General features: G+C 67.8%; 102 protein-coding genes and 3 pseudogenes (1 of these 105 only partly in view). 60 read left to right on the top strand and 45 right to left on the bottom strand.

The genetic code is table 11. The annotated features are described in order from the left end of the window. The 3 genes from hydA to WS87_RS28405 form a co-directional block, all read left to right on the top strand. Positions 1-1122, top strand: partial view of a dihydropyrimidinase gene (gene hydA, locus WS87_RS28415; RefSeq protein ID WP_059689249.1) — the 3' portion only. Its footprint begins 294 nt before the window's first position; only the last 1122 of its 1416 coding nucleotides appear in the window; its start codon lies off the left edge, out of view; its stop codon occupies positions 1120-1122. A gap of 64 nt (positions 1123-1186) precedes the next feature. Beyond that, entirely contained in the window at positions 1187-2383 is a 1197-nt protein-coding gene (locus WS87_RS28410; protein ID WP_059818476.1) for a serine hydrolase domain-containing protein, read from the top strand. A 71-nt stretch (positions 2384-2454) separates the two neighbouring features. Then, the gene (locus tag WS87_RS28405; RefSeq protein ID WP_059818475.1) at positions 2455-3672 is read left to right on the top strand and encodes a serine hydrolase domain-containing protein; all 1218 of its coding nucleotides are present in this window, start codon (positions 2455-2457) and stop codon (positions 3670-3672) included. Positions 3673-3729: 57 nt separating this feature from the next. Here the strand turns inward: WS87_RS28405 and WS87_RS28400 are convergent, their stop codons facing one another. From WS87_RS28400 to WS87_RS28390, 3 genes are all read right to left on the bottom strand, one after another. Then, complete coding sequence (locus WS87_RS28400) at positions 3730-5088, bottom strand: aspartate aminotransferase family protein (RefSeq protein WP_059818474.1); 1359 nt, start codon at positions 5086-5088, stop codon at positions 3730-3732. A gap of 347 nt (positions 5089-5435) precedes the next feature. After that, positions 5436-5942 carry a GNAT family N-acetyltransferase gene (locus tag WS87_RS28395; protein ID WP_059818473.1) on the bottom strand — a complete coding sequence of 169 codons (507 nt, stop codon included), beginning with the start codon at positions 5940-5942 and terminating at the stop codon, positions 5436-5438. Between the two features lie 491 nt (positions 5943-6433). Then, a complete protein-coding gene (locus tag WS87_RS28390; protein ID WP_059528908.1) occupies positions 6434-7039 on the bottom strand; it encodes a glycine zipper 2TM domain-containing protein in 606 nt (201 codons plus the stop codon). Between the two features lie 430 nt (positions 7040-7469). Between WS87_RS28390 and WS87_RS28380 the strand changes: the two genes are divergently transcribed. From WS87_RS28380 to WS87_RS28370, 3 genes are all read left to right on the top strand, one after another. After that, positions 7470-8669: an amidohydrolase family protein gene (locus tag WS87_RS28380; protein ID WP_059818472.1), complete on the top strand. Its 1200-nt coding sequence runs from the start codon at positions 7470-7472 to the stop codon at positions 8667-8669. Positions 8670-8745: 76 nt separating this feature from the next. Continuing rightward, a complete protein-coding gene (locus WS87_RS28375) occupies positions 8746-9930 on the top strand; it encodes an amidohydrolase family protein (RefSeq protein ID WP_059818471.1) in 1185 nt (394 codons plus the stop codon). A gap of 106 nt (positions 9931-10036) precedes the next feature. Then, positions 10037-10474 carry a nuclear transport factor 2 family protein gene (locus tag WS87_RS28370; RefSeq protein ID WP_236873247.1) on the top strand — a complete coding sequence of 146 codons (438 nt, stop codon included), beginning with the start codon at positions 10037-10039 and terminating at the stop codon, positions 10472-10474. A gap of 59 nt (positions 10475-10533) precedes the next feature. On the opposite strand, the gene WS87_RS28365 is transcribed toward WS87_RS28370, so the two are convergent. Next, a complete protein-coding gene (locus tag WS87_RS28365; protein WP_059818469.1) occupies positions 10534-11400 on the bottom strand; it encodes a LysR family transcriptional regulator in 867 nt (288 codons plus the stop codon). 569 nt (positions 11401-11969) lie between these two features. Here WS87_RS28365 and WS87_RS28360 point away from each other — a divergent pair. Together WS87_RS28360 and WS87_RS28355 are read left to right on the top strand one after the other, a co-directional pair. Further along, entirely contained in the window at positions 11970-12773 is an 804-nt protein-coding gene (locus WS87_RS28360) for an ABC transporter substrate-binding protein (RefSeq protein ID WP_059818468.1), read from the top strand. Between the two features lie 31 nt (positions 12774-12804). Further along, the gene (locus tag WS87_RS28355; protein WP_059528887.1) at positions 12805-13659 is read left to right on the top strand and encodes a phytanoyl-CoA dioxygenase family protein; all 855 of its coding nucleotides are present in this window, start codon (positions 12805-12807) and stop codon (positions 13657-13659) included. Between the two features lie 100 nt (positions 13660-13759). Here WS87_RS28355 and hutC read toward each other — a convergent pair whose 3' ends face one another. After that, positions 13760-14497 (bottom strand): histidine utilization repressor, encoded by a 738-nt coding sequence (gene hutC / locus WS87_RS28350; protein ID WP_059818467.1) that lies wholly within the window; start codon positions 14495-14497, stop codon positions 13760-13762. A 44-nt stretch (positions 14498-14541) separates the two neighbouring features. Then, complete coding sequence (locus tag WS87_RS28345; protein ID WP_059818466.1) at positions 14542-15306, bottom strand: SDR family oxidoreductase; 765 nt, start codon at positions 15304-15306, stop codon at positions 14542-14544. Positions 15307-15707: 401 nt separating this feature from the next. On the opposite strand from WS87_RS28345, the gene WS87_RS28340 reads away from it, so the two are divergent. After that, a complete protein-coding gene (locus WS87_RS28340) occupies positions 15708-16418 on the top strand; it encodes a YceH family protein (protein ID WP_059818465.1) in 711 nt (236 codons plus the stop codon). Positions 16419-16502: 84 nt separating this feature from the next. On the opposite strand, the gene WS87_RS28335 is transcribed toward WS87_RS28340, so the two are convergent. Continuing rightward, on the bottom strand, positions 16503-16925 hold the full coding sequence (locus WS87_RS28335) for a hypothetical protein (protein ID WP_059818464.1): 423 nt from the start codon (positions 16923-16925) through the stop codon (positions 16503-16505). 374 nt (positions 16926-17299) lie between these two features. On the opposite strand from WS87_RS28335, the gene WS87_RS28330 reads away from it, so the two are divergent. Then, the gene (locus tag WS87_RS28330; protein ID WP_059818463.1) at positions 17300-18607 is read left to right on the top strand and encodes a lipase family protein; all 1308 of its coding nucleotides are present in this window, start codon (positions 17300-17302) and stop codon (positions 18605-18607) included. A gap of 165 nt (positions 18608-18772) precedes the next feature. Beyond that, positions 18773-19903, top strand: coding sequence for a 3-deoxy-7-phosphoheptulonate synthase (locus WS87_RS28325; RefSeq protein WP_059528867.1), 1131 nt, complete (start codon positions 18773-18775; stop codon positions 19901-19903). A 328-nt stretch (positions 19904-20231) separates the two neighbouring features. Here the strand turns inward: WS87_RS28325 and WS87_RS28320 are convergent. Further along, positions 20232-21049, bottom strand: a protein-coding gene (locus WS87_RS28320) for an IS5 family transposase (protein ID WP_107938028.1) whose coding sequence is annotated in 2 segments (ribosomal slippage) — positions 20232-20701 and positions 20701-21049 — 819 coding nt in all. Because the reading frame shifts where the segments join, the coding sequence is not laid out codon by codon here. 371 nt (positions 21050-21420) lie between these two features. Between WS87_RS28320 and WS87_RS28315 the strand changes: the two genes are divergently transcribed. Then, positions 21421-23661 (top strand): ATP-binding protein, encoded by a 2241-nt coding sequence (locus WS87_RS28315; protein WP_269467399.1) that lies wholly within the window; start codon positions 21421-21423, stop codon positions 23659-23661. Between the two features lie 100 nt (positions 23662-23761). Here the strand turns inward: WS87_RS28315 and WS87_RS34540 are convergent. From WS87_RS34540 to WS87_RS34525, 5 genes and pseudogenes are all read right to left on the bottom strand, one after another. Continuing rightward, positions 23762-23884, bottom strand: a pseudogene (locus WS87_RS34540) (hypothetical protein); the annotation flags it as partial. Positions 23885-24086: 202 nt separating this feature from the next. Next, positions 24087-24224, bottom strand: coding sequence for a hypothetical protein (locus tag WS87_RS34535; protein WP_179952345.1), 138 nt, complete (start codon positions 24222-24224; stop codon positions 24087-24089). 42 nt (positions 24225-24266) lie between these two features. Then, positions 24267-24467, bottom strand: a complete 201-nt coding sequence (locus WS87_RS34530; protein WP_059815236.1) for a hypothetical protein — start codon at positions 24465-24467, stop codon at positions 24267-24269. 128 nt (positions 24468-24595) lie between these two features. Continuing rightward, positions 24596-24778, bottom strand: coding sequence for a hypothetical protein (locus WS87_RS34605; protein ID WP_059815233.1), 183 nt, complete (start codon positions 24776-24778; stop codon positions 24596-24598). A 42-nt stretch (positions 24779-24820) separates the two neighbouring features. Then, the gene (locus tag WS87_RS34525) at positions 24821-24958 is read right to left on the bottom strand and encodes a hypothetical protein (RefSeq protein WP_175980859.1); all 138 of its coding nucleotides are present in this window, start codon (positions 24956-24958) and stop codon (positions 24821-24823) included. Positions 24959-25320: 362 nt separating this feature from the next. Here WS87_RS34525 and cblR point away from each other — a divergent pair, with 362 nt between their 5' ends. The 5 genes from cblR to trhA all read left to right on the top strand — a co-directional run bounded on the left by cblR (position 25321) and on the right by trhA (position 30154). Further along, positions 25321-26028 (top strand): cable pilus system response regulator transcription factor CblR, encoded by a 708-nt coding sequence (gene cblR / locus WS87_RS28305; protein WP_059815230.1) that lies wholly within the window; start codon positions 25321-25323, stop codon positions 26026-26028. 281 nt (positions 26029-26309) lie between these two features. Beyond that, positions 26310-26738 (top strand): PRC-barrel domain-containing protein, encoded by a 429-nt coding sequence (locus WS87_RS28300; RefSeq protein ID WP_059528861.1) that lies wholly within the window; start codon positions 26310-26312, stop codon positions 26736-26738. A 282-nt stretch (positions 26739-27020) separates the two neighbouring features. Beyond that, positions 27021-29099 carry a carbon starvation CstA family protein gene (locus WS87_RS28295; RefSeq protein WP_059815227.1) on the top strand — a complete coding sequence of 693 codons (2079 nt, stop codon included), beginning with the start codon at positions 27021-27023 and terminating at the stop codon, positions 29097-29099. 12 nt (positions 29100-29111) lie between these two features. Then, a complete protein-coding gene (locus WS87_RS28290) occupies positions 29112-29318 on the top strand; it encodes a YbdD/YjiX family protein (RefSeq protein ID WP_027781714.1) in 207 nt (68 codons plus the stop codon). 215 nt (positions 29319-29533) lie between these two features. Beyond that, a complete protein-coding gene (gene trhA / locus WS87_RS28280; RefSeq protein ID WP_059689268.1) occupies positions 29534-30154 on the top strand; it encodes a PAQR family membrane homeostasis protein TrhA in 621 nt (206 codons plus the stop codon). 27 nt (positions 30155-30181) lie between these two features. Here the strand turns inward: trhA and WS87_RS28275 are convergent, their stop codons facing one another. After that, complete coding sequence (locus WS87_RS28275) at positions 30182-30613, bottom strand: nuclear transport factor 2 family protein (protein WP_059815224.1); 432 nt, start codon at positions 30611-30613, stop codon at positions 30182-30184. Positions 30614-30730: 117 nt separating this feature from the next. Then, positions 30731-31084, bottom strand: a complete 354-nt coding sequence (locus tag WS87_RS28270) for a DOPA 4,5-dioxygenase family protein (protein ID WP_059815221.1) — start codon at positions 31082-31084, stop codon at positions 30731-30733. 495 nt (positions 31085-31579) lie between these two features. Between WS87_RS28270 and WS87_RS28265 the strand changes: the two genes are divergently transcribed. The 3 genes from WS87_RS28265 to WS87_RS28250 all read left to right on the top strand — a co-directional run bounded on the left by WS87_RS28265 (position 31580) and on the right by WS87_RS28250 (position 33104). Continuing rightward, a complete protein-coding gene (locus WS87_RS28265) occupies positions 31580-31957 on the top strand; it encodes a hypothetical protein (protein WP_059815274.1) in 378 nt (125 codons plus the stop codon). 226 nt (positions 31958-32183) lie between these two features. Further along, positions 32184-32663, top strand: coding sequence for a hypothetical protein (locus WS87_RS28255; RefSeq protein WP_059815215.1), 480 nt, complete (start codon positions 32184-32186; stop codon positions 32661-32663). 180 nt (positions 32664-32843) lie between these two features. Then, complete coding sequence (locus tag WS87_RS28250; RefSeq protein ID WP_059815212.1) at positions 32844-33104, top strand: hypothetical protein; 261 nt, start codon at positions 32844-32846, stop codon at positions 33102-33104. A 149-nt stretch (positions 33105-33253) separates the two neighbouring features. Here WS87_RS28250 and hpnH read toward each other — a convergent pair whose 3' ends face one another. Then, positions 33254-34414 carry an adenosyl-hopene transferase HpnH gene (gene hpnH / locus WS87_RS28245; RefSeq protein ID WP_059528840.1) on the bottom strand — a complete coding sequence of 387 codons (1161 nt, stop codon included), beginning with the start codon at positions 34412-34414 and terminating at the stop codon, positions 33254-33256. A gap of 12 nt (positions 34415-34426) precedes the next feature. Beyond that, positions 34427-35368, bottom strand: a complete 942-nt coding sequence (ispH, locus tag WS87_RS28240; protein ID WP_011659818.1) for a 4-hydroxy-3-methylbut-2-enyl diphosphate reductase — start codon at positions 35366-35368, stop codon at positions 34427-34429. A gap of 418 nt (positions 35369-35786) precedes the next feature. On the opposite strand from ispH, the gene WS87_RS28230 reads away from it, so the two are divergent. Further along, positions 35787-36974: a glycosyltransferase gene (locus WS87_RS28230; RefSeq protein ID WP_059815209.1), complete on the top strand. Its 1188-nt coding sequence runs from the start codon at positions 35787-35789 to the stop codon at positions 36972-36974. Positions 36975-37082: 108 nt separating this feature from the next. Here WS87_RS28230 and WS87_RS28225 read toward each other — a convergent pair whose 3' ends face one another. Continuing rightward, a complete protein-coding gene (locus tag WS87_RS28225; protein WP_059815206.1) occupies positions 37083-38492 on the bottom strand; it encodes a hypothetical protein in 1410 nt (469 codons plus the stop codon). Between the two features lie 108 nt (positions 38493-38600). Then, on the bottom strand, positions 38601-39608 hold the full coding sequence (gene hpnA, locus WS87_RS28220; RefSeq protein WP_059528829.1) for a hopanoid-associated sugar epimerase: 1008 nt from the start codon (positions 39606-39608) through the stop codon (positions 38601-38603). A 204-nt stretch (positions 39609-39812) separates the two neighbouring features. Between hpnA and WS87_RS28210 the strand changes: the two genes are divergently transcribed. From WS87_RS28210 to WS87_RS28200, 3 genes are all read left to right on the top strand, one after another. Then, positions 39813-40109, top strand: coding sequence for an acylphosphatase (locus tag WS87_RS28210; protein ID WP_059528826.1), 297 nt, complete (start codon positions 39813-39815; stop codon positions 40107-40109). A gap of 12 nt (positions 40110-40121) precedes the next feature. After that, positions 40122-41021, top strand: coding sequence for an EamA family transporter RarD (gene rarD / locus WS87_RS28205; protein ID WP_059815203.1), 900 nt, complete (start codon positions 40122-40124; stop codon positions 41019-41021). Between the two features lie 387 nt (positions 41022-41408). Next, entirely contained in the window at positions 41409-42533 is a 1125-nt protein-coding gene (locus WS87_RS28200; RefSeq protein ID WP_059815200.1) for an OpgC domain-containing protein, read from the top strand. A gap of 70 nt (positions 42534-42603) precedes the next feature. Here WS87_RS28200 and WS87_RS28195 read toward each other — a convergent pair whose 3' ends face one another. Further along, positions 42604-42810, bottom strand: coding sequence for a hypothetical protein (locus tag WS87_RS28195; protein WP_059815196.1), 207 nt, complete (start codon positions 42808-42810; stop codon positions 42604-42606). 120 nt (positions 42811-42930) lie between these two features. Then, positions 42931-44454, bottom strand: coding sequence for a peptide MFS transporter (locus WS87_RS28190; RefSeq protein WP_059815193.1), 1524 nt, complete (start codon positions 44452-44454; stop codon positions 42931-42933). 498 nt (positions 44455-44952) lie between these two features. Here WS87_RS28190 and WS87_RS28180 point away from each other — a divergent pair, with 498 nt between their 5' ends. The 7 genes from WS87_RS28180 to WS87_RS28150 all read left to right on the top strand — a co-directional run bounded on the left by WS87_RS28180 (position 44953) and on the right by WS87_RS28150 (position 52831). Beyond that, positions 44953-45534, top strand: a complete 582-nt coding sequence (locus WS87_RS28180; protein ID WP_059448921.1) for a cupin domain-containing protein — start codon at positions 44953-44955, stop codon at positions 45532-45534. A 177-nt stretch (positions 45535-45711) separates the two neighbouring features. Further along, a complete protein-coding gene (locus WS87_RS28175; protein ID WP_059815190.1) occupies positions 45712-47325 on the top strand; it encodes a peptide ABC transporter substrate-binding protein in 1614 nt (537 codons plus the stop codon). 11 nt (positions 47326-47336) lie between these two features. Then, positions 47337-48275, top strand: coding sequence for an ABC transporter permease subunit (locus WS87_RS28170; protein ID WP_059528807.1), 939 nt, complete (start codon positions 47337-47339; stop codon positions 48273-48275). A 13-nt stretch (positions 48276-48288) separates the two neighbouring features. Continuing rightward, a complete protein-coding gene (locus tag WS87_RS28165) occupies positions 48289-49191 on the top strand; it encodes an ABC transporter permease (RefSeq protein WP_059528804.1) in 903 nt (300 codons plus the stop codon). A gap of 1 nt (position 49192) precedes the next feature. Continuing rightward, the gene (locus WS87_RS28160; protein ID WP_059815187.1) at positions 49193-50185 is read left to right on the top strand and encodes an ABC transporter ATP-binding protein; all 993 of its coding nucleotides are present in this window, start codon (positions 49193-49195) and stop codon (positions 50183-50185) included. Further along, entirely contained in the window at positions 50182-51204 is a 1023-nt protein-coding gene (locus tag WS87_RS28155) for an ABC transporter ATP-binding protein (RefSeq protein WP_059815183.1), read from the top strand. Before WS87_RS28160 ends, WS87_RS28155 begins: the two co-directional genes overlap by 4 nt. 160 nt (positions 51205-51364) lie before the next feature. Next, complete coding sequence (locus WS87_RS28150) at positions 51365-52831, top strand: OprD family porin (protein ID WP_059529116.1); 1467 nt, start codon at positions 51365-51367, stop codon at positions 52829-52831. A gap of 69 nt (positions 52832-52900) precedes the next feature. Here the strand turns inward: WS87_RS28150 and WS87_RS28145 are convergent, their stop codons facing one another. From WS87_RS28145 to WS87_RS34725, 3 genes and pseudogenes are all read right to left on the bottom strand, one after another. Further along, complete coding sequence (locus WS87_RS28145; RefSeq protein ID WP_059528794.1) at positions 52901-53893, bottom strand: DedA family protein/thiosulfate sulfurtransferase GlpE; 993 nt, start codon at positions 53891-53893, stop codon at positions 52901-52903. 163 nt (positions 53894-54056) lie between these two features. Then, complete coding sequence (locus WS87_RS28135; protein ID WP_059815180.1) at positions 54057-54326, bottom strand: hypothetical protein; 270 nt, start codon at positions 54324-54326, stop codon at positions 54057-54059. Positions 54327-54331: 5 nt separating this feature from the next. Further along, positions 54332-55005: pseudogene (locus WS87_RS34725) on the bottom strand (phospholipase domain-containing protein); the annotation flags it as partial. A 275-nt stretch (positions 55006-55280) separates the two neighbouring features. On the opposite strand from WS87_RS34725, the pseudogene WS87_RS28125 reads away from it, so the two are divergent. Together WS87_RS28125 and WS87_RS28120 are read left to right on the top strand one after the other, a co-directional pair. Continuing rightward, positions 55281-55440: pseudogene (locus tag WS87_RS28125) on the top strand (GNAT family N-acetyltransferase); the annotation flags it as partial. Positions 55441-55713: 273 nt separating this feature from the next. After that, positions 55714-57309, top strand: a complete 1596-nt coding sequence (locus tag WS87_RS28120; protein WP_059815174.1) for a thioredoxin family protein — start codon at positions 55714-55716, stop codon at positions 57307-57309. Positions 57310-57357: 48 nt separating this feature from the next. On the opposite strand, the gene WS87_RS28115 is transcribed toward WS87_RS28120, so the two are convergent. Continuing rightward, positions 57358-57609 (bottom strand): DUF4148 domain-containing protein, encoded by a 252-nt coding sequence (locus tag WS87_RS28115; RefSeq protein WP_059815271.1) that lies wholly within the window; start codon positions 57607-57609, stop codon positions 57358-57360. Between the two features lie 429 nt (positions 57610-58038). Beyond that, positions 58039-59442, bottom strand: a complete 1404-nt coding sequence (locus WS87_RS28110; protein ID WP_059815171.1) for a GntP family permease — start codon at positions 59440-59442, stop codon at positions 58039-58041. A gap of 327 nt (positions 59443-59769) precedes the next feature. Here WS87_RS28110 and WS87_RS28105 point away from each other — a divergent pair, with 327 nt between their 5' ends. The 5 genes from WS87_RS28105 to WS87_RS28085 all read left to right on the top strand — a co-directional run bounded on the left by WS87_RS28105 (position 59770) and on the right by WS87_RS28085 (position 65525). After that, positions 59770-61257, top strand: coding sequence for a sigma-54 interaction domain-containing protein (locus tag WS87_RS28105; RefSeq protein ID WP_059815168.1), 1488 nt, complete (start codon positions 59770-59772; stop codon positions 61255-61257). A gap of 66 nt (positions 61258-61323) precedes the next feature. After that, positions 61324-61851 (top strand): BON domain-containing protein, encoded by a 528-nt coding sequence (locus tag WS87_RS28100; protein ID WP_059815166.1) that lies wholly within the window; start codon positions 61324-61326, stop codon positions 61849-61851. Positions 61852-61912: 61 nt separating this feature from the next. Further along, positions 61913-62197, top strand: a complete 285-nt coding sequence (locus WS87_RS34345) for a hypothetical protein (RefSeq protein WP_236873246.1) — start codon at positions 61913-61915, stop codon at positions 62195-62197. A 103-nt stretch (positions 62198-62300) separates the two neighbouring features. After that, positions 62301-62597 carry an H-NS histone family protein gene (locus WS87_RS28090; RefSeq protein ID WP_059467298.1) on the top strand — a complete coding sequence of 99 codons (297 nt, stop codon included), beginning with the start codon at positions 62301-62303 and terminating at the stop codon, positions 62595-62597. Positions 62598-63167: 570 nt separating this feature from the next. Then, positions 63168-65525, top strand: a complete 2358-nt coding sequence (locus WS87_RS28085) for a bifunctional acetate--CoA ligase family protein/GNAT family N-acetyltransferase (RefSeq protein WP_059815164.1) — start codon at positions 63168-63170, stop codon at positions 65523-65525. Between the two features lie 683 nt (positions 65526-66208). Here WS87_RS28085 and WS87_RS28080 read toward each other — a convergent pair. Both WS87_RS28080 and WS87_RS28075 read right to left on the bottom strand, forming a co-directional pair. Continuing rightward, positions 66209-66760, bottom strand: coding sequence for a hypothetical protein (locus WS87_RS28080; protein WP_059598926.1), 552 nt, complete (start codon positions 66758-66760; stop codon positions 66209-66211). A 252-nt stretch (positions 66761-67012) separates the two neighbouring features. Then, entirely contained in the window at positions 67013-67837 is an 825-nt protein-coding gene (locus tag WS87_RS28075) for an IclR family transcriptional regulator (protein ID WP_175908581.1), read from the bottom strand. Positions 67838-68502: 665 nt separating this feature from the next. Between WS87_RS28075 and WS87_RS28065 the strand changes: the two genes are divergently transcribed. Then, the gene (locus WS87_RS28065) at positions 68503-69351 is read left to right on the top strand and encodes an ureidoglycolate lyase (RefSeq protein WP_059815161.1); all 849 of its coding nucleotides are present in this window, start codon (positions 68503-68505) and stop codon (positions 69349-69351) included. 154 nt (positions 69352-69505) lie between these two features. Here the strand turns inward: WS87_RS28065 and WS87_RS28060 are convergent, their stop codons facing one another. Continuing rightward, entirely contained in the window at positions 69506-69889 is a 384-nt protein-coding gene (locus WS87_RS28060; protein ID WP_059815159.1) for a VOC family protein, read from the bottom strand. Positions 69890-70143: 254 nt separating this feature from the next. On the opposite strand from WS87_RS28060, the gene WS87_RS28055 reads away from it, so the two are divergent. Next, positions 70144-70791, top strand: coding sequence for a CGNR zinc finger domain-containing protein (locus tag WS87_RS28055; protein ID WP_059815158.1), 648 nt, complete (start codon positions 70144-70146; stop codon positions 70789-70791). A gap of 48 nt (positions 70792-70839) precedes the next feature. Here the strand turns inward: WS87_RS28055 and prpR are convergent, their stop codons facing one another. Further along, on the bottom strand, positions 70840-72822 hold the full coding sequence (gene prpR / locus WS87_RS28050; protein ID WP_059815156.1) for a propionate catabolism operon regulatory protein PrpR: 1983 nt from the start codon (positions 72820-72822) through the stop codon (positions 70840-70842). Between the two features lie 170 nt (positions 72823-72992). Here prpR and prpB point away from each other — a divergent pair, with 170 nt between their 5' ends. The 4 genes from prpB to prpF all read left to right on the top strand — a co-directional run bounded on the left by prpB (position 72993) and on the right by prpF (position 79069). Further along, a complete protein-coding gene (gene prpB / locus WS87_RS28045; protein WP_044845010.1) occupies positions 72993-73886 on the top strand; it encodes a methylisocitrate lyase in 894 nt (297 codons plus the stop codon). Positions 73887-74002: 116 nt separating this feature from the next. Then, positions 74003-75175, top strand: a complete 1173-nt coding sequence (gene prpC, locus WS87_RS28040) for a bifunctional 2-methylcitrate synthase/citrate synthase (RefSeq protein ID WP_059448941.1) — start codon at positions 74003-74005, stop codon at positions 75173-75175. A gap of 82 nt (positions 75176-75257) precedes the next feature. After that, on the top strand, positions 75258-77852 hold the full coding sequence (acnD, locus tag WS87_RS28035) for a Fe/S-dependent 2-methylisocitrate dehydratase AcnD (RefSeq protein WP_059815154.1): 2595 nt from the start codon (positions 75258-75260) through the stop codon (positions 77850-77852). 26 nt (positions 77853-77878) lie between these two features. Then, entirely contained in the window at positions 77879-79069 is a 1191-nt protein-coding gene (gene prpF / locus WS87_RS28030; protein ID WP_059815152.1) for a 2-methylaconitate cis-trans isomerase PrpF, read from the top strand. A 74-nt stretch (positions 79070-79143) separates the two neighbouring features. Here prpF and WS87_RS28025 read toward each other — a convergent pair whose 3' ends face one another. From WS87_RS28025 to WS87_RS27995, 7 genes are all read right to left on the bottom strand, one after another. Beyond that, positions 79144-80082: an alpha/beta hydrolase gene (locus tag WS87_RS28025; protein WP_059815150.1), complete on the bottom strand. Its 939-nt coding sequence runs from the start codon at positions 80080-80082 to the stop codon at positions 79144-79146. A 61-nt stretch (positions 80083-80143) separates the two neighbouring features. Next, positions 80144-81298: an acyl-CoA dehydrogenase family protein gene (locus WS87_RS28020; protein ID WP_059815148.1), complete on the bottom strand. Its 1155-nt coding sequence runs from the start codon at positions 81296-81298 to the stop codon at positions 80144-80146. A 38-nt stretch (positions 81299-81336) separates the two neighbouring features. Beyond that, entirely contained in the window at positions 81337-82659 is a 1323-nt protein-coding gene (locus WS87_RS28015; RefSeq protein WP_059815146.1) for an MFS transporter, read from the bottom strand. A gap of 10 nt (positions 82660-82669) precedes the next feature. Next, on the bottom strand, positions 82670-83722 hold the full coding sequence (locus WS87_RS28010; protein WP_059815144.1) for a porin: 1053 nt from the start codon (positions 83720-83722) through the stop codon (positions 82670-82672). A 94-nt stretch (positions 83723-83816) separates the two neighbouring features. Next, complete coding sequence (locus tag WS87_RS28005; protein ID WP_082750532.1) at positions 83817-84617, bottom strand: enoyl-CoA hydratase/isomerase family protein; 801 nt, start codon at positions 84615-84617, stop codon at positions 83817-83819. Further along, a complete protein-coding gene (locus tag WS87_RS28000; protein WP_059815268.1) occupies positions 84614-85834 on the bottom strand; it encodes a CaiB/BaiF CoA transferase family protein in 1221 nt (406 codons plus the stop codon). Before WS87_RS28000 ends, WS87_RS28005 begins: the two co-directional genes overlap by 4 nt. A 70-nt stretch (positions 85835-85904) precedes the next feature. Continuing rightward, positions 85905-86687, bottom strand: a complete 783-nt coding sequence (locus WS87_RS27995) for a crotonase/enoyl-CoA hydratase family protein (RefSeq protein ID WP_059815142.1) — start codon at positions 86685-86687, stop codon at positions 85905-85907. Positions 86688-86821: 134 nt separating this feature from the next. On the opposite strand from WS87_RS27995, the gene WS87_RS27990 reads away from it, so the two are divergent. Together WS87_RS27990 and WS87_RS27985 are read left to right on the top strand one after the other, a co-directional pair. Next, positions 86822-87661: an IclR family transcriptional regulator gene (locus WS87_RS27990; protein WP_082750531.1), complete on the top strand. Its 840-nt coding sequence runs from the start codon at positions 86822-86824 to the stop codon at positions 87659-87661. 123 nt (positions 87662-87784) lie between these two features. Continuing rightward, positions 87785-88837 (top strand): CaiB/BaiF CoA transferase family protein, encoded by a 1053-nt coding sequence (locus tag WS87_RS27985; protein WP_059815262.1) that lies wholly within the window; start codon positions 87785-87787, stop codon positions 88835-88837. A 63-nt stretch (positions 88838-88900) separates the two neighbouring features. On the opposite strand, the gene WS87_RS27980 is transcribed toward WS87_RS27985, so the two are convergent. After that, positions 88901-89344: a PaaI family thioesterase gene (locus tag WS87_RS27980; protein WP_059467287.1), complete on the bottom strand. Its 444-nt coding sequence runs from the start codon at positions 89342-89344 to the stop codon at positions 88901-88903. 272 nt (positions 89345-89616) lie between these two features. Here WS87_RS27980 and WS87_RS27975 point away from each other — a divergent pair, with 272 nt between their 5' ends. Beyond that, positions 89617-91245: a methyl-accepting chemotaxis protein gene (locus tag WS87_RS27975; RefSeq protein ID WP_059815140.1), complete on the top strand. Its 1629-nt coding sequence runs from the start codon at positions 89617-89619 to the stop codon at positions 91243-91245. Here the strand turns inward: WS87_RS27975 and WS87_RS27970 are convergent. Further along, positions 91218-92327 (bottom strand): AGE family epimerase/isomerase, encoded by a 1110-nt coding sequence (locus WS87_RS27970; RefSeq protein WP_059815138.1) that lies wholly within the window; start codon positions 92325-92327, stop codon positions 91218-91220. The two genes, WS87_RS27975 and WS87_RS27970, sit on opposite strands and share 28 nt — an antisense overlap. Before the next feature lie 106 nt (positions 92328-92433). On the opposite strand from WS87_RS27970, the gene WS87_RS27965 reads away from it, so the two are divergent. From WS87_RS27965 to WS87_RS27955, 4 genes are all read left to right on the top strand, one after another. After that, complete coding sequence (locus tag WS87_RS27965; RefSeq protein ID WP_059528748.1) at positions 92434-93132, top strand: MgtC/SapB family protein; 699 nt, start codon at positions 92434-92436, stop codon at positions 93130-93132. Positions 93133-93236: 104 nt separating this feature from the next. Further along, positions 93237-94610 (top strand): hypothetical protein, encoded by a 1374-nt coding sequence (locus WS87_RS27960; protein WP_059815136.1) that lies wholly within the window; start codon positions 93237-93239, stop codon positions 94608-94610. A gap of 175 nt (positions 94611-94785) precedes the next feature. Continuing rightward, complete coding sequence (locus WS87_RS34075; RefSeq protein ID WP_175908567.1) at positions 94786-94941, top strand: hypothetical protein; 156 nt, start codon at positions 94786-94788, stop codon at positions 94939-94941. A gap of 178 nt (positions 94942-95119) precedes the next feature. Then, a complete protein-coding gene (locus tag WS87_RS27955) occupies positions 95120-95599 on the top strand; it encodes a GNAT family N-acetyltransferase (RefSeq protein ID WP_059815134.1) in 480 nt (159 codons plus the stop codon). Between the two features lie 168 nt (positions 95600-95767). On the opposite strand, the gene WS87_RS27950 is transcribed toward WS87_RS27955, so the two are convergent. Further along, a complete protein-coding gene (locus tag WS87_RS27950; protein ID WP_107938210.1) occupies positions 95768-98581 on the bottom strand; it encodes a heavy metal translocating P-type ATPase in 2814 nt (937 codons plus the stop codon). A 380-nt stretch (positions 98582-98961) separates the two neighbouring features. Here WS87_RS27950 and WS87_RS27945 point away from each other — a divergent pair, with 380 nt between their 5' ends. Next, complete coding sequence (locus WS87_RS27945) at positions 98962-100401, top strand: DUF1254 domain-containing protein (RefSeq protein ID WP_059815132.1); 1440 nt, start codon at positions 98962-98964, stop codon at positions 100399-100401. A gap of 152 nt (positions 100402-100553) precedes the next feature. After that, a complete protein-coding gene (locus WS87_RS27940) occupies positions 100554-104363 on the top strand; it encodes a DUF748 domain-containing protein (protein WP_059815130.1) in 3810 nt (1269 codons plus the stop codon). A 69-nt stretch (positions 104364-104432) separates the two neighbouring features. Here WS87_RS27940 and WS87_RS27935 read toward each other — a convergent pair whose 3' ends face one another. Then, on the bottom strand, positions 104433-104654 hold the full coding sequence (locus WS87_RS27935; RefSeq protein WP_059448952.1) for a hypothetical protein: 222 nt from the start codon (positions 104652-104654) through the stop codon (positions 104433-104435). Positions 104655-104944: 290 nt separating this feature from the next. Here WS87_RS27935 and WS87_RS27930 point away from each other — a divergent pair, with 290 nt between their 5' ends. Continuing rightward, complete coding sequence (locus tag WS87_RS27930; RefSeq protein WP_059815128.1) at positions 104945-106621, top strand: alkaline phosphatase family protein; 1677 nt, start codon at positions 104945-104947, stop codon at positions 106619-106621. Positions 106622-106736: 115 nt separating this feature from the next. Here the strand turns inward: WS87_RS27930 and WS87_RS27925 are convergent, their stop codons facing one another. Then, positions 106737-107633, bottom strand: a complete 897-nt coding sequence (locus WS87_RS27925) for a LysR substrate-binding domain-containing protein (protein WP_059815126.1) — start codon at positions 107631-107633, stop codon at positions 106737-106739. A gap of 162 nt (positions 107634-107795) precedes the next feature. Between WS87_RS27925 and WS87_RS27920 the strand changes: the two genes are divergently transcribed. The 6 genes from WS87_RS27920 to WS87_RS27895 all read left to right on the top strand — a co-directional run bounded on the left by WS87_RS27920 (position 107796) and on the right by WS87_RS27895 (position 112450). Next, the gene (locus WS87_RS27920; RefSeq protein ID WP_059815124.1) at positions 107796-108647 is read left to right on the top strand and encodes an ABC transporter permease; all 852 of its coding nucleotides are present in this window, start codon (positions 107796-107798) and stop codon (positions 108645-108647) included. A gap of 7 nt (positions 108648-108654) precedes the next feature. After that, positions 108655-109686 carry an ABC transporter ATP-binding protein gene (locus WS87_RS27915; protein ID WP_059815122.1) on the top strand — a complete coding sequence of 344 codons (1032 nt, stop codon included), beginning with the start codon at positions 108655-108657 and terminating at the stop codon, positions 109684-109686. Positions 109687-109721: 35 nt separating this feature from the next. Further along, on the top strand, positions 109722-110810 hold the full coding sequence (locus WS87_RS27910) for an extracellular solute-binding protein (RefSeq protein WP_059815120.1): 1089 nt from the start codon (positions 109722-109724) through the stop codon (positions 110808-110810). 25 nt (positions 110811-110835) lie between these two features. Beyond that, complete coding sequence (locus tag WS87_RS27905) at positions 110836-111651, top strand: ABC transporter permease (protein WP_442861412.1); 816 nt, start codon at positions 110836-110838, stop codon at positions 111649-111651. Between the two features lie 70 nt (positions 111652-111721). After that, entirely contained in the window at positions 111722-112177 is a 456-nt protein-coding gene (locus WS87_RS27900) for a TIGR00725 family protein (RefSeq protein WP_107938227.1), read from the top strand. A gap of 78 nt (positions 112178-112255) precedes the next feature. Continuing rightward, entirely contained in the window at positions 112256-112450 is a 195-nt protein-coding gene (locus WS87_RS27895; RefSeq protein WP_044848494.1) for a YqaE/Pmp3 family membrane protein, read from the top strand. Between the two features lie 103 nt (positions 112451-112553). Here the strand turns inward: WS87_RS27895 and WS87_RS27890 are convergent, their stop codons facing one another. From WS87_RS27890 to WS87_RS27880, 3 genes are read right to left on the bottom strand one after another with little or no spacing between them, the layout of a single operon-like run. Further along, positions 112554-112733, bottom strand: a complete 180-nt coding sequence (locus tag WS87_RS27890) for a hypothetical protein (RefSeq protein WP_059815115.1) — start codon at positions 112731-112733, stop codon at positions 112554-112556. Beyond that, a complete protein-coding gene (cydB, locus tag WS87_RS27885; protein ID WP_059815113.1) occupies positions 112705-113712 on the bottom strand; it encodes a cytochrome d ubiquinol oxidase subunit II in 1008 nt (335 codons plus the stop codon). The genes WS87_RS27890 and cydB overlap by 29 nt, the downstream gene beginning before the upstream one ends. Positions 113713-113742: 30 nt before the next feature. After that, positions 113743-115164, bottom strand: a complete 1422-nt coding sequence (locus tag WS87_RS27880; RefSeq protein WP_059815112.1) for a cytochrome ubiquinol oxidase subunit I — start codon at positions 115162-115164, stop codon at positions 113743-113745. Between the last annotated feature and the right edge of the window lie 179 nt (positions 115165-115343).

The following is a 115343-nucleotide window of genomic DNA, read 5'->3' as shown; positions in this document are numbered from 1 at the left end:
CAGGCGAAGGGGCAGTCGCTGCAGGCGGCCGTCGACGACTATCACCGGCGCGCGGAAGGGCGCGCGCTGATCGACTACGGCTTTCACCTGATCGTCGCCGATCCGACGCCGCACGTGCTGGCCGAGGAGCTGCCGCGGCTGATCGCGAACGGCTACACGTCGTTCAAGGTGTACATGACCTACGACGACCTGAAGTTGAACGACCGGCAGATGCTCGACGTGCTGTCGGTCGCGCGCGAGCACGGCGCGCTCGTGATGGTGCATGCGGAAAACTCGGACTGCATCGGCTGGCTGACCGAGCGGCTGCTCGGCGACGGCCACGTCGCGCCGCATTTCCATGCGCATGCGCGGCCGGCGGTGGTCGAGCGCGAGGCGACGCATCGCGCGATCGCGTTCGCGGAACTCGTCGACGTGCCGATCTTGATCGTGCACGTGTCGGGCGCCGAGGCGATCGAGCAGATCCGCTGGGGGCAATCGCGCGGGTTGCCGATCCTGGCCGAAACCTGCCCGCAGTATTTGTATCTGACGGCGGCCGATCTCGGTCATCACGGCCACGACGGCTACGAAGGCGCGAAATGCGTATGCAGCCCGCCGCCGCGCGACCCGGCCAACCAGCAGGCCGTGTGGAAGGCGCTGAAGCAGGGCGTATTCTCGGTATTCTCGTCCGATCACGCGCCGTTCAACTACGACGATCCGTGCGGCAAGCATCCGGGCGGGCAGGCCGTGTCGTTCGACCATATTCCGAACGGAATCCCGGGCCTGGAGACGCGCCTGCCGCTGCTGTTCGACGGCGTGCGCAAGGGGCAGTTGTCGCTGCATCAGTTCGTCGAGCTGACGTCGCTGCGGCCCGCGAAGCTGTACGGGCTGTATCCGCGCAAGGGGACGATCGCGGTCGGCGCCGATGCGGATATCGTCGTGTGGGATCCGGACAAGCGCGTGCGGATCGCGAATGCGTCGCTGCATCATGCGGTCGACTACACGCCTTACGAGGGGATCGAGGTGACGGGCTGGCCGCGTCATTGCCTGTCGCGCGGCGAGCTGCTCGTCGAGGACGGCCGGCTGCTCGCGGCGGAGCCGGGGCGCGGGCGCTTCCTGCCGGCCGGCAAGCCGTGTCTCGACTGATTTCCCGGGATTCGACGCGACAGCCCGCACGACGTGGCGGGCGCGCGTTTCAACAGGAGCAAGGATGAGCGTTTCCCTCGCAATGCGCAGCATCGCGGCCGCTGCGATCGTCGCCGGGTCGTGCGGCGGCCCGGCGCTGGCCGCGGGCGGCGCGCCTCAGGACCTGCCGAGCGTCGTGCCCGAAGCGGCCGGCGTCGATTCGGCGCCGCTCGTGCGGATGTCCGAATGGCTGCGCCGCGACCGGATGGACGTGCGCAGCCTCGTCGTCGTGAAGGACGGCAAGATCGTGTTCGAGCGCTACGGCGACGGCCTCACGCGCGAAAACAACTACGAGCTGTATTCGGTGACGAAGACGATCACCGCGCTGCTCGCCGGCATTCTCGACGGCGAGGGCAAGCTCGGCCCGTCGACGAAGGTCGCGCCGCTGATCGCGGCCGCGCGGCCCGATCTCGCGAGCGAACTCGCGGACAAGCAGGACATCGAGTTGCGGCATCTGATGTCGATGTCGAGCGGCTTGCGCTACACGACGCGCGAAGGCACCGATCCGCTGTACTACGACGCGCCCGACCGGCTGCGCGTCGCGGTGACGAGCCGGGCCGCGCAGGCGCCCGGCACGCATTTCGACTACATCGACGTGAACCCGGTGCTGGTCGGCACGGCCGTATCGATCGCCGCGCGGGAACGCGAGGACGACTTCGCGCGCGAGCGGCTGTTCGAGCCGCTCGGCTTCGCGCATTACCGCTGGAGCGGCGCCGACGGCACCGGCGCGGTGGCGGGTGGCTGGGGCCTGCGGCTGCGCGCCGTCGACATGGCGAAGATCGGCATGCTGCTGCTCGACAACGGCCGCTGGAACGGCAAGCAGATCGTGCCGGCCGGCTGGGTCCGGCAGATGACCACGCCGTCGCCGGCCGCGGCCGACTACGGCTATTACTGCTGGATCAGCCACGTCGTCGAACACGGCACGCCGGAATTCGGCGCGATGGGCTTCAAGGGGCAGTTCATCACGGTGCTGCCCGCGCAGCGCGCGGTCGTCGTGATGACGAGCCTGCTGCCGACCGATGGCGGCTTGCGCGACGCGACCTATCTGAACCTGTATCGACGGATGGTCGGCGATTACATCCTGCCGGCGCTCACGCCCGCGCAGCCGCCGGTCGAGCGCGCGGAAACCACGCAGGCGCTGCGCGACGAACTCGCGCGCAGCCGTCGGACGAAGGGTGTGCCCGGCACCGCCGCCGCGTTCAACGATGCGCCGGAGATTTGATGAGGATTGCACATGTAATTGCCCCTTCGTCTACGTGGCGTCGCGATGGGCCGCGTCCCGCGGCGCCTTTCATGCGACGGCTGCTCGCGCGGGTGGCGGCGCTGCTGATCGGCGGCGGCGCGCTGGCGTCGGCGCCGGTGCTGCCCGTGGCGCATGCGGACGATGCGCTGCCGCCGCTGCATGAAACCGGCATCGCGGCGGCCGCGCCCGAAGACGTCGGTGTGGATTCGCGCAAGCTCGTCGAGCTGTCGCGCTGGATTCGCGAGCAGAAGCTCGACGTGTACAGCCTGCTCGTCGTGAAGGACGGCAAGTTGATCTTCGAGCGCTACGGGGCGAACGCGTCGCGCGATTCGACCTACGAACTGTATTCGGTGACGAAGGCCGTGACGTCGCTCGTCGCGGGCATCCTGGTCGATCGCGGTGCCGTGCATCTCGACGAGCCGGTGGCCGCGCGGCTCGCCGCATGGCGTCCCGATCTCGGCGACGCGCTCGCGGACAAGCGCGGCATCGAGCTGAAGCACGTGCTGTCGATGTCGAGCGGCCTGCATTACGACTTCAGCCCGAAGGACGATCCGATCTACTACACCGCGCCGGACCGGCTGAAGCTCGCCGCGTCGGCGGCGCCGAAGGTCGCGCCCGGCACCGCGTTCGAGTACACCGACGTGAATCCGATCCTCGCGTCGGCGATGCTGAGCGCGGCGGCCGGCGAACCCGTCGAGCGCTATGCGCAGGCGCATCTGTTCGGCCCGCTCGACATGAAGCGCGCCGCATGGGAGCGCGCGGACCGCACGGGGCTCGTATCGGCCGGCTGGGGGCTGCGGCTGCGCGCGGTCGACATGGCGAAGATCGGCATGCTCGTGCTCGACGGCGGGCGCTGGCAGGGGCGTCAGGTCGTGCCGCAGGCGTGGATTGCGAAGATGACGTCGCCGCGCGTGTCGCCGCATTTCGGCTACTACTGGTGGATCAACAACATCGTCGCGAGCGAGCCCGAATTCGACGCGATGGGCTTCAAGGGGCAATTCATCACGGTGCTCCCGAAGCGCAACACGGTGATCGTGATGACCGGCGTGCTGCCGGTGGACGGCGGCCTGCGCGATGCGGAGAACGTGAAGCTGTTCCGCCGGATGGTGAACGGCTACATCCTGCCGGCACTCGATGGCGGCGGTGCGTCGGGGCAGGATTCCGGCGGCGGCGACACGCGCGCGGCGCTGCGCGACGAGCTTGAAGCGAGCGCGCGCACCGCAGGCGTGCCCGGCACGCAGGTCGATCCGACGGATCTGCCGAAGTAGCACCGGGCGTGCGTTCGGCTTGCCGCCGCGGGCGAGCCGAACGCACGCTGCATCACGTCACGCCAGTTCGCCCAGGCACGCGTCGAACTGCGCGACGAGCGTATCGACGTCGTCGGCCGTCGTCTGCGGGCACACGAGCATCATGTTGTGGAACGGCGTGATCAGCACGCCGCGGTTCAGCAAGTACAGATGCACGATGTGCTCGAGCTCGCTGTCGAGCTGTTCGCCCGCGATCGTGCCGTTGCGCGGCGGCACGGGCGTGAACTGGAACTCGGTGCGCGCGCCGATGCGCGTCACGCACCACGGCAGCCCGTGTTTCGCGATCGCCCGCTCGAGCCCGGTCGCGAGCCGCGCGGCCAGTTCGAACATGTGCGCATACGCGGCATCGGTCGCGACTTCGGCGAGCGTCGCGCGCATTGCATGCATGGCCAGCATGTTCGCGGTGAGCGTCGTGCCGATCCCGGAATGGCCGGGCGGCGCGTTCAGCTTCGCCTCTTTCGCACGCGCCGCGAATTCGGCGCTGAAGCCGTAGACCGCGCACGGGACGCCGCCCGCGATCGGCTTGCCGACCACCAGCGCGTCCGGTTCGAGACCGTGCGCGGCCGCGTAGCCGCCGGGGCCGCTGCTGATCGTGTGCGTTTCGTCGATCACGAGCAACGTGCCGTAGCGGCGCGTCAGCTCGCGTGCGGCCTCCCAGAAGCCCGGATCGGGCAGCACCATCCCGATGTTCGTCATCGCCGGCTCGGCGAGCACGCACGCGACGTTACCGTCTTTAAGCGCCGCTTCGAGCGCGTCGAGATCGTTGAACTCGACGACGCGCGTGTTCGCGAGCAGGTCGTAGGACTGCCCGAGCAGGCTGTCGCGCTGCACCGGGCGGCCGTCGACGAGATCGACGAACACGTCGTCGACCGTGCCGTGATAGCAGCCGTTGAACACGACGATCGTATTGCGGCCGGTGGCCGCGCGCGCCCAGCGCAGCACGAAGCGGTTCGCGTCGCTCGCGCTCAGCGCGAATTGCCAGATCGGCAGCTTGAAGCGGCGCGCGAGTTCGCGCGAGACCCACGCCGCGTCCTCGCTCGGCAGCATCGTCGTGTAGCCGCGCGTTGCCTGCTCGGCAAGTGCGCGCGCGACCGGCTCGGGCGCATGGCCGAACATCGCGCCGGTGTCGCCGAGACAGAAGTCCGCGTAGCGATGACCGTCGACGTCGGTGAAGGTTGCGCAGCGCGCTTCCTTCACGACCAGCGAGAACGGCGTCGACCAGTCCTGCATCCAGTGCAACGGCACGCCGAACAGCAAATGCTCGGATGCTTCCGCGGACAACGCGCGGGAGATCGGCATGGCTTCGGTGAATGCACGGCGCTCGCGATCGAACAGTGCGCGGGCGCGGAGGAGGTCGACTCCGTGGCGGGTCTGCAATTGAGGCTCCTGTGACGGGGTTGCATGGACGGGGGATGCTTCCGCGAGCTTGTCATATTCCATGCGCGCGGTCGATTCGGGCCTGACCGCGTATCCATCAGATATGGAGTTTTTGCGCATAAAGATACGACAACGTATGTCTTATTCTCTGTCGCTGAGAAGTGAGCGGGCGCACACAGGCGATCGGCGCGCAGGGGCCGATCCATACGTTCAACGTGAGTGCGATGACGCTGACGAACGTGACGATCGCCGGGCAGACGCCAACACGACGATCACCGACAAGCGGTGACGTAACGGCGAGGAGGGGCGTTCGCGTGCGGCCGGCCGGTGCGCGCGAACGCGACGCATCATGCCAGCGTCTTGACCATGTGGTGTTCGTCGTAGAAGCGGCCGTCGACGAACAGCGACCGCGGTTCCGTGCCGAACCGGACGAACCCCTGCGACGCGTACAGCCGTTCCGCGGTGCCGTTGATCTCGTTCACGCACAGGACCAGTTGCGTGCACTGCCACGCTTGCGCTGCGTGCGCGGTCGCGCTGTCGAGCAGCGATTGCGCGATGCCGCGGCCGCGATACGCGGGGTCGACGAACACGCCCCAGATCGTCGCCTTGTGCGCGACCTTCGCGCGCGCATCGCGGCGCACGCCCGTGATGCCGACGAGCGTTGCGTCGTCGAACGCGCCGAACACGGCGCGCTCGAGGGTTGGGGTGATGCGCGTCGCGAATTCATCGATCGGGACGCCTGCTTCTTCGTCGTGGGTCGGCAGGAAGGAGGTCGGCGACGTGTCGACCGCGCGCAGGCGGACGGACTGGAATTGCGCCGCGTCGGCGGCGTCGAGCAGGCGGATCGTGATCATCGGTCGGGATTGTCGTTGGTGTGCCGGGATATCGGAATCTGCGACGCGACGCGCGGCAGGGCATCGGCAATGCTAAGCGGAAACGCATGCGCTTGCTCGTGCGTTCGACGTGCCGCATCGACATGCGTGAAGCAACACGGCACCGATGGGCGAAGGGTGATGGAGGTGAGGCGTGGAGAATCGATGAGCGTTCGCGATGCCTGCGGGCAATCGCGCACTCGGCGTCGAACGGATGCAAACGGAAACGAACCGGATGCGGACATACCGCGCTGCGTTCGATGCGAGCCCGACCGCGGGTGGCGCGCGAGTGCGGTGCGTGACGACGCAACGCCAAATGCGACAAGCATGCCGCGCAGAGGGAAGGAGCTGGATGAAGCGAGACGCGCCCATGCGTTGCGCCGAAGCGGCGCATGGTGTCGGGCGCGCGAAATTCCGACGCGACGTGAGGTGTCTGCGATGCGCCCGATCAGCTCAGGCGCATGCGACCCACGTCAATACCGCGACAGCTGATTGCCGTTGATCTGGACGCGATCGCCCGGGCGCAGGTTGCCCGGCGACTGCACGTCGAACGAGCGCGTCGAGCCGTCGCTGACCTGCACGTCGATCCGATAGCTGCTCGGCGGTTGGGCCGCGCCCATCTGCTGGCCGATCTGGTTGCCGGCGACGGCGCCGCCGAGCGCGCCGATCACGGTGGCTGCATCGCGGCCGTGGCCGCGGCCGAACTGGTTGCCCACCAGGCCGCCGACCAGCGCACCGACGACGGTGCCGGCGACGCCCGACGCGCCGATCGAGCCGCTGACCGGCTGGATGTTCGCGACGGTGCCGTATTGCGTGCCGTAGCCGTTGCCGTACTGGCCGCCGTACTGCGGGTTGCCGTATTGGTCGTACTGCGGCGCCTGGCTCGGATACGCCGGCTGCTGCACGTAGCCGGGTTGCGAATACGCGGGCTGCGCGTAACCGGGCGTCGCGTATTGCTGCTGCGGATAGCCCGGCTGCGCGCCATAGTAGCCCGGCGCGACACAGGCGGTCAGCGGAAGCGCCGCCACGGCGACGAGCGAGGCGAACAGAACGGTCTTCGTGGAAGGCATGCGCATCATGATGTTTCCTGCATCGGCAACGTGTTCGCCGACGAATTCCGGGACGGGTGGCGAACTCGGCGTGAGTATAAGGAAAGGGCGATTGCGCGTCCGGTGCGGCCGGGTAACAACGTGTAAAGTCTGTTGCCGCGCAAATCGCGGCCGGGCGCGGCGGCGCGACATGCCCGACCGCGACCGCGCCGATGCCCGTTTATCGGCAAGGCGGGCGCCGCCCCGATGATCGCACCCCATCGCCGCGCCAGGCCCGACGGGACGGCCCGTCCGCACATCGCGAAATCGAATGCGCGGCATCGCGACATTTAATTGGCCACTGGCCGCCCCGTCCGATATCGTGACCGCATTCCCTGCCAACGGTCGTGCCGTGCCGGCCGCGGTGCTTTCCCCCGTCCGCGCCGGCGTCGCGCAGCGACCGCCCCACACATTCCGAGTCATGACCGATCGCTTCTTCACCAACGCCGTCGATGCCGGCGGCCAGCCCGTCAACCTCGCCGTCCATGACGGCCGCTTCGTCGCGATCGGGGCCGATTGCACGGCCGCGCCCGGCGCGGAAACGATCGACCTCGGCGGGCGCGTCGTGCTGCCCGGCTTCGTCGACGGCCACATCCATCTCGACAAGAGCTTCGTCGGCGACCGCTGGGTGCCGCACGAACCGGTCGGCTCGCTGCGCGAGCGGCTCGCGGTCGAGAAGCGCCAGCTCGCGGCCGCGCCGCCGATCGTCGAACGCGCGAATGCGCTGATCGCGCAGGCCGCCGCGTTCGGCACGATCGCGATGCGCAGCCACGTCGACGTCGACGCGACGACGGGCCTGTCGAACCTGCAGGCCGTGATGGCCGCGCGCGAACAATGGCGCGGGATCGTCGACATCGAACTGGTCGCGTTCCCGCAGGCCGGCGTGGTGACGTGCCCGGGCACCGCCGCGATCCTCGATGCGGCCGTGCGCGAAGGCGCGGACGTGGTCGGCGGGATCGACCCGACGACGCTCGACGGCGACGCGGACGGTCAGCTCGACATCGTGTTCGGCATCGCCGAGAAGCGCGGCGCGAAGATCGACATCCACCTGCACGAACCGGGCGAGACCGGCATCGCGCAATTGTTGCGGATCGCGGCGCGCACGCGCGCGGCGGGCCTCGGCGGCCGTGTGAACGTGAGCCACGCGTATGCGCTCGGCCAGGTCGATCATGGCGACGTCGAGCGTGCGGCCGCGGCACTCGCCAGCGCCGGCGTGTCGATCCTGACCAATGCGCCGGGCGACTGCGCATTTCCGCCGGTGCGGCAACTGCGCGATGCGGGCGTGCACGTGTTCGCCGGCAACGACAACATTCGCGATGCGTGGTGGCCGTACGGCAACGGCGACATGCTGCAGCGCGCGATGATGGTCGGCTACCGCTCGGGCTTCTACACCGACGAAGCGCTCGGCATCGCGCTCGACATGGCGACGCATGCCGGCGCGCGCGCGATCGGCAAGGCCGACTACGGCATCGCGGTCGGCTGCGACGCGAGCTTCGTCGCGGTGCGCGCGCCGAATGCGGCGGCCGCCGTCGCCGGCGTGCCGGCCGAGCGCTGGGTGTTCCGACGCGGCGAAAGCGATACCGGTGCGCCGTTCGCGCCGGCACAGCGTTTCACGCGATAACGCGATAGCGACCTGACTGCCGTCGCGGTGCGTGCATCGTGACGGCCTTGCACTGACCGACCACACCGGAAACGACATGACGAACCTGCTGATCCGCAACGTCCGCACGCACGCCGACGAAGCGCTCGACATCCTGATCGAAGGCGAGCGCATCGCGCGCGTCGGCCCGTCGCTCGACGCGCCCGCCGGCTGCGCGATCGAGGACGGCGCGCGTGCGCTCGCGCTGCCCGGCCTCGTCGAAGGCCACACGCACCTCGACAAGACCCACTGGGGGATGCCGTGGTATCGCAACGCGGTGGGGCCGCGCCTCGTCGACCGCATCGAGAACGAACGCAACTACCGCGCGACGAGCGGCCATGATGCCGGCGCCGCATCGCTCGCGCTGTCGCGCGCGTTCCTCGCGGCCGGCACGACGCGCATCCGCACGCACGTGGACATCGACACCGAGGCCGGGCTGCGGCATCTGCACGGCGTGCTCGCGACGCGCGAGACGCTGCGCGGGCAGGTGGAGATCCAGATCGTCGCGTTTCCGCAGTCGGGCGTGCTGAAGCGGCCCGGCACCGCCGCGCTGCTGTCCGACGCGCTCGCCGCCGGCGCCGACCTGCTCGGCGGGCTCGACCCGTGCGCGATCGAAGGCGATCCGGTCGAGGCGGTGGACGTGCTGTTCGGGATTGCCGAGCGTCACGGCCGCGGGCTCGACCTGCACCTGCACGAGCGCGGGTCGATGGGCGCGTACTCGCTCGACCTGATCCTGCAGCGCACCGCCGCGCTCGGCATGCAGGGCAAGGTCACGATCAGCCACGGCTTCTGCCTCGGCGACATCGCGGAGCGCGAGCGCGACGCGCTGCTCGCGCGGATGGCCGAACTTGGCGTCGCGATCGTCACGACCGCGCCGGCCGCGGTGCCGGTGCCGCCGGTCGCGGCGTGCCGCGCGGCCGGCGTGACCGTGATCGGCGGCAACGACGGCGTGCGCGATACGTGGACGCCGTACGGTTCGCCCGACATGCTCGAACGCGCGATGCTGATCGGCATGCGCAACGATTTCCGCCGCGACGACGCGCTCGAAGTCGCGCTCGATTGCGTGACGCATGGCGCGGCACGCGGCTGCGGCTTCGCCGACTACGGTCTGGAGGCGGGCAAGCGTGCGGACGTCGTGCTCGTCGATGCGCTGACGTTCGCCGAGGCCGTCGTCGCGCGGCCCACGCGGCGGCTTGTCGTATCGTCGGGGAAGATCGTCGCGCGCAACGGCGTGCTGGTCTGAGCCGAGCGCCGCATCGTGCCGGTATGATCGGGCCTTCTTCAGCCTGATCTCCGGGGAGACGACGATGCGATGCACGCGCACGAGGGCGGCACGCGCCGCCAGATGGATGGCGGCGGCAACGTTCGCGGCGACGGCCGCGCATGCGATGGCGGCCGGCCCCGACGACGCGCGGCAGGAAGCGAATCGCCGCACGGTGCTCGCGTTTTACGAGAAAGGCCTGAACGAGAAGGATGCGGATGCCGCGCTCGCCTATGTCGGCGACCGATACGTGCAGCACAACCCGAACGCGGCCGACGGCCGCGACGGCTTCCGCAAGTTCGTCGCGTTTCTGCGCGACAAGTATCCGCAGTCGCACAGCGAGATCAAGCGGTCGTTCGTCGACGGCGACTACGTGATCCTGCACGTGCACGCGGTGCGCGAACCCGGCACGCGCGGTAGCGCGATCATGGATATCTTCCGGCTCGAGCACGGCAAGATCGTCGAGCATTGGGACGTGAACCAGCCGGTGCCGGAGCAGGCGGCAAACGGGAACACGATGTTCTGATGCGCGTGCATTCCCAGGTTACGCGGTTGCTCGGCTAATGCCGACCCGCATCGCCGCGCTCAATCCTCCTCGTGCTCCAGCATCGCCGCGAGCGCCTTCGTCAGTTCGCTGACCATCGGATCGGCCGTCGGCCGATGCAGGATCGCGATGTCCATGTTCTCGATCGGCGCGAAGCCGCCGTGTTCCTCGGTCAGCACCACGTGGTCGTCGGTCACCACGCGCGCGGGCAGCACGCTGATGCCGAGCCCGTCCGCGACGGCCGCCTGGATGCCGCTCAGGCTCGACGTCGTGAAGCTGATCCGCCAGCGGCGGCCGCGTTCCTCGATTGCCTTGATCATGTCGTCGCGATAGAGCCCGCGCGGCGGAAACACGACGATCGGCACCGGATCGAGGTCGATCGTCGGATGTTGCGCGCTGTCGATCCAGCGCAGCTTCTCCGGCCAGCGCGCCACCGCCTCGCGGCTGTCGCGCCGCTGCTTGATCAGCGCGAGATCGAGCTCGCCGCGATCATAGGCCGCGCAGATGTCGCGGCTCAGCCCGCACATCACCTCGAGCTTCACCTGCGGATGATCGCGCTTGAACGCGGCGAGCGCATGGGTCGTGCGGCCCGCCGCGAAATCGTCGGGCACGCCGAGCCGGATCGTCAGCGCGACGGTCGCGCCCGACAGCGCCTCCAGCATCTCGTCGTTCAGCGCGATCATGCGCCGCGCGTAGCTGAGCACCGTCACGCCGGCGTCGGTCGGCCGCACGTCGCGCGTGCCGCGGTCGAGCAGGCGATGCCCCGCGATCTCCTCCAGCCGCCGCACCTTCTGGCTGACCGTCGACTGCGTCGAATGCAGGCGCGCGGACGCGGTCGTGAAGCTGCCGCAGTCGGCGACCATCACGAGCGCGCGCAACAGGTCGAGGTCGAACAAAGGTCTATTCATATCCGCACTTTTTCGGCTTGCAACATTTCATTTTCAAATACGCGCGACGATTTTTAACATGGCCCGAGCCCGTGGGCAATCGCGGTTTCGCCGGACCCGGCGCCCCGGGGGACCGGCGGTGCGGCGCGGCCGATCGTGGTGCATGAGTCGGTTCGACCGTAGCACCGATGCGGTATAGGTCGGGATCGCGGTTCAGGTAACTCGCGAAGAGTGACGGTCTGATTTGCCAGCGATTTCTGATCGTCCCGGCTTGTGGATATTTGATCAAGTACACGCTCTCAGTTGGCTGTGCGCATTACCGGGTAAACGCCTGAACACCCGCAAAATCCCGGTAAGTTTCTATATTTGGTGGGCTAGATCGCTCTTTCTGCGCGATTTCTCCGCGTAATTCCCGCCCGTCCACTCCGCCTTCGTTTCTTCGGCTTGCGCTCGAAAATCGAGCGGTCTAGACTGCATCGCAGTTTCATCGAAGTCCCAGTCTTTCGCGTACCGCGCCGGGCCTGCCGGCACGACGCTCCCCAACGGACGCCCGGCGCTCGCCCGCCGCGTCGAGACCACAAGGACACACCATGAACCGCACTGCAAAGCTCGTCGTTTCCGCGCTGGCGTTCGCGCCGCTCGTCTCGGTCGCGCAGGACACGGCGACGATCCGCTGGGGCATCGATCCCACCTATCCGCCGTTCGAGGCGAAGCAGCCCGACGGCTCGCTCGCCGGCTTCGACATCGACCTTCGCAATGCGATCTGCGAGCAGTTGCGCGCGAAGTGCGTGTGGGTCGAGCAGGGCTTCGACGGGATGATTCCGGCGCTGCGCGCGCGCAAGTTCGACGTGATCATGTCCGCGATGACGGCCACCGACGAGCGGCTCAAGCAGATCGACTTCTCGAACAAGCTGTACGCGTCGCCGGGTGCGCTCGTCGCGCCGGCCGGCTCGAAGCTGCTGCCGACCGCCGCGTCGCTCACCGGCAAGCGCGTCGGGATCGACCAGGGCACGACGCAGGAGGCGTACGCGAAGGCCGAATGGGCGACCAAGGGCGTGACGATCGTGTCGTACCAGAACCAGGACCAGGTGTATCAGGATCTGGTGAACGGTCGTCTCGACGCGACCTTCCAGGACAAGACGCAGGCCGGCTATTCGTTCCTGAAGTCACCGCGCGGCAAGGGCTACGCGTTCGCGGGCCCCGACGTGACCGACGTGCGCATCACCGGCTACGGCGTCGCGATGGGCGTGCGCAAGGGCGACGCCGAGATGAAAAAGCGGCTCAACGACGCGATCGCCGCGATCCGCGCGAACGGCACGTACCAGAAGATCGCCGCGAAATACTTCGACTTCGACATCTACGGCGCGAAGCAGCAGCTGACCGCCGCACCGTGACCCCGTGACGCATTCAATCGACAGGCAAGCCATGACGAGTATCCAGGACCGCGTCGCGACAGCCGTGACGCCCGAACTGATCGCCGCCTTCCGTGAAGAAGGCGCGGTCTGCATCAAGGGCATCTTCTCGCCCGACGAAGTGGCCGCGCTGCGTGCGGGCATCGACGCGAACCTCGCGCAGCCCAGCGAGCGCGCGAAGGTCGCGAGCCGGCCCGACGACCCGGGCTGGTTCTTCGAGGACTTCTGCAACTGGCAGCACAACGACGCGTACCGCGACTTCATCGTGCGCTCGCCCGCGCCGTCGGTGGCCGCCGCGCTGATGGGCACGCGGACGGTGCGGCTGCATCACGACCACTTGCTTGTGAAGGAGCCCGGCACGCGGCAGCGCACGCCGTGGCATCAGGACCAGCCGTACTACAACATCGAAGGCGACGACAACGTCAGCATGTGGATTCCGGTCGATCCGGTGCCGCTCGAATCGACGCTGGAGTTCGTCGCGGGTTCGCACCGGGGGCCCTGGCTGATGCCGCGCACGTTCATGGACAAGGAGGCGAAGTGGTTCCCGGAAGGCAGCCTAGCCGACCTGCCCGACATCGAGGCCGACCGTTCGGCGTTCCCGATCCGCCACTGGGCGCTCGAGCCGGGCGACATGGTGTGCTTCCGGATGCTGACGCTGCACGCGTCGGGGGGGACGCAGAACCGCCGGCGCGCGTTTTCGATCCGCTTCGTAGGCGACGACATCCGTCACGCGCCGCGCCGCTGGAAGACGTCGCCCGATTTCCCGGGGCTCGCGGACGAACTGCCGGACGGCGCGCCGCTCGAGCACCCGCTGTTTCCGGTCGTGTGGTCGCGCGGCGCGGGGCAGGTCGGGGCGATCCGGGCGTAAGCGGCGGATCGCGACGACATCAGGTGACATCACGCGCGCGGCGTCCGCTTCGCGATGAAGCGGACGCCGCGCGTGGTCGTTTTCGAGCGTCGCGGGAGGTTCAGGTCTGGTGCCGCCCGGCGCCCGGCTTGAAGCGCGAGCCGAGCCGATAGCGGTTGCCGGGATGCAGGAAGTGAACGAACGTGACGGGCAGTCCGTTCGTCCAGGTGCGGCGCGTGAGCGTGAGGCACGGCTCGTCGGCGCGCATGTCGAGCAGCCGCGCCTGTTCGCCGGTCGGCAGCGACGCGTCGACCACGTGCTCGATCTCCAGTTCGTAGTGCGACACGTTGTTGAACAGGTATTCGGACGGCGGCTCGGCCTGGAAATCCTGATCGATGAATTCGGGCGCGGCGGCCGGGTTCACGTAGCGATCCTCGAGCTGGATCGGACGGCCGTTTTCCTCGTGCACGCACACCACGTGAAAGACCGGCGTGTTGACCGCCAGCCCGAACGCAGCCGCGACGTCGAACGACGCGGGCTCGCGCGACTGGCTGAGCACGCGGCAGCGATACTCGTGGCCGCGCGCGCGGATCTCGTCGCGGATGTGCGCGATCATCAGCAGGTTCGACTGCGGCTTCACTTCGGCGACGAAGGTGCCGACGCCCGCGATGCGTTTCAGCACGCCTTCCTCGGTGAGCTCGCGCAGCGCGCGGTTGACCGTCATGCGCGCGACGCCGAATTGCGCGGCAAGATCGAGTTCGGACGGAATGCGGTCCCCCGGGCGCCAGTCGCCCGCGTCGACATTCTGGCGGACGAGCGTCTTGATCTGCTGGAACGGAGCGGTGGTCTTCGTGACCATCGGGGGATCCTCGGGGAAAGGCAACCGCAAAATTCTATCCCGGATCAGGTTGCGGGCAATTCGCGAACGTCGGCCGTCGGCACCAAACCGAACGCGTCGCTCAGTGCATAGCCGATCAATTGCCGCGCGGCCGCCTCGGGCGTCGACAGCGCGCCGCTCGACTTCAACTGGTCGAATTTCTCGCGCATCGGGAAGTTCGCTTCGCTGGTCGAGCGGATCGTCGCCTGCATGCCGGTGTCGACGACGCCCGGCGCGACGCTGCAGATCCGCAGCGCGCGGTTCGCGTCGAGCGCGACGGCGCGCGCGTGATGATCGAGCGCCGCCTTGGTCGCGCAGTAGACGCTCCAGCCCGCATACGCGTTGCGCGCGGCGCCGCTCGACACGTGCAGGATCCGGCATTCGGTCGGCGCCGCCGCCGCCTGCACGAGCGCGGCCGACAGCATCAGCGGCGCCGCGACGTTCACGCCGACCGCGCGCGCGACGAGCGCGGCGTCCTGCGCGTCGAGCGGGCCGATCGGATCGACGATGCCCGCGTTGTTGAAGAGCATCACGATCGACGCGCCGTCGACGAAGCGGCGCAGCGTGTCGCCGGCGAGCCAGGCCGCGACGGCCGACGTGTCCGACAGGTCGAGCTCGATGTCGGCGAAACGGTCGCCGGCCCGCGCGGCGAGCGACGGATGACGGCTGCGCGACACGCCGAGCACGGCGATGCCTTCCTGCAGCAGTTGTTCGGCGAGCGACGCGCCGAGGCCGCGCGTGTGTCCGGTGACGATGGCGCGCACGTGCGGCGCTGAAATGGATGCGGTCATGGCGGTGAATGAGTGAACGGATGAACCGTGTTGACGCGTGGCGCGCATGCGCCGCGGCACGGCGTGCAGGACGGGCGATGCGCGATGCTGGCGTGGCGGGCGAAGTCGGCCGCGTGCGGAGCGGCATTTCCAAAAGTGAACGCGTATCGTAGCGCCGGCCCGCGCGACGCGCAAACGCGGGCGACGCCGCGCGCGGGCGCGGTGCGTGAATTCGCGACGTCGAACGCATGCACCGCCGCGCGGCCGATACGTTGGACGAAAGCGGACTGCGGCAAGTCCGCACGCCATGGCGGCGCGTGGCGCCGGGCACCACGTCGCGAGCTATCATATGGCTCGCCCGTTCGCGACGCCGGACGGGGCGCGACCGTTTCCTTTCACTTGCTGCACGCTGCGACGCATCCATGAACACCACGCCGGACATGCCCACGCCACGCGCCTTGCGCGAACTTACTCCCCTCGAGGCCCGCATTCTTGGGGTGCTCGTCGAGAAGCAGCACACCGTGCCCGACACCTATCCGCTCTCGCTGAATGCGCTGACCTCGGGCTGCAACCAGAAGACCGCGCGCTCGCCGGTGATGAACGTCAGCGAGGACGAGGTCACGACCGCGCTCGACGGGCTCAAGCACCTGAGCCTCGTGATGGAAGGAAGCAGCAGCCGCGTGCCGCGTTTCGAGCACAACATGAACCGTGTGCTCGGGATTCCGAGCCAGGCGATCGCGCTGCTGACGATCCTGCTGCTGCGCGGCCCGCAGACGGCCGCCGAACTGCGCCTGAACAGCGCACGCCTGCACGGCTTCGCGGACATCTCGTCGGTCGAGGCGTTTCTCGACGAACTCGCCGCGCGTGCGCAGCCGCTCGTCGTCCGGTTGCCGCGCGCGCCCGGTGCACGCGAGAATCGCTGGATGCACTTGATGTGCGGCGAGGTGAACGTCGCCGACTTCGCCGGTTCGGATGCCGGCGGCGGCGCGGATTCCGTTCCGCCGTCCGAGTTCGAGGCGCTGAAGGCCGAACAGAAGCGGCTTGCGGATGAAGTGGCGCGGCTGAACGCACTCGTCCAGCGCATGGCGACCGAACTCGGGATCGACGTCGATACCCCGGGCGACGCCGGCTGACCGCCCGCCGAGCCAACTCGACACCGGCGCGGATCTGGGCGCGCCGGCTGACGAACGCACCTCCCGACACCGCTCGAACCTGCGCTACCAGCGGCACCCCGTCTTCTCGGACGCATCGACGTCCTGCGCCCACGCGAAATCGGTCTTCTTGCCGGTGCGCGCATTGGTGTACGTCATCGAATAGACGATCGCACCCTGGCTCATCATTTCGTATTCGCCGTTGATCTTGCCGTCGACCATTTCCCACCACGTCGTCGTGAACTGGTACGGGCGGCCTTCCGCGAGTGCTTCCTGATCCACGTGCTTGAGCAGCAGCGGAATCGCCGTCTTCGATTTCGCGTAGCGGACGACGCCCCCTTGCCACTTCGCCACGTCGTCGTAATACGTGCGCAATTCGAAGCGCACGGGTTTGTCGCCGGTCGTCCTGAAGCACAGCACCTCGGTGCTGACCTCGGCCGATGCAGGCAACGCGATGCACAGCAGCAACGCGGAAAGTGTCTTTTTCATATATGCGTGTGAGTCGTGGATGGCTCGCGCCGAACGTGAGGCCCCATCGGCGGCGGACAGTCGTGATCGTACGGTACCTCAGTGATACGCGATACTCGGCCGTACGGCCGGAGCGTCTCGTGGAGAGCGATCGTCGCGACGGGGTTTAGGCGTTTACCTTCAAACAACGGGAAATCCGCATCGATTCCGTTCTCGTTGTGCTTCAATTCATCCGGTTTGCAGTCCTACTAAATGACATAACGAAAACAGAAGAGACCCTTCACTCAAAGGAAACAGCCAATGGCCAGGAACCCGTCTTGACACCGCAATCCGGACAAGTCGCAACACAGCGAACTTCCTCGATGAAAAGCAGGTTATCCCCAGAGGCAACTCCGATGTCCTCCAAACGTTTGATGACGATCGCGGCCGCCGTGCTGGCCGTCGCCACGTCGTCGGTTCATGCAGGCGCGGCCACCGTGACCGACCCGTTCTACACGTATACGGGCGCCACGCCGTTGAAATCGATTCCACCCGGCACGGTGCTCAACACGCGAACCGTCACCTATCACGTGGCCGGAATGCCGACCGCGGTGACCGCCCAGCAGTTGCTGTATCGCACCAACGACGCGCAGAACCGGCCGGTCGTCAACGTGACGTCGGTGATCCGGAGCCCGGTCAGCAACGGCCGGGCGATCTCGTACCAGTCGGCCTACGACTCGCTGAATCCTTACGACGAACCGTCGCAGGTGATCGCCGGCGATCGCGACGTCACGAAGATCATCAACGTCGGCACCTTGCTCTACAGCGCGGAATCGATCCCGCTGTCGACGCTGCTGCTGCTCGGCTACAACGTGATCGTGCCCGATACCGAAGGCCAGACGGCGGACTTCGCTGCCGGCCCCGAATACGGGATGACGACGCTCGATTCGATCCGCGCGGCGCTCAACACGCCATCGACGGGCCTCGCGCCGTCCAGCAAGGTCGCGATGATCGGCTATTCCGGCGGTGCGATCGCGACGAACTGGGCCGCGCAACTCGCGCCGAGCTATGCGCCGGACGTCAACAAGCAGCTCGTCGGCGCGGCCGAGGGCGGCGTGCTGGTCGATCCCGCGCACAACCTGCGCTACGTCGACGGCAGCATTGTCTGGGGCGGTGTCGCGGCGGCCGCGCTCGCCGGGCTGTCGCGCGGCTTCGGCTTCGATCTGACGCCGTATCTGAGCGACAGCGGCGTCGCCGTGTTCAACGACATCCAGAACCAGTCGCTCGCCTACATCCTGCCGAAATACACGGGGCTGCGGTGGGCGACGCTGTTCAAGCCGCAATACGCGAACGACATCAACAGCATTCCGGCGTACGTGACCTACGCGAACAAGGTGAACGCCGGGCTGGCCGCGTCGCCGACGATTCCGATGTATATCGTTCAGGGCACGGCCGGCGTGCTCGACGGCACGTTCGGCAGCCAGGTGGGCGACGGCGTGATGCTCGCGTACGATGTACGCGCGCTCGCGCAGAAGTTCTGTGCCAGCGGCGTGCCGGTCGTGTACACCGAATATCCGCTCGAACATGCGGGCGCGATCGCGCCATGGGTGGCCGGGATGCTGCCCTGGCTCTACGACCGCTTCGGCGGCAAGGCCGCGCCGAGCAATTGCGCGCTGACGGCATTGTTGCCGAGCAATTCGCTCGCGCCCGAGACGCTGCACTAGCCGCCGCGCACATCGACACCAATTGCCGGGCGATCCTTCGCGGATCGCCCTTTTTCGTTCGGCGCCTTGACGCCGGTCGCCTTCCCCCGCCGCGCCTCGCTGCCGCCACGTGCGAGTGCCATAATCGAGCCTGCACATCATTCCAGACGTCCCCGGAGAATCCCCATGCAGAACCTCGACAATCCTTCCCACGATCGCGAGGTAGGCAGCGCCGACGCGACGCAGGACACCACGCGCATCGACGACGTCCGCATCGGCGCCGTGCGTCCGCTGATCTCGCCCGCGCTGCTGCAGGACGAACTGCCGGTGCCGGCCGCCACGCAGACGCTCGTCGAGGACACGCGCCGCGCGATCGGCGACATCCTGCACGGCCGGGACGACCGGCTGCTGCTCGTCGTCGGCCCGTGCTCGATCCACGACCACGACCAGGCGCTCGACTACGCCCGTCGCCTGAAGGCGGCCGCCGATGCGCTGAAGGACGACCTGCTGATCACGATGCGCGTGTACTTCGAGAAGCCGCGCACGACCGTCGGCTGGAAAGGCTACATCAACGATCCGCGCCTGGACGGCAGCTTCCGCATCAACGAAGGGCTGCGCGCGGCGCGGCAGCTGCTGCTCGACATCAACGCGCTCGGCCTGCCGGCGTCGACCGAATTCCTCGACCTGCTGAGCCCGCAGTACATCGCGGACCTGATCGCGTGGGGCGCGATCGGCGCGCGCACGACCGAGAGCCAGAGCCATCGGCAGCTCGCGTCGGGGCTCAGCTGCCCGATCGGCTTCAAGAACGGCACCGACGGCGGCGTGCAGGTCGCGTCGGACGCGATCGTCGCCGCGCGCGCGAGCCACGCGTTCATGGGGATGACGAAGATGGGCATGGCCGCGATCTTCGAGACGCGCGGCAACGACGACGCGCACGTGATCCTGCGCGGCGGCAAGAACGGGCCGAACTACGATGCCGAGCACGTCGAGGCGAGCTGCGCGGTGCTGCGCAAGAGCGGGTTGCGCGAGCAGGTGATGGTCGATTGCTCGCACGCGAACTCGAACAAGTCGCATGAGCGGCAGATCGAAGTCGCGCAGGATCTTGCGCGGCAGCTGTCGCAGGGCGAGCACCGGATCGTCGGCGTGATGGTGGAGAGTCATCTCGAGGCGGGGCGTCAGGATCTGAAGCCCGGCGTGCCGTTGCAGTATGGCGTGTCGATTACGGATGCGTGTTTGAGCTGGACGCAGACGGAGCCGGTGCTCGACGTGCTGGCGGAGGCGGTGCGGCATCGGCGAGTGTATTCGCGCAATGCGTGAGGTGACGGCGGCGGGTTGATGCCCGCCGCCGTCAAAGTCGGCCCATCGACTAAGACTGGTGCCGAGCAAGTTGATTCATCTGTCTCGTGTGCCGCGCCACTCGGAAACTTCTCGCGCGCGTGTTCGGCCTGCGGCACGTCGCATATCGGCGGTATCCGAACTACAGGAATCGCGGCGACGCCGACGAGACATTCGTTCAGCCGCGTCGCAAATTGTCAGGCGCGTGCGCCCGAGGTGCCGTGCGGCGTGCGGCCGCGCCGTGGGCGATCCTGCTAATACGAATCCCATGGCCTCCGGCAAAATTTAGGCAAATTCCTAAGAGACGGTTTCATAAAGGCTGTTCGGCGCGCCGGAGGGTATTCCAGCAGATCAGGCAGCAACCGAGTTTGAGGAACGCGCCGTGAATGTCAGCACGGCGCTCGAAACGAATACGGAGACGACGGAAGTGATGCAGCCAGGCATGCGTGCGTTCCACGACCCAGCGATATTTGCCAAGGCCGCTGCCGTGTTCGGTACGGCGCTTGGCGATCACCGGCTCGATACCGCGATTGCGCAACGCACGTCGATGTCGCTCGGAATCGTATCCGCGATCGGCGTAGACCACACGCGGTCTGTGCAGCGGGTGGCCGCGCAAACCGCGAATCGGCGGAATCGCGTCGATCAGCGGCAGCAATTGCGTGACGTCGTTGACGTTCGCGCCGGTCAGGATCGCGGCGAGCGGCGTGCCGTTGGCGTCGGTGACGATGTGGTGCTTGGAACCGGGTCGCGCGCGATCGGTAGGGTTTGGCCCAGTTTTTGGCCTGCCCCAACGGCGCGAATCGATGATGAATCGACAGCGGCTCGAGAGAAGTCGATCTGGTCTGCTGCTCGCAGCTTCGCGAGCAGCAGCTCGTGCAAGCGGTCCCACACGCCGGCAACCTGCCAGTCGCGTAGCCGTCGCCAACATGTCACGCCCGAGCCGCAACCCATCTCGGCAGGCAGATCGCGCCAGCGCAGTCCGGTCTTGAGAACGAACAAGATGCCGGTCAGCGCGGCGCGGTTCGAAACCGGCAGGCGGCCCGGGTTCTTCTTGCGCCGTGGCTTGGATGGCGGCAGTAACGGCTCGATCAGTGTCCACAACTCGTCGTCGATGATCGGCTTGGCCATCTCCTCAGTCTCGGTTGTTTCGATGCCTGAGGTTAACAGCTCGCCGCGAAAGTTAACAGCCCCAAGGGGCCATTTTGAAACCGTCTCTAAGGCGTCTGTCCGAAATAGGATTGGATGGACGGCCGATTTGCGGATCGTCGGATAGAGTCGACACATCTGCAAACCTCAACCGACGGCGCATGCCGTGCATGGTCTCCGATGCACTTGCTCCGGCCGCCGTATCGTACATGGAAGGACGTCTTATCGCGCGCCGCGCCGCACCGCGCCTGCTCTTGCGCGCAATATTCCTTTGGCTCGTTGTCTCGTCGCTCCCTGCGAACGGCGCGACCGCCTCTTGGAAGCCCACCTTCACTGACGAGGAGCTTCAGTGGATGCGCGCGCACCCGGTCGTCAATATCGCAGTCGAGGCGAACTGGCATCCGATCGAATACATGCGCAACGGTAGCCATGCCGGCCTTGTCGCGGGGTACCTGAACGCAATCTCGAAAATGACCGGGCTGACGTTCGCAACGGTGCCGGGCACGGAATGGGGTCACGCGTACGAGGCGCTTGCATCGCACAAGGTTGATCTGCTGCCCGGCGTATGGCGCGACCTGGTGCCGGACCGCGTCGGCGCCGGTGCTCTCGTCAGTGCGCCCTACCTGGTCGGCCGGCTGACAGCCGTCACGCGCAACGACTCCGCGATGATCTTCAACCTGAAGCGGCTCGAAGGCCGGCGCGTCGCGATCAAGGGGCGAGGCGCGGTCGAGTATTTCACGCGCAACAGCGGCGTGATGCTCGACGTGCTTACGTTCGACACCGAGGAACTCGCGCTCGCCGCGGTTGCCAACGGCGAGGCGGATGCCGCGCTCGGCGTCGACGTCACGATTCTGCCGATCGTGCAGCGGCAGTTTCCCGGGCAGCTTTACATGTCGGGGATGCTTGCTGACCGCCCTGTATCGCTGGCGATGCTCACGCGGGCAGACTTGCCGATCCTGGCATCGATCATCGACAAGTCTCTCGCGGCCATTCCCGTGAGCAAGACGGCGGAGCTCACCCGCGACTGGGTCGAGATGGCCGATTACGGCAAGCCGACGATCCGTGCGATCCTGCATTACCGGGCGCCCCAGGTGCTCGCGATCGCTGCCGCGCTGGTGGCGTTCGCGATGCTCGCATTCCTGTCGTGGAAGTCGCGCGTGGCCGCGATCCGCAGCGAGCACGACAAGGCGACGTTTCTCGCGTTCGTTAGTCACGAAATCCGCACGCCGATGCATACGATCCTGTCGTCGCTGGAATTGCTTCAGCGCTCGCGGTTGACCGGGCGACAGGCGAATCGCGCGGATGCGGCGATCTCGGCATCGGAGACGCTTCTGACGCTGCTCGACGATATCCTCGAATATTCTCGCCTCGAATCGCGTAAGGTCGGGCTTGCCATGCAGACAGTCGAGCTCGAGTCGTGGGCGCGGCATACGGTCGACATGGTGCGCTGGCGTGCCGACGAGAAGATGCTCGAGCTGGTGCTCGACGTTGCTTGTCCGCCGGCGGTGCGTGTTTCAATCGATCCGGTCCGTGTGCGTCAGATCGTGCTGAACCTGCTCGTCAACGCAATCAAATTCACATCCGCAGGCTCGGTGACGCTGCGCGTCGAGCATGTTTCGGGTCGCCACGGGCAAAATGGCACGCTGACCCTCACGGTGCGCGATACCGGCATCGGCATTGCGCCCGAACGGCTCGAACACATTTTCGACGCATACTGGCAGGGGCCTGCCTCGCTTCACCAGGACGTCAACGGCAGCGGGCTTGGTCTCGCGATCTGCCGTGAACTGGTCGCATTGATGCACGGCACGATCACCGTCCAAAGCCTGCCGCGCGTCGAAACGACGATGACGGTGCGATTGCCGGTCACGGAAGTGGACGAGCCGTTGCCGGTGCGGTCTGCCGCATCGATGCCCGTGCTGGTCGACGCACTGCCTGGATATGCTCACCCTGACTCGCCGCGTATCCTGATTGTCGACGATCACGAAACCGTGCAGTTCGCGCTGCAGCAGCAATGCGACGAACTCGGCTGCGTCGGCATCGGCGCCGCTACCGGCGAGGACGCGCTGCGTCAACTGGCGCGCGGCCGTGTCGACCTCGTGCTGCTCGATAGCGATCTGCCGGACTTCGACGGTTATGCGCTCGCGAAGATGATCCGTCAGGACGAGTCGGCACGCGAAGCCAGACATGTTCCGATCATCGGGATTTCCGCGGTATCCGGCGACGGGCATCGGGAGCGCTGCGTCGACAGCGGCATGGACGGCGTGCTGGGCAAGCCGCTGCGGCTCGAAACGTTGCGGCAGCTGATCGCGATGTGGTGCCCAGCGTATGCCGAGACGGAACAGGCGGCGCATACCGACGATGCCGCTGATCTCAACGCGGTCTATGACCGCGAAGTGGCGAAGGATCTCGACGTGCTTGTCAAGGGATTGCTATCGCGCGATTTCGCCGCAGCCGCACGGGCCTCGCACCGGATTGCGGGGGCGTCGCATCTGGCCAAACTGGGCGATATCGCCAATGTCGCGCTGCATGCCGAAACGCGGCTTCGCGAATTCCACGGCGTTCATCAAGTCGACCCGTTCGCGACGGATCGATAGCCCCGGTCCACTGTCGTTCACGCGACGGCTGCCCGGTGGCTCGACGCACTGGTAGGGCATCGAAAATGCGACGCTGGCGATCGGGCGGAATGCCGATACCGGTGTCACGGACTTCAATCGCGAGCGAGCTGGCATGGCCCGGTTTGCCGTCGAGATAAACGACGCGCAGTGCAACCGAGTCAGCCGGCGTGAACTTGATCGCGTTGGCAAGCAGGTTCAGCACGATCTGCCGCGTGCGCAGCGGATCGATCGGCGCGCACAGCTCAGTCTGGCGCGAGTTCGAGCTCCCGGCTCAGGTTTTTCTCGTCGACGCGCCAGCGTACCATGTCGGCGCTGTGCCAATGCGCGGACGTGCGTCGGCTCGGGCACGAGCGTCACGTTTCGAGACTCGAGACTCGAATATTCCAGGACGTCGTCAAGCAACGTCAGCAGCGATTCAGCAACGCCGCGTCCGCGCGACCAGCCTGCTTCGGTGCTAGTTGCGAGCGCGGTAGCAGTTCGAGCAACGACGGGATCGAATGCACCGCCTTGCGGATCTCGTGGCTGGTGAACACGAGTTGCATCGCCTTGTCGAGTTCGCTGCGCACAGCCGCGACGCGCGAGCGCTACGAAACGAAGGGGACCGCGAACAGGATGGTGCCGGCCGCCGCGACTTGCCAGCGACGGTCACGGACGATCGATTGCGGGCTAGGTTTGCCGTAGTCGGCCGTTTCGATCCATTGACGCGGAATTTCGTCGGTGTCGTGTGCGGGAATGGCCGCACGCGCGTCGCGTTCGTCGTCGAAAGCCAGCAGGATCACCGGCACGCCGACATGCCGGATCGCATATTCGAGTCGCCGCTACCCTTGGTCGCGATTTGCTTGCCGGCCAGATTCTCAAGATCGACGAAGAGATTCAAGGGCTCCGGTGCGACAACAACCATTGTGCCGGCGAACTACGGCAGGCTGACAATGGTGCCACTGCGGTATCGCGAGATGTCGGCGCTTCTTGACGCGTCCGGCGCCATGTCGATCTTCCCCGACATGAAAGCCGGGTATGAATTGGCCCACGATACGTTGTCGACATATTCGACGCGCAGTCCGCCGATTCGCGGAATCGCATCGAGATATGACGACACGACGCCAACGACCTTCCCGCATTCGCGAAATTTGAACGGACGCTAATGTGGGGCGGCACAGGCACGCACGACAGGATGCGCGGCGATCCATGCCTTTGCCTCAAGCGTGAACTGCGCAGGTGGGATGATCTGTATCAGGCGCTGCAGCGGCGTGAGAAATGCGCGGAGCGAGATCGTCATCACAAATGGTCCGTTGCGCCGACGCAACGCGGTGCGGGCGGGAGCACCGGCAGCAACAGTGCCTTTCGACGACGCGAGCGCCGTCGGCGATTCGTAGCGGGTCGCGCCAGCGCCAGCGCCTTACGCCGTTCTGATGGCTGAGACGGGGCGCACGGGCCGTTTCCCATGCTGTCGCTGCTGCGGATGCCGAATCGGACTGCATGGCGTCCGCGACGACTACTCGCACCTCGGCTGTTTAGCCGGCGGGGTTAAAAATTATCCAGAAAGCCGGTAAGCTAATCCGGATCATCCGTTCCGGTTTGCCATGGCAAGAAATGGCCAACCGTTGATGGGCCGTATCGCCAGAATCAAAAGGGGTAGTAATGAGACCAGAGCTCCAACCGATCCGCGTCGTGATCCTGGACGACCATGCCGTCGTCCAGCACGGGATCGCCAGTTATCTGACGGAGAGGACCGGCATCGAAGTGGCGGCGAGCTTTGCGAGGTCGCGCGATCTGATCGGCTGGCTCGAGTCGAATCACGCGGACGTCGTGCTGCTCGACTACACGCTGGGCCCGGACGAGATCGACGGTCTCAATCTCGTCAAGCTGGTGAGCACGCGCTTCCCGGATTGCAAGATCCTGATGACGTCGAGCAGCGATACGCCCGCGACCGTCAACATGACGATGCGCGCAGGCGCACTCGGTTTCTTCGGCAAGAGCGAAAATCTTCGCGAACTGGTGCATGCGATCCGTGTGGTCGCAGATGGACGTTCGTATATCAGTGCCGAATTGGCAGGCAGGGTGATGGCGAGTGCGACGCCTGTCCAGAGTGTGACGGCGCCGAAACCGGCGGTCAGCGACGACGCGCCGGCGGCCGAATCGGAAGTGTCCGCCGACCTGCGCCTGAGCCCGCGCGAGCACGAGGTGCTGCGCTGTTATCTCGCGGGCATGTCGGTATCCGATATCGCATTGAAATTTTCCCGCAGCCGCAAGACGATCAGCGCGCAAAAGCAATCGGCGTATCGCAAGCTCGGCATCCGTAGCGATGCCGAATTGTTCGCGTCCCGCAAGCTGCTCGAGAAACATTGAGCGTCGTCTGATTCCGAATCTCCCTCGGCATTTTTCACGCCGACATTGATCTTCGTTCATCGCTGTGCAATGCAGCCTCATGGCAGCACTTCTCGACTGGCGCTACCATGACCCGTGTTGCGTTAACCGACGGGCCGTCCGGGCCCGTTGCGCGCACACGCAGCGGCGGCGCGGCCGGCCGCTGCTGCATCGACGAAGCGCGGGGTGCTCACCGATTCGCCACCGCACCCGCGCCGCTTCGTTCCCGGCACCAACAACAACCTAACCGGAGTGCAATCAGCATGGCTTTCACCAAGACAATCGTCGCAGCCGCCGTTCTCGTATCGAGCCTCAACGTGCATGCGCAGATCGCGGGCGCCCAGCCACTCAGCGTCACCGTCGAGCAATCGCAGGCGCTACTCGAAGGCTGGAGCGTGAAGAAGAGCGTGCTCGGCAAAGCCGTGTACAACGACCAGAACCAGAAAGTCGGCACGGTGCGCGACCTGATCGTCGCGCCTGACGGCTCGGTGTCGGCCGCGATCGTGTCGGCTGGCGGTTTCCTGGGCGTCGCGGCGCATGACGTCGCGGTGCCGATCGCGTCGCTCGACGTGCGCAACGGCAACATCTATCTGCCGGGCGCAACGAAGGACGCGCTGAAGGCAACGCCCGCGTTCCAGTACGCGAAGGTGCCGTCGCCGCCGAAGCCGAAGAAGCTCGACGACAAGCACTGATGCAACTGACCCGGCGCGCAATGCGCCGGGCATGGCCAACCGCGGGGCATGTCCGGCCGCGCGTCGGTCGATCACGGCCGCAACCCGAGCTCTCACCCCTTGGCTACGTAATTCTACGTAGCCTCGCATACGTAGTTGTGCGCTTGTAAGCCTCCCCCGTCGCGCGGAATACTACGGCCCACCGCCGTGTCTTCCGCGAGACGCGGCACGACGCATCGACGTCACGCGGGTCCGGCGCCTCGCCGGATCCACTCAAAACCACATTGGAGACCAGGAGACGCCATGAATCGGGCTTCCAGTACCCTGCTCTGGATCGCGGTCGCGCTGCTCGGCGCGTTCGCGTTCGGGACGATCGCACTTGCGCACGGCGAACGCGTCAGCGCGCTCTGGATCGTGATCGCCGCAGTCTGCGTATATCTGATCGCATATCGCTTCTACAGCCGTTTCATCGCCAGCAAGGTCATGCAGCTCGACGGGCTGCGGATGACGCCGGCCGTTCGGCACAACGACGGCCTCGACTACGTGCCGACCAACAAGTACGTGCTGTTCGGCCATCACTTCGCCGCGATCGCCGGCGCCGGGCCGCTCGTCGGGCCCGTGCTCGCCGCGCAGATGGGCTACACGCCGGGCATGCTGTGGATCCTGGCCGGCGTCGTGTTCGCGGGCGCGGTGCAGGACTTCATCGTGCTGTTCATCTCGACGCGCCGCGACGGCCGTTCGCTCGGCGACCTCGTCAAGATGGAGCTCGGCACGGTGCCCGGCGTGATCGCGCTGTTCGGCGCATTCCTGATCATGGTGATCATCCTCGCCGTGCTCGCGCTGATCGTCGTGAAGGCGCTGACGAATTCGCCGTGGGGCACGTTCACCGTCGCCGCGACGATTCCGATCGCGCTGTTCATGGGCGTCTACACGCGCTACATCCGTCCGGGCCGCATCGGCGAAGTGTCGATCATCGGCTTCGTGCTGCTGATGGCGTCGATCGCGTTCGGCCAGACCGTGCACGATTCGCCGGCGCTTGCCGCATGGTTCACCTTCAGCGGCACGCAGCTTACGTGGATCCTGATCGGCTACGGCTTCGTCGCATCGGTGTTGCCGGTGTGGCTGCTGCTCGCGCCGCGCGACTACCTGTCCACGTTCCTGAAGATCGGCACGATCCTCGGCCTCGCGATCGGCATTCTGGTCGTCGCGCCGGAACTGAAGATGCCCGCGCTGACGAAGTTCGTCGACGGCACGGGCCCGGTGTGGTCGGGCAACCTGTTCCCGTTCCTGTTCATCACGATCGCATGCGGCGCGGTGTCGGGCTTCCACGCGCTGATCTCGTCGGGCACGACGCCGAAGCTGATCGACAACGAAACCAACGCGCGCTTCATCGGTTACGGCGCGATGCTGATGGAATCGTTCGTCGCGATCATGGCGCTGGTCGCCGCGTGCGTGATCGAGCCGGGCATCTACTTCGCGATGAACGCGCCGGCGGCCGTGCTCGGCTCGACGCCTGAAGCCGTCGCGAACACGGTTACGCAATGGGGCTTCGTGCTGACGCCCGACATGCTCACGCAGACCGCGAAGGCCGTGGGCGAAACGACGATCATCGCGCGCGCGGGCGGCGCGCCGACGCTGGCCGTCGGCATGGCGCACATCCTGCACCAGGTGATCGGCGGCGAAGCGATGATGGCGTTCTGGTATCACTTCGCGATCCTGTTCGAGGCGCTGTTCATCCTGACGGCCGTCGATGCCGGCACGCGCGCGGGCCGCTTCATGCTGCAGGACCTGCTCGGCACGTTCCACCCCGCGCTCAAGCGCACCGAGTCGCTGCCGGCGAACCTTGTCGCCACCGCGCTGTGCGTGGCCGCGTGGGGCTATTTCCTGTATCAGGGCGTGGTCGATCCGCTCGGCGGCATCAACACGCTGTGGCCGTTGTTCGGGATCTCGAACCAGATGCTCGCCGCGATCGCACTGGTGCTCGGCACCGTCGTGCTGTTCAAGATGAAGCGCGAGCGCTACGCATGGGTGACGATCGTGCCGACCGCATGGCTGCTGATCTGCACGCTGACGGCCGGCTGGCAGAAGATCTTCGATTCGAATCCGAAGGTCAGCTTCCTCGCGCACGCGGCGAAGCTGCAGGCCGCGGTGGACGAAGGCAAGGTGCTCGCGCCGGCCAAGTCGATCGCGCAGATGCAGCGGATCATCTTCAACGACTACATCGATGCGGCGCTGGCCGGCCTGTTCATCTTCGTCGTCGTGGCGATCGCGGGGTACGGCCTGCTCGCCGTGCTGCGCGCGCGTCGCGAGTCGAAGCCGACCGTGCGCGAGACGCCGTACGAAGCGATGCCGGCCGCGCAGGCGCTCGGCAGCGGACGATAACGGGAGGCCGCGATGTTCACCGATCTCGGCAGCGACCTGCGCAGTGCGGGGCGTTACCTCGGGCAGGCGTTGCGGCTGATGGTCGGCCTGCCCGACTACGACACCTATGTCGCGCACATGCGCGAAACCCATCCGGACCGCGAGCCGATGACGTACGAGGAATTCTTCCGCGAGCGTCAGAATGCGCGGTACGGGTCGGGGGCAGGGAAGTGTTGCTGAACCGGGCCGGCGCAGCCGGCCGGTGAGGCGGTCAAGTGACGGACCGGGAAGCGCCGCGAAGACATTCGCGGCGCTTTTTCTTTGGCGTGCCGGTGCGGTGCGCGCGAGGCGCCCGTCACTGCGGCGTTTGACTTCGTCCAGCGCGGCAAAGTCCGGGCGTCGGTATCATATGAGGCATCCTCTTTCCCCGAAGAATCCGCGCAGGAGAACCCGTCGTGCATGTCGGTGAGCGTTTCAACAGCATTTCCCATCTCGTCGGCGCGGTGCTGTCGGTGGCAGGGTTGGTCGCGCTGGTGACGATGGGCGCGCTCGACCGCGATCCTTACAAGATCGTGAGCTTCAGCGTGTACGGTGCGATGCTGATCCTGCTCTACGGAATCTCGACGGCGTATCACAGCGTGCGCAACCCGCGCCTGAAGGCGATCCTGCAGAAGTGCGACCATTCGGCCATCTATCTGCTGATCGCGGGCAGCTATACGCCGTTTACGCTCGTCACGCTGCGCGGCCCGTGGGGCTGGTCGCTGTTCGGCGTCAGCTGGGGGCTCGCCGCGTTCGGGATCGCGCAGGAACTCACGCTCGGTCGGCGCACGCGCATCGTGTCGATGGTGCTGTACGTGCTGATGGGCTGGCTCGCGCTCGTCGCGATCCGCCCGCTGATTCATGCGCTGCCGCCGGTGGGTGCCGTATGGCTCGTGGCCGGCGGCGTCATCTACAGCGCGGGGATCTACTTCTTCATCAACGACGAGCGCATCCGCCACGGGCACGGTATCTGGCATCTTTTCGTGCTGGCCGGCAGCCTGTGCCAGTTCGTCAGCGTCGCGATGTATGTCGCGTGAGCGTGCATGCGGGCGGCATGGCGCGCGTCATGCGTGCCCGGCCGCCCATGCCGCGCCGCGCAGCGCCATGAACCCGACCCACCCCCAGTAGACGCGGTGATGCGCGATCAGCCCGTCGCGCAGATCCATCATTTCGACGAGATCGACCTGATCGCCTTCCGGCGTTTCGCGCGGATATTCCCATGTGAGTTGCCGGCCGTTCGAGAAGAACAGCCCGGTTCGATACCAGCGTCCGAGCTTGTTTCCCGGATTGCGCAGGCCCGCCGCGAAGAACGCGCCGATCGCGGCCTTGCCGTGCAGCACGCCCGAGCCATGATCGGGCAGTGCGACGACGATCAGCGGCGTTTCGAGTATCGCGTCGTCCGCGTACAGCGACATCAGTGCGTCGAGGTCGCGCGCGACGACGGCGGCGTGCCAGTCTTGATGGATGCGTTGCGCATCGGTGTCGGCTTGTGTCATGGCGGGTTCCGGCAAGCGTGGATAACGGAACCACTGTATCGACGCCGCGCCGCCGGACGTTTCAGCCCGGGCCGAAACGTGGATGCCGTGTATGTCGAACGCGACCGCGTCGGCTCGTCAGCCCGCGAGCGCGCCGAGATTCAGGTCATGCGATTTGCCGATCCACACCGCGCTGTCGCGATGGTCGCGCAGATCGTCGCCAGTATTCGGATGCAGGAAGATGTCGAGCGCGCCGTGATTCAGGATGAGCCACGGCACGATGGTGTCGAAGCGCGCGGCGTCGAACGCGATCTGGTACGACCAGGCCGGATGCGGGCCGACGAGGCGCTCGTGAAAGCGGCCGAGTTCGATGATCGCGCCGAATCGTTCTTCGACGACGAGGCGGAACGCCCAGGCTGCGTCGCGGCTCGCGGCGTCGAAGTAGACGTGTGCGTGCCAATTGTCGATGGCGGTGGTGTCGATGGCAGCCATGGCGGAACTCGAGAGAAGAATAGGGAACGGATAAGCGCCGTGATTGACGGCGCGATGCGCAATTATCGCGCGTCCGTGTCGCACACGTCTTCTCGCGGCGCGGTAAATCGGCGCGGAGGTTTTGTCGTATGTCAGGAAAACGAGCGCATTTGTCGAATCGTTTCCCGCCTGTGCCGGCGTGTGCGTCATCGCGCCGAAAGTCGCGCCGGGCAGGGCTTTGGCCGAAATCGCATCGGCAATACGTCATTTCAAAAACTGCAAAAGCGATTCACACGGCATGTCGATTCGTCTGCAAAAACGCGATCAGGTAGTTGAATGAAATAAAGAAATTCCGCTCAGGCAGCATTGGCGAATCGCGTGGATCGCACCCCGTCCGTCGGTGCCGAAAATATCAATTGCGGAATTGGCTATTCAAGCGCGTGGTCACGCGACATACGATGATTGCACCGCATCGACGACGACGATCGATGCGGAAACAACCATCTGGAGGCCATGATGCGATCCGTTGTTTCCCTTGCTGTCCTGTCCGGCGCGCTTGCTGTGCTGCCCGCCGCGAGCTTCGCGCAGTCCGTCGATACCGAGTGGCAGTCGAACGTCGCGCCGTTGAGCTGGTCGGCGGCGCGTGCCGAAACCGATGTGCAATTGAGGCAGATGACGCGCGCCGGCTATCGTGCGACGACAGCCGGCAACCAGAACTATCCGCTCGCGATGCAGCGTGCGCTCGAACGCGTGAGGTACCCGGTGCCTGACCGCTCGCGCGAGGAGAAGGCCGCGATGGAAGCGCGCGCGGCCAGCGCGGCGCAGAGCGGCCATCCGGTGAAGGCGTTCTTCGTGAAGACCGCGTACTACCTGAAGGGCGAGAACACGTTCTGATGCGGGAGCAGAGCATGGCATGCCTTGACCGACTCCCCGACGTGTTGCGCGCATCCGCGATCCGCCGGCTGCCCCAGACGTGCGCGACGCGGCGACGGGACGACGTGTACGGCGGCGCGCGACGCCGCGCGAACGGCGGTCGCGATGCACGGCGCGGTGCCCGCGCGTGCCGCACCGCGTGGCCGGCATTCGACGTGGACGATGTCGCGGCAAGCGAGGGCGGATCATGAAGGCCGCCCGAAAAGGCCGTCGCCACCCGCCGTTGACGCGCGAGTGGCTGCTGCCGCTGCCGCCCGCGCATGTGCGCGATATCTCGCTGAAATGCCACATGGCGCTCGTCGCGCTGCGCGGCGAGCACGGCAGCGAAACGTTGCTGATGCGGCTGCGCACGAGCGTCTATCTGGTGTTCCTCGCGCTCGACGATGCGGTATCCCCGGATGCGAACGTCGACCTGTGCGTCGACGCGGAGCGCGTGCTCGACGCGAGCATGGCGCGCGCCGCGCAAAGCGGCGCATGGGCGCTGCACGACGACGAGTGCGCGGCGCTCGAGCGTGTGCTCGCGGCGAACGACGCGTGCGTCGCGACGCTCACGCGGCACCGGCTCGCCGAGCTGTGGCGCCACGTGTGCGCGTTCGCGTCGAGCGAGCAGCCGGGGCTGGTCGCGCAGGCAGCGGCCCGGATGCGGGAAGCGGCCGTTCTGCATTGAGCGGTGGCAACGCGACCGACCCTTGGCTGCGTTTCATGCGCGTTCCGTTCCCCGGGGGCGACGCTCGCCGCCCAATGTCACGACAGGAGCCGAACGGGTTCGGTCGATGACCATCCATCCTCGCGTTCGCGGCGATCGTGCGTGTCGCCGCGAATGCATTCGTTTCAGTCAGGAGGCGCGATGGCGCTATACAGGATCGGTGGCTACTTCACGTGCGGAAGCGGCCGCGCATTCAACGAGAACCTGCCGCCGGGCAGCGAGACGCCGGTTGCGGGCATCTATCGATGCACCGTATGCGGCGACGAGATCGGCATCGCGAAGTCGCAGGCGCTGCCGTCCGACGACGCGCATCGTCACGATTTCGATCCGCCGTCCGATCCGCTGCTCGATCGCGGGCCGACCGCATGGCAGCTGATCGCGGCGGCGGAGTCGAGACACTAGCGTGCGGGCATTCGCATGCTCATGCGTGGCGACTGCACGCGGCGTTACGACGACGCCCATCAAAACAAAAGCGCCACGGAGCGAACTCCGTGGCGCTTCTTCGATGCGGGCCGACGCGGAGGCGCGAACCTCCGCGTGGCGATACGCGCTTAAGCCGCCGTTGCCGGCTTCGCCGGCTTCTGCAGCTTGCCCTTGCCGGCGCGCTGGATTTCCTCGAGCTTGATCTCGACGTGGCGCGAGAACACATACTCGGCCGGGCGCTGCTTCGCGATCGAGATGTCCGGCGCGAATGCGCCTTCCGTCTTGATACCCTTCCGGCTCACGGCAAACGCCTTCAGCGGATGCGCGATCGTGTCCATCACGGCGGTGGCTTCGAAGCCGCAGTGGACCATGCAGTCCGCGCACTTCTCGTAGTTGCCGACGCCGTAGTTGTCCCAGTTCGTGTCTTCCATCAGTTCCTTGAAGGTCTTCACGTAACCTTCGCCGACCAGATAGCACGGCTTCTGCCAGCCGAACACGGTACGCGCCGGGTTGCCCCACGGCGTGCACTTGTACGTCTGGTTGCCGGCCAGGAAGTCGAGGAACAGCGACGACTGGCTGAACGACCAGCGCTTGCCGCCTTCGCCGCGCTTCAGGATCTCGCGGAACAGGTTCTTCGTCTTGTCGCGGTTCAGGAAGTGCTGCTGATCCGGCGCGCGCTCGTACGCATAGCCCGGCGACACGGTGATGCCGTCGACGCCGATCGGCCCCAGCGTGTCGAAGAACTTCGCGACGCGCTCAGGGATCGCATCGTTGAACAGCGTGCAGTTGATGTTCACGCGGAAGCCGCGGCGCTTCGCTTCCTTGATGGCCGCGACCGCCTTGTCGTACACGCCTTCCTGCGACACGGAATGGTCGTGCATGTCCTTGTCGCCGTCGAGATGGACCGACCAGACGAAGTACGGATTCGGCTGGTAGTCGTCCATCTTCTTTTCCATCAGGAGCGCGTTCGTGCACAGGTACACGAATTTCTTGCGCTTCATGATGCCCTTGACGATCTCCGGCATCTCCTTGTGGAGCAGCGGCTCGCCGCCGGCGATCGACACGATGGGCGCGCCGCACTCGTCGACGGCTTCCAGGCATTCCTCGACGGACAGGCGCTGGTTCAGGATCGGGTCCGGATAGTCGATCTTGCCGCAGCCGTTACAGGCGAGGTTGCAGCGGAACAGCGGCTCGAGCATCAGCGCGAGCGGATAGCGTTTGTTGCCGGACAGGTGTTGGCGCATGATGTATGCGCCGACGCGGACTTGCTGGAGCAGCGGAATAGACAAGAGTTGTCCTCCTTAAACTTCGCGGGCGACAGCTTGCGTAAGCTTCGCCGGCAACTTGAATTCGACTTTTTCCTCACGGCCCGCCATCGTCGTGACATCGACGGGCCCCAGCGCGCGCAGCGCGCCGATCACATCCTCAACCATTTCCTCGGGTGCCGACGCGCCGGCGGTCAGGCCGACCGTCTGCACGCCCGCGAACCATTCGGGCTTCACTTCCGAGCCGTCGGCGACGAGATAGCTCGGTACACCGCTTTCGGTGCCGATCTCGCGCAGGCGGTTCGAGTTCGAGCTGTTCGTCGCACCGACGACCAGCAGCACGTCGACCTGGCCGCTCAGCTCGCGCACGGCGGCCTGGCGGTTCTGCGTCGCGTAGCAGATGTCGCGTGTGTCCGGGCCGACGATGTCGGTGAACCGGCGCTGCAGCGCCTCGATGATGCCGCGCGTGTCGTCGACCGACAGCGTCGTCTGCGTGACGTACGCGACCGGCGTGTCGACCGGCAGCGTCAGCGTATCGACTTCTGCCTCGCTCTGCACGAGGATCACCTCGGCCGGAATCTGGCCGATCGTGCCCTCGACTTCGGGATGGCCCGCATGGCCGATCAGGATCAGCCGGCGGCCCGCCGCGACGTACTGGCGGCCCTGCACGTGCACTTTCGTGACGAGCGGGCAGGTTGCGTCCAGCACGTCGAGCCCGCGCGTTTCGGCGTCGCGTTCGACCGTCTGGGCGACACCGTGCGCGCTGAAGATCGCCACGGCGCCATGCGGCACCTCGTCGAGCTCCTCAACGAATCGTGCCCCTTTATTACGCAGATTTTCGACGACATGCCGGTTATGCACGATCTCATGACGCACATAGACCGGCGCGCCGTGCTGTTGCAGCGCGCGATCGACGATCTCGATCGCACGGACAACCCCCGCACAAAAGCCGCGGGGCTGGGCAAGGATGACTCGCATAAGTGAGCGAACTCCGACGACAGACGCCGGGGTTCGAGGAGCTGGCACTGCTCGCTCGCCCCGGCTTGATGTTATGAAGGCAGGAAACGAACCGGCCAGGCCAGGCCCCGGAACCCCGAATTAATCGCGCATTTTAACCCTATCGCGCCGTCCTTGCTCTGGTGCCGTATCGGCCGTGTTGCATCCGCCGCAGAGCCGCGTCGGCGCTCGCGCGCGCGGAACCCGGTAAACTGCGCGGTTTCGCGGGCAACCTGTCTGGCTGCCCGGCGTCGCGCTCATTTCAAGGCCATTCGATGACCGTCGATTCTTACGCGTATTGCCCTGCCGCCGATGCGGCCGTGGGTGTTTTCACTCCGACCCTGATTATGATCGGACGATCCGGCGCCGCTCACGCCGGCATCCGGCAGGAGGCGTGCCGATGATGCTGGCGATTACCTTCCTGGTATCCGGCCTGTCGCTGCTGATCTGGATCGTGCTGCTCGTCGCGCGCGGCGGCTTCTGGCGCGCACGCCCCGCGCGGGCGCTGCCGCCCGAGGCACGCGGCGCCGCGGCCGAGGCCGGCTGGCCGGCCGTGGTCGCGGTCGTGCCGGCGCGCAACGAGGTCGACGTGATCGCCCGGGCGGCGACGTCGCTGCTCGAGCAGGATTATCCGGGCGACTTTCATCTGATCATCGTCGACGACCACAGCGACGACGGCACCGCCGATGCGGCCCGCGCGGCCGCGCTCGCGATCAACCGCGCCGACCGCCTGACGGTGCTGGCCGCGAAACCGCTGCCGGCCGGCTGGTCGGGCAAGGTGTGGGCGCAGTCGCAGGGCATCGCCGCGGTGCGCACGCTCGGGCTGCCGGCCGACTATCTGCTGTTGACCGATGCCGACATCGGCCATCCGCCGGACGCCGTCGCCCAGCTCGTCACGCGCGCGCAGGCCGAACAACGCGATCTGGTGTCGCTGATGGTGCGGCTGCGTTGCGATTCGTTCTGGGAAAAGGCGCTGATCCCGGCGTTCGTGTTCTTCTTCGCGAAGCTCTATCCGTTCTCGTGGATCAACAATCCGCGCAACCGGACGGCCGGCGCCGCGGGCGGCTGCATGCTGGTCAAGCGCAGCGCGCTCGAGGAGGCGGGCGGCATCGAATCGATCCGCGGCGCGCTGATCGACGACTGCAGTCTTGCCGCGCAGATCAAGCATCGCGGCAGCGGCCGGCATCCGATCCGGCTCGATCTGGCCGACCGCAGCGTGTCGCTGCGTCCGTACGACAGCTGGCGCGACATCTGGAACATGATCGCGCGCACCGCGTTCACGCAGCTCCACTATTCGCCGCTGCTGCTCGCCGGCACGCTGCTCGGAATGACGATCATCTACCTCGTGCCGCCCGTGGCCGCGCTCGCGTACGGCGCGCGCGCCTGGCCGGCGTGGCTCGCATGGGCGTCGATGTGCACCGCATATGCGCCGATGCTGCGCTACTACCGCCGCTCGCCGCTGTGGGCGCCGGCGCTGCCGCTCGTCGCGCTGTTCTACGTCGGTGCGACGTTCGCGTCCGCGTGGCGCTACTGGCGCGGCAAGGGCGGCCAGTGGAAGGCGCGCGTGCAGGCGCCAGTGGAGCGCTGACAGACGCCGGCGAATGCCGGTCGTTGCTCCGGGTTCCGGAAAGCAAAAAGCCCGATCGATTGTGAATCGATCGGGCTTTGTCATATGCGGCGGCGGCGCCGCACGTGCTTACCGCTGCGTCAGCATCATGTACATCTGGATCACGACGTCCGGCGAGAACGTGAACGGCACCCAGCCGTAGCCGGTGTGGCGCGCGACCAGCAGACGGTCGCCGTTGGACTGCTTCTGCACGGCCATCATCGGGTTCTTCGTCGTCACGAAGCGCCAGCCGGCCGGGATGCCCGGCGGCGGTTCCGGCTGCATCGACGCGCGCGCATGCGCGAGTTCCTCGATCAACTGGCCGAGCTGCTCCGGGTGCAGCGTGATCGACTGGCCGTTGACGGTCAGCGTCAGTTCGTTCTGCGACGGGCGGGCGACGTGCAGCGTCGGTTTGTCCGCGACGGCGTCCGCTGTTTCGGCAGCGGGGGCGACTTCGATTGCGGTGTCGGCGGCCGGCGCGACGACGGCGGTGCCGGCATCGGCGGGCGCTGCCGCGGCTTCGTCGGCGGTCACCGCCACGGCTGCGTGCGCCACCGGCTCGACCATGGATTCGACAACCGGTTCGACGACTTCGGCCGCGACGGCCGGCGCGGCTGCCACAGCCGCCGCGTTCGTTGCGGCGTCCTTCACGACGGCTTCGACCAGCGCTTCCGCGTCGGCGATCGCCTTCGCGTGACGCTCGGCGGCCGCTTCGGCCTGCGCGATCGCTTCGGTGTGGCGCTGCGCGACGGCCTCGGCCTCGGCAGTCGCCGCCGCGTGGCGTTGCGCGGCCGCGTCGGCTTGCGCGATCGCTTCGGTGTGACGCTGCGTGACGGCTTGGGCTTCGGCGGTTGCCTCGACGTGGCGCTGCGCGGCGGCTTCCGCTTCGGCGATCGCCTGCGTGTGACGCTGCGCGAGTGCCTCCGCCTCGGCGATCGCGGCCGCGTGACGCTGCGTCGCTGCCTCCGCCTCGGCGGTTGCTTCAGCATGGCGCTTCGCGGCGGCTTCGGCTTCCGTGGCGGCCGCTGCATGACGCTGCGCGGCTGCATCCGCTTCGGTCGCGGCGGCGTGATGACGCTGCGCGGCGGCCTCGGCTTCGGCGATCGCGGCCGCATGACGCTGCGACGCGGCTTCGGCATCCGCGTGACGCTGGGCGAGCGCTTCGGTCAGCGCGGTCGCCTCGGCGTGCCGCTGGACGGCGGCCTCGGCCTGGGCGGTGGCTTCGATGTGGCGTTGGGCGGCGGCTTCGGCCGCGGCGGTGGCGTCCGCGTGGCGCTGCTGCGCGGCTTCGGCGTCGGCGGCTGCGGCCGTGTGGCGCTGCGCGGCGGCCTGGGCTTCGGTCTCGGCGGCGGCGTGACGGGCGGCGGCGGCCTGGGCTTCAGCCGCGGCGGCGCGCGCGAACGCTTCCGCGCTGCGTGCCGCCTGTTGCGCGGCGTGGTGATCGTGGAGGAGCCGATCGACGCCCGCGTTGAGCGAATCGATCTGTTCGTTCAGGTTCATGCGTGTCTTCTCTGCGTAAGACCCGCGATTTTAACCGCTGCGCCGGTGCCGGTCCGTCAGCGACGTGTAACAAAGTGCGCAAAGCGGCGTGAAGCACGCCGCTTTGTGTTACTTCAGATAGCCCGCCGAGCCGAACCAGTCCAGCGCGTCGCGCAATCCTTCCCGATACGGACGCGCGCGGTAGCCGAGCTCGCGCTCGGCCTTCGCGGACGTGAAATACATCTTGTTCTTCGACATCCGCAAGCCGTCGACGGTCACGAACGGCTCCTTCTTCGTGAACTTCGCGACGGCCTCCGCACCGACCGCGAGCGGGTAGAGCGGCCAGCGCGGCAGCGCGATCGTCGGCGCCTTGCGGTTCGTCATCTGCGCGATGTCGGCCAGCATCTGCTGCAGCGGCAGGTTCTCGCCGCCGAGGATGTAGCGCTCGCCGATGCGGCCGCGCTCGAGCGCGAGGAAGTGGCCGTGCGCGACGTCGTCGACGTGCACGAGGTTCAGGCCGGTATCGACGAACGCGGGAATCTTGCCGAGCGCGGCTTCGACGATGATGCGGCCGGTCGGCGTCGGCTTCACGTCGCGCGGGCCGATCGGCGTCGACGGGTTGACGATCACGGCCGGCAGCCCTTCGTCGGCGATCATCCGCTCGACCGCGCGCTCGGCCAGCACCTTGCTGCGCTTGTACACGCCGATCGCCTGCTCGGCGGTCAGCGGCCGGTTCTCGTCGGACGGATCGCCGGCGCTCGTGACCTTCAGCGTCGCGACGCTGCTTGTGTAGACGATCCGCTCGACGCCCTCGGCACGCGCGGCGCGCATCGTCGCGACCGCGCCTTCGAGGTTCGCGCGCTCGATCTCGTCCGGATCCGGCGCCCACAGCCGGTAGTCGGCCGCCACGTGCAGCAGATAGCGCACGCCGCGCAGCGCGGCGCGCATCGACGTCTCGTCGCGCATGTCGCCGGTGACGATTTCAGCGTCGAGATCCGCGACGTTCGTGCGCGGGCTGGTCGGGCGCACCAGCACGCGCACCGCATAGCCTTTCTGCTGCGCGATGCGTGCGACGGCCGAGCCGACGAAACCGGACGCGCCGGTGACGAGAACGAGATCGCGGGAGGTATCAGTCATGCGTTTCCTTCAGGGCCGCGCGCGGGCGGCGCGGCGGTTGTGCGTCGGCGAGATTGTACGTGGTCGGCGCGCCCGGCGACGCGAGCGCCGCGCGGCGGCCGCAGCGGGCGTCGGCGGCCGCGAGCGGCCCGCTTGCCGGGCGCGTGTGCGAAGCCGCCGACGCGACTACAATGCCGGGCTTGAATGCTACGGGAGGGCGACGCGATGAGCCGCAATGAACTGGACGAACGGATCGAGACCTACTACGTGCGGGTGCGCGGCGTCGTGCAGGGCGTCGGCTTCCGTCACGCAACGGTGCGCGAGGCGCATGCGCTGAAGCTGCGCGGATGGGTCGCGAATCTCGAGGACGGCAGTGTCGAGGCGATGATCCAGGGCCCCGGCGCGCAGATCGACCGGATGCTCGCCTGGCTGCGGCACGGGCCGCCGTCCGCGCACGTGACCGAGGTGACGTTCGAGGAGCGTCAGGTCGAAAAGCGCTTCGAGCGCTTCCAGCAGCAGTAAGGCGAAAACAACATGACGGGGTATCCGGAGGCCGGTCGCGGCATCGCGCTGTCGGTGATGGCGTCGACGCTGTTCGCGCTGATGTCTGCCTACGCGAAACTGCTCGCGCCGCTCACCGGGCTCGACATCTTCGCGTGGCGCATCCTGTGGACCGCGCCGGGCGCGCTCGCGCTGATCGCGCTGCGCGGCCGCTGGCCGGCGCTCGTCGACCTCGTGCGGCGCGGCGTGCGCGACTGGCGCCTGCTGATCGCGCTGCCGGCGAGCGCGGCGCTGCTCGGCCTGCAGCTGTGGCTGTTCCTGTGGGCGCCGCTGCACGGGCGCATGCTCGAAGTGTCGCTCGGCTATTTCCTGCTGCCGCTGACGATGGTGCTCGTCGGCCGCTTCTACTATCACGAACGCCTCGATCCGCTGCAATGGGCGGCGGTCGCGTGCGCGGCGCTCGGCGTCGCGCACGAGGTGTGGGCGACGCGCGCGTTCGCGTGGCCGACGCTCGTCGTCGCGCTCGGCTATCCGCCGTATTTCGTGCTGCGTCGCCGGATCAACGCGGATTCGCTCGCCGCGTTCGCGCTCGAGATCGCGCTGCTGTGTCCGGTCGCGCTCGCGATGGTGTCGGCAAGCGCGACGCCGGTCGCCAGCCTTCCGCTGCTGTGGGCCGTGCTGCTGCCGGGGCTCGGCGTGCTCAGCACGCTCGCGCTCGCGAGCTACCTGAAGGCGAGCCGGATGCTGCCGATGGCGCTGTTCGGGATCCTCGGCTACGTCGAGCCGGTGCTGCTCGTCGCGGTGTCGCTGCTGCTGCTCGGCGAGACGCTGAGCGTCGCGCAGCTCGCGACGTACGGGCCGATCTGGGCCGCCGTCGCGCTGACCGCATGGCACAGCGCGATGCTGATGCGGCGCTTGCCGACGCGCGGCTGAGCGTCATCGCCCGGCGGCGCGACGGCGGCTGCGAACGTGCCGCGCATCGCGCGTGCGTTGCGTCGAATCTCGCGATGCCGGCGTCGAACTGGCAGCGCGCTGACGCCCGGCTGGCGGCCTTGCCAGCTTCGTATCGTCGACGTCACGCCTGTAATCGAACAGAAGATTCCGTTGCACTTTGTTACTTAGGGTATCCCCCGACCGGCCGCTAGACTGACCTGACCGTCTTCTCTTCGTATGCGGCTTTTCCATGAACGGTCATCTCCGTGCCGGGCCGGCCGGGTTGGCGCGATGCGAGCATACGCGCATCGCCGCCGATCGCGTTCGCCTTCTCTCTTTCGATTCTTCCACCGGTGCGTGCCGCGCCGTCGTCGCGCAGGTGCGGCCATGTCGTTGAGCATGCCGCCCGCCGTCTCGGTGCCGCCGGCGCGCGGCGGCCGCCTGATCGAAGTCGATTTCTTCCGCGGCATCGTGCTGCTGATGATCGTCGTCGATCACATCGGCGCGAGCATGCTGTCGCGCGTGACGCTCCACGCATTCGCGCTGTGCGACGCGGCCGAGGTGTTCGTGTTCCTCGGCGGCTTCGCGACCGCGAGCGCGTATGGCGCGATCGCCGACCGGCACGGCGCGCGCGCCGCGCAGCGGCGGTTCGTGCACCGCGCGATGCAGATCTATCGCGCGTTTCTCGCGACGTCGACGCTGATGCTCGTCGTGTCCGCCGTGCTCGACCATTACGGGATCGACGCGCCGAACCTCGCGCTCGACGACGTCAGCGTGATGCTCGCGTCGCCGCTCACGGGCGCGGCCGAGCTGCTCACGTTCCAGCGCCAGCCGTATCTCGCGTCGGTGCTGCCGATGTACGTGCTGTTCGCGCTCGCGTCGCCGGTGATCGTGCCGTTCGCGCGCCGCCATCCGTGGCTGCTCGTCGCGTCGAGCGCGGCGTCGTGGCTCGCGGCCGGCTGGCTCGGCCCCGAACTGCTGGACACCGATGGATTCCGCTGGAGCTTCAATCCGTTTGCGTGGCAGTTGATGTTCGTCGCCGGCGTGCTCGCGCGCTGCCAGCCGTTCTACCGGCACGTCGCGCTCGGGCGCTGGAGCGCCGCGGCGACCGGTGTCGCGTGCGCGGTCGTGCTCGGTTGCGCGAGCTACAAGCTGTTCTCGGGGCTACCGGTGCCGGAAGGCGTGCTCAAGCGCGATCTCGCGCTGCCGCGCATCGTGAGCTTCGCGGCGATCGCGTGGCTGATGGCCGATTGCGTGCGCCGCGGCTGGATCGCGCGCATCGCGCAGGCCGTTCAGCCCGTCGTCGCGGTCGGCCGGCGCGGCCTGATCTGCTTCGTCGCGGGCGCGGCGATCTCGCTCGTCATCGATTCGCTGCTGCATCCGGTCGCGAACGGCGCCGAGCTGCGGCATATCGGCGTGGGCTTCGCGGCCGACGCATGCGCGGTCGGGCTGATGATGGCCGTGGCGGGTTCGGGAACGTGGTTCGCGCGCTGGCGCGGCGCGGCCGCATGAGCGGCACGGAAGCATCGACAACGCCGAAGCACGGAGGCGGCACGCGGGGTGCCGCGCGGCGTCGGTGCGGTCAGTGAGGTGAGCCGATGCGGGAGCGGGGGACGGCGGTCGCGTCGTCGGATTCGGCGTCGTCGCGTTCGTCGGACTTCGGGTCGTCCTGCTCCGCGAGCACCGCGTCGGCTTCGGCCACGGCCCGGGCGGCGCGCAACGCGGTGCAGCGCTGCGCGTGCCGGATATCCGACAGTATCCTCAAGAGCCGAGTCGTTTTGCTTTTCATGATCTTCTCCCGCCAGTGCGCATCACGACGGAGCGGATGCGCCGTTGCAACCAGTGTAGGACGTGCTGGCCGCGCTGGCGGGAGAATGTGGCGTGCAGGCCTCACGCCGAGGGATAGTACTTACTGCGCGGAGGCCATCGCCTGCGCTTGAACGGCTTCTTCCTCGCGGCGCTCTTCCGCGCAGCGCTGATGCTGACGCGACAGGCGGTTCATCATCGGCAGCAGCAGAAGTGCGAGCAGCATGCCGATCGCGGCGAGCCAGCCGAGCTTCTCGAACAGCGACAGGTAGAGCGGCAGCGATTCGGTGGCCGGCAGGTCGTGCGACGGCATCTGCGCGAAGTTCGCCACGACGCTGCCCAGATACTGCGACACACCCGTCGCGACGAAATACGCGCCCATCATGAAGCCGCTCATGCGCGCCGGCACGTAGCGGGCGATCATCGCGAGGCCGAGACCGCTCACCAGCAGTTCGCCGAGCGAGTAGAGGCCGTAGCCCCACACCATGAACCACGACGACACGCGACCGTCCACTGCGTAGCGGCCGCTGATCGTGAACACCAGGTAGCCGGCCGCCACCGCGCCGAAGCCGAGTGCATACTTCGCCGCGACCGGCAGGTCACGGCCGCTCTTCGCGACCGCGTTGTAGACCCACACGAGCACCGGGCTCAGCATCATGATCCAGATCGGGTTCAGCGCCTGGAACTGCGCGGCGCTCCACGTGAACAGCGTCGTGCCGAACAGGATGAAGCGCGGATCGACGTTGCGCAGCGCGAACAGCGTCAGCGACGTCGACATCTGCACGTAGAAGATGAAGAACAGGATCACCTGGCCGATCAGCACGAGCGCCGCGATCAGCCCCGCGCGCTCCGAGCGTTCCGACTTCGCGATCATGTACGCGAAGATCGCGAGGATCGCGAATGCGGCCGTCCACACGCTCGCGACCGCGAGCTGCTTGTGCTGCAGCACGTACAGCGTGATCAGCGCGAGCGCGACGCCGCCTGCCGCCACGCCGCCGAGGCGCTTCCAGCGGATCGGTTCGTCGTCGGGCTGCGAGCCGATGTGCGCGAGCGTGCGGTGCATCAGCATGAAGTTCAGGATCGCGAGCAGCATGCCGGCGCAGCAGACCGCGAACGCGGTGTGCCAGCCCCAGTGATCCTTGATCCACGGCGTCGCGAGCATCGACACGGTCGAGCCGATGTTGACCGCCATGTAGTAGATCGTGAACGCGCTGTCGATGCGCGCATCGTCGCCTTCGTAGATGCGGCGCACGAGGTTCGCCGCGTTGGCCTTGAACAGGCCGTTGCCGACGACGATCACGCCGAGCGACGCATACATGTATGCCAGCGCGTCGTTCGGCACCGCCAGCATCAGGTAGCCGGCGCACAGCACGGCCGCGCCGATGATCATCGTGCGACGGGCGCCGAGCACCTTGTCGCCGATCCAGCCGCCGATCGACGGCGACGCGTAGACGAGCGCGGTGAACGCGCCCCAGGTCAGGTTCGCATGGCTGTCGGTGAAACCGAGCCGGTCGACCATGAAGAGGACCAGGAGCGCGGCCATGCCGTAGTAGCCGAAGCGCTCCCACATTTCGATAAGGAAGACCGTCGTAAACGATCGGGTCTGTGAAACAGGTGCGTGCATCATCAATCTCGTTTGAAACGGACGGCGCGGATCGCGCGTCGCCTTGGGGGTCGAACTGGCGCCGGAGCACTGTGGCCGGGTAGGCTTTGCGTCGGCGATGGAGCAGTCGGGCGGTTAGCCCGGGCCGGGGTCGGACGCCGCCAGGCAAGGCGGTGCAAGGCCCCGACCGGCGCGCGAATGGTAACGTTTGCCGGTCCGGTGCGTCAGGTCCGCGCCACTCAGGGAAACTCCCGATATGGCAGCAGCTTTCAGGAACATTTGTCTCATCATTTATTTGTAAGCTTCGCGCCCGTTCTCCGCAAATTCCCGGAGAGCCGCTTGCAGCTTGCCTGTGAAGCGGGCGAGTCTGGCAAGATAGCGCGTCGTTTCGCTCGCTTCGTGCCCTGTTTAGTGCACCGGGCTCAACACCGAAGACGTGTGCGAAACCGAAGACTAAGCCAAATCGATCTAACTTAGTTACTTTCCATCAAACATTTTTTGACGACCACATTTCGGCCTGCTATGGTTCCCCCCACTGAAAACTCGCAGTCGGCAGACGCTGCCGCAGCACTGGGCAGCAAGATCCGCGCGTTGCGCCAACGACTCAAGCGCACGCTCGACGACACCGCTACCGCCGCGGGGATTTCGAAGCCGTTTCTGTCTCAAGTCGAACGCGGGCTCGCGTCGCCGTCGCTGACGTCGCTGGCCGGTATCGCACAGGCGCTCGGCGTGACGGTGCAGTACTTCGTGGATACGCCGAGCGAGGAACGCTCGGTCTGCAGAGGCGATCAGTTGCGCTTCTTCGGATTCGCCGATTCGGCGAACCTGTTCGCGAGGCTGACCAACGTGACCGAAGGGCGTCAGCTCGAGGCGATCCTCGTGCGGATGCCGCCGGGGCAGAAGCGGTCTGAAGTGACGACACATGCAGGAGAGGAGTTCCTGTATGTGATTGAAGGGGAAGTGTCGCTGACGCTGGAAGGCAAGACGTTCGTCCTGCAGGCCGGCGACAGTTCGCACTATCAGTCGACGGTCCCGCACAGCTGGGTCAACACCGCGAAGATCGAGTCGGTGGTGGTCTGGGTCGGTACACCGCGGCTGTTCTAACGCACAGGTATTCCTTCGTTTCCGAGACGGAATGCCTGTCGAAAGAAACGTAAGGAATACTAAGATGCAATACGAGAATCACGGGCCTCCTCAATCGCTGAACCCGTCAGCGTCTCACGCGTAACCGCGGCATTCGCCGCGCATCGCTCACCGAACAACCTTCTCAAGACCGCCACGATGAAATCCTTGCATGCCATGTCGGCCGTGCTGGCCGCGCTCGCCCTGACGACGCCCGCCGCTCACGCCGTGACCGTTCCGTCGAACGTCGCGCTCGCTCCTCAACAGGACCTGACGCGCCAGGTGCCCGCCGAAGTCGAATCGCTCGACCCGGCGCACATCGAGTCGTGGACCGGCAACACGATCGGCCTCGACCTGTTCGAAGGGCTCGCCCGCATCGATGCAGCCGGCCAGGTCGTGCCGGGCGTCGCGCAGTCGTGGGAGCGCAAGTCGCCGCAGACGTGGATCTTCAAGCTGCGCCACGATGCGAAGTGGAGCAACGGCCAGCCGGTGACGGCCGCCGATTTCGTCTATTCGTGGCAGCGCCTCGTCGATCCGAAGACGGGCTCGAAGTACACGATCCTCGTCGAGTTCGTGAAGAACTCGAAGGACATCATCGCCGGCAAGGCCGCGCCGACGACGCTCGGCGTGCGCGCGGTCGACCCGTACACGCTGGAAGTGACGACCGACGTGCCCGTCGCGTTCTTCCCCGAACTGACCGCGATGGTGCCGCTCGCGCCGGTGAACAAGGACACCGTCGCGAAGTTCGGCGACGCATGGACGCGACCGGGCAACATCGTCAGCAACGGTGCGTACCAGCTCGTCGACTGGCAGCCGAACAACCGCATCGTGATCTCGAAGGACGCGAAGTACTGGAACGCGCCGAAGGTCGTGATCAACAAGGTCACGTACCTGCCGATCGAAAGCGACGAAACGGCGATGCGCATGTACCAGGCCGGCCAGATCGACTACAGCTACTCGATCCCGTCGGGCATCTTCCAGCAGGTCAGCAAGCAGTTCGGTGGCGAACTGCGCCCGGGCCTGCAGCTCGCGACCTATTACTACTACCTGAACAACAGCGACGCGGCGCTCAAGGACAAGCGCGTGCGCCAGGCGCTGTCGATGGTGATCGATCGCGACGTGCTGACGTCGAAGCTCACGCAGGCCGGTGAGAAGCCGATGTACGGCCTGATGCCGAACGGCACGAAGGGCGTGCAGCCGTTCACGCCGGAATGGGCGTCGTGGCCGATGGCCAAGCGTATCTCGACCGCGAAGGACCTGCTGAAGCAGGCCGGTTACTCCGACGCGAAGCCGCTGTCGTTCACGCTCACGTACAACACCAACGACCTGCACAAGAAGGTCGCGCTGTTCACCGCATCGGAATGGCGCACGAAGCTCGGCATCAACACGAAGCTCGAGAACGTCGAGTTCAAGGTGCTGATGAAGGAACGGCATGACGGCAAGGTGCAGATCGCGCGTGACGGCTGGTTCGCCGACTACAACGACGCGATGACCTTCTTCGACCTGATCCGCTGCGGCAGCTCGCAGAACACTGTCGGCTACTGCAACAAGCAGGTCGACACGTTCGTCGACGACGGCAACCAGAAGCTCGACGACAAGGCGCGCGCCGCGCTGCTCACGCAGGCGCACGACACGGCGATGAACGACACGCCGATGGTGCCGCTGTTCCAGTACTCGGCGGACCGTCTCGTGAAGCCCTACGTGGGCGGCTACTCGCTGAAGAACGTGATCGACATGCGTGCTTCGCAGGACATGTACCTGATCAAGCACTGAGCGGAGCGATCATGCTGGCCTACGCATTGAGACGCACGTTGTGGGCGGTGCCGACGATTCTCGCCGTCATCACCGTCTGCTACCTGCTGCTGCACTTCACGCCCGGCGGTCCGTTCGATACGGAGAAGCAGCTGTCCGCGGCGACGCTCGCGAACCTGAACGCGAAGTACCACCTCGACGAGCCGCTGTGGAAGCAGTATCTGCTGTATCTCGGTTCGCTGCTGCAAGGCGATCTCGGCCCGTCGTTCCGTTACGTCGACTGGTCGGTGAACGATCTCGTGAAGAAGGCGCTGCCCGTGAGTCTCGGCGTGGGCGGTGTGTCGATCCCGATCTCGATCGTGTTCGGCGTGCTGCTGGGTACCGTCGCGGCCGTGCGCCGCGACAGCCTGATCGATCGCTTCGTGATGCTGATCGGCAACTTCGGCAACGTCGTGCCGCCGTTCGTGCTCGGCCCGGTGCTGGTGTGGATCTTCGCGATCCTGCTCAAGACGTCGGCCGGCAACGGCTGGCTGCCGGCCGGCGGATGGGGTGACGGCGGCTGGCAGTATCGGCTGCTGCCGATCGTGCTGCTGACCTTCATCAACGTGTCGCTCCTCGCACGCGTGATGCGCGGCTCGATGATCGAGACGCTGTCGAGCAACTACATTCGCACCGCGCGCGCGAAGGGCCTGCCGGGCTCGACGATCGTGCTGCGCCACGCGCTCAAGCCCGCGCTGATGCCGGTCGTGTCGCTGTTCGGCACGGTCTGCATCACGTCGATCACGGCGGCCGTCGTCACCGAATCGGTGTTCGCGCTGCCGGGGCTCGGGCAGCTCGTCGTGAACGGCGCGATCAACCGCGACTACACGCTGGTGCTCGGCCTCGTCGTGCTGACGACCGTCTGTGCGGTGCTGTTCAACCTGCTGGTCGACCTCGCGTACGCATGGCTCGATCCGCGCATCCGTTATTGAGCGAGGCACTGCGATGACTCCGACTACTCCCGTCGTCAGTCTGCCCGTGCAGACCGACTCGCCGCCGCGTTCGCGCTCGCCGCTCGCGCTCGCGTTCGCGCGCTTCCTTCACAACCGCGCGGCCGTGTTCAGCCTCGTGCTGCTCGCGCTCATCACGCTCGCGTGTTTCGTCGGCCCGTGGCTGCTCGCGGCCGATCCCGCCGCGAGCGACTGGGGCGCGATCAGCCTGCCGCCGACGCTCGCGAACCAGCACTGGTTCGGCACCGACGAACTCGGCCGCGACCTGCTCGTGCGCACGCTGATCGGCGGCCGCGTGTCGATCGAGGTCGGCCTGCTCGGCACGCTGGTGTCCGGCCTGTTCGGCGTCGCGTGGGGCGCGACCGCCGGCTTCGCGGGCGGCCGCGTCGACTCCGCGATGATGCGCGTCGTCGACATGATGTACGCGATCCCGTATCTGTTGATCGCAATCCTGATGATGACCCTGTTCGGCCGCTCGTTCATGCTGGTCGTGCTGACGATCAGCGCGTTCTCGTGGATCGACATGGCGCGCGTCGTGCGCGGCCAGACGCTGTCGCTGCGCAATCGCGAGTTCGTCGACGCGGCGCGCGCGATCGGCGTGTCGCCGGCATCGATCGTGGTGCGCCACGTCGTGCCGAACCTGCTCGGCGTGGTCGTCGTGTACGCGACGGTGTCGGTGCCGAACATCGTGCTGACCGAATCGGTGCTGTCGTTCCTCGGCCTCGGCGTGCAGGAGCCGATGACGAGCTGGGGCGTGCTGATCCAGGACGGCGCGCAGAAACTGGAATCGATGCCGTGGCTGCTGCTGGCGCCGGCCGTCATGCTGTGCGTGACGCTCTATTGCGTGAACTTCGTTGGCGACGGCCTGCGTGACGCGCTCGACCCGAAGGATCGCTGAAATGGCTGCACTGCTGGAAGTTGAAAACCTCGGCGTGCGCTTCTCGCGCAAGGACGCGCCGCCGATCGACGCCGTGAGCGGCGTGTCGTTCTCGCTCGAAGCCGGCAAGACGCTCGGCATCGTCGGCGAGTCGGGCTCGGGCAAGAGTCAGACCGTGATGGCGCTGCTCGGCCTGCTGGCCGGAAACGGCACGACGACGGGCGTCGCGCGCTATCGCGGCGACAACCTGCTCGAGATGGATACGCGCGCGCTGAACGCGGTGCGCGGCGACCGGATCGCGATGATCTTCCAGGATCCGATGACGTCGCTCAATCCGTTCCTGACGATCGAGCGGCAGATGACCGAGACGCTGCAACTGCATCGCAAGCTGTCGCGCAAGGAAGCGATCAAGCGCGCGATCGAGGCGCTCGAGTCGGTGCGCATTCCCGACGCGGCGCGCCGCATCCGCATGTATCCGCACGAATTCTCCGGCGGCATGCGCCAGCGCGTGATGATCGCGATGGCGCTTCTGTCCGAGCCGGAAATCCTGATCGCAGACGAGCCGACCACCGCGCTCGACGTGACCGTGCAGGCGCAGATCATCGATCTGCTGCGCGAGCTGAACCGCGAGCGCGGCACCGCGATCGTGCTGATCACGCACGACATGGGCGTGGTGGCAGGCCTCGCGGACGACGTGATGGTCATGTATGCGGGCCGCACCGTCGAATACGCGCCGGCCGAATCGATCTTCGCGGCGCCGTCGCATCCGTACACGATCGGTCTGCTCAACGCCCTGCCGCGCCTGACCGACGCCGACGATGCGCCGCTCGTCGCGATTCCCGGCAATCCGCCGATGCCCGGCACCGCGCCGGCCGGCTGCGCGTTCGCGAAACGCTGCACGTATGCGGAGGAGCGCTGCGGTGCCGCGCGCCCCGCGCTCGAAACCTATGGCGCCGCGGGCGCGGTGCGCGCGTGCCACCGGCCGCTGGCCGATCTGACGGGAGGTCTGCGATGAGCGTCGATGAACGCCGCAATGCCGGCGCGACGGGCGACACGCTGCTGTCCGTCGATGATCTGAAGGTGCATTTCCGCGTGCCGCTCGGCGGCTATCCGTGGTCGCCGAAGGGCACGCTGCGCGCGGTCGACGGCGTGTCGTTCGACGTGAAGCGCGGCGAGACGGTCGGGCTCGTCGGCGAGTCGGGCTGCGGGAAGTCGACGCTCGCGCGTGCGCTGATCGGCCTCGTGCCGATGACGGCAGGTACGGTGCGCTGGCGCGGCGAAGCCGTCGCGCCCGATCACCTTCGCGGCACCGCGATGCGCCGCGAAGTGCAGATGATCTTCCAGGATCCGCTCGCGTCGCTCGATCCGCGCATGACGATCGAACAGATCGTCGCGGAGCCGCTCGTCACGCACCACGCCGGCCTCGGCCGCGCCGAAGTGCGGCGCCGCGTGGTCACGATGCTCGAGCGGGTCGGCCTGAACGCGCATCACCTGCTGCGCTACCCGCACGAATTTTCGGGCGGACAGTGTCAGCGTGTCGGCATCGCGCGTGCGCTGATCGGCGAGCCGAAGCTCGTGATCTGCGACGAGCCCGTCTCGGCACTCGACGTGTCGATCCAGGCGCAGATCGTGAACCTGCTGCGCGATCTGCAACGCGAACTGTCGTTGTCCTATCTGTTCGTCGCGCACGACCTGGCGGTGGTGAAAGCCATCAGCCAGCGCGTGCTCGTGATGTATCTCGGCCGCGTGATGGAGTTCGGCACGCGGCATGACGTGTACGGCGTGCCGCAACACCCGTACACGAAGGCGCTGCTCGACGCGGCGCCGACGCCGGAGCCGGCGCGCGAGCGTGCTCGCCGTCCGATGCTGCTGGCGGGCGAGATGCCGTCGCCGCTCAACCCGCCGTCCGGCTGCGCGTTTCGCACGCGCTGCCCGGTCGCGATCGACGCGTGCGCGCAGGACGTGCCGCTGCCGGAAGTGCGGCACGGCTCGGCGGCGCGTGTCGCGTGCATCCGGGCGGGCGTGGCGGCGTGAAGTGACGCAGCAAACATAACCAGGCAGGTCAACAGGGGTAGGGTGCGGCGCGAATGATCTTCGCGTCGCGGGTAAAGGCGCGTCCTTAACCGGGCTCGCCGGGGGGCTGGAAGCGGATCGCAACCGGCGTGGACGACATCAACACAAGACGAGAATGACGATGAAAAAGCAAAAGACGATCGGGACGGCATCGAAGATGCTGCTTGCATGGGGCTTGCCTGCGCTTGCCGGCGTATCGCTGAGCGGCGTCGCGCACGCCGACGACGCGGCCCCCGCACCGCTGACGGTCGCGCAGGCCGCGCCGTCCGCCGGCGCGACGGTTGCGCAGGCAACGACCCCGAACGCCATTATCAACGCCGAGGCGAACCAGGCCGTCACGCCGCCCGATGAGCCTTCGGCGCAGTCGAAATCGAACGGCTTCATCGCCGACAGCCACCTGAACTTCCTGTTCCGCAACTATGCGGACACGCTCGACAACAAGGGCGGACCGCATCGTCACGCGTGGGTCCAGGGTGCGATGGCGAACTTCGAGTCCGGCTATACGACCGGCCTGATCGGCATCGGCTTCGACGCGTCGCTGTATGCGGCGTTGAAGCTCGACGGCGGCGCCGGCGCCGGCAGCATGGTGCACATCGCGAAGGGCGGCGGCGGTTCGAACCAGCTTGCGTGGGCCTATCCGGGCATCTACGACGTGAAGGCACGCATCTCGAACACGGTGGTCAAGTACGGTCTGCAGGCCGTCGACAACCCGTTCATGGAGCAGCACGACAACCGCGCGCTGCCGCCGACGTTCCTCGGCGCGACGATCGTCAGCAACGAGTTCAAGAACGTGATGCTCGAGGCCGGCAGCTTCACGAAGACCGACGCGCGCGGCCACACGACGCTCACCAATCTCACGACCCAGTATGGCGGCACGCGCATCAATCGCCTGACCTACGTCGGCGGCACGTGGGACTACTCGCCGGACGGCGAAGTCGCGCTGTACGCAAACCAGGCCGATGACGTGTGGCACCAGTACTACGCGTCGGTGAAGCACAGCATCGGCGATACGAAGTCGATCAAGTGGACCGGCTTCGGTAACGTTTACTCGACGCACGACACGGGCGATGCGCTGCAGGGCAAGATCAACAACAACGCGTACAGCCTGTCGCTGGCCGCGCAACACGGCCCGCACGAACTGTTGCTCGGTTATCAGCAGGTGCTCGGCGACCAGTTCTTCGACTACCTGAACGAAACAAACGGCATCTTCCTGACCAACTCGATGGACGTCGACTACAACGCGCCGCACGAAAAGTCGCTGCAGCTGCGTTACACGTTCTACGGCAAGGAAGCGGGCCTGCCGGGCTTCAAGGCGATGGTGTGGGGTGTGACGGGCTGGGGCGCGGATGCGAGCGCGGGCGCGGCGGCGGATCCGAGCAAGTCGAGCATCTACTGGAGCAACGGTGCACCGGTGCAGGGCCGTCACCACGAGTTCGGCTTCATCCCGTCGTACACGTTCCAGAGCGGCAAGCTGAAGGACACGAAGGTCACGTTCATCGCGATGTGGCACAACGGTTCCGCGCACTACTCGGACGCGACCAACAAGGAATACCGCCTGGTCGTGAACGTGCCGCTTCACGCGTTCTGATCGAAGGGGGGGGCGCCACGCCCCCTTCGGCATTTCTCGTCTCGCGCGGCCGGCCTGCGGTCAGTTCGATCAGGCCGGCTTGTGCAACCCCGCCACCGGATCGTTCGCGGCGGGGATGTCTTCCACCAGCGACGTGAGCTGGCGGCCCGTGTCGCGCCAGGCGTCGAGGCCGCCGCGCAGCGGCAGCGCATCGGTGAAGCCCGCGTCGAGCAGGCGCTTGGCCATCAGCGCGGCCGTCACTTCGTTCGGGCACGAGCAATACACGACGAACTTCTGCGAGAACGGGTAGCGCGCGACGATGTCCTCGATGTGCCGCTCGTCCGCGAACTGCGCGCCCGGAATCGTGAACGGGTCGAGCTTGCGGTGCTCGGGCGAACGCACGTCGAGCACCACCGGCGCGGCCGCGTCGCGCAGCAGCAGATCGAGTTCGTCGACGCCGATCCGCGCGCTCGCGAGCTGGCGGATCAGCGCACGGCGGCGCATCCAGCGCACGGCCGCATAGACGGCCAGCAGCGCGACGATCACCAGCAGCACCGCGCGGCCGAGCCGGCTCGCGCCGGCGAACAGCCAGTCGATCTGCCGGTAGAACACGAGCCCCGCGACGAGCCCGACGGTCGTCCACAGCGCGGCGCCGAGCGCATCGTAGCCGGCGAACGTGCGATAGCGCGTGCCGAGCGCGCCGGCCATCGGCACCGACACGAGCGACAGCCCCGGAATGAAGCGGGCGACCGCGAGCACGCGCACGCCGTAGCGGCCGAAGAAGCGTTCGGTTTTCCTCACGCAGGTATCGCGCGACAGCGACAGCCGGCAGATCGTCTTCAGCGTCGTGCCGCCGTAGCGCCGCCCGGCGACGTACCACACGGTGTCGCCGATCAGCGCGCCGAGGACCGACAGCGCCAGCACCGTCAGGAGCTGCGAGCCGATCATCGCCGGATGCATCGCGGCCATCGCGCCGAACAGCACGAGCGTCGGCATCGCCGGCACGGGCAGGCCGATGGCCGCCGCCAGGACGTTGGCGAAGACGAGAAGCGGCCCGTATTGGGCGACGAGGTCACGGAGCATGACGGCTGGCCGAAAAGGGAGCGCGTGAGGACGGTACGCGAATGGGCCGATTATCGGCCATTTTCAAGCGGACGGAGGGGAATGACGGAAAGCGCCTGACGGCGGCAGGGAAATGCGGACAGAACGGTGAGCCAGTGCATTGCACGCGGCTCACCGTTCGACATCAGGAAGGGGTGCGGGCGAGCGAGGCGGCGCCGTGGCTTTCGCCGGGCAGCTCGGCGCCGTGCGAGCGGATCGCCGCGATCAGTTCGGCCGGCGTGATCTCGTAGCGAACCTCGCGGTGAATGCCGGGCTTGCGTTCGTCGATCTCGATCAGCAGCACGCTCTTGCCGTCGCCGGTCGATTCGAGCCTGAGCGAGCGCAGTTCGCGGCCATCGGCCGGGTCGTGTTCGGTGAGCAGGGTCATTGCCCCGGATGAGCCGGTTGTGCGCATCGAACCTATCCTCGTGTCGTGTGTGCCAGATTGGCGAAGATCTCGTTGTTGAATGCAGCTTGACGAAGTTTAACGCGAACGGGCCGCAATACGGAGCATTTTCGTGGACCCGAAATGAGGGCTGCACCACCGATCCCTCTGATGTTTGAGCCGCGCCGGGCGGGCGTTTCAGCCGGATCGGACCGCGCCGCGCCCGGCGCCCGGCCGGTGCTCGGGCCGGGCGTGCGCAGTGCCGTCAGAAGCGACCCGGTGAGCCCCATCGCCGGGCCGCTGACCGAGTGGCGACCCGTTTCGACGCGGCCGGCCACGCGGCGCGAGAAGCTCGCGCCGCTGTCGGCGGTGACGACGAAGTCGTACCAGTGGGCGAGGTCGCCGGTGAAGCGGCGGCGATAGCCGTGCGGGCCGTGCATCCACAGGTCATATTTGCCGCCGTCGTCGGCCAGCGCCGCCCAGTCGCCGCGCAGCGCCTTGCCCGGTTCGACGACGTAGCGGCGTGGCGCGCGGTCGAGGTGCAGCTTGTCGTAGATGTGGAACACCGCTGCTGCGCGGCCCGTGTTCGCGAACGTCAGCTTGACGCGCCCTTGCGGGCGTCGATCTGCGCGCTCGCATGCAGCTCGTATGGCAACGCGCGACAGCCGTTGCCGGGATCCGGCACGCCCCGCGTTCGTGGTGCGGAAATGACACGGCGTGTCGCGTTCTTGACGTTGCGTGCGCAACGAACAAGCGACGCGCGGTGCGGATGTTGGAACGGTCGGAAATTACCGATTTGTGCGAGTGATGGCGGTAAGTAATTGCCGATTTCATGAAGGCGATGTGTCGCCATGTCGTTGCGCGTGCAACGTTATAGACTCGTGCGTCGACCATGTTTCATTCGCATGAAATCGGATAAGCTCGATGCGTTGTTGCGTTCGCGCGGCGACAAGCCCCGGCACGATACTGCGACTCCACCCAGTCATGACCGATATCACGATCCGGCACGGCGAGACGCACGACGTCGATGCGATCCGGCAGATCATCGTCGCACTCCGCGGCGTACATGAACGCGCTCCAGCATCCGTTTCCGTCGCGCGAGAAATGGCGGCAGCGGCTCGAACGCCTGCGCGAACAGGGCATTCGTGCATGGGATCGGGCGGCATGACGGGACGATGTCGACGAAGCGCACGTCATATCCATTCGAGAATTCGTTTGTTTTCAACGGGCCGCGCGAATCGTATCGTCGAGCGATTTGCCGGTTGTCGCGATTGTCGCGGTCGACACGGCTGCGCGATGTGAGCATGCAGCGGCCGGTCGTGGCTTTCCTTGTCGATGCCCTTCGTCGTTTCGTCGCTTCATCGTGTTTTCGTTTCGCCGCTTCCCGTAACCGTCTCTTTCAACGGAACCCGTCTCGATGAAAACCGTTCTCCGTAACGTGACTGCAGCCTGCCTGTTCGCCGCCGCGGGTGCGGCGTTCGCCACGACCGCGCCGCAGGGCGCCGCCGTATCGAGCCCGTCGGGCGACGGCGCGCATCTGCCGCCCGGCATCGCGTGGCAACAGGGCGACGTCGATGCCGCGTTCGCGCTCGCGAAGCGCACCGGCAAGCCGCTGCTGCTGTACTGGGGTGCCGTGTGGTGCCCGTCGTGCAACCAGGTGAAGTCGACGATCTTCAGCCAGCAGGCATTCAAGACCCGCTCGTCGTTCTTCGTGCCCGTGTATCTCGACGGCGATACCGAAAGCGCGCAGAAACTCGGCGAGCGCTTCAAGGTGCACGGCTATCCGACGATGATCCTGTTCCGCCCGGACGGCACCGAGGTGACGCGGCTGCCGGGCGAGGCCGATCTCGACCGCTACATGCAGGCGCTGTCGCTCGGGATGACGGCCGCGCATCCGGTGCGGCAGACGCTCGCGAGCGCGCTGAACGACGGCGCGGCACTGACGCCGGCCGAATGGCATCTGCTGGCCGACTATTCCTGGGACACCGACGGCGCGCTGCCGGTGCCGGCCGACCGTGTCGCGGTGACGCTGCAGACGCTGTCGCAACGCGCGCGTGCGGCCGGCGCGAAGGCGGACGCCGCGCGGTTCGCGCTGAAGTCGGCGGTGGTGGCGGCATCTGACGATCCCGCACAGGCCGGCACGCTCGACAAGGCGGCGCTCGCCGATGCGCTGCGCGTGGTGCTGCGCGAGCCGGCGTTGGCGCGTGCCGATTCGGACGTGCTCGTCGCGGCGCCCGCGCGCGTGGTCGCATACCTCGGCGGCGACGCCGCTCAGCGCACGAAGTTGCGCGGCGCGTACGACACGGCGCTCGCGCGCCTGTCGACCGATACGACGCTGTCGTCCATCGACCGTCTGATGGCGCTGCACGGCCGCGTGCTGCTCGCGCGCGACGATGCGCACGCCGGCGCGCCGCTCGCCGCGCCGGCGCTGGTCGATACCGCACGCAAGCAGATCGCGGCATCGGTGCAGGGCGCCGCGAACGCGTACGAGCGGCAGGCGCTCGTCAGCGAAGCGGCGGACACGCTGACCGACGCCGGGCTGTACGACGAATCCGACGTCTTGCTGAAGGCCGAATTGCCGCGTTCGGCGACGCCGTACTACTTCATGTCGGGACTGGCGGCGAATGCGAAGGCGCGCGGCGACAAGGCCGCGGCGCTCGACTGGTACCGGAAGGCGTACGACTCGGCTAGCGGCCCGGCGACGAAACTGCGCTGGGGCGCGACCTATTTCGCGAACGCGGTCGCGCTGGCGCCGGACGATTCGGCGCGGATCGAGGCGATCGCCGCGAGCGTGCTCGCGCAGGCCGGCAAGACCAAGGATGCGTTTTATGGGGCGAACCTGCGCGCGTTGACCAAGGTCGTCACGCAACTGAATCGCTGGCGCGGTGGCGGCGCGCACGACGCGTCGGTCAGGTCGGTCGTGAAGCAGTTCGACGGGGTGTGCGCGAAGTTGCCTGCGGGCGATCCGCAGGCAGCGGCATGCGCGAAGCTGATCGAGCCGGTGAAGGCGTGATGGCCTGCGAGAAAGCGGCCGGATGGAACGGCCGCGTCGTGACGTCGATTAGTGGCTCGACTCCGACGATGCACCTTGATCGCTGCCATACCCGGCACTCTGCTGACGGGCGATCTTCGCTTCGGCGGAAACGATGCTGGCCGGGTAGAACCAGTCGCTCGGCTGGAAGCCGGCCTGCTTGAGTGCCTTCACTTCGGCATGAACCTGCGCGCGCGTGAGCGGCGGGTTCGACTGCGCTTGCGCGGCGAACGGCGCGGATACGGCGAGGGCAACGGCAACTGCGTGAATCAGGCGCTTCATGATCGTGACCTCCATGTTTCCAACTGGGCGTCCGGCCTTCGTTCGACGAAGCGGCGGCGGTTGAAAGCAGTGTAGGCCCGGCCGCGCGCGCGAAAAATGCGATCGCGCCCAACGCAGTGTTCTGCTGCCGGTAACAATGGATGGCGGGAACGGACCGTGCCGGACGGCGGTGCGTGACGGGCGTCGGGCCGTGCGGCTCCGATCGGGCGGGGGACGAACCGGCGGATGAGAACCCCGGCGATCCGTCCCGGCTTGCATGCTGAGGTATCGGGAAGGTGCGGCGCGTCGCGACCGGCGTTGCGCCGCCTGCTTCGACGATGCTGGGCCGGTTGCCCAGCCTTGACGTGCAGAGGAGGGAAGGTGCGCCGGCCGCGGCGATGCGGCCTGACGCGGCGCGGCGGCGTTCGGAACGCCGCCGCATGAGGAGACTTACACGAGACCCGTCGTGTAGTACACGGCGATCACGAAGAACACCGCGAGCGTCTTGATCACGGTCACCGCGAAGATGTCGCGATACGACTCGCGGTGCGTGAGGCCCGTGACCGCGAGCAGCGTGATGACCGCGCCGTTGTGCGGCAGCGTGTCCATGCCGCCGCTGGCCATCGCGACGACCCGGTGCAGCACGTCCATCGGAATGTTGGCTGCCTGCGCGCCCTTGATGAACAGGTCCGACATCGCGGCGAGCGCGATGCTCATGCCGCCCGACGCCGAACCGGTGATGCCGGCGAGCGAGCTGACCGATACGGCCGCGTTCACGAGCGGGTTCGGAATGCTCTTCAGTGCGTCGCTGACGACGAGGAAGCCCGGCAGCGCGGCGATCACGCCGCCGAAACCATATTCCGACGCCGTGTTCATCGCGGCGAGCAGCGCGCCGCCGACGGCGGCCTTCGAACCGGCCGCGAAGCGGTCGCTGACGCGCTTGAACGCGGTCAGGACGACCAGCACGATGCCGAGCAGCAGCGCGGCCTCGACCGACCAGATCGCGACGACGGTCTTGATCGACGTCGTGACCGGCGTATGCACACCCGGCAGCACGTCCGGCGCGACCGTGTACGACGCGGCGCCGTACCACTGCGGGATCAGTTTCGTGAACGTGAAGTTCGATGCGCCGACGAGGATCAGCGGCAGGATCGCCAGCGCCGGATTCGGCAATGCCGTCGCTTCGACGCGCTCCGGCTCGTTGACGAGCGACGTGCCGTAGCCTTCGCCCTTTGCCATCGCCGAACGGCGGCGCCATTCCAGATACGAGAGGCCGACGACGATGATGAACAGCGAGCCGATCGTGCCGAGCGCGGGTGCGGCCCAGGCGGTCGTCTTGAAGAACGTGGTCGGGATGATGTTCTGGATCTGCGGCGTGCCGGGCAGCGAATCCATCGTGAACGAGAACGCGCCGAGCGCGATCGCGCCGGGCATCAGCCGCTTCGGAATATTGCTCTGGCGATAGAGTTCGGCCGCGAACGGATACACGGCGAACACCACGACGAACAGCGACACGCCGCCATAGGTGAGCAGCGCGCACACCGCGACGATCACCGCATTCGCACGCGAGCGGCCGATGTAGCGGATCGCGGCATGGACGATCGACTCGGAGAACCCGGACAGCTCGATCACCTTGCCGAACACGGCACCGAGCATGAAGACCGGGAAATACAGTTTGACGAAGCCGACCATTTTCTCCATGAAGATGCCGGAGAAGACCGGTGCGACGGCGGCGGGTTCGATCAGCAGGACCGCGCCGAGCGCGGCGATCGGCGCGAACAGGATCACGCTGTAGCCGCGATACGCGGCGAACATCAGGAACGCCAGCGCGGCGAGGACGATCACGAAAGACAAGGGGAGTCTCCTAATAGCTTGGAATGGCTTTGGTTGTTGTTCGATCGCGGGACGCGCCGCGAACCGGCTCAGGTTCGTGCAGGTTTCGTGCCATCGGCCGGATTGCGCCGCCGGACGTGGATCCGGCGCAGGCCGACGGGCCCGCGCCGGCCAATGTCTGAAGATTCTACATAAATCGTCTCCATCGGGAGACGATTCGGCCGGCAGGACCGCCCGCTGAATCGGGCAGGGCTTTCCCGGACAAGGCATTCCGGGGCGTCTCCAAAATGAGATACTGCGTCTCGTTCCGGAGACGTCCGGCCAAGCATACGCGGAGACAACGACACGATGATGAACGACTGGGCCCGCCTGCCCGTCAATTACGGCGACGTGCTGCGGCGCGCCGCCGAGTCGCTGTTTCAGACTTTCGAGGATTCGAGCGCGGGCACGGTGGTCGTCGATCGCGACGCGCGCGTCGTGTGGATGAACGAGCGTTATGCGGCACGCTTCGGGTTCGCCGATCCGCAGCAGGCGGTCGGCCTCGACTGCGAAGCGGTGATTCCGAACAGCCTGATGCGCGAGGTCGTGTCGACCGGACAGCCGATCCTGCTCGACATCATGGAGACGGGCCGCGAGCCGCTCGTCGTCACGCGCCTGCCGTTGAAGAACGAGACGGGCGAGACGGTCGGCGCGATCGGCTTCGCACTGTTCGACCAGTTGAAGACGCTCACGCCGATCTTTTCCCGTTACGTGCAGCTTCAGCAGCAGTTGATCGCCACGCAACGTTCGCTCGCGCAGGCGCGCCGTGCGAAATACACGTTCGCGAGTTTCGTCGGCACGAGCGCCGCAAGCCTCGAAACCAAGCGGCAGGCGCGGCGCGCCGCACAGGTCGATTCGCCGGTGCTGCTGCTCGGCGAGACGGGCACCGGCAAGGAACTGCTCGCGCATGCGATTCACGCGGCGTCGGCGCGCGCGCTTCAGCCGCTCGTGACCGTCAACGTGGCCGCGATTCCCGACACGCTGCTCGAAACCGAATTCTTCGGCGCGGCGCCGGGCGCATATACCGGCGCCGATCGCAAGGGACGCGTCGGCAAGTTCGAGCTGGCCGATCGCGGCACGCTGTTTCTCGACGAAATAGGCGACATGCCGCTGCCGTTGCAGGGCAAGCTGCTGCGCGTATTGCAGGACAAGGAGTTCGAACCGGTTGGCTCGAACCGGATCGTGCGCGCCGACGTGCGGATCATCGCCGCGACGTCGGCCGACCTGCCCGCGCTGGTCGAGGCCGGCCGCTTTCGCGCGGATCTCTATTACCGGCTCAATGTGCTGACGATCCACGCGCCCCCGTTGCGCGAGCGGGCGTCCGACATCGCGGCGCTCGTCTACGCGACGCTCGAGGAGCTGGCCGCGCAGCACGGTCGCGCTGCGCACTGCGAACTGACCGACGATGCGCTGCGGATGCTGTGCGCGTACCCGTGGCCGGGCAACGTACGCGAACTGCGCAATACGCTCGAGCGTGCGCTGATGCTGTCGGACCGCTCGGTGATCGATGCGGGTGCGCTCGCGCCGTTCCTCGGGCCGGTGCGCGTGGTGACGGATGCCGTGCCGGCAGGCATGCGGGCTGCTCCGTCGCCGGTCGGCCGGGATGCGGGCGATGCAGCGGGGGCGCCTGATGCGCCGGTCGTTTCGTATACCGATGCATTGGCCGCGTGGGAGCGCCAGTTCCTGATCGACGCGCTTGCGGCCTGCGACGGGAAGGTGGTCGAAGCGGCCGCACGCATCGGCATCGGCCGGGCGACGCTGTACAAGAAACTGACGGCGCTCGGGATCGACCGGTAGCAAGCAGCGGTGGATGCGCTGGGACATGACGAATGGCACCGGTGAAGTGCCCGACAGGAGACGACGATGAAGCGACTCGCAATTGCCGGATGGCTGGCCGCACTGGTGGCGACGTCCTCGCTCGCGCAGGCGGGTGACGGGGACGCGCCCGTGGTACGGCGCAACTGGTACAACGATCCGTTCGTCGCGCTGTCGCGAGGCTTCGCCGAATGCCCGTTGCCGCTCGGCCCGTGGATGACGCGCGCCGAGATGGAAGACGACGCGCATTACCGCGTCGAGCGCGGGACCACCTGCTGGCTCGCCCACCGCTGCACGAAACCGAATTCGTATATGTATGACGCGCCGATCGCCGAGGCGGCGAAAGCGCATTTCGCGGGCACCGATCGTCTGCAGGGCACGAGCCTGTGGATCACCGTGCAGCGGCGCTTCATTTATGTCGAAGGGTGTGCCGATCCGGCATTCGATCGGCAGGCGCTGGAGCGCGAACTCGGCGCGCTTCCCGACGTCGAGCGGGTATTCGTTCGCATCACCGACGATCCGCACAGGGCCGTGCCGTACAAGACGCGTGGACGGCCGGACCGGACGCCCGACTGAACGCCTGCCGGCGGTGCATGGCATACTCGCGGCATTAAAAAATCGGTTGACGGAAAGAACAATGAAACACATGCTTGCGTCGGTCTGTCGGTGGCCCCGAACGCATTGGCGTCGGGCCGGATTGTTGGCCCTGATTGCGGGGCTCGGCGGGTGCGGCGGCGGGGCGCCACTGTTCACTTCTGACGGGCGCCCGACTTCGCAGGTGCAGTGCACCGGCAGCGACTGGAGCAATTGCACGGACAATGCCCGAGCCATCTGCAATGGTGAATTCGACGTCCTCCAGCAATCAACCGATGACGCAACGCGAAATCTTCTCTTCGCATGCAAGAAGAAAAGCGGTTATTGATCCCGACATGGCCGGATAAGGAGACCGTAATCGGGAGAAGCGCTTTTCTATTCGCTTGGAGTTGGCTATTTTTCATGAATAACACTCACGGAGTCCCATCCATATGGCGACCTACAGGCAACTGACAGCGCAGCTCGAAAGACTTCAGCAAAAGATCGACAAGGAACGCGAAAAGGCAATTGCCGATGCGATTGCCGCCATTCGGGCGAAAATCGAGGAATTCGACATTACCGCGGAAGAGCTCGGTTTTCGACCGATCGGCGCCGCTGCTGCCGCGAAACCGAAGCGTCCGTTGCCGCCGAAGTACCTGAACCCGAAGACGGGTGAAACGTGGAGTGGCCGCGGGCGGGCGCCGGCATGGCTCGGCAAGAATCGCGCGCGTTTCCTGATCAAGGACTGACTCCCGAAAATCCTCACCTTTCGTGCGCTGACTGACGGTGCGAACGGCCATGCGGCCGTCGCACCGTTTTGTTTTTGGGCAGCCGCGGCACGACTCGAAACCGCGAATTGAACACCGATGCCGCGCGATTGACGGATATCGTTTTGCGAATTCGCCGCGATTCGAGCGGATATCACCGCGAATTCCCGTAAACAACACCGCAATTGCGCGGCATGTGCGCATTGGCATTCCCGATCTGCGCGGTGCAGACGTACTGCCGATTGCGATCACCTCTCGCGCATTTACGCTGCGCGCCCTGCAATTCCCGAACTTGCTCACCATGCCTCCTGTAAATCCTCACCTTTGAAGCGGCGACCGGAAGACCGCATCGTGTCGCCCTCGCCCGTTGCGTGTGCGAAGACGTCGATGACCTGCCCATGTTGCGGGCATTGATGCGCGTCGCACAGTCGGCCGTTCGGCATATAGGCAGCGGCATCGGGTTCGCCTATGCTTGGAGTTCGCGTCGACCGGCGCACGGCCATCCGGCTCGTGCGCCGGTCGGGTCGTCTTTCGTTACCGTATGGAGCCGATGTGACCGTCCGTCATCTCGATGCGTTGTTCCAGCCCAGGTCCGTTGCGGTCGTCGGTGCATCGTCGCGCGTGGGCAGTATTGGAGCGATGGTGTGGGCGCGCGTGCTCGATGGCGCGTTCGATGGGCCCGTGTGGCCCGTCAATCCGAAGTACCGCGAGCTGAACGGGTACGCGGTCGTGGCCGATGTCGACCGGCTGCCCGCGCCGCCATCGGTCGCCGTGATCTGCACGCCGCCCGCCACATGGGCCGGCATCGTGCGCAAGCTCGGCGAGATCGGCACGCGTGTCGCGGTGATCGTCGGCGAGGCGCGCACCGACGCCGATCGCGCCGCGCTCGATCGCACACTCAAGGCCGCGAAGCCGTTCGTGCTCCGTATTGTCGGGCCCGGCAGCCTCGGCGTGCTGTCGCCCGCACGGCATGCGCATTTCGGCGCACCGGCCTATACGGCGCGATCGGGCGGCGTCGCCTGGGTGTCGCAATCCAACGCGCTGACGAATGCGGTGCTCGGCTGGGCCGATGCGCGAGGCCTCGGCTTTTCACATGTCGTTGCGCTGGGTAGCGAGGCCGACGTCGATGCGGGCGACGTGCTCGACTACCTCGCGAGCGACCCCGGCACGCGCGCGATCCTGCTCGAGCTCGACACCGTGTGTGCCGCGCGCAAGTTCATGTCGGCAGCGCGTGCGGCGGCGCGCAACAAGCCGGTGCTCGCGTTGCGCACCGGGCGCGCCGATCCCGGTGATGCGCTTTACACCGCGGCCTTCCAGCGTGCGGGGATGGTGCGTGTCGATGCGCTCGACGATCTGCTCGACGAGATCGAGACGCTCGGCGTCGGGCGCGTCACCGCGCGCGGCGCGGCGACACTCGTGACGAGCGACGCAGGCGTCGCGAAACTCGCGGTCGATGCGGTCGCGGAGGTGCGCGATGTGCTGGTCGATTGGCCGGCCGAGGCAGCGTCGGCGGTCGCCGCCGCGCTGCCGCATCTCGCCGGGCCCGGCAATCCGCTGATGCTCGGAGACGATGCGCGCCCCGAGCATTTCGGCGCCGCCATCAAGGCGCTCGCGCCGTTCCCGCAAACGGGCACGCTGTTCGTCGTGCATTCGACGTCCCACAGCGCGCCGGCCGATGCGGTCGCGCGCACGCTGATCGAATCGCGGCAGTACGCGTATCGCGGCATCCTCGCGTGTTTCTTCGGTGCGGTCGATGCGGCGACGCGCGACGCATTGCACGCGAACGGCATTCCGGTGCACACCACACCGCAGCGGCTTGCGCGCGCATACGCACGGCTCGTCGACTACAACCTCGGGCGGCAGTTGCTGATGCAGACGCCCGAAGGCACGCCGCTGCAGCCGGCCGAGTGCGTTGCGTCCGCGCAGGCCGAGGCCCGGCGGATGGTCGAGGCCGGCGAGCATGAACTGGCTGGCGAAGCGGCGTTGCGCTGGCTGTCCCACTTCGGCGTGCACGGCGAGCCGGCCGGTGCGTCGGCCGGCGCCAGAGTCGTCGACGTCACGGTCGACATGTACGACGATTCGAACTTCGGCCCGGTGTTTCGCTATGCCGTGCCGTCGGCCGACGGCGTATCGGCGCCGTTCGTCGTGTACGGGCTGCCGCCGCTGAATACGGTGCTCGCCCGCGTGGTGATGGAGCGTTCGCCATATGCACGCCGCACGCCCGTCGAACCCACGCTCGACGCGCTGACGGCGCTGTCGCAGGTCGTTTGCGACGTGCGCGAGGTCGTCGCGATGTCGGTCACGCTGCGCGTTCGCTCCGACCGGGCATACGTGGTCGCGCCGCGCGTCACGCTGGCGGCCGGGCGCAGCCGGCTCGCGATCATGCCGTATCCGCGCCATCTCGAGCAGACGTTCGAATGGCGCGGCGAGACCGTGACGATCCGGCCGATCCGTCCGGAAGACGAGGAAGCGCACAACGAGCTGCTTGGCGCGATGACGCCGGACGATCTGCGGATGCGTTTCTTCGGTGCGGTGCGCAGCTTCGATCATTCGCAAGTCGCGCGCATGACGCAGATCGACTACGACCGCGAGATGGCCTTCATCGTGTCGTTCACCGACGTGTCGGGCCGGTCGCACACACTCGCGGTGGCGCGCGCGGTTACCGATCCCGACAACGAGACGGCCGAGTTCGCGATCGCTGTCCGGCCCGATCAGAAGGGCAAGGGTCTCGGGCGGCTGATGATGGCCCGTATCATCGACTACGCGCGATCGCGTGGCACCGCGTGGATGGTGGGCGAGGCGCTGCGCGAGAACACCGCGATGATCTCGCTGGCGAAATCCTGCGGTTTCGAGGTGTCGACGACGGAGGAACCCGGCGTGGTGGGGTTCAGGATGAAGCTGCAACCGTAGTTGCGTCGGCGAGCGTGTCCGAAGGGCCGGCGGTATCGTGTGCAGCGGCTGCGGAACGCGCGATGTCGGTGATTTACAGTCGCGACGGAGCGAATTGATTGTAGTTCGGGATGCAGATCGTTCAACTCTTTCGCTCCAATATGCGGATCGGTAAAGCGCTGGCTTCGCGACCGGCGGGGAAGGGCGAGTGCGTCGGGTCATGGCGTCCGCGGCGGGCGGTTGCGTGCGCCGATGACCTCCGCGTGCCACCGGTCCCGGCACCATATTTGAGCGCACTGACGCCCGCATTGCGCACCGGCAGCATCGGAAACGGAACAAAGGTGAGAATTTTCAGGAGCCGAGGGTGAGCCTTCCCGGGAGCAATTGGGTGAGTCGATACGGGAGCACCCGGTGAGCCTTCGCGGGAGCTGCCGGTGAGCCCTTGCGGGAAGCCCCGGTGAGCCTTTCCGGGAAGGGGTGGTGAGCGTCTCAGGGATGCGTTGGTGAGGACGTTCGGGAGGGGCCGGTGAGCGTCTCCGGGAACCTCAGGTGAGCTTTTACAGGATGCTCTGGTGAGCGTTTACGGGACGCTTCGGTGAGACTTTTCGGGAGCCTGCGGGCGCAGTGCTCCGGCTGGCGCGGCGCGGGCTTGTGCCGGCGTCCGCGCCGGTGCGGGCACGCATGAACCGTGCCCGCGATGGCATTTACGCAGCGAGTTTCGACGCTGCGTCGTTCACTTGGTCGCGCGAAATCGCGAGTTCTTCGAGGTGCGCGTCGGCATAGACGCCGCCGGTTTCGCGCTCGAGCCGGGCGATCGTCAGGGCGCAACGCGCGGTGTCTTTCGGCATCGCGATGAAGCGCTTGACCGATTCGCCGGACGTAAATGCATCGAACAGCGCGCCGCGCACGTCGTCCGGAAGCGTCTTGGTCCATTGGTACGGCTTGCCATTGAACGTGATCGACGGCGGCAACGTGCGTTCCTTCTTGGTGGCCGTGATGAGGCCATAGGTGCGCGCGGCGTCGCCGATCTGCTCGGGCGAGAAGAGTTCGTCGGGCGTGATGTCGAACTGCTCGATGTAGTTCTCGATCGCGCGCATCGCTTCGGCACGGTCGTCGCGCTTCTTCTGCGCGCGCGCGACGATGTCGCGCAGCTCGTCCGCTTCCTCGGGCGTGATCGTGAAGCTTGCCTGCTTCTGCTGAAGTTCGGAGAAACGCTGGAATTCTTGATCGTTCAGAAGTTTGGCCATGACATCCATCGGATACGACGGCCGCGACAGCCGGCCGACGTAGTTTTTGAGAGGGCCGCTATTCTAGCGTAGCGCGGCGTCCGCGCATCCGGAAACGGTCTGTGGAATGCCGGGACGAAAGCCCGCGCGGCCGGCGCGCGTCGCACACCGCGTGCGCGATGTCGAGCCCGCCCGCCTGCTTGATCCGCTGGCCGCGTGACCGAACGACCACCGCGCCCGAACGGTCGACCGCCTTCAGCGCGGTCGACCGTTCTGCAACGTTCAGCAAGTCTCCGCGCGGCACATCGACAACTGGCCTGCCGTATCGCGCAGTCCTGCGACGACCACCTCGACCGACGGCGCCATATGCGCGTCGATCCGGCGCATGTACGGGCAGGTCAGCACCGCGATCGCATGGCCGGCCGGGCCGAGAATCGGCGCGCTCAGGTCTGTCACGCCGTATGCCTGGCGGCTGTCCTGGCGCACGTAGCCAGACTGGCGAATGGACTGGCACGCGTGCGCGAGTTCCTGCTCGTTCATCGCGGCTTCGCCTTTGACCTTGCGATGCTCGGCCAGCATGTGCGCACGCTGCTCGGCACCCTGGAACGACAGCATCACGCGACCCGACGCCGTATCGGCGAGCCCGACGCGCGAGCCGAGCCGCACCGACACGCCCCAGGGGCCGGGGCCGTCCACCTGCGCGATCACGAGCAGGTTGCCGCGATCGTAGACGGTCAGGTGGCACGACTGTTCGGCCGCGTCGGCAAAGCGCTGCATCAGCGGCAACGCCTCGGCGATCAGCCGGTTCATCGGCGGATGCCGATGTGCGAGCGCGAACAGTTTCAGGCTGAGCGTGTAACGGTCGCCGCCGCTCGAGCGCATCACGTAGCGGCGTGCGACGAGACGCTCGAGCATCCGGTAGATCTCGCTCGCGTTGCGGCCGAGTTCCTTCGTGATTTCGGTGCGGGTGAGTCCTTCCTTCTGTTCCGACAGGAGTTCGAGAATGTCGAGACCCTTGTCGAGCGCGGGCGCGCGATATCGGTCGGCTGCGCCCATCGTCTCCCGTGCGTCGCTGCCGGGGAGCGGGTTAGTGGTCGTTTGCGTCATGGGGTAGGAAGTCCGGGGGATTGCCGATCGGTGGGCGACGCACGCTGACCGGTTTTGCACGCGGATTCGTGAAGCCGCATGCGGATGTGACTGCCATCCGGGCGAGCTCAACAACAAACATCCAGTGTGCAATGCAGCGTCTTTTTACCGATCGTTACCCAGCAAGAACGGATTAGATATCGTTCCCGATGACAGTGTCATAAGAAATATTCGCAATTCATCTTTCGGAGTCGACGGACGGGTGGTTTTTGGCGTAAAGCCGAATGGTTCGGCGGGCCCGATGCTGCGGTGCAACCTCCGCGGGCGCACCAATAGTCGTTATCCGTCGCGGGCCATTTCACGGCGGGCAGCCGATGGTACAAAGAGCGGCGGGCCAGCGACGGCGCGGCCGCGCGTGAAGCCGGCCGGCACTGCACAGGCCGGCACGTGTCGCGGATGCCGGGCCGTCGTCGCCGATGCGCAGACCGGTGGCCGCCCGTTCGATGCGCGTCGCACTCCGGTGCGGCGCCGCGATCGCTGCGCCAGCGCGAGCCTCGCGTGTCGATTGGCCTGCCGGATGCGGCGCCGACGCGCGTCATCGACGATCGGCATTCAGTCCGGCGCGTGGCCATAGGCGGCTGCGTCGGCCGGTATCCTGTCACATTCGACAATAGAGGTTGAGCACGATGAAACTGCTTCGCTATGGCCCGTCCGGCCAGGAAAAGCCCGGTATTCTCGACGCGGACGGCCGGATTCGCGACCTTTCCGCGCATGTGCCGGATCTTGCCGGCGACGCGCTGTCCGACGCCGCTCTCGCGCGCTTGCGCGCGATCGACCCGGCCACGCTGCCGCTGGTCCCGGGCGAGCCACGCATCGGCGCGTGCGTCGGGCGCGTCGGCAAGTTCATCGGCATTGGTCTGAACTATGCCGATCACGCGGCCGAGGCCGGCATGCCGGTACCGAAGGAGCCGGTGGTGTTCGGCAAGTGGACGAGTTCGATCTGCGGCCCGAACGACGGCATCGACATCCCGAAGGGCTCCGTGAAGACGGACTGGGAAGTCGAGCTGGGCGTCGTGATCGGCGCGACGTGCAAGGACGTCGACGAGGCGCGCGCGCTGGATTACGTCGCCGGCTATTGCGTCGTCAACGACGTCTCCGAGCGCGAGTGGCAGATCGAACGCGGCGGTCAGTGGGACAAGGGCAAGGGCTTCGATACGTTCGGCCCGATCGGCCCGTGGCTCGTGACGCGTGACGAGGTGCCCGATCCGCAGCGCCTCGACCTGTGGCTCGAAATCGACGGCCACCGCTACCAGAACGGCAACACGCGCACGATGGTGTTCACCGTCGCGCAACTGATCGCCTACCTGTCGACCTGCATGACGCTGCAACCGGGCGACGTGATCACGACCGGTACGCCGCCGGGCGTCGGGATGGGCATCAAGCCGTCGCCGGTGTTCCTGAAAGCCGGCCAGACCGTGCGCCTCGGCGTCGAGGGGCTGGGCGAGCAACTGCAGCGCACGCGCAACGCGCAGTAGACCGGTCGCGCCGTCCGACCGTCCGCTCGGTCACTGGCGTGATTGTTCGCGGTGGCCGCCGCGAACCGGACATCGATGCAGCAAAGACGAGGGCCCGATTCCGCGCGATGCGGAATCGGGCCCTCGTCATTCACCCGTGTCGGTGCGAACCGGATCAGACGACGTTGTCCAGTTCGCAATGGGCTTCGAGCCGATATCCGTCGGGATCGACGACGAACGCCGCGTAGTAGCCGGGACCGTAGTGCTCGCGTTTGCCTGGCCCGCCGTTGTCCTGTCCGCCGTGCTGCAGCGCGGCGCGATAAAACGCGTCGACTTCCACGGGCGACGATGCGCGAAACGACAAGTGCAACCCGGAATCGGGATCGGCGACGACCGGACGCACCGCGTGCTGCAACCACAGCACCGGTTCGCTGGTGCCGTAGCCGAGGGATCCGTCGTCGCTGTACAGCCGCTTATAGCCGAGCGCGCCGAGCGTGCTGTCGTAGAACGCGCGGCTGCGGTCGATGTGGGCAACCCCGAACGAAAGGTGATCGATCATCTGTGGCTCCTTGAACTGAAGGGGGACGTCAGTGCGGCAAACCCGTTTACAGCCACCAGGCCAGCCGCTTGTAGCGAAGCGCGCCGAGCGTGCTGTCGTGAAAGGCACGGCTGCGGCCGGTGTGGACAACGTCGCAGGAAGAACGATCGATCATCTGTGGCTCCTTGAACTGAAGTGGGGACGTCAGTGCAGCAAACCTTTTTTAACCACCTTGCTGGTTATGTTAGAAAGTGTCCGGACGCTTGTCAACCGGCATGGTGGTTAGATACGATCGCGTCATGAGCAAAACGCAACCTTCCGTCACGACGGACTGCTTGGTCCCGGCACCGTCCGAAACGCTGAGCATCGATTTCGCGAACACGCTGTATTGGCGCGGCGCGGACGCGCCGACCGAAACCTTCGGCACGCTGGACGACCTGCTCACATGGTGTCGCGAGCAGGCGGGCGTGCCGGCCGGCCTGGCCGACGTGTGTCGCGCACAGGTGACGGAGAAAGGGGGGGAGCCTGCGATGCTGGCGCGAGCGCTCGCGTTGCGCGAGGCGCTGTATCGGCTCTTTCACGCGCAAGCCGAGCGGCGCGAGCCGCAAGCCGACGATCTCGCGCTGCTGGGCGGTTTTCTGGCGGAAGCGGCGCCGCGCGTCGCGCTCGCGCGGATCGACGGCGGCTACGCGTGGCGGCTCGGGGCAGCGGACGCGACGCTCGCGGGGCTGCTGAGCCCGGTGCTGTGGTCGGCGACGGACCTGCTGGGCGGCACGCGGCTCGCGAAGGTCAAGCGCTGCGCGAACGATGCATGCCAGTGGCTGTTCATCGACGACAGCAAGAACGGTAGCCGCCGCTGGTGCTCGATGTCGTCGTGCGGCAATCGCGCGAAGGCTTACCGCCACTATCACAAGGCTGATTGACGGCAGCGCGCGCAGCATGTCATGCTGCCGCGCCCATTCCGCCCGAACCTATTTCGCCGACAGCTTCCGCCACAGCGTGGTCTTGCTGATGCCGAGCATCGCGCATGCGCGATCGCGATCGCCGCCGCACGCATCGAGCACCGCGCGGATCTCGTCGGCTTCGGCGCGACGGCGACGCGCGTGGAGCGTCTGTGCGTCGTCGGTGTCGGTGGCGTCGGGCGGTGCCGCGAACAACTCGGGCGCGATCGCCTGCAGCGCATCGGGCGTGAGCGCCGTGCACGCGGCGCCCGGATCGTGTTCGTCGACTTCCTCGGCCAGTTCCACCGCGATCCGCTCGACCACGTTCTGCAGTTCCCGCACGTTGCCGGGCCACCGGTAGCGCGCGAGCGTCGCCTGCGTCGCGTCGAGCACGCGCATCGCATCGCCGACTTCGCGCACGCGTTCGGCCAGCCGCGATTCACGCCGCGCGGCCTGCACGAGCAGCGTGGCCGCGAGCGCCGGAATGTCGGCGGCGCGCTCGCGCAGCGGCGGCAGGCCAATGTTCAGGATGTTGAGCCGGTAATACAGGTCCGCGCGGAACGTGCCGTCCTCGACGGCCGCGAGCAGCGGGCGGTGCGTCGCGGCGATCACGCGCACGTCGATGCGGATCGGCTCGGTCGAGCCGAGGCGGATCACCTCGCGCTCCTGCAGCACGCGCAGCAGTCGGCTTTGCAGCGATGGCGGCATCTCGCCGATCTCGTCGAGAAACAGCGTGCCGCGGTGCGCGGCCTCGAACAGCCCGGTCTTGCCGCCGCGCCGCGCGCCGGTGAACGCGCCTTCCTCGTAACCGAACAGCTCGCTCTCGAGCAGCGCCTCCGGAAACGCGCCGCAGTTGATCGCGACGAACGGATAGTTGCGCCGCACGGACAGCGCGTGCAGGCTCTGCGCGATCATTTCCTTGCCGGTGCCGCTTTCGCCGAGCACGAGGACGGTCGCGTCGGATTTCGCGTAGCGGCGCACGAGGTCGCGCACGCGCGCCATCGGTGCGGACGCGCCGACCACGTCGTCGAGCGTGTAGCGCGCCGCGAACTGCTGCGTGTTCGGTTGCGAGCGCAGCGCACGGTCGAGCCGTTCGACCGCGCGCGATTCCTGGAACGTCAGCACGCTGCCCGACGTGACGCCGCGATCGACCAGCGGCCCGCGATGCACGACGTAGCGCACGCCGCGCACGGTCGCGAGCGCGTCGCCGTCCTCGCCGCGCAGCGTGCGCAGCTCCGGACGCAGGTCGACGAGCGCGCGGCCGACGGCCGCCGCGGGTTCGACCCCGAGCGCCGACGCGAGCCGCTCGTTGATGGCTTCGACGCGACCGCGCGCATCGAGCGCGACCACGCCGTCGCGCAGGTGCTGCAACAGGTTGTCGAGCCGCTGGCGGCGAAACGCCTCGGCGTGCGTCGCGTACGCGACTTCGAGCGCCGTCTCGACCGCCTTGCGCACCGACGCGTGCGAATACAGGAACACCGCGCCCATGCCGGCGCTCGCCGCGAGATCGGTGACGAGGCCGGGGCCGACGATCGTCTCGATGCCGCGGTCGTGCAGGTCGTGCACGCAGGCTTCCGCTTCCTGCGCGGACTGATATGACGCAAACTGCACGTCGAGGCCGTAGGCGGCGACGAAGCGGCGCACTTCGGGCGGCGTCTCGCCGGCGCTGACGAGCGCGATCCGCGAGGCGTCGCGCCGTGCGCGCGCGAGCGCCTGCATCACGTCGAAGCCGGTCGGCGACACCACCACGACCGGCACCTGCGCACGCGTTTTCAGGAAGCCGCCGTTGGAGCCGGCCGCGACGATCACGTCGGGCCGCGCGGTGCCGGCCTCCGCGATCGCGCTCAGCGCATCTTCGTACGCGCGCGTGACGATGCGCACGTCGGCACGCTCGTCGAATTCGCCGGCGATCTCGCGAAACAGGTCGCGCAGGCGGCTGATGCCCATCGCCCAGATGCGCGGGCGAACGGTGCGGTCGGCCGGGCCGACGGGCTTGGTCGAGGAGAGGTCCATGGCGATCGATTATGCGCGCGCGATTTCATTTTTGAAACATGGAATTGCCGAATTGAAATCCCCGGACGATTCAATGCACCTACCGGTTGCTTAAGAATCAGTGGGTTAGCGGCGTTTCGCGAGCTGGCCCGGTCCTTGCTGTTGATGGGCATTCCTTCAGGAGGCCGTTCATGAGCAACACGCATCTTCAGAGCGCCGGCGCGAAATTCCGCGCGGCAGTCGCGGCCGAGCAGCCGCTGCAGGTGGTCGGCGCGATCACCGCGTACGCAGCCAAGATGGCGCAGGCCGTCGGCTTCAAGGCTGTCTACCTGTCGGGCGGCGGCGTCGCCGCGAATTCGCTCGGCATCCCCGATCTCGGCATCAGCACGATGGAAGACGTGCTGATCGACGCGAACCGGATCACCAACGCGACCGACCTGCCGCTGCTGGTCGACATCGACACGGGCTGGGGCGGCGCGTTCAACATCGCGCGCACGGTGCGCTCGTTCATCAAGGCCGGCGTCGCGGCCGTCCACCTCGAGGACCAGGTCGGCCAGAAGCGTTGCGGCCACCGTCCGGGCAAGGAAGTCGTGCCGACCGACGAAATGGTCGATCGCGTGAAGGCCGCGGTCGATGCGCGCACCGACGACCAGTTCGTGATCATGGCCCGCACCGACGCGGCCGCCGCCGAAGGGATCGACGCCGCGATCGAGCGCGCGATCGCATACGTGGAAGCCGGCGCCGACATGATCTTCCCGGAAGCGATGAAGACGCTCGACGACTACCGCCGCTTCAAGGCCGCCGTGAAGGTGCCGATCCTCGCGAACCTGACCGAGTTCGGCTCGACGCCGCTGTTCACGCTCGACGAACTTCGCGAGGCGAACGTCGACATCGCGCTGTACTGCTGCGGCGCGTATCGCGCGATGAACAAGGCCGCGCTGAATTTCTACGAGACGCTGCGCCGCGACGGCACGCAGAAGGCTGCCGTGCCGACCATGCAGACCCGCGCCGAGCTGTACGACTTCCTCGGCTATCACGCCTACGAGCAGAAGCTCGACGAACTGTTCGCGCAGGGCAAGAAGTAACGCGGCCCGCGCGCCGGGACACGGTTCCCGGAATGCTTTGCATGAAGCCGGAGCGCGCGCACCCGCGCCGCGCCCGGCCGACATGACACCCCCGATACCCATTGGAGAACGGAAACATGAGCGAGACGAAAGACGCAGCAGCACCGGCCGCCGCAGGCGCATTCAAGCCGAAGAAGTCGGTGGCGCTGTCGGGCGTGACGGCCGGCAATACGGCGCTGTGCACGGTCGGCAAGACCGGCAACGACCTGCACTACCGCGGCTACGACATTCTCGACGTCGCCGAATCGTGCGAGTTCGAGGAAATCGCGCACCTGCTCGTGCACGGCACGCTGCCGAACCTGACCGAACTGGCCGCGTACAAGACCAAGCTGCGCGCGCTGCGCGGCCTGCCGAACGCGCTGAAGGCCGCGCTCGAGCAGATCCCGGCCTCCGCCCACCCGATGGACGTGATGCGCACCGGCGTGTCGGTGCTCGGCACCGTGCTGCCGGAGAAGGACGATCACAACCTGCCGGGCGCGCGCGACATCGCCGACCGCCTGATGGCGTCGCTCGGCTCGATGCTGCTGTACTGGTATCACTTCTCGCACAACGGCAAGCGCATCGAGACGGAAACCGACGACGACTCGATCGGCGGCCACTTCCTGCACCTGCTGCACGGCAAGACGCCGTCGAAGTCGTGGGTCGACGCGATGCACACGTCGCTGATCCTGTACGCGGAGCACGAGTTCAACGCATCGACGTTCACCGGCCGCGTGATCGCCGGCACGGGATCGGACATCTACTCGGCGATCACCGGCGCGATCGGCGCGCTGCGCGGGCCGAAGCACGGCGGCGCAAACGAAGTCGCGTATGAAATCCAGAGCCGCTACAGCTCGCCGGACGACGCCGAAGCCGATATCCGCCGCCGCGTCGAGAACAAGGAAGTCGTGATCGGCTTCGGCCATCCGGTCTACACGATTTCCGATCCGCGCAACAAGGTGATCAAGGGCGTCGCGCACAAGCTGTCGAAGGAAGCGGGCGACCTGAAGCTGTACAGCATCGCCGAGCGCCTCGAATCGGTGATGTGGGACGCGAAGAAGATGTTCCCGAACCTCGACTGGTTCAGCGCCGTGTCGTATCACATGATGGGCGTGCCGACCGCGATGTTCACGCCGCTGTTCGTGATCTCGCGTACGTCCGGCTGGAGCGCGCACATCATCGAGCAGCGCGTCGACAACAAGATCATCCGCCCGAGCGCGAACTACACCGGCCCGGAAGATCTGCAGTTCGTGCCGATCGAGAAGCGCTGACACGCCCGCCGCGCGCACCGGCGCCCATGATGTGGGCTGCCGGCGCGCGCGGAACGTCTTACCCCGATTTCCGCCCCACATCATGAATACCGCCTACCGCAAACCCCTGCCCGGCACGTCGCTGGACTTCTTCGACGCGCGTGCCGCGGTCGAAGCGATCGCTCCCGGCGCGTACGACACGCTGCCGTACACGTCGCGCGTGCTCGCCGAAAACCTCGTGCGCCGCTGCGATCCGGCGATCCTCGCCGATTCGCTGAAGCAGATCGTCGAGCGCAAGCGCGAACGCGACTTCCCGTGGTTCCCGGCGCGCGTGGTGTGCCACGACATCCTCGGCCAGACGGCGCTCGTCGACCTCGCGGGCCTGCGCGACGCGATCGCCGAGCGCGGCGGCGACCCGGCGAAGGTGAACCCGGTCGTGCCCGTGCAGCTGATCGTCGACCACTCGCTCGCCGTCGAGTGCGGCGGCTTCGATCCGGACGCGTTCGCGAAGAATCGCGCGATCGAGGATCGCCGCAACGAGGATCGCTTCCACTTCATCGAATGGACCAAGCAGTCGTTCGAGAACGTCGACGTGATCCCGCCGGGCAACGGCATCATGCACCAGATCAACCTGGAGAAGATGTCGCCGGTGATCCAGGCGCAGGACGGCGTCGCGTATCCGGACACCTGCGTCGGCACCGACAGCCACACGCCGCACGTCGACGCGCTCGGCGTGATCGCGATCGGCGTGGGCGGGCTGGAGGCGGAGAACGTGATGCTCGGCCGCGCATCGTGGATGCGCCTGCCCGACATCGTCGGCGTCGAACTGACCGGCAAGCGCCAGCCCGGCATCACCGCGACCGACATCGTGCTCGCGCTGACCGAATTCCTGCGCAAGGAAAAGGTGGTCGGCGCGTACCTGGAATTCCGCGGTGCGGGCGCGGCGAGCCTCACGCTCGGCGACCGCGCGACGATCTCGAACATGGCGCCCGAATATGGCGCGACGGCCGCGATGTTCTTCATCGACGGCCAGACGACCGACTACCTGCGCCTCACCGGCCGCAGCGACGAGCAGGTGAAGCTCGTCGAGACCTACGCGAAGGCGGCGGGCCTGTGGGCCGACACGCTGAACGGCGCGCAGTACGAGCGCACGCTGACGTTCGACCTGTCGAGCGTGGTGCGCAACATGGCCGGCCCGTCGAACCCGCACAAGCGGCTGCCGACGTCCGACCTCGCCGCGCGCGGCATCGCCGGCCAGTGGGAAGAGAAGGCGGGCGAGATGCCCGACGGCGCGGTGATCATCGCCGCGATCACGAGCTGCACGAACACCAGCAACCCGCGCAACGTGATCGCCGCGGCCCTGCTCGCGCGCAACGCGAACGCGAAGGGCCTCACGCGCAAGCCGTGGGTGAAGAGCTCGCTCGCGCCGGGCTCGAAGGCGGTCGAGCTGTATCTGGAAGAAGCGAACCTGCTGCCGGAACTCGAGAAGCTCGGCTTCGGCATCGTCGCGTTCGCGTGCACGACCTGCAACGGGATGTCGGGCGCGCTCGATCCGAAGATCCAGCAGGAGATCGTCGATCGCGACCTGTACGCGACCGCCGTGCTGTCCGGCAACCGCAACTTCGACGGCCGCATCCACCCGTATGCGAAGCAGGCGTTTCTCGCATCGCCGCCGCTCGTCGTCGCGTATGCGATCGCCGGCACGATCCGCTTCGACATCGAGAAGGACGCGCTCGGCCACGACCAGGACGGCAAGCCTGTCACGCTGAAGGACATCTGGCCGACGGACGAGGAGATCGACGCGATCGTCGCATCGAGCGTGAAGCCCGAGCAGTTCCGCAAGGTCTACGAACCGATGTTCGCGCGCGCGGCCGATGCGGGCGAGCGCGCGGCGCCGCTGTACGACTGGCGTCCGCAAAGCACGTACATTCGCCGTCCGCCGTACTGGGAAGGCGCGCTGGCCGGCGAGCGCACGCTCAAGGGCATGCGCCCGCTCGCGGTGCTCGGCGACAACATCACGACCGACCACCTGTCGCCGTCGAACGCGATCCTCGCGAACAGCGCGGCCGGCGAGTACCTCACGAAGATGGGCCTGCCGGAAGAGGACTTCAATTCGTACGCGACGCACCGGGGAGACCACCTGACCGCGCAGCGCGCGACCTTCGCGAACCCGACGTTGATCAACGAGATGGCGGTCGTCGACGGCGCCGTGAAGAAGGGCTCGCTCGCGCGCGTCGAGCCCGAAGGCAAGGTCATGCGGATGTGGGAAGCGATCGAGACGTACATGAATCGCAAGCAGCCGCTGATCGTCGTCGCCGGTGCCGACTACGGCCAGGGCTCGTCGCGCGACTGGGCCGCGAAGGGCGTGCGGCTCGCGGGCGTCGAGGCGATCGTCGCCGAAGGCTTCGAGCGGATCCACCGCACGAACCTGATCGGGATGGGCGTGCTGCCGCTCGAGTTCAAGCCGGGCACGAACCGCGCGACGCTCGGCATCGACGGCACCGAGACCTTCGACGTGATCGGCGAGCGTACGCCGCGCGCCGACCTCACGCTCGTGATTCACCGCAAGAACGGCGATCGCGTCGCGGTGCCCGTGACGTGCCGGCTCGATACGGCCGAGGAAGTGTCGATCTACGAGGCGGGCGGCGTGCTGCAGCGTTTCGCGCAGGACTTCCTCGAATCGTCGCAGGCCGCCTGACCGGGCCACACAGGGACAACGCAAACATGGCTCACATTCCTCAAATCAGGATTCCGGCGACGTATATCCGCGGCGGCACCAGCAAGGGCGTGTTCTTCCGGCTGCAGGATCTGCCGGACGCCGCGCAGGCACCGGGCGCCGCACGCGACGCGCTGCTGCTGCGCGTGATCGGCAGCCCCGATCCGTACGGCAAGCAGATCGACGGGATGGGCGGCGCGACGTCGTCGACCAGCAAGACGGTGATCGTGTCGAAGAGCACGCGCCCCGGCCACGACGTCGACTACCTGTTCGGGCAGGTCGCGATCGACAAGGCATTCGTCGACTGGACCGGCAACTGCGGCAACCTGTCGGCGGCGGTCGGCCCGTTCGCGATCAGCGGCGGGCTCGTCGATGCGTCGCGCGTGCCGCGCGACGGCATCGCGACCGTGCGGATCTGGCAGGCGAACATCGGCAAGACGATCGTCGCGCACGTGCCGATCACGAACGGCGCGGTGCAGGAGACGGGCGATTTCGAGCTGGACGGCGTCACGTTTCCGGCTGCCGAAGTGCAGCTCGAATTCATGGATCCGGCCGCGGAGGAAGAAGGCTCGGGCGGCTCGATGTTCCCGACCGGCAACCTCGTCGACGACCTCGCCGTGCCGGGCATCGGCACGCTGAAGGCGACGATGATCAACGCGGGGATTCCGACCATCTTCGTCGAGGCCGAGGCGATCGGCTATACGGGCACCGAGCTGCAGGACGCGATCAACGGCGACCCGAAGGCGCTCGAGAAGTTCGAGACGATCCGGGCGCACGGCGCGCTGCGCATGGGCCTGATCGACACGCTCGACGAGATCGCAACGCGTCAGCACACCCCGAAGGTCGCGTTCGTCGCGAAGCCGGCCGATTATGTCGCGTCGAGCGGCAAGCGCGTGAACGCGGGCGACATCGACCTGCTGGTGCGGGCGATGTCGATGGGCAAGCTGCATCACGCGATGATGGGCACGGCGGCGGTCGCGATCGGCACGGCCGCGGCGATCCCCGGCACGCTCGTCAACCTGGCGGCGGGCGGCGGTGAACGCAACGCGGTGCGCTTCGGGCATCCGTCGGGGACGCTGCGCGTCGGCGCGGAAGCCCGGCTCGAGAATGGCGAATGGACCGTCACGAAGGCGATCATGAGCCGCAGCGCGCGCGTGCTGATGGAAGGCTGGGTGCGGGTGCCGGGGGATGCGTTCTGAGCGTGTCGGGCGTCGTATCGACGAACGGCAAGGGCGGCTTCGGCCGCCCTTTTTCGTCTCTGCGTCGATGGCGGTCAGCCGTGCAGGAAGCGGCGCAGCGCGTCGTGGCCGATGCGCCGCGCGGCCGTCGATACGCGCGCGTCGGGCACGATGTCGAAGCCGTGCACGCCACCTGGGAAGACGTGCAGCTCGGTGGGCACGCCGGCCCGGATGAGCCGCTGCGCGTAGCCGATGTTCTCGTCGACGAACAGGTCGACCGTGCCGACGGCGATGAACGCCGGCGGCAGCCCGTCGAGCCGTTCCGCGCGGGCGGCCGCCGCGTAGGGCGACACGCCGTCGAGGCCCGGCGCGTGGCCGAGCAGTGACGTCCACGCGAACCGGTTGTTGGCCGCGTGCCAGACGAATTCGCCGGCATGCGGATGCGGTGCGCGCACGCAGGTGCGGTCGTCGAGCATCGGATACATCAGGTGCTGGAACGCCAGCGGGTATTCGCCGCGATCGCGCGCCAGCAACGCCAGCGCGGCCGCGAGCCCGCCGCCCGCGCTTTCGCCCATCACGCCGATGCGCGACGGATCGATGCCGAGCGCGTCCGCGTGGTGGAAGGTCCAGGCGAGTGCCGCGTAGCAGTCGTCGATCGCGCCGGGAAACGGCGTCTCGGGCGCGAGGCGGTAGTCGATCGACACCAGCGCGCACCCCAGCGTCTTCACCAGCGGGCGATGCACGGCTTCGAGATCCTTCGCGGCCCCGCGCACATAGCCGCCGCCGTGCATGTGCACGATCGCCGGCAGCGGGCGCGTCGCGTCGTCGGGCAGGTATACACGCACCGGCACGTCCGGCGCGCCGCCGGAGCCCGGCACGCGCCGATGCTGGAGCGTGTTGCCGACCGTGTCGATCGGCGGCAGCGGCAGGACGCGGTCGCGATGCCGGGCGAGGTTGTCGGCGGTGAGCGTGACGGTCGGCCAGACGTCCAGCCAGGGGCGGATGTCGGGATCGACGAGATGACGTGTATCCAAGGTGCGACTCCGTGAGGAAAACGGCGCGACGCGCGCGATCGGGGAACCGGTGATGGCGGCGTCACAGCACGCTGCGTGCGACGACCCAGCGATGCACTTCGGTCGGGCCTTCGAAGATGCGCATCAGCCGCGCTTCGTTCGCCATCTGATGCAGAGGCAGCTCCTTCGTCATGCCCATCGCGCCGAGCGTCTGCATCGCATGATCGATGACGCCCGACGCCATCTCCGTCGCGAACACCTTGACCATCGAGATCTGCGTGCGCGCATCCTGTCCGGCATCCACTCGTGCGGCCGCTTCATAGGTCATCAGGCGGCACGCGTGGATCTGCGTCAGCGCGTCGGCGACCCACCACTGGACCGCCTGGCGCTCGGCCAGCGGCACGCCGAAGGTCTTGCGCTGTTTCGCATGGTCGCACAGCAGCGCGACCGCGCGCTCGGCGCGGCCGATGCACCAAGCGGCCATCTCCAGGCGACGGTTCGACAGGCGCGCCTGCATCGGCGCGAAACCGGCGCCTTCGCGGCCCAGCAGCTGCGTGGCGGGAACGCGGCAATCCTCCAGCACGATTTCATAGGTCGACAGCCCGCCGATCATCGGAATGCGGCGTTCGATGACGAAGCCCGGCGTGTCGCGCTCGACGATGAATGCCGACATGCCGCCGCGCTTGCCCTTGCTTCGGTCGGTCAGCGCCATCACGATCGTCCAGTCGGCTTCGCGCGCGTGGCTGATCCAGATCTTCCGGCCGTTCAGCACCCACGTGTCGCCGTCGCGCTCGGCCGTCGTCGACAGCGCGCCCGGGTCCGAGCCGGCACCCGGCTCGGAAATCGCCATTGCGGAGCGCGTGACGCCGCGCGCGTACGGTTCGAGGTAGCGCGCGCGCTGTGCGTCGTCGGCCGCGTCGCACAGCATCCGCAGGTTCGGCGAGTCGGGCGGGAGGACGTATGGCGTCACGGTCGTGCCGATCGCTTCGTTCACGCCGACCATCGCGACGGCCGGCAGGTCCGAGCCGCCGGCGTCGGCGGGCGCGTCGAGACCCCACAGACCGAGTTGCCGTGAACGCTCGTCGAGCCGCGCGCGCTCGTCGGCGAGCAGCGCGAAGCGCTGGCCGTCGGCCTCGCGCGCCATCACGGCCGCTTCGAGCGGCATCAGCTCGTCTTTCACGAAGCGTGCGACGAGATCCTTGATCATCTGGTGGTCGAGATCGAGTTCGAAATTCATGGATGTGTCGATGAAGGAGTGAAGGGAAGGGGGCGCGCTTAGACCGCGCGCGCAGGGGACGCCGCCCGGGCGCGCAGCGTGCGGAAGAGCGCCACGCAGCCGGCCGCGAGCAACGCGGCGTTGAAATAGAGGCCGCCGCGCATCGAGCCGGTGGCGGTGTTCAGCACGCCCATCAGGAACGGGCTCGCGAATCCGCCGATCGCGCCGGACATCGTGATCGCCGCGATCGCGATGGCCATCGAGCGCTTCGGCAGCGCGAGCCCGGGCAGCACCCAAAACGCGGGCAGTGCCGCGGCATGCGCGGCGACTGCGACGCAGAGCGCGATCGTCAGGTTCGCGGTGCCGTCGACGCGCGCCAGCACGACGAGCGCCGCCGCGCACGCGAGCATCGCGGCCGCGCCATGTTCGCGCCACGCCTGCCGGTGTTCGGTGCGCCAGCCCATGCCGAGCAAGCCGATGACGCCGCACAGGTAGGGCAGCGCGGACAGCGCGCCGATCTGCATCGCGCCGTGCAGGCCACCGCGGTGCAGGATCACCGGCATCCAGAACACGAGCGCGTAGCCGGCCGCCGCGATCGAGAAATTGGCCGCGCACAGCAGCCAGAAGTCGCGATGCGCGAGCAACGGTCGTGTCGACGTCACGCCGTTGCCGACATCGGCATCGGCCTGCGCGTGCGCATCGCGCAGCGCGGCCTTGTCGGCGTCCGACAGCCAGCGCGCGTCGTCCGGCCGGTCGTCGAGGAAGCGCAGCGCGACGAGACCGAGCGCGCTGCTCGGCAACCCTTCGACGACGAACAGCCATTGCCAGCCGCTCAGGCCGGCGACGCCGTCGAAGACCGTGAGAATCACGCCCGACACGGGGCCGGCGATCAGCCCCGCCAGATACAGCGCGCTCATGAAGAGCGCGAACGCCTTTGCACGCTGCTTCGGCGGATACCACGCGCCGAGATGGAACAGGATGCCGGGGAAGAAGCCGGCCTCGAATACGCCGAGCAGGAATCGGCACACGTAGAACTGCGCGGGCGTCGCGACGAACATCGTTGCGGCCGAGCCGAGCCCCCACAGCACCATGATCCGCGCGATGGTCCGGCGCGCGCCGATCCGCGCGAGCAGCGCGTTGCTCGGAATCTCGAACGCCATGTAGCCGATGAAGAAGATGCCCGCGCCGAGCCCGTAGACGGCGTCGGAGAAGCGCAGCTCGGCGGCCATCTGCGCGTGCGCGAAGCCGATATTGATGCGGTCGATGAACGACAGCGTGTAGCAGAGGATCAGGAACGGCAGCAGGCGCCGCGAGATGCGGCGGTAGAGGGCCGGCATCGCGTCGTCGCGCACGCTGGCCGGGGTGGACAGGGTCGAGGTCATGGGCACTCCGTCAGAAGCGGTGAGTGATGCCGAGCGCCAGCACCTGCTCGGTGCCGCCCGGTTGCGGTTGCACGCCGGCGACGACGGTGTTGCGTGCGCGGCCGCCGTTCTTCATGTACAGGTAGCGGGCATAGAGCGAGGTCCGCTTCGACAGCGGACGGTCGTAGCCGAGGCCGAACGCGGTCGCGTCGTTTGCCGAGCCCTTCACGTCGCGGCGCACGGCCGACACCAGCACGCGGTCGAGCGCGCCGACGTCGACCGTCGCGCCGACGCTCATCGTCGAGAACGCGGGCGAGCCGGGCGCCGTGCTGGCGCCGTGGAGGAACGCGCCGTACAGCTTGACCCGCGCGAACGCGTAGTTGGCGGCGAATACGTAGTGGCGGGTGGTCGTCGGCTGGACGACGGGTGCGAGGTTGCCGGCCGACATGTCGTCCTGGAAGCCCGCGCCGACGTACAGGCCGCCGATCCGGTACTGGAGCCCCGCGCCGTAGTTGCGGCCGGCCTGCGTGGACAGCGCGTTCGGCGTCGGAAAGCCGTAGGTGGCCATCACGCGCAGGCCGTTCCAGTTCGGGCCGAGATACGACGCCGCCTGGTTGAAGCGCGGAATCGGCGGCGTCGTGGCGGTCGTGATCGAGTCCGTCGACGTCGCGAGCAGCGCGAGCGGCGACATGCGTTCGTTCAGGCCGAACGGGTCGCCCTCGTACACGATGTAGAACGACGGCGTGTATTGCCGGCCGAGCCGCAGGTCGCCGTAGCGCGTGTCCTGCAGCGCCACGTACGCCTGCCGGTAGAACAGCGTGCCGCCCTGGAGCGAACCGTCGGCCGGCGAGAAGCCGCTTTCCAGCACGAATTTCGTCGAGGTGCCGCCGCCGAGATCCTCGACGCCTGTCAGACCGACGCGGCTTGTCGAACCGCCACCGCCGCTCTGCCGGAAGCTCGACAGGCTGCCGATGCGATCGAATTCGACGTAGCTGTCGACGATTCCGTACAGCGTCACCGACGACGCATGCGCATGCGGCGTGCACAGCACGCAGGCGCCGATCAGGAGTGCTTTGCGTTGCATGAGTGTGTCTCCGTTCCATGTTTGTTATGCGCCGCGCCCGCGTGCGGGGCGGCGATCGACGGCGCGCGGCGGACGGGGCCGCGCGCCGTCGGGCTCAGCGTCCCTTGAACACCGGCTTGCGCTTCTCGAGAAACGCGCGGGCACCTTCGACCCGGTCCTCGCTCGCATAGACGTCGGGGCCGACGTCGAGCCGCAGCGCCGCGGCAACCGGCAGGCCCCAGCTGCGGGTCGCCGTTTCCTTGATGCGCCGGATCGTGAGCGGCGCGTTCGCGGCGATCGCCTGCGCCAGTTCGCGCACGGTATCGTCGAGCGCGGCGCCGGGGACGACCCGGCTCAGCAACCCGACGTGCAGCGCTTCGTCAGCGTCGAAGCGGCGGCCCGTGAACAGCAGCTCCATCGCGACCGCGCGCGGCAGGATGCGCGGCAGCAGCACGCTCGCGAAGTTCGCACCCATGCCGACTCGCGCTTCGGGCAGCGCGAAATAGGCGTGATCGGCGGCGATCCGCAGGTCGCATGCGAGCGCGATTTCGAAGCCGCCGCCGACCGCGTAGCCGTTGATGGCCGCGATGGTCGGCTTGCGCAGTTCGAGGATCAGCTCGTGCACGTTGCGTGCAAGTCCGCGCATCGGCCGCATGCCGCGCATCTCGGGATCGCCGAGATCGATGCCCGCGCTGAAGGCCCGCTCGCCCGCGCCGCGGATCACGATCGCGCGCACCGCGGGGTTGTCGTCGAGCGTGACGAGTTCGTCGCACAGGCGCCGGATCGCGTCGGCGGACAGCGCATTGGCGACATGCGGGCGATGAATCGTCAGCCACGCGATGCCGTCGTCGTCGCTGCGCAGGATCGACGGAGCGTCGTCGCCGGTCAGGGAGGAGAACGTGGGCGGCGTGGTCATGACGCGCTCCCGGAGGTGGCGGCGCGCTCGTCGTGAACGACGCCGGCCTTGCGCAGCGCGTCGCGGCGGGCCGCGTCGAGGCCGAGCGCGTCGAGCACCGCGTCGGTGTCGGCCGCGAACGGCCGCGGCGGTCGGCGGATCGAGCCGGGCGTGCGCGACAGCCTGGCCGGGATGCCCGCGCCGGTGTAGGTGTCGTTCTTGACGAACATCGCGTTGCGGGCCGCTTGCGGATGGCCGAACCCGTCGGCGATGGTGTTGACCGGTCCCGTCGCGACGCCGGCGCGCATCAGCCGGTCGACGACCTCGTCGGCGGTCAGCTCGGCGGTCAGCTGCCCGATCAGCGAGTCGAGCGCGTCGCGGTGCGCGACGCGCTGCGCATTGGTTGCGAAGCGCGGATCGCGCGCGAGCTCGGGCACGCCGAGCGCTTCGACCAGCTTCGCGAACGTGCGGTTGTTGCCCGCGCCCGTCGCCACCGGCTTGTCTTTGCAAGAATAGACGCCGTACGGCGCGATCGCGGCGTAGACGTTCCCCGTCGCGACGGGCACGTCGCCGGTCGCCATCCAGGTCGTGCTGAGCGGATGCAGCATCGACAGCGCGGTGCTGAACAGGTCGATGTCGACGTGCTGCCCGAGCCCGGAGCGCGTGCGTTCCACCAGCGCGAGCAGGATGCTCGACATGGCGCTCAGCCCGGCCGCGTAGTCGACGACCGGAAACGGTACCTTCAGCGGCATGCCGCCCGGCTCGCCGTTGATCGACATGAAGCCGGCGAGCCCCTGCGCGACGGCGTCGTAGCCCGGAAACCGCGCGAGCGGGCCATCGGTGCCGTAGCCGGAGATCGAGCAATGGACGAGGCGCGGAAAGCGTTCGCGCAGGCAATCGTCGTAACCGATGCCCCAGCGTTCGAGCGTGCCCTGCTTGAAGTTGTCGACCAGCACGTCGGCCGTCTCGAGCAGGCGGAACAGCACGTCGCGGCCGTCGGGATGCGACAGGTCGAGCGCGAGGTTGCGCTTGTTGCGGTTGAGCCCCCAGTAGTAGCTGGAGAGGCCGCTCGGCATCGCGGGTCCCCAGTCGCGTGTTTCGTCGCCTTGCGGCGGTTCGATCTTGACGACGTCCGCGCCGTGGTCGGCGAGCGTCTGCGTGCAGAACGGGCCCGCATAGACGCGGCTCAGGTCCACCACGCGCACGCCCGCGAGCGCGCCTTCGTTGCTGATGATCATGACGATGTTTCCTTCGATGGTCGGCGATGCTGGCGTTCGCCGGCTGGGTGCCGGGCGAAGCGCCGCGGGTTCAGTCGCGCGCGGCGAACAGCGCTTCGACGGCCGCGCGGTGTTCGGGCGTTGCATGGGCGAATGCCTGGTACGACGCGGACAGGTCGAGCAGCGTGTCGAGGCTCGCGTGCCGGCCTTCGCGCAGCAGCCGCTTGGTCAGGCGCAGTGCGGTGCCCGGATGGCGCGCGATGCGCGCGGCGAGCGCGTGCGCGTGGGCCAGCAGTTCGCCGTCGGAGACGACGCGCGACACCAGCCCGTGGCGCAGCGCCGTTTGCGCGTCCACCGCGTCGCCCGTGAACGACATCTCGGCGGCGACGGCCGCGCCGACGATCTGCGGCAGGAACCACGCGCCGCCGTCGCCCGGCACGAGGCCGAGCGCGATGAAGCTCTCCGCGAAGCGCGCGCTGTCGGCGGCAATGCGGATGTCACACATGCAAGCAAGGTCGGTACCGGCGCCGATGGCCGGGCCGTTGATCGCCGCGATTGCGGGCACTTCGAGTTGCTGGAACGCGTGCGCGAGGCGCTGGATGCCGCGGCGATAGCGGGTGCGGATTGCCGCGAGGTCGTGCAGGTCCGACTCGGCGAGCGCACGCATCGCCTTCACGTTGCCGCCCGACGAAAACACGGCGCCGGCGCCGGTCAGGACCAGCACGCGAATCGACTCGTCGCGGTTCGCTTCGTCGCAGCACGCGACCAGTTCGTCGATCGCATCGGTGTCCGAAATGGCGTTGCGGGTTTCGGGGCGGTTCATCGTGACGATCAGGATCGGTCCCTGTCGTTCACGGATCAGAAAGGCTGACATGGTGTCTCCGTATGTTCTGTACCGCGGGGCTTCACGCCGCGGGCCGAAGCCTAGTATCGTCACGACGGTTGGCGGCGGGAAATTCTGTTCCACATATGTGGAAGGGGCCGCCGTGACGGGCGCGGAGGGGCGGGATGAGCGGAAACGTGGTCAAGAGCGCGGCGCGCGTGTTCGAGGTACTGGAGCTGTTCAGCGAACTGCAGCGGCCGCTGAGCGTGCGCGAGATCGCCACGCGCTGCCGCTATCCCGGGTCGAGCGCGGCGGCGTTGCTGACCAGCATGAAGGTGCTCGGCTACCTGTCGTACGACGAACGGACGCACGCGTATGCGCCGACGGCGCGGCTCGTCAATCTCGGCGAAGCGCTCGTCGATTCGGCGGCGGGCAGCCGGCGATACTGGCACGCCGTGGCGAAACGGCTGGCGGCCGGCACGCGGGAGGCCGTCGTGATTGCGGTGCAGAGCGACCTGTACGTGCAGTACATCGACGCCGTCGCGGGCGCGCACCGGATTCCGGTCCAGTTCTATGCGCCGATCGGCACGCGTCGCGAGATCTGCATGTCGGGGCTCGGCTGGGCGTTGCTGAGCCTGCAGCCGGACAGCACGATTCGCCGGCTCGTGGCGCGCAGCATCCGGCGCATCGGAAGGTCGGGCAGGACGATCGACGAGGACGTCGTGCTGGACAAGGTCGAAGAGACGCGCCGGCTCGGCTATTCGTATTCGGCGCATACGGTGACGCAAGGCGCGGCGATGATCTCGATGGTGATCGCCGACGGCTGGAACGGCATGCCGCTCGCGATCGGCGTCGCCGGGCCGGTCGAGCGGATCGAAGAACATCGCGGCGCGATCGTGCTCGCGATGCGCGACGCGCTGGCCGAGCGCGTGGACGAAGCGGTCGGCGAGTTGCGCGGCCGCTCGTGCGGCGACGCGTCCGCCTGCGGCGGCCTCCGCCGGCATCGGGCGGACGGCGGCGGGTGATCATCCGATGTCGACGCGAACCTCGCGTATCAGCCTTCTTGCCGTCGGCGCCGCGCACGTTCGCATAGAATCGGAGCGTCGTTTCGTTTCGCCCCTGTCCGGTTGCATTTCCGCGAGGTCGCCATGTCATTGAACGCGCCGCTTTCCGGCGTCCACATCGTCGAATTCGAAGGCCTCGGCCCCGGCCCGCTCGCGGGCTGGATGCTTGCCGGGATGGGCGCGCGCATCACGTTGATCGCGCGTCCGGCAGACCGTACCAGCGCACCGGACGCGCTGCAGGGCCGCGACGGCGACCTGCTGCGCGAAGGCAAGACGATCGTCGAACTCGATCTGAAGACGCCGGCCGGCCGCGACGCGGCGCTCGCGCTGATCGCGCAGGCCGACGCGCTGATCGAGGGGCTGCGGCCCGGCGTGATGGAGCGCCTCGGGCTCGGCCCGGACGATTGCGCACGCGGCAATCCGAAGCTCGTGTACGGACGGATGACGGGCTGGGGCCAGGACGGACCGCTCGCGGCGGCCGCCGGGCACGACCTGAACTACGTCGCGCTGACCGGGCTGCTGTCGCTGTCCGCGCCGCGCGACGGCCGGCCCGGCGTGCCGCCGACCGTCGTCGGCGATGCGGGCGGCGCGCTCGGGCTCGCATTCGGGATCGTCTGCGCACTGTTCGACGTGCGCGGCGGCGGGCCGGGGCGCGTGGTCGACGGCGCGATCGTCGACATCGTGTCGATGCTCGGCTCGCTCGCGCTGTGGGCGCGCGCGAACGGGCAACTCGATGGCGCGCAGCCGAGCCTCTTCCACGATGCGCCGTTCTACGACGTATATCGCTGCGCGGACGGCGAATGCGTGACGATCGGCGCGCTCGAGCCGCCGTTCTACGCGTTGCTGGTCGAGCGGCTCGGGTTGAGCGATGTCGATCCGGCGTCGCAGTACGATCGCGCGCGCTGGCCGGCGCTGAAGGCGCGCTTTGCGGAGGTGTTCGCGCAGCAGCCGTCCGCACACTGGCGCGCGTTGCTCGAAGGGACCGACGCGTGCTTTGCGCCCGTGCTGAGCGTGGCCGCTGCGGTCGAGCATCCGCACAATGCAGCGCGCGGGATCTATCGAACTGACGAGAACGGGAACGTGCGGGCGCGCGTGGCGCCGCGGTTTCTATCGTTGCAGGATGATGACGCGGGTTGACGGAGCCGGGTGCGCGGGGCTTGCCGCCGCGTGTGCTCCGCCGTGTCGAGCGATATCGGCCGCTTACGCCGTTTCCTCCGGCGCATCCGGCATCTTGCCGTCGCCGACGCGATTGATCGTGCCTTGCGCGATCGCGACGAGCCGCTCGTGATCGCCGTCGATGACGAACACATGACACTGGCAGGTCGCCTGGTGCCGGCCCGCGTAGACGACCTTCGCGCGCGCGACGAGCGTGCCGTTCACGGCCGGCCGCAGGTAGTTGATCTTGTATTCGGCGGTGATGACGCGCGGACCGAGCACGAGCGCGCCGGCGAAGGTCAGCGCGTTGTCGGCGAGATAGCCGATCACGCCGCCGTGCACGAAGCCGTGCTGCTGCCGCAGCTCTTCCCGCACGGGCAGGCACAGCGACACTTCGTTGTCGCCGATATGCATCAGCTCCGTGCCCAGCAGCATGCTGAACGGTTGCGCGCGCAATGCGCCGCGCGCGTGGTCCGTGATGTCCGTCATCGACTGCCCTCGCAATGCGTGTCCGCTTGCGCTGAACTCTAGGAAGGGGGCTGCGGATAAGCAAGGAAATTCGTCCGCATTTCGCGTGACGGCCGGCGCGATGCGACGCGATTACTACGCCGAACGCGCGCGTTGTCCTCGTTTGCCGGCGATTCGACGGGGATGGCGGGGACTGGCCGGGCGCCGCTCGCCGGATGTTCCTAAAGTCCGACGAAGAAATGCCGCTAATGCCGGGGCATTGCTCCATCGTCGCCTCTCCAGGAATCTCCCCCATGTTCGGAAAAATCAAGCTCGCGTCGGGTCTGCTCGGCGTGTTGACCGTGTTTTGCCTCTTTCTGTTCGCGATCGAGGCGCTCGGCTTCTGGGCGCTCGCATCGACGCGCAGCGGCGTCGACGATCTGTCGAACGTCGCGATCGCGCAAGTCGACGCGGCCAGCCAGGCGACCGAGCGCCTGCTCGACGCACGCGTGAACCTGTCGCGCGCGGGCACGCGGATGGTGCGCGGCGGCCCGAAGCCCGACGAGATCATCCGCCATGCCAGCGCTTCGCTCGCCGAAGCGGACAAGGCGTTCGCCGCGCTGACGGCCGCGCAGGCCGTCGACGCGACGAACCGCGCGCGCGTGGCGGCGCTCGCCGAGCGCTATCGCGCGCTGCGCGGCGCGCTGGGCGAACTCGTGCAGTTCCTCGACGCCGACAACATCCAGGCGTTCCTCGACCAGCCGACGCAGGGCTTCCAGGATGCATACCTCGCCGAACTGCACCGCTTCGCCGACTACGGCGCCGCGTCGAGCCGCGACGCGCTCGCCACGATCGATAGCGGGATTCAGTGGTTCAAGTGGGTCGGCATCGTGCTGCTGGTGGCGATGCTCGCCGCGAGCGCGGCGATTTACGCCGCCGCGCGGCGCGCGGTGGTCGCGCCGCTGGACGAGGCCGGCCGCCATTTCGAGCGCATCGCGCAAGGCCGGCTCGACGAAGCCGTGCGGGCAGGCGGTGTTTTCGAGATCGACCGCATGTTGCGCGGCCTTGCCACGATGCAGGCGAGCATCGCGGACACCGTGCGCACCGTGCGTCACGCGTCCGACGCGATCCACCTCGGCGCGGGCGAGATCGCCGGCGGCAACGCGGACCTGTCCGCGCGCACGGGCACGCAGGCCGCGTCGCTCGAGGAAACCGCCGCGAGCATGGAGGAACTGACTGCAACCGTGCGCCAGAACACCGACAGCGCGCGTGCGGCCAGCGCGCTGGCCGACGCAGCGCTCGACGCGACGCGCCACGGCGGCGGCGTGGTCGACAGCGTGATCGACCGGATGCGCGGCATCGCCCAAAGCTCCGGGCGCATCGCGGAGATCATCTCGGTGATCGACGGCATCGCCTTCCAGACCAACATCCTCGCGCTGAACGCGGCGGTCGAGGCCGCGCGGGCCGGCGAGCAGGGCCGCGGCTTCGCGGTGGTCGCGGGCGAAGTGCGCTCGCTCGCGCAGCGCAGCGCGCAATCGGCGAAGGAAATCAAGGCGCTGATCGAGGAGTCGGTCACGCAGATCGACGGCGGCTCGGAACTCGTCGAACGGGCCGGCGACGCGATGCGGACGGTTTCGGCGTCGATCACGCGGGTCGTGCAGACGATGTCGGAGATCACGGCCGCGTCGGTCGAGCAGAGCGTCGGCATCGAGCAGGTCAATCAGGCGGTCACGCAGATGGACCAGCTGACGCAGCAGAACGCGGCGCTGGTGGAGGAAGTCGCGGCGGCGGCCGCGTCGCTGAACGACCAGACCGCGCACCTGATGCAGGCGGTGTCGGTGTTCGAACTGGGCGACGCGCGCGCGGCTCGCGGTGTCCGCGACGAGCGCGCGTCGTCGTCGTTTGCCGGCGCCGGTTACGAAACGGCGGGCAGCGCCGCGTAAGCGGTTGCGAGGTGGTAGGGCGTCGTCGACGGCATGTCGGCGCGCGACACCTGCCCGTCGGCCGTCTTGCACTCGAACCAGCCGCGAGGATGCAGGAAGCGCGCGGCGAAGCGCTCGATCTGCTGCGCGAGCGGTGCGGAGGCCGGCGTGCCGCCGTGCGTGGCGAGCGCGCGCAGGTATTCGGTCTGCGCCCAGATCCGTTGCGTGCCGTCGATGCATGCGCCTTGCGCGTCGACCGCCGCGCACACGGCGCCCGTTTGCGGATCGATCCCGTGCTGCTCGGCGAACGCGAACGCGCGCGCGAGCGCGTCGGGGAGCCCGGTTTGCGCGAGGCGCGCGCCGGCCGCATCGACCAGATAGAACCATTCGAACTGATGGCCGGGCTCGAAGCGGTTGTCGGCCGCCCCGAGCGGCAGTTCGGCGACGCAGCCGGTCGCCGTATCGACGAACGTGCGCTCGACGGCCTGTGCAGTGCGCACGAGCGCATCGCCGAACGCCGCGTCGCCGAACGCATCCGCGGCCGCGAGCCATGCTTCGGTCAGGTGCATCAGCGGGTTCTGCAGTGCGCCGCTGCCCGACGACGAGAAGTCGGCGTGACGCGCGGCGTCGAGCAGCGCGTCGCCCGGCTGCGGCGCGAAGCGGTCCTGGATCAGCGCGGCGGTGTCCTCGGCGACCGTGCGCGCCGCGGCGTCGCCCGACGCCGCATGCCATGCGGCACATGCGAACACGACGAACGCGTGCGTATAAAGGTCCTTGGTCGTGTCGAGCGGCGCGCCTTGCGCATCGACGCTGTAGAACCAGCCGCCGTGGCGCGGGTCGCGGAAGCGGCTGCACAGCGAGTCGAACAGCGTGGCCGCGTGCGCGGTGTGGCCGGCCTGCGCGAACACGAACAGTTGTCGCGCGCATGCCATTGCGCGATAACGGGTGACGGGCAGCGGTGCATGGGTGGCCGGATCGACGGCCTCGAACGGCAGCCGCAGCGTCTGGTCGAACCCTGAACCCTGCCAGATCGGCAGGATGACGTGCGCAAAATGGTCGCGCAATCGGGCGGCCTGGGCGGAAGCGGAATCGGGAACGGACATGGCGGGGTTGAGCGCTTGGATCGAATTGAGTCGGCGCGGAGCGGCGCGGCCGGGGCCAAGGATAAACCATTCCGCACGGCAGTCTTCAAAACGGGAGAGAAATCGGATGCTCGGCAACCTGGAACTCGTGATGCGCCTGGTCCTCGCGGCGGCGCTCGGCAGTGTCATCGGCTTCGAACGGGAGCGCCTGTCGTGGGCGGCCGGCCTGCGCACGCACATGCTGGTCTGTGTCGGCTCGACGCTCATCATGATCGTGTCGGCGTTCGGTTTCGCCGATGTGCTGGGCAGCAGCGACCACATCGTGCTCGATCCGTCGCGGATCGCCGCGCAGGTGGTCTCGGGCATCGGTTTCCTCGGCGCGGGCTCGATCCTGCTGCGCGGCGAGATCGTGCGCGGGCTGACGACGGCCGCGAGCCTCTGGTCGGTCGCCGCGATCGGCCTCGCGGTGGGCGGCGGACTGTACGTCGCGTCGATTTCCGCGACGATCATCATCCTGATCATCCTGGCCGGCATCAAGCCGCTCGAGCGCCGCTACTTCACGGTGCGGCAGCGGCGTCAGCTCGCGCTGACGGTGGTGGGCGGCGCGTTGACGTTCGATTCGCTGCACGCGGCGCTCGGCCCCGACAGCGCGCGCGTGAAGCAATTCATCGTGCAGCGCGCCGACGACACGGGCGAGCACGACGAGGTGCGCATCGCGCTCGGGCGCGTGTCGGATCTCGAATACCGCGCGATCTGCGACAAGCTGCGCGGGCTGTCGTGCGTGACGCGATTCGAGGAAGGCGGCGGGTTGTCGGGCGACGAATAGACGGCATCCGATCGGCCGGATCGGCGATCGGTCATGCGACAATGGCCGGTCACTGATTCCGTTCGACATCCGGTTCCGCGTTCGCGGACCTGTAATCCGACTCCATGACCGAATCCGTTTCCCTGCCTCGCTCCCGTTCCCGCTCCGACCGCTCGTCGGCCCGTTCGCGTCCGCGTTCCGTCGCGGCCGCGGCAGACACCGCCGCGAGGGCAACCGCGCGGTCCGGCAACGCGACGGGCGGCGATGCGCCGCGGGACGAACGCACGCTCGACCTGTTCGGCGATCCGGTGCTCGAGCCGGCTGCGCGTGGGTCGGTGGGCTCGCGCGATGACGGGGCGGTGGATGCCGACACGGTGGCCGCCGTTGCCGACAGCGATGACGGCGGTCGGCAGGCGATGCTGGATGGATTCGGCACGCCGGGCGCCGACGGCGGGGCCGTTGCGAAAACGACGGCGTCTGCGTCGACGCGTGAAAGCGGCGACGTGGCCGATGCCGATGCAACGAAGCCCGGCGAGACGCGGGTGCCCAATGGTGTCGCCGCGACTGCAGCGGGCGAGCCGGCAACCGACGGCAGTCAGGTGAAGACCGGCGGCGTGGCGGAAGCAGGCGACGCGGCCGGGACGCACGCCGATCGTTCGACGGCGAATGCCGGAGCGGCGGAAGGTGCGGTCGATGCAGTCATCGGCGACCGACCCGTGAAAGCGGGCGGTGAGCCCGAAGGCGCCGCCGTGCCGGCCATACGCGACGAAGCAGTGCGAACACCTGGCGAGACCGCGAAGGGGCGTCGCGCATCCTCCGGCGGCAAGCGCCGTGCAGCCGCTGGCGCGCGCGAAGCGATAGCGGCGCGTGGCGCGCCGGAAGTGGCCGCCGTCGACGCGGAGGCGGAAGCGACCCCGGCGCAGCACCTTGCGCCATCCACTGAACGGTCAGCGACCGCCGAACCGGCCGAGCCCGAGGTTGCCGCAGTTGCCGCGAGTGCCCGTGACGCCGCGCAAGCAGCCGCAGCGCCGGCCGCGCCGTTCGCGCAGCCTGTTGCGTCCGCGGCGTCGTTCGTGACGAAGCCGTCGGCGGAACGTGCGCAACCGGCCACGTCGAGCGCGTCGGCCTTCGATCCCGACACGCAACTGCGCCCGCTGTCGGACCGGCTCGCCGCGCTGCAGGCCGAGACGGCCGGCATGAAGCAGGCGGCCGATCGCGAGATGCGTCGCGTCAACCGGCTGCTGCTGGCGCTGGCGATCGTCGTGTTCGCGGGGCTCGTCGCGCTGGTGCTGCAAACGCGGCAAATCGCGCACCTGAAGCAGGAAGTCGACGCCCGGCAGCAGCGGATCGACCGGCTGGCAGCCGACCTATCGACGCAGCAGGCAACGCTGATGACGCTCGCGGAACACCACGAAGCGATGCTGTCGCAGGTCGACCGGCTGCAGCGCAATGCGAACCGCGAGGCGGCGGCCGCGAAGCGCGTGCGTCGAACGCGCTAAATCGTCCGACCCTACCTGCAAACCCCGGCGTGACAAGGCGCGTCGGTGCGGACCGTCGGTCAGCGGTGGCGCGGGTGCGGCAAACTGATGCGGTGAGCTGGCAGGATTCAGGGAAAACCCTTAGAATGGCATCCATCTAAGGGAAAACCCTATAATCATCTGTCAGGAGTCTCACATGAGCTTCATTCTTGCCCTGCTGCAAAAGATCGACGACCTGTTCGTCTCCCCGCACCTGCCGCTCGATGCGGAATATTCGTACGCTGCGCGTCACGCCGAAGCCGAGCGCGTGCGTCGTGCGAACCGCGTTCCGACCGTCCTGTACCGTCGCTGATTCGCTGATTCGCTGATTCGCTGATTCGCTGATTCGCTGATTCGCTGATTCGCTGATTATTCGCTGATTCGGCGCGGCGCTCGCCGCCTCTGCCTGCCCGTTTTCCACCGCCGCATCGCGCGCCGGTGCGACCGTCCCGCTACACTGGAAGTCCGACTTCCCTCGCGACACCCGGGCCATGCTGCAGATGCGGCCGATGACGGCCGGTGAATTCCACGCATACCGCACGCGCGCCATCGACGGCTACGCGCGCGATCTCGTGTCATCCGGGCAGAACGCCACCGACGACGCGCAGACCCGCGCCCGCGCCTGCTTCGATACACTGCTGCCCGATGGCCTGCTCACTTCCGGCCAGACGCTCGTCCAACTGATCGACACCGCCAGCGGCGACACGGTCGGCGACCTCTGGTACGCGATCGTGCCCGAAGGGCCGAACCGCACGCTGTTCATCTACGATCTCGACATCGTCCCGACCCGGCGCCGCCAGGGCTGGGCCACGCGCGCGCTCGATGCACTCGAGGCCGAGGCGCGCCGTCATGGTGTCACCGAAATCGGGCTGTCGGTGTTCAATCACAACACGGCGGCCCGCGCGTTGTATCGGGCGTGCGGCTTCGTGCCGATCACGACGACGCTGATCAAGCCGGTCGTCCAGAGCTGAAGCCAGCACGCGCGCGTCGATGACGCGCGTTGTCGTTGTTCGGCCGCCTTCCGATGATCTGTCCCGACGCAGCGCATGCAATTTGCGCCACGCCGCTCGGCAAGCGATTCCCGATACGACAAGCGCCGGGCCGTCCATCGAACGGCCCGGCGCTTGTCGCGGCCCGCATCAGCGTGCGCGGCCTTTCCATCTCCTCAGCAGCAGCGCGTTCGTCACGACGCTGACGCTGGAGAACGCCATCGCCGCGCCCGCGATCACCGGATTCAGCCAGCCGAGCGCCGCGAGCGGCACGCCGATCAGGTTGTAGACGAACGCCCAGAACAGGTTCTGCTGGATCTTCCGATACGTCCGCTTCGAGATGTCGATCGCATCGGCGACGAGCGCCGGGTCGCCGCGCATCAGCGTGATGCCGGCCGTATGCATCGCGACGTCGGTGCCGGTCGCCATCGCGATGCCGACGTCGGCCGCGGCGAGCGCGGGCGCGTCGTTGATCCCGTCGCCGACCATCGCGACGATTCCGTCGTGCGTGCGTTTGAGTTCGGCCACCACGCGTGCCTTGTCGTCGGGCAGCACCTGCGCATGCACTTCGCCGATCCCGAGCGACGCCGCGACGGCCGCCGCGCTGCCGCGGTTGTCACCCGTGACGAGCACGCTCGCGACGCCACGCGCCGACAGTGCCGCGATCGCGTCGCGCGCGCCCGGCTTCACGGTGTCGCCGAACGCGATCAGCGCGAGCAGCGCGCGCGGCGCGTCGGCACGCATCAGCCACGAAATCGTGTTGCCCGCGCGCTCGAGTTCCGCGGCACGCGCGTCGAGTTCCGGCGGCACGACGATGCCGAGTTCGTCGCGCCAGCGGGTGCTGCCGAGTGCGAGAAGCTCCCCGCCGACGCGCGCCTCGACGCCGCGTCCGGCCACCGCGCGCGCGTCGGCCGCGACGATCTTGGCCGAACCCGCGCCGCCGCCGCGGGCCACGACGTCCGCATCGTGCGCGGCGACCACGGCGCGCGCGAGCGGGTGGTCGCTTTGCCGCTGGACTGCGGCCGCGAGAGCGAGCGCTTGCTCACGTGGGATGCTGACGGCGTCGAATGCCGTCACGGACGGTTTGCCTTCGGTCAGCGTGCCGGTCTTGTCGAACGCGATCACCGTGGTGCGCTGCGCGAGTTCGAGCGCCAGGGCGTCCTTGATCAGCACGCCATGGCGGGCCGCGACGCCGGTGCCCGCCATGATCGCGGCGGGCGTCGCGAGGCCGAGCGCGCACGGGCACGCGATGACGAGCACCGCGACCGCGTTGAGGATCGCCGTTTCGATGCCGGCGCCGGCGATCAGCCAGCCGACCAGCGTCAGCACGGCGATGCCGAGGATCGCCGGCACGAACACTTCGCTGACGCGATCGACGAGCCGCTGGATCGGCGCCTTTTCCGCCTGCGCGGATTCGACGAGGCGGATGATGCGCGCGAGCGTCGTCTCCGCGCCGATCGCGGTGGTTTCGACGACGAGCGCGCCTTCGCCGTTGATCGAGCCGGCCGTGACCGGATCGCCGTCTTCCTTCGGCACCGGCAGGCTTTCGCCGGTGATCAGCGATTCGTCGACGTGCGAGCGGCCCGACACGATCCGGCCGTCGACGGGCACACGCTCGCCCGGACGGATGCTGACGGTCGTGCCGACCCGCACTTGCGCCAGCGGCACGTCGCGCTCGACGCCGTGCTCGACGACGCGCGCGCGGTCGGGGCGCAGCGCGTTCAGCGCGCGGATCGCCTCGGTCGTCTGGCGTTTCGCGCGCGCTTCGAGCCATTTGCCGAAGCGCACCAGCGTGATGATGACGGCCGATGCCTCGAAATACAGATGGCCGGGGTGCGCGGGGTCGCGCAGCAGCATCCACAGGCTCAGGCCGTACGCGGCCGACGTGCCGAGCGCGACGAGCAGGTCCATGTTGCCGGTGCGTGCCTTCACCGCATGCCAGGCGGCGCGGTAGAAGCGTGCGCCGAAGCCGAACTGGACGACCGACGCGAGCACGAGCTGCAGCCAGCCGGGCAGCATCGCGTCGATGCCGAACGGCGCGACGAGCATCGGCACGATGAGCGGCACGCTCAGCACGGCCGAGCCGATCACGAGATTGCGTTCGCGGATCGCTTCGCGGCGCTTGCGGGCGTCGGGGGCTTGCGCGGGTTCGGCGGCGCGGGCTTCGGCGTCGGCCGAGGCGTCCGCGTCCGGCGCAACGGCGAGCGATGCCCGATAACCGGCCGTCGTGACCGCCGCGATCAGCGTAGCGGCGTCGAGCGCGCCGGCGCCATGCACCGACGCGCGTTCGGTCGCGAGATTCACCGATGCGCGCGTGACGCCAGGCACGGCGGCCAGCGCCTTTTCGACGCGGCCGACGCAGGATGCGCACGTCATGCCGCCGATGTCGAATTCGAGATCATGGGAAGCGGCCGGCGGCGGCGCGGCGACCGGTGTCGCGCCGTAGCCGGCTTGCCGCACGGCGTCGGCCAGTTGCGACGCGGAAACGTGCGGGGCCGCGTCGACGGTCGCGCGCTCGGTGGCGAGGTTGACGGACGCGCGCGTCACGCCGGGCACCTTCGCCAGCGCCTTTTCGACGCGCGACACGCACGACGCGCAGGTCATGCCGTCGATGTCGAGTTCGATGCTGGCGGCGGGCGCGGGCAGTGCGCTCGCCGCCGTTTCCGGCCGGGTGGTCGCGTGCATCGCGTGCTCGACCTGCGCGGACGCTACGGCTTCGACCGCCGCTTCGCGCACGGCGGCGTGATAGCCGGCGGCGTCGACCGCGGCGACGAGCTGCGCGGGCTCGACCGTGTCCTGCGCGGTCACCGTCGCCGCATGCGCGTCGAGATCGACCGCCGCCTCGACGACGCCCGGCACGGCGGCCAGCGCACGCTGCACGCGGCCCGTGCAGCCGCCGCAATGCATGCCGTCGATGGACAGTTCGATCGTTTGCATGTCGGCGGAGGCGAGTGGTTCAGTCATGTCGGATTCCCCAAAAGCGCGGTTCGTGCCGCGAATGACTCCAGTATCAACATTCCCATGATGGGAAGGTCAAGGGGTGGCGATGCAATACAGCATCGTGCCGACGGCCGGCCCATTCTCGCCCGACCTGCCGCCCCGCGCAGGCGGCGGGCGGCTCCGGACAAGGGCCGGATCAATGGAACTCCGGGCCGACGACAGCCCGGCTACCGCTGCGCCCGATATTCGGCATATTGGGGGATGCCCTTAGGCGCTATGATACCGGCCTGACATCAGCGCCCGCCGAGCGAAGCGGCGACCGGGCACGCTGGGGTGCCTTGCTTTCGCCGATCGTGAGTCGAACAAGGCGTTGACTGACAAGAACGATATTCGGCCAGTACTCAATGATTGAAAACCTACGAGAATCAATTTCTCTGCGGCGCGCGGCAGGCGCGTCGCTGGCTCTGGCGGCGCTGCTGGCAGGATGCGCGTCGCAACCGGACGCGATCCAGCGGAAAACCGGCTGGATGCGTGCCGAAGTGGCCGACTCCTATGTATACGCGTATCCGCTCGTGCTGATGGACGTCGCGAAGGAAGCCGCGACGGGCGGCGATAGCGCGCAGCCGGGCCAGGCGCCGCTCAACACGCTGCGCCACGCGCAGGCGCTGCCGCCCGTCGGCGCGCTCAACCCGCCGCTGCCGGGCGTCGACACGCTCGACTCGACCGGCTGGCTCGACGTCGGTGCCGAGCCGGTGATCGTGACGCTGCCGGATACCCGCGGCCGCTACTGGGATGCCCGCGCGCTCGACATGTGGACGAACGTGCTGTGGTCGTCGTCGAGCGTGGCGGCGCGTGGCGCTCGCGGCGCCGCGCGATCGCAAACGATTGCCTTCGCCGCGAAGGACTGGCAGGGCACGCTGCCGAAGGGCGCATTGCGTATCGACGTGCCGTCGGCCAACGCGTGGCTCGAGGTGCGGCTGCAGACGAGCGGCGGGCGCGACCTCACGAACGTGAAGAAACTGCAGCGGGCGATCCGCGTGGTGCCGCTGTCCGTCTATACGGGCAGCACGCGCGGCGCGTCGGTCGCGGTCCACGCGGGCAGCGCGCCGTTGGAAGCGGCGAGCGGCGGCACGCCGGCCGAGCAGGTGGCCGCGCTCGACCCGAAGGCGTTCTTCACGCGCTTCGCGCGGGCGCTGCAGGACAATCCGGCACCGGCCGACGACGCGCACGCGAACGAATTGCTCGGCGACGTCGGCGTGACGGCCGGCTACCCGGTGCTATGGACGGGTGATCGCCTGAACGCCGCGACGGCCGGCGTCGCCGAGGCGCGCGCGCGGCTCGCGACACCGCCGTCAAACCTGCTGAACGCGAACGGCTGGAGCTGGATCGGCGACACGGCCGGCAAGTACGGCCAGGACTACGCGCTGCGCGCATACGCGGCCTACACGCAGTTCGGCACCGCGACGCGCGACGACGAGACGCTCGCGCTCGTGCGCGTCGATAGCGACGGCCACACGCTGAACGGCGCGAACCGCTACGTGCTGCACTTCGCGCCGGGCGCGCTGCCGCCGGTGCGCGGGTTCTGGACGCTCACGCCGTACACGACGAACGGCGCGCTGCCCGACGTCGGCTCGGCGCGCCGCTCGCTGGGCGACCGCGACCGGCTGCGCCGCAATCACGACGGCTCGATCGACGTGGTCGTGTCGGCGTCGCCGGGCGGCACGCACGCGGCCAACTGGCTGCCGGCGCCGCGCGCCGACTTCGCGCTCGCGCTGCGACTCTACGCACCGAAGCCGCAGGCGAGCGACGGCTCGTGGATGCCGCCCGTCGTCGTCCGAAAGTGAACCGACGGGCGCCGCCGCTGTCCGACCCGCGGGCGCGGCGGCCTCGCCCGAGCGTCGTTCCGTCACCACCTGAGCCTATACTTTCGGGATAGCGTGCGCGGCCGTGCCGGTTTTCCGGCGCGGCCCGGCATCCATTCCCGAGGCATCCAAGCATGTCAAGCGCAGACAAAGAAACCGTACCCTCGACCTTCCACGCCCTCGGCAGCGTTGCACGCTCGCGCCGGACCCGACGTATCGGCCTCGGCGTGCTGATCTTCCTCGTTTTATTTGGACTGCTCGGATTCTTCGCGGCGCCGCCGCTGATCCGCCACATCGCCGAACAGCAACTGAGCCAGCAGCTCGGCCGGCCGTCCACCGTCCAGCGCATCGCGCTGAACCCGTACACGCTGAACCTTGAAGCCGACGGCGTGCACGTCGGCGAGCGCGGCGGCCAGGGCGACTTCATCGACATCGGCAAGCTCGTCGTGCGGCCGTCGTGGTCGTCGCTGTTCCGCGGCGCGCCGATCGTCAACGAAGTGCGCGTCGACTCGCCGCGCTTCCATATCGTTCGCTACGACGCGCAACGCTTCAACTTCACCGACCTGATCGAGAAGTTCTCGACGCCGTCCAAACCCGAAAGCAAGCCGACCCATTTCTCGGTGTCGAACATTCAGGTCAACGACGGGCGGATCGACTTCGACGACCGCCTGCTGAACGAAAAGCACGTGGTCGACAACTGGACGCTCGGCATTCCGTTCATCGCGACGCTGCCGTCGAAGACCGACATCTTCGTGCAGCCGAAGCTGCGCGCGCGATTCGACGGCAGCCCGATCGCGATCGACGGCAAAACGAAGCCGTTCGCGCTGTCGCGCGAGTCGGAAGTCGCGCTGCAGTTCGACCGGCTCGACGTGCCGAAGCTGATTTCCTACGCGCCGGCGAAGCTGCCGGTGATCGTCACCAGCGGCCTGCTGAGCAGCGACCTCACGCTGAACTTCGTGATGAGCGGCGCCACGCCGTCGCTGCGCGTGTCGGGCACCGTGGATCTCAACGACGCGAAGGTGACCGACCGCGCGTCCGCGCCGCTGTTCGCCGCGCGCGGCGTGCACGTCGCGGCCGCCGGCCTCGAGCCGCTGCGCAACGTGCTGCATTTCGACGAGATCCGGCTCGACCAGCCGGTCGTCGACCTGGCGCGCGACAAGCAGGGCGTGCTGAACGTCGAGAAGCTCGCCGGCACGCCGGCCGCCGCGCCGAAGGCCGACGCGGGCAAGCCGGCCGCGTCGGGCGCCGCCGCATCGACCGCCGCCGCCAACGCCGCCAACGCCGCGAGCGGCGCGAAGGCCGAAGCCGCTGCGAAGGAAGCGCCGCCGCTCGACCTGACGATCCGTCATTTCGCGATCGACGGCGGCACGATCAACGTCGACGACCGCGTGCCTGCGACGCCGACCGCGCTGTCGCTGACGAAGCTCGCCGCGACGCTCGACGGCTTCACGCTGCAGGGCAAGACGCCCGCGAAATACACGCTGTCGACGTCGCTGTCGCGCGGCGGTGACGTGAAGGCCGAAGGCGCGTTCAGCCTGGCGTCGAAGCAGGCCGACACGAAGCTGGCGGTCGACGCGCTCGCGTTGCCGGCGCTGCAGCCGTATCTCGGCGAGGCGACCCGCGCGCGCGTGCTCGACGGCACGCTCGGCGCGAGCGTCAACGCGAAGGCCGACTGGGGCAAGACGCCGCTCGACGCGCAGGTCGCCGACAGCACGGTGAGCCTGAAGTCGCTGAAGCTCGCGACGCCGGACGCGAAGGCGCCCGCGATCGTGCTGCCCGACGCGAGCGCGAAGATCGCGAAGGTCGACGTCGCCGCGCGCACCGCGGAAATCGCGAGCGTCGATGCGACCGGGCTCGCGCTCGACGTGAAGCGCCTGAAGGACGGCAAGATCGACCTGGCGGCGCTGGCCGAACCCGCGCAGGCGGCGGTGCCCAAGCGCACGGTCGCGCGCAAGGCCGAGGCGGCCGCGCCGTCGTGGCATTACCGGATCGACGCGCTGAACGTGAAGGAGTCGTCCGCGAACTTCACGGACCTGTCGACGCCGCGTCCGGTGAAGCTCGCGATCAAGCCGCTCGACCTGTCGGTGCAGAAGATCAGCGACGACATGACGAAGCCGCTGCCGGTGCAGCTGAAGGCGACGCTGAACCGCAAGGGCTCGGTGAACGTGTCGGGCGACGTGACCGCGCAGCCGCTGAAGCTCGGCCTGAAGATCAACGGCAACCGCCTCGACGCGGCCGCGTTCGAGCCGTACTTCGGCAGCGCGCTGAACGCGACCATCGCGAGCGCGCTGCTCAACGCGCAGGGCAACCTGACGTTCGCGCAGGTGAAGGACACGCCGCGCGCGACCTATCGCGGCGATGTCGCGCTGGTCGACGTGCGGATGCTCGACAAGGCGACGTCCGACCCGTTCGCGGGCTGGCGCTCGCTCGCGCTGTCGAACCTGAAGGTGAACTACGACGAGAAGGGCACCGACGTCGACGCCGCACGCGTGACGTTCTCGAACTTCTACGGCCGGGTGCTGCTCGATGCGCAGGGGCGGCTGAACCTGAAGGACGTCGTCGCGAAGGAGACGGGCCCCGCGCAATCGCTCACGCGCGACGCGAGCAAGGGCGAACCCGTGCCGCTGTCGCCGGGCGTGACGCCGCCGGCCGCCGCGCAGGCCGCATCGGCCGCGGCCGTGCAGCAGGCGTCCGCGCCGGCCGCCGCATCGGCGACGGTCGTCGTGAAGGCCGCGCCGCCGCCGCAGAATCCGGTGCGCATGCATTTCGGCCAGCTCCTGCTGCAGAACGGCCGCGTGACCTACACCGACAACTTCATCAAGCCGAACTACACGGCGAATCTGGTCGCGATCAAGGGGACGGTCGGCGCGTTCGGCACGGACTCGACGACGTCCGCGCCGGTCGACGTCGCCGCGAACCTCGCGGGCAACGGGCCGATCTCGATCAAGGGCTCGGTGAACCCGCTGATCGACAAGCCGGCGCTGGACCTCACGGCGACCGCGCACGACATCGAGCTGACCAACCTGACGCCGTATTCGGCGAAGTACGCCGGCTATCCGATCACGAAGGGCAAGCTCAACGTCGACCTGCACTACCAGCTCGCGAACGACCAGCTGCAGGCGAACAATCACATCTTCATCGACCAGCTCACGTTCGGCGATCACGTCGAGAACGACACGGCGACGAAGCTGCCCGTGAAGCTCGCGATCTCGCTCCTGAAGAACACGCGCGGCGAGATCGACGTGAACCTGCCGGTGTCGGGTTCGCTGTCGAATCCGGAGTTCAGCGTCGGCGGGCTGATCTGGCGCGCGGTGCTGAACCTGATCGCGAAGGCCGTCACGTCGCCGTTCACGCTGCTCGCGAACGCATTCGGCGGCAGCGGCGGCGAGGATCTCGGCTACGTCGAGTTCGCGCCGGGCACGTACGCGCTGACCGACGCGCAGCAGAAGAAGCTCGACACCGTCGTGAAGATGCTGACCGAAAAGCCGTCGATCCGGCTGGACCTGATCGGCCGCGTCGATCCGGCGAAGGACACGCCGGGGCTGCGCGATGCGTACGTCGAGCGTCTGGTGCGTCAGCAGAAGCTGAAGGACGTGGTCGGCCAGGGCGAGAGCATCGATCCGATGTCGGTGAAGGTCGAACCGGCCGAGTACACCAAGTACCTGACGCGTGCGTACAAGGCCGCCGACTTCAAGAAGCCGCGCAACCTGATCGGCTTGCAGAAGACGCTGCCCGATGCGGACATGAAGCAGGCGCTGGCCGATCACGCGCCGGCCGACGACAATGCGCTGCGCGCGCTCGCGCAGCAGCGCGCGCAGGCCGTGCGCCAATACCTCGACGGCAAGATCGATTCGAGCCGCATGTTCGTCGTGGCGCCGAAGCTCGATGCGAAGGGCATCGAGGACAAGGGCGCGACGACGCGCGTCGACTTCGGCCTGCAGTAAGCCGCGTCACGCCATCATCCGCCGCCGCCGCGCCCGACCGGCAATCGGGCGCGGCGGCGCGCCTTCCTGTCAGCGCTCGGCGATCGCCGGTTCGCGCTTGTCCAGTTCCTTCCTCGCGGCCAGCGGCAGGCGGGCGTCGTCCCACTGCGTCAGCCACTCGACTTCCTTCGCGGTGAACACCTGTCCGTAGTTGCGCAGCGCGTACTGCAGCGCGTCGACGACGTGATGGCGAATGATTTCGGGGGTACGTGCATCGTCCAGCACGAACCGGAGAGCTTCCAGGGTCGACATAGTCGTGCTCCGGGTCAGGGAAAACCCTTTATCACACGCCAATAGTCATGCGCCAAGCACGAAAAAAAATCGTGCGGCGGGCGATGGCGCGCACCCTGCACCGGCCCGGTGCGCACGTCGCGGTGTGCGCCGGGTCACCCTGCATTGCGACGGCGTCGTGTCATTTGCGATTGGTTACGTTTGACAGAAAACAGAAAGCCCCGCTTCATCGGAGCGCCGCACGATCCGGCCATATTTTGCGCGCCTGTTGGCAGGTCACGCAGTTCAACGTCAATCGATGAGGTGGGGTGATGATGTCTTTCCTTGGTAAGCAGCGGAAGGTGGCGGCGATGGTGGCGGGCGCGCTGGCGCTCGCAAGCGCGGGTGTCCACGCCGCGCAGCAGGACGGCAACGGTCAGGGCGACGACGCCGGCCACGGCCGGCGCGTCGTGAAGCACGTGCTGCTGATCAGCGTCGACGGCCTGCACGAGCAGGACCTCGCGCGCTGCATCGGCGCGAACACGTGTCCGAACATCGCGGTGCTCGCGCAAACCGGCGTCACGTACACGAACGCCTATACGCCGGGCCTGTCGGATTCGTTCCCGGGCCTCGCGGCGCTCGTGACGGGCGGCTCGCCGAAGACGGCCGGCCTGTTCTACGACGTGTCGTACGACCGCAATCTGTATGCGCCGAGCGACACGACCTGCTCGGGCAAGCAGGGCTGGAACGTCGTGTTCGACGAGACGACCGGCATCGACGCCATCAACGGCGGCGCGCTCGTGCACCTCGACGGCGGCGACGCGTTCAATCCGCAGGCGATCCCGCATGCGAAGGTCAATGGTCAGTGCGTGCCGGTCTATCCGCACAACTACGTGAAGACCAACACGGTGTTCGAGGCCGTCAAGGCCGGCGTGCCGAACGCATACACCGCATGGGCCGACAAGCACGCGTGGGGCTACGACTGGCTGAACGGCCCGTCGGGCACCGGCGTCGACGATCTGATGCGCACCGAGATCAACTCGATCGACCCGGCGACGAACACCGCCTACACCGACGTCTATTCGCACACCGCGCGCTTCGACAACCTGCACGTGCAGGCGCTGGTCAACCAGATCGACGGCCGCGATTCGACCGGCACGAAGAACGCGCCGGTGCCGACGCTGTTCGGCGCCAACTTCCAGACGCTCAGCGTCGCGCAGAAGGCGCCGGTCGCGAAGGGCGGCGGCTATCTCGACGCGAACTTCACGCCGAACGGCCAGGTCGCGAACGCGATCACGTACGTCGACAACTCGATCGGCCGCATCCTCAACGAGTTGAAGCAGCGCAACCTGTACACGTCGACGGCGGTGATCGTCACGGCGAAGCACGGCCAGTCGCCGACCGATCACACGAAGCTCGTGAAGAACGGCGACACGCTGACGAAACTGCTCGAAGCGAACAACTATCTCGACCCGAACGGCAACTTCGGCCAGAACAACACGACGACGGGCAACCTGAACGACGGTTCGGGCCTGGTCGGCACGGGCTTCGTGCAGACTGACGACGTCGGCCTGATCTGGCTGCGCGACCGCAGCCAGCGCACGGCCGTGGTGCAGACGCTGAAGGCGAACCTCGGCTGCAACGCGCCGGGGATCTGCGCCGACGGCTCGCAGGCATACATCCTGTACGGCGCGGCGCTGGCCGACCGGTTCGGTGATCCGGCCAACGGCCGCACGCCGGACATCGTCGTCCAGCCGAATCCGGGCGTGATCTACACGTCGAGCACGAAGAAGGACGAGGAGCACGGCGGCAACGCGCCGGACGACAGCCACCTCGGCCTGCTCGTGTCGTATCCGGGCCTCCACCGCGCGCGCACCGTGAGCGATCTCGTCGGCACGAAGCAGGTCGCGCCGACCATCCTCGGGCTGCTCGGCGCCGAACCGAAGCTGCTGCACGCGGTCGTGGCCGAGAACACGCACGTGCTGCCGGGGCTCGGTATCGACCACTGACGCAACGTGACGGGCGCGCCTTCGGGCGGTGTCCGGTACCGTGCACGCGGCGCCGTTCGGCTGATGGCCGGCGGCGCCGCATTTTTTCCGCTTGACGATGCCGGCCAGGGCCCGTTCACGCCGTCGCGCATTCGTCGAGCATCCATTCCCTGAAACGCCGCAACGCGGCGCTCGTCTCGAGGCGCTCCGGCGCGTAGCACAGGTAGTGCCCCTGCGCGTCGACGTCGACGGGCGCGTCGAACGGTTCGACGAGCGCGCCGCTCGCGAGCGTGTCGACGATCAGGAAGCGCGGCACGAGCGCGAGCCCGAGCCCGGCTTGCGCGGCCTGGATCAGCACCGAATACTGTTCGAAGCGCGGCCCCGCGAGCGCGTTCATCCGGGCGACGCGATGGCGCTCCGCCCAGAGCGACCACGCGATTTCCGCCTGCTCGTGCACGAGCCGCGGCGCGGCGGCCGTGTCGGCGGGCGTGCGCAGCGCATGCCGCGCCGCGAATTCGCCGGAACAGACCGGCACGAACGTGCGGCCGTCCAGGTAATCGCACCGGACGCCTTCCCATGCGCCGTCGCCATAGCGGATCGCCGCGTCGAGCCCGAACGGAAACACGTCGCCGTGCGCGAGATGGCGGCGAAAACTCAGCGTGACCGCTGGCGCGACGGCCAGAAAGCGCGCGAGACGCGGCACCAGCCACTTCGTCGTGAAGGTCGGCACGCTTGCGATCGTCAGCAGGTCGCTGTCCTCGCGCGCGCTCAGCAATTCGATCGATGCGTTGCCGATCTCGCGCAGCGGGCCGATCACGCGCGCGTGATAAACCTGCCCGGCCCGCGTGAGCGCGAGATTGCGCCCCTCGCGCACGAACAGCTTCACGCCGAACAGCGCCTCGAGATTCGCGATCTGCCGGCTGACCGCGCTCGGCGTCAGGCCGAGCTCGCGCGCCGCATACGAGAAGTTCAGGTACTTCACGGAACTCGCGAACGCGTGCAGCTCCGCGACGTTGGGAAACAGGTGCTTCACGGCGAACTATTCCTTGCGCGCACAGAACGATGCGGGCGTTGTACGTTTTTTTCATGACGATGCCATGTCGGATCCGCACACTGCGTCCGTCATGACAACGCGTGCCGGCCCGGCCCGGCGGGCGTTGCATGACCCGTTCCGTGTCCGTCAGCGAGATTCGCCATGCATTCGCCATCCGCTCCGGCCCTTGCCGAAGCTATTCCGATTCGTCGTGACAAACGGCCGCGCGCGATGGCGGGACGCCTGCTGCTGCGGGCGTTCGTCGCGGCGTTCGGGCTGTATCTCGCGCTGCCGATCGTGCTGCTGCTGATCGGCTCGGTCGGCCAGTCGTGGACGAACACGCTGCTGCCGACCGGCATCACGGCGCACTGGTTCGTCGATCTGGCCGCGAATCGCAGCTTCACCCGCGCATTCGGCACGAGCCTCGTGGTCGCGCTCGCCTGCTGCGCGATCAATGCCGTGCTGGCGCTGCCGCTCGCGTATGCGCTGCATCACCGCGCACTGGCCGGCCGCGGTTTCGCGGCGCGCATCGTGATGCTGATGCCGATCGCGGTGCCGGCGCTGACGCTCGGGTTCGGCTACATCGCGATCTTCAGCGGCGATGCGCTGCCGTGGCTCGGCACGCTGCCGCTGATGATCGCCGCGCACGCCGTGCTGACGCTGCCGTACCTGTTGCAGACGCTGCTGAGCGACCTGCGGCACCTGGGCCTCGCGCATCTCGAGGCATGTGCGGCGACGCTCGGCGCGACGCCGCTGCGCCAGTTCGTCACGATCGTGCTGCCGAACCTGCGGCACAGCCTGTTCTCCGGCCTGGTGATGGTCGCCGCGCTGTCGATCGGCGAATTCCAGATCTCGAACCTCATCGCCGGCTTCCGTTACCGCAACTATCCGATCGTGCTGCTGCAGGCGTTCTACGGCGCGTCCGGGATGGCCTGCGCGGCGACCGTCGTGCTGCTCGTCCTCGCCGTGCTCGCGACGCTCGCCTCCGTCTTCACCGTGCAACGCCTGAAGTGAAACCGTCATGAGTCTCGATTTCGAAAACGTCAGCTTCCAGTATCCGGGCGCCCGTCACGGCGTCGACGCGGTCACGCTGTCTGCGGCCCAGGGCGAACTGCTCGCCGTGATGGGCCGCAGCGGCTCCGGCAAATCGACGCTGCTGCGCCTCGCCGCCGGCCTGCTCGACGGCTACCGCGGCCGTATCGCGATCGGCGGCCGCGACATGGCCGGCGTGCCGGTGTGGCAGCGCGAGGTCGGGATGGTGTTTCAGCACTACGCGCTGTTTCCGAACCTGTCGGTCGTGGACAACGTCGCCTACGGCCTGAAGATGCGCGGCATGGCCGCGGCGCCGCGCCGCCGCCGCGCGCTCGAGATGCTCGAACGTGTCGGCCTCGTCGCGCAGGCCGGGCGCAGCACGGCGCTGCTGTCCGGGGGGCAGCAGCAGCGCGTCGCGCTCGCTCGCGCGCTCGTGATCGAACCGAAGCTGCTGCTGCTCGACGAGCCGCTCGCGGCGCTCGACGCCGGCATTCGCCACCAGTTGCGCGACGAGATCCGCGCGCTGCAGCGCGCATGCGGCGCGACGACGCTGCTCGTCACGCACGACCAGGACGAAGCGCTCAGCATGGCCGACCGCGTGGCGATCGTCGACGGCGGACGCATGCTGCAGGCCGGCACGCCGCGCGACCTGTACGAGCGTCCGGCGACCGCGCAGGTCGCGCGTTTCGTCGGCCATTCGACGCTGCTGCGCGGCCGTGTGCTCGCACATGGCGCGGTCGACGTGCGGTTCACGACGCTGTGCGCGGATACGGGTGCGCACCGGCCGGGCGACGCCGTCGAGGTGCTGATCCGTCCGGAACACCTGCAGCCCGATCCCCCCGCGTACGTCGCGAACCGCATCGATGGCCGGGTCGGCGAGGTGCGCTATTTCGGCGCGACCCAGCGCTTCGATTTCGTGCCGGCCGGCGCGACCGACGCACTGCTCGGCGAAGGGCGCGAACTGCCCGCGCGCTGCGTGTCGATCGAGCCGCGCCATCTGCTCGTGCTGCCCGCCGCGTGAGCGCGGGCGACCTATTCATTCAACGGAGAATCACGATGTCCGCACGCCGCCACTTCCTTCATGCGACGCGCCGCCGCCTGCTGGCGCTCTGCGCGTTCGCGACCCTTGCGCCGGTGCTGGCCCATGCCGCGCCGCTGTATCCCGGCGAGGATGCGCTATACGAGAAGGCCGCCGACGAAGGGCTCGTCGTGTCGTTCGACACGGGCCCTGAGTGGGCGAACTGGAAGTCGCTGTTCGCCGAATTCCGCAAGCGTTACCCGAAGGTCGAGATCACGTACAACGACATCGGATCGGCGGCCACGGTCGTCGCGCTCGACAAGTCGCGACGTCGCCCGCAGGCCGACACGGCCTACTACTTCGCGGCGTCGGCGCTCGATGCGACGGCCAAGGACGTCGTCGCGCCGTTCAAGCCGGTCAATTTCGACAAGCTGCCCACGGTGTTCCGCGCGGCCGACGGCCGCTGGTTCGCGGTGCACTCGCTGAACATCGCGTTGCTCGTCAACAAGAAGCTTGTGAAGAACGTGCCGCAGCGCTGGTCCGACCTGCTGAAACCCGAATATCGCAATGCGGTCGTCTATCTCGACCCGCGTTCGACCGGGCAGGGGCAGGTCGCCGTGTTCGCCGCCGCCTATGCGAACGGCGGCAGCGTCGACAACCCGAAGCCGGGCGCGGAGTTCTTCGGCAAGCTGAAGCAGGCAGGCAACGTGCTGCGCGTCGAGGGGACGACGCCGTACGCGAAATTCGTCAAGGGCGAGATTCCGATCCTGATCGGCTACGAGAACGACGGGCTCAAGGCCAAGTACACGGACGGCATGGGCGATGCGGCCGAAGTCGTGATCCCGCAAGACGGCAGCGTATCGGCGCCGTATGCGATGAGTCTCGTGAAGAACGGACCGAATCCGGCCGCCGCGCAGTTGTGGCTCAACCTCGTGATGAGCGACGTCGGGCAGGGGCTGTTCGCGCAGGGCTACGTGCGCCCGGCCGTGCCCGGCACGCCGATCGCGCAGGACGTCGCGGCGAAGCTGCCGAACGCGCCGCAGGTGCGTCCGCTCGACGTCGCGAAGGCCGCGACGCACAAGGCCGAAGTCGACCAGCTCTGGTCGCAGGCCACGCTCGGCAAGTAAGGGGCGCGCGATGCGGGTTTCGTCCATGCGGGATGGCGTCCTGCGCCGCTACGGCGCGGCGCCGGCGGCCGCGCTGTTCGCGGTGTGCTTCGTGCTGCCGCTCGCCGCGCTCGTCGGCGCCGCGTTCGACGGCGGCGGCCGCGCGTTCGCCGCGGTGTTCGGCGATCCGCTCGTCGCCGACGCGATCGTGCGTTCGCTGGCGCTCGCGATCGGCGCCGGCACGCTGTCCGTCGCCGTCGGCGTGCCGGTCGCGTTCGTGCTGGCCGGGCAGTCGCCGGCGCGGCGCCGCTGGTCGCTGGCGCTGCTCGGCGTGCCGCTCGCCTTCTCCGGCCTCGTGATCGCGTACGGCTTCATCCTCGTGTTCGGCCGCGCCGGTTTCGTCACGATGCTGCTGGCGTCGCTCGGCGCGGACCCGACCGTGGTCGGCGGCGCGATCTACTCGATGCCGGGGCTCGCGTTCGCCTATGCGTATTACCTGATCCCGCGCGTCGCGCTGATTCTCTACCCGGCGTTCGCGAATCTCGACCGGCGGCCGCTCGAGGCGGCGCTGACGCTCGGCGCGCGGCCGTGGCGCGCGTGGTTCGACGTCGCGTGGCGCGAGTTGTGGCCGTCGATCGCGTCCGCGTGGTGCCTCGTGGGTGCGATCGCGCTCGGCACGTACGGCACGGCGCTCGCGCTGGCCGGCACGCAGGTCAACATCCTGCCGCTGCTGATGTACCTGAAGCTGTCCGACGGACAGACCGATTTCTCGCAGGCCGCCGTGCTGTCGATCGTGCTGACGGCGCTTTGCACCTGCGTTCTTGCACTGGGGGAAGGACTTGCACGGCAACGACGTCATTGAATGGTCGAACGACACGCGCGACGCGCTGGCGCAACTTGCGCAGCGACAGCGCGGCGCGCAACGGCACCGGATGCCGGTCGGCGTGATCGGGCCGCGCGACGCGACGCACGCGCAGCTCGCCGTGGCCGAGCGGATCGCGCACGGGATCGCGGCGACGGGCCTCGCGATCGTCGGCGGCGGCAAGCAGGGTGTGATGGAGGCCGCTGCGCGCGGCGCGCGGGCCGCGGGCGGATGCGCGATCGGGCTGCTGCCCGAGGATGACGCGCGGGACGCGAATCCGTATCTGACCGTCGCGCTGCCGACCGGGCTCGGCATCACGCGCAATGCGCTGATCGCGCGCGCGTCCGTGTGCCTGATCGCGGTCGGCGGCGGGCTCGGCACGCTGTCGGAAATCGCGCTGGGGCTGCAATGGGGCAAGCCGGTGTTCGGGATCTGCGACGCGCCGGCGGTGGCGGGCGTCGAGCGCTTCGACGAAGCAGACCCGCTCGTCGCGCGCGTCGCGCGATGGCTGTCCGCCTCGGCGTAGATCGGCTTGAAATCGGGAGCATGACGCGCCATATTGGCCGCGTACGTTGCTCCTCAATGATGCGAAAAAGGAAATCCGATGCGTCTGCTGCTTGCCCTCTTGCTGCCGTGGTTCCAGTTCTTCACGATCGGCCGCCCGATCGCCGGCGTCATCTGCCTGATCCTGCAGCTCACGATCATCGGCTGGCTGCCGGCCGCGATCTGGTCGGTGTATGCGCTGAGCCAGTACAAGACCGATCGCAAGATCGAGGCGGCGCTGCGCGAGCGGCGGTAGGGGAGCGACGCGCGGCGCCGGCGAGGTCGGCAAATCGAAAAAATCGGCCGGCGATATGAAAACGGCCGCCCCGATCGTCGTTCGATCGAAGCGGCCGCGTGGCTTACTTCACCGCGAACAGCGTCAGGTTCATGAAGATCTTGAACGCATAGCCGAGCGTGACGGCGCCGAGCACGCCACCCGCCCACAGCACGACGAACCACATCCAGCCGCGCATCCGCGGCTGCGGCGCGTCGGGCTGGCGAGCGGCGGAATCAGTGGTGGTAGTAATGCTGGTCTTCATGGCGCACCTTGCCTCGGAATACCCAGTAACCCATCGTCGTGTAGGCGATGATGATCGGGAGGATAACCGCCGCGCCGACCAGCGTGAAGGTCTGGCTCGAACGCGGTGCCGCGGCTTCCCAGATCGTCATGGTCTGCGGAATCGCATACGGGAACATCGTGACGAGCAGGCCGACGTAGCCGAGCAGCACGAGCGCCAGCGCGAGCACGAACGGCGTCATGTCGTGCCGGTCGCGCACCGCGCGACGCATCCACACCGCGCACCCGGCGACCAGGAACGGCACCGGCAGCAGGCGCCAGAACAGCCCCGAATCGAACCAGCGCTGCGCGATGGCCGGGTCCTGCAGCGGCGTCCACAGGCTGACGACCGCGATGAAGCCGAGCAGCACGACCGTCAGCGGCCACACGACGCGATGGAGGCGCCGCTGCAGGTCGCCTTCCGTCTTCGCGACGAGCCAGCAGCAGCCGAGCAGCGCATAGGTCACGAGCAGGCCGAGGCCGGTCAGCAGGCTGAACGGCGTGAGCCAGTCGAACGCGCCGCCCGCGAACACGCCGTCCTTCACGTCGATGCCCTGCAGGAACGCGCCGAGCGCGATCCCCTGGAACAGCGTCGCGCCGGCCGAGCCGCCGATGAACGCGAGGTCCCACAGCTGCTTGGTGCGCCGCGCCTTCGCGCGGATCTCGAACGACACGCCGCGGAAGATCAGGCACACCAGCATGAAGATCAGCGGCAGGTACAGCGCCGACAGCACCGTCGAATAGACGATCGGGAACACCGCGAACAGCCCGGCGCCGCCGAGCACGAGCCACGTCTCGTTGCCGTCCCACACGGGCGCGACGGTGTTCATCATCAGGTCGCGTTCCTTCTCGTCCGGGAAGAACGGGAAGATGATGCCGATGCCGAGGTCGAAGCCGTCGAGCACGACGTACATGAAGAGCCCCAATGCGATGATCGCGGCCCAGATTACGGTGACGTCCATAGGTTTTCTCGTTTGCGAATATGAAGGGGCTCAGACGGTCTCGATCAGCTCGTCGACGGCCGACATCGGGCGGCGCGCGGTGTGGTCGGGGCGCGTGTCGGGCTCGCCGTGTTGTGCGTCGTGCCCGACGTCGGGCAGCGCGGGGCCGGCCTTCATCAGCTTCAGCATGTAGTACACGCCGGTGCCGAACACGAGGAAGTACACGATCACGAACGTCATCATCGACAGGCTGACCTGCTGCACCGACAGCGGCGACACGGCCTGCGCGGTGCGCATCACGCCATAGACGACCCACGGCTGGCGGCCCGCTTCGGTCGTCACCCAGCCCGCGAGCAGCGACACGAAGCCGGTCGGGCCCATCACGAGCGCGAAGCGCTGGAACCACTTCGATTCATACAGGCCGCCGCGGCGGCGCAGCAGCCAGGCGAGCGCGGCGAGACCGATCATCGCGAAGCCGAGGCCGACCATGATCCGGAAGCTCCAGAACACGACAGTCGAATTCGGGCGGTCTTCGGGCGCGAAGTCCTTGAGCCCGCGGATCTCGCCGTCCCAGCTGTGCGTGAGGATCAGGCTGCCGAGGTGCGGCACCTTCACCGCGTAGCGGGTCGTTTCGGCCTTCATGTCCGGAATGCCGAACAGGTTGAGCGCCGTGCCGCCCTTTTCGGTTTCCCACAGCCCTTCGATCGCGGCGATCTTCGCCGGCTGGTGCTTCAGCGTGTTGATGCCGTGCTGGTCGCCGATCACGGCCTGCAGCGGCGCGAGCACCAGCAGCAGCCACAGCGCCATCGAGAACATCTTCTTCACGCCCTTGTCGCGGCGGCCCTTCAGCAGGTGCCATGCACCCGTCGCGGCCACGACCAGCGCGGCGACGATGAACGCGGCGATCGCCATGTGGAACAGGCGGTACGGGAACGACGGGTTGAAGATGATCGCGAACCAGTCGGTCGGCACGACGCGGCCGTCGACGATCTCGAAACCCTGCGGCGTCTGCATCCAGCTGTTCGACGCGAGGATCCAGAACGTCGAGATCAGCGTGCCGATCGCGACCATCAGCGTCGCGCCGAAGTGCGCGCGCGGGCTGACGCGATTCCAGCCGAACAGCATGATGCCGAGGAAGCCGGCTTCGAGGAAGAACGCGGTCATCACCTCGTACATCAGCAGCGGCCCGGTGACGGCGCCCGCGAAGCTCGAGAAGCCCGACCAGTTCGTGCCGAACTGATAGCTCATCACCACGCCGGAGACGACGCCCATCCCGAACGCGACCGCGAAGATCTTCGACCAGAACACGCAGAGGGTTTTGTAATACTGCTTGCCGGTCTTCAGCCAGCGATATTCGAGCACGGCGATGAAGCTGGCGAGGCCGATGCTCAGCGCCGGGAAGACGATGTGAAAGGAGACGGTGAACGCGAATTGCAGGCGGGCCAGATCGAGGGCCGAAAAAGCGGTGTCCATACCAGTTGACCGAAGCTGACGATACCCGCCGGCGGGGTGCCGGCGGACCCCGGCCGACGGGGCATCGGGGTTGGCTGGAGTATGTGCCGCGATGTTGCGCCGCGGAATGCGCCAACTCGTCGCAGATGTCCAGCCCTTCACGGGCGGTTTCGGGATAAATCGTTGATTCGTATCAAGAT

The organism is Burkholderia sp. MSMB0856 (genome assembly GCF_001524645.2).
Taxonomy (GTDB): Bacteria; Pseudomonadota; Gammaproteobacteria; order Burkholderiales; family Burkholderiaceae; genus Burkholderia; species Burkholderia diffusa.
This window is presented reverse-complemented; position numbering and strand designations above follow the sequence as displayed.

Excerpts from the sequence above, each read along its gene's own strand:
- WS87_RS28410 (WP_059818476.1), top strand. The coding sequence starts at position 1,187 with ATGAGCGTTTCCCTCGCAATGCGCAGCATCGCGGCCGCTGCGATCGTC.
- WS87_RS28405 (WP_059818475.1), top strand. The coding sequence starts at position 2,455 with ATGCGACGGCTGCTCGCGCGGGTGGCGGCGCTGCTGATCGGCGGCGGC.
- WS87_RS28395 (WP_059818473.1), bottom strand. The coding sequence starts at position 5,942 with ATGATCACGATCCGCCTGCTCGACGCCGCCGACGCGGCGCAATTCCAG.
- WS87_RS28390 (WP_059528908.1), bottom strand. The coding sequence starts at position 7,039 with ATGATGCGCATGCCTTCCACGAAGACCGTTCTGTTCGCCTCGCTCGTC.
- WS87_RS28380 (WP_059818472.1), top strand. The coding sequence starts at position 7,470 with ATGACCGATCGCTTCTTCACCAACGCCGTCGATGCCGGCGGCCAGCCC.
- WS87_RS28375 (WP_059818471.1), top strand. The coding sequence starts at position 8,746 with ATGACGAACCTGCTGATCCGCAACGTCCGCACGCACGCCGACGAAGCG.
- WS87_RS28370 (WP_236873247.1), top strand. The coding sequence starts at position 10,037 with ATGGCGGCGGCAACGTTCGCGGCGACGGCCGCGCATGCGATGGCGGCC.
- WS87_RS28365 (WP_059818469.1), bottom strand. The coding sequence starts at position 11,400 with ATGAATAGACCTTTGTTCGACCTCGACCTGTTGCGCGCGCTCGTGATG.
- WS87_RS28360 (WP_059818468.1), top strand. The coding sequence starts at position 11,970 with ATGAACCGCACTGCAAAGCTCGTCGTTTCCGCGCTGGCGTTCGCGCCG.
- WS87_RS28355 (WP_059528887.1), top strand. The coding sequence starts at position 12,805 with ATGACGAGTATCCAGGACCGCGTCGCGACAGCCGTGACGCCCGAACTG.
- hutC (WP_059818467.1), bottom strand. The coding sequence starts at position 14,497 with ATGGTCACGAAGACCACCGCTCCGTTCCAGCAGATCAAGACGCTCGTC.
- WS87_RS28345 (WP_059818466.1), bottom strand. The coding sequence starts at position 15,306 with ATGACCGCATCCATTTCAGCGCCGCACGTGCGCGCCATCGTCACCGGA.
- WS87_RS28340 (WP_059818465.1), top strand. The coding sequence starts at position 15,708 with ATGAACACCACGCCGGACATGCCCACGCCACGCGCCTTGCGCGAACTT.
- WS87_RS28335 (WP_059818464.1), bottom strand. The coding sequence starts at position 16,925 with ATGAAAAAGACACTTTCCGCGTTGCTGCTGTGCATCGCGTTGCCTGCA.
- WS87_RS28330 (WP_059818463.1), top strand. The coding sequence starts at position 17,300 with ATGTCCTCCAAACGTTTGATGACGATCGCGGCCGCCGTGCTGGCCGTC.
- WS87_RS28325 (WP_059528867.1), top strand. The coding sequence starts at position 18,773 with ATGCAGAACCTCGACAATCCTTCCCACGATCGCGAGGTAGGCAGCGCC.
- WS87_RS28315 (WP_269467399.1), top strand. The coding sequence starts at position 21,421 with ATGCGCGCGCACCCGGTCGTCAATATCGCAGTCGAGGCGAACTGGCAT.
- WS87_RS34535 (WP_179952345.1), bottom strand. The coding sequence starts at position 24,224 with ATGCAACTCGTGTTCACCAGCCACGAGATCCGCAAGGCGGTGCATTCG.
- WS87_RS34525 (WP_175980859.1), bottom strand. The coding sequence starts at position 24,958 with ATGACGATCTCGCTCCGCGCATTTCTCACGCCGCTGCAGCGCCTGATA.
- cblR (WP_059815230.1), top strand. The coding sequence starts at position 25,321 with ATGAGACCAGAGCTCCAACCGATCCGCGTCGTGATCCTGGACGACCAT.
- WS87_RS28300 (WP_059528861.1), top strand. The coding sequence starts at position 26,310 with ATGGCTTTCACCAAGACAATCGTCGCAGCCGCCGTTCTCGTATCGAGC.
- WS87_RS28295 (WP_059815227.1), top strand. The coding sequence starts at position 27,021 with ATGAATCGGGCTTCCAGTACCCTGCTCTGGATCGCGGTCGCGCTGCTC.
- WS87_RS28290 (WP_027781714.1), top strand. The coding sequence starts at position 29,112 with ATGTTCACCGATCTCGGCAGCGACCTGCGCAGTGCGGGGCGTTACCTC.
- WS87_RS28275 (WP_059815224.1), bottom strand. The coding sequence starts at position 30,613 with ATGACACAAGCCGACACCGATGCGCAACGCATCCATCAAGACTGGCAC.
- WS87_RS28270 (WP_059815221.1), bottom strand. The coding sequence starts at position 31,084 with ATGGCTGCCATCGACACCACCGCCATCGACAATTGGCACGCACACGTC.
- WS87_RS28265 (WP_059815274.1), top strand. The coding sequence starts at position 31,580 with ATGCGATCCGTTGTTTCCCTTGCTGTCCTGTCCGGCGCGCTTGCTGTG.
- WS87_RS28255 (WP_059815215.1), top strand. The coding sequence starts at position 32,184 with ATGAAGGCCGCCCGAAAAGGCCGTCGCCACCCGCCGTTGACGCGCGAG.
- WS87_RS28250 (WP_059815212.1), top strand. The coding sequence starts at position 32,844 with ATGGCGCTATACAGGATCGGTGGCTACTTCACGTGCGGAAGCGGCCGC.
- ispH (WP_011659818.1), bottom strand. The coding sequence starts at position 35,368 with ATGCGAGTCATCCTTGCCCAGCCCCGCGGCTTTTGTGCGGGGGTTGTC.
- WS87_RS28230 (WP_059815209.1), top strand. The coding sequence starts at position 35,787 with ATGATGCTGGCGATTACCTTCCTGGTATCCGGCCTGTCGCTGCTGATC.
- WS87_RS28225 (WP_059815206.1), bottom strand. The coding sequence starts at position 38,492 with ATGAACCTGAACGAACAGATCGATTCGCTCAACGCGGGCGTCGATCGG.
- hpnA (WP_059528829.1), bottom strand. The coding sequence starts at position 39,608 with ATGACTGATACCTCCCGCGATCTCGTTCTCGTCACCGGCGCGTCCGGT.
- WS87_RS28210 (WP_059528826.1), top strand. The coding sequence starts at position 39,813 with ATGAGCCGCAATGAACTGGACGAACGGATCGAGACCTACTACGTGCGG.
- rarD (WP_059815203.1), top strand. The coding sequence starts at position 40,122 with ATGACGGGGTATCCGGAGGCCGGTCGCGGCATCGCGCTGTCGGTGATG.
- WS87_RS28200 (WP_059815200.1), top strand. The coding sequence starts at position 41,409 with ATGTCGTTGAGCATGCCGCCCGCCGTCTCGGTGCCGCCGGCGCGCGGC.
- WS87_RS28195 (WP_059815196.1), bottom strand. The coding sequence starts at position 42,810 with ATGAAAAGCAAAACGACTCGGCTCTTGAGGATACTGTCGGATATCCGG.
- WS87_RS28190 (WP_059815193.1), bottom strand. The coding sequence starts at position 44,454 with ATGATGCACGCACCTGTTTCACAGACCCGATCGTTTACGACGGTCTTC.
- WS87_RS28180 (WP_059448921.1), top strand. The coding sequence starts at position 44,953 with ATGGTTCCCCCCACTGAAAACTCGCAGTCGGCAGACGCTGCCGCAGCA.
- WS87_RS28175 (WP_059815190.1), top strand. The coding sequence starts at position 45,712 with ATGAAATCCTTGCATGCCATGTCGGCCGTGCTGGCCGCGCTCGCCCTG.
- WS87_RS28170 (WP_059528807.1), top strand. The coding sequence starts at position 47,337 with ATGCTGGCCTACGCATTGAGACGCACGTTGTGGGCGGTGCCGACGATT.
- WS87_RS28165 (WP_059528804.1), top strand. The coding sequence starts at position 48,289 with ATGACTCCGACTACTCCCGTCGTCAGTCTGCCCGTGCAGACCGACTCG.
- WS87_RS28160 (WP_059815187.1), top strand. The coding sequence starts at position 49,193 with ATGGCTGCACTGCTGGAAGTTGAAAACCTCGGCGTGCGCTTCTCGCGC.
- WS87_RS28155 (WP_059815183.1), top strand. The coding sequence starts at position 50,182 with ATGAGCGTCGATGAACGCCGCAATGCCGGCGCGACGGGCGACACGCTG.
- WS87_RS28150 (WP_059529116.1), top strand. The coding sequence starts at position 51,365 with ATGAAAAAGCAAAAGACGATCGGGACGGCATCGAAGATGCTGCTTGCA.
- WS87_RS28145 (WP_059528794.1), bottom strand. The coding sequence starts at position 53,893 with ATGCTCCGTGACCTCGTCGCCCAATACGGGCCGCTTCTCGTCTTCGCC.
- WS87_RS28135 (WP_059815180.1), bottom strand. The coding sequence starts at position 54,326 with ATGCGCACAACCGGCTCATCCGGGGCAATGACCCTGCTCACCGAACAC.
- WS87_RS28120 (WP_059815174.1), top strand. The coding sequence starts at position 55,714 with ATGAAAACCGTTCTCCGTAACGTGACTGCAGCCTGCCTGTTCGCCGCC.
- WS87_RS28115 (WP_059815271.1), bottom strand. The coding sequence starts at position 57,609 with ATGAAGCGCCTGATTCACGCAGTTGCCGTTGCCCTCGCCGTATCCGCG.
- WS87_RS28105 (WP_059815168.1), top strand. The coding sequence starts at position 59,770 with ATGATGAACGACTGGGCCCGCCTGCCCGTCAATTACGGCGACGTGCTG.
- WS87_RS28100 (WP_059815166.1), top strand. The coding sequence starts at position 61,324 with ATGAAGCGACTCGCAATTGCCGGATGGCTGGCCGCACTGGTGGCGACG.
- WS87_RS34345 (WP_236873246.1), top strand. The coding sequence starts at position 61,913 with ATGAAACACATGCTTGCGTCGGTCTGTCGGTGGCCCCGAACGCATTGG.
- WS87_RS28090 (WP_059467298.1), top strand. The coding sequence starts at position 62,301 with ATGGCGACCTACAGGCAACTGACAGCGCAGCTCGAAAGACTTCAGCAA.
- WS87_RS28080 (WP_059598926.1), bottom strand. The coding sequence starts at position 66,760 with ATGGATGTCATGGCCAAACTTCTGAACGATCAAGAATTCCAGCGTTTC.
- WS87_RS28075 (WP_175908581.1), bottom strand. The coding sequence starts at position 67,837 with ATGACGCAAACGACCACTAACCCGCTCCCCGGCAGCGACGCACGGGAG.
- WS87_RS28065 (WP_059815161.1), top strand. The coding sequence starts at position 68,503 with ATGAAACTGCTTCGCTATGGCCCGTCCGGCCAGGAAAAGCCCGGTATT.
- WS87_RS28060 (WP_059815159.1), bottom strand. The coding sequence starts at position 69,889 with ATGATCGATCACCTTTCGTTCGGGGTTGCCCACATCGACCGCAGCCGC.
- WS87_RS28055 (WP_059815158.1), top strand. The coding sequence starts at position 70,144 with ATGGTGGTTAGATACGATCGCGTCATGAGCAAAACGCAACCTTCCGTC.
- prpR (WP_059815156.1), bottom strand. The coding sequence starts at position 72,822 with ATGGACCTCTCCTCGACCAAGCCCGTCGGCCCGGCCGACCGCACCGTT.
- prpB (WP_044845010.1), top strand. The coding sequence starts at position 72,993 with ATGAGCAACACGCATCTTCAGAGCGCCGGCGCGAAATTCCGCGCGGCA.
- prpC (WP_059448941.1), top strand. The coding sequence starts at position 74,003 with ATGAGCGAGACGAAAGACGCAGCAGCACCGGCCGCCGCAGGCGCATTC.
- acnD (WP_059815154.1), top strand. The coding sequence starts at position 75,258 with ATGAATACCGCCTACCGCAAACCCCTGCCCGGCACGTCGCTGGACTTC.
- prpF (WP_059815152.1), top strand. The coding sequence starts at position 77,879 with ATGGCTCACATTCCTCAAATCAGGATTCCGGCGACGTATATCCGCGGC.
- WS87_RS28020 (WP_059815148.1), bottom strand. The coding sequence starts at position 81,298 with ATGAATTTCGAACTCGATCTCGACCACCAGATGATCAAGGATCTCGTC.
- WS87_RS28015 (WP_059815146.1), bottom strand. The coding sequence starts at position 82,659 with ATGACCTCGACCCTGTCCACCCCGGCCAGCGTGCGCGACGACGCGATG.
- WS87_RS28010 (WP_059815144.1), bottom strand. The coding sequence starts at position 83,722 with ATGCAACGCAAAGCACTCCTGATCGGCGCCTGCGTGCTGTGCACGCCG.
- WS87_RS28005 (WP_082750532.1), bottom strand. The coding sequence starts at position 84,617 with ATGACCACGCCGCCCACGTTCTCCTCCCTGACCGGCGACGACGCTCCG.
- WS87_RS28000 (WP_059815268.1), bottom strand. The coding sequence starts at position 85,834 with ATGATCATCAGCAACGAAGGCGCGCTCGCGGGCGTGCGCGTGGTGGAC.
- WS87_RS27995 (WP_059815142.1), bottom strand. The coding sequence starts at position 86,687 with ATGTCAGCCTTTCTGATCCGTGAACGACAGGGACCGATCCTGATCGTC.
- WS87_RS27990 (WP_082750531.1), top strand. The coding sequence starts at position 86,822 with ATGAGCGGAAACGTGGTCAAGAGCGCGGCGCGCGTGTTCGAGGTACTG.
- WS87_RS27985 (WP_059815262.1), top strand. The coding sequence starts at position 87,785 with ATGTCATTGAACGCGCCGCTTTCCGGCGTCCACATCGTCGAATTCGAA.
- WS87_RS27980 (WP_059467287.1), bottom strand. The coding sequence starts at position 89,344 with ATGACGGACATCACGGACCACGCGCGCGGCGCATTGCGCGCGCAACCG.
- WS87_RS27975 (WP_059815140.1), top strand. The coding sequence starts at position 89,617 with ATGTTCGGAAAAATCAAGCTCGCGTCGGGTCTGCTCGGCGTGTTGACC.
- WS87_RS27970 (WP_059815138.1), bottom strand. The coding sequence starts at position 92,327 with ATGTCCGTTCCCGATTCCGCTTCCGCCCAGGCCGCCCGATTGCGCGAC.
- WS87_RS27965 (WP_059528748.1), top strand. The coding sequence starts at position 92,434 with ATGCTCGGCAACCTGGAACTCGTGATGCGCCTGGTCCTCGCGGCGGCG.
- WS87_RS27960 (WP_059815136.1), top strand. The coding sequence starts at position 93,237 with ATGACCGAATCCGTTTCCCTGCCTCGCTCCCGTTCCCGCTCCGACCGC.
- WS87_RS34075 (WP_175908567.1), top strand. The coding sequence starts at position 94,786 with ATGAGCTTCATTCTTGCCCTGCTGCAAAAGATCGACGACCTGTTCGTC.
- WS87_RS27955 (WP_059815134.1), top strand. The coding sequence starts at position 95,120 with ATGCTGCAGATGCGGCCGATGACGGCCGGTGAATTCCACGCATACCGC.
- WS87_RS27950 (WP_107938210.1), bottom strand. The coding sequence starts at position 98,581 with ATGACTGAACCACTCGCCTCCGCCGACATGCAAACGATCGAACTGTCC.
- WS87_RS27945 (WP_059815132.1), top strand. The coding sequence starts at position 98,962 with ATGATTGAAAACCTACGAGAATCAATTTCTCTGCGGCGCGCGGCAGGC.
- WS87_RS27940 (WP_059815130.1), top strand. The coding sequence starts at position 100,554 with ATGTCAAGCGCAGACAAAGAAACCGTACCCTCGACCTTCCACGCCCTC.
- WS87_RS27935 (WP_059448952.1), bottom strand. The coding sequence starts at position 104,654 with ATGTCGACCCTGGAAGCTCTCCGGTTCGTGCTGGACGATGCACGTACC.
- WS87_RS27930 (WP_059815128.1), top strand. The coding sequence starts at position 104,945 with ATGATGTCTTTCCTTGGTAAGCAGCGGAAGGTGGCGGCGATGGTGGCG.
- WS87_RS27920 (WP_059815124.1), top strand. The coding sequence starts at position 107,796 with ATGCATTCGCCATCCGCTCCGGCCCTTGCCGAAGCTATTCCGATTCGT.
- WS87_RS27915 (WP_059815122.1), top strand. The coding sequence starts at position 108,655 with ATGAGTCTCGATTTCGAAAACGTCAGCTTCCAGTATCCGGGCGCCCGT.
- WS87_RS27910 (WP_059815120.1), top strand. The coding sequence starts at position 109,722 with ATGTCCGCACGCCGCCACTTCCTTCATGCGACGCGCCGCCGCCTGCTG.
- WS87_RS27905 (WP_442861412.1), top strand. The coding sequence starts at position 110,836 with ATGCGGGATGGCGTCCTGCGCCGCTACGGCGCGGCGCCGGCGGCCGCG.
- WS87_RS27900 (WP_107938227.1), top strand. The coding sequence starts at position 111,722 with ATGCCGGTCGGCGTGATCGGGCCGCGCGACGCGACGCACGCGCAGCTC.
- WS87_RS27895 (WP_044848494.1), top strand. The coding sequence starts at position 112,256 with ATGCGTCTGCTGCTTGCCCTCTTGCTGCCGTGGTTCCAGTTCTTCACG.
- WS87_RS27890 (WP_059815115.1), bottom strand. The coding sequence starts at position 112,733 with ATGAAGACCAGCATTACTACCACCACTGATTCCGCCGCTCGCCAGCCC.
- cydB (WP_059815113.1), bottom strand. The coding sequence starts at position 113,712 with ATGGACGTCACCGTAATCTGGGCCGCGATCATCGCATTGGGGCTCTTC.
- WS87_RS27880 (WP_059815112.1), bottom strand. The coding sequence starts at position 115,164 with ATGGACACCGCTTTTTCGGCCCTCGATCTGGCCCGCCTGCAATTCGCG.